Raw genomic sequence first — 115,343 nt, 5'->3', positions numbered from 1 at the left:
TGTTGAACACCAAGAGGTCGCCTGGCTCTACAAATTTCAGCATGTCAGCGAACATCGTGTGCGCTACATTGCCAGTCTTCCCATCTAAATGTAACAAGCGACTCGCTGTACGTTGCTGAGTTGGGTATTTGGCGATAAGTTTTTCGGGTAGCTCGAAGCTAAAATCTGATAGTTTCATAAATACGACTAAATTACGGCATAAAAGTTAGACAAAAGTAGAATATTAAGTGTTATTTAAGTTGCAGCTAAAGGCTAATAAAAATAGATCTACAGATTAAGCCAAAGTCAGAATAAAAACAAAAAATGTTTATTATCAACAAATTAAAAATTAACGTATATTATAAAATAACTTTATATTGAACAATATACGTACAATTCAATTTATTAAATAGCACTTAACTCCTTAAACGGTTAAGATACCTGCAGATAGTGATGATGTTCTCCCATAAACATTCCTTATCATTCGTACCCAGCACTTGCTGGGTATTTTTTTATCTGCTTATTTTCCCTGCCTACCTTCACTCATCGCAACGTTATTGCGAAGCTTCGATTCCTCTGCGCGACAGGTTAGTTGAATATCGATATCTTATGAACGGCGGTATTTTACGCTGTTTATTGCTGAAGATCAGTTAAGATTTCCTCCAAAAGCGCCCCATCTAATGGACGCGCCTTCAACACGTACAAAATCTGCAGAAGTAAATCGGCGCCCATAATACCTTTATTTACCTTATTTCTAAGATTATCTGCGCTTTGCTCCACGCCAATCTCTTCCAGCCTTTGGCTTAACGCTTGATATTTTACGCCGCGCACAGACATCTCAGATTTCACGACTCTTGCTACCGTTTGCCGCCACGCATTTTTAGCACCTTGCGTATTTCCAGTGTTCACACAGCCTCCAAAAAACCACACAAATGTGATATATATTTTACAAAAACACACTTTTTTACACTTATAGCATGTATTTAATGTTGACGATTATGGCACAACAGGTCTACACTGCAAGTCTAGATATTGGCGAAGATGAAAATAGTCGTTACAGTAACTTCGGTGGTTAATACAGCAAAGTATCTGTTTTTAATAAAGTGCAGTTGTATAACACACCACTTACACGACATTCATTTTCACAACTATCGCTTCAATAATTAAAGGAGAAAGGTATGAGCTGGGAACTGGAAAGCATCGAAGCCTTATTTAAAGAGCATGATGACTTTGTGGTAACACGTGAGGAAAACTGCTTACTTATTGCTAATCAAGACGGCATAGATGCCTGGCTTGCTATCAGCGGAGAGCAGATCTTAGTAGAGAGTCTTTTGTTTGCAGCGTCGGAAGTGAAAGATAAGCCAGCGCTAGATCATGAAATATTGTCTACTCATATGGTGTTCCCTTTGACCACGGTAGGCATTTCAAACATTGGTGGTGAAGAGTACTACACTGCCTTTGGTGCGCTAAGTGCCCAGTCAAAAGCCGAAAGTATCGTTATTGAAGTGGAAACCCTGTTTCAGAATGTTGCATCTTTCTTAGATGCCTACGAAACACACCTTAACTAAAATTTACTTCTAAGGAGAAGCGAATGTCAGTGTGGAAAAAATTAGTAACTGCAGTAAAAGGTGGTGCAACCGAAGCTGCTCAATCTGTCGTAGACAGTCAGGCTATTCGAATTCTGGAACAAGAAATTAGAGAAGCCAAAGAAGAATTGCGTAAGTCAGACCATGCACGTACCCAAATCTTGGCAAAGTGTAAACTTTCTCAGCAAAAAGTGGATAGCTTCAATTCGTCAATTGCGGAATACGAAGCTCACGCGCGCAAAGCCATCGATAGCGACCGCCAACTCGCGCTAGACTGTGCGCAAAAGGTGTCTGAACTTAAAGAAGAACGAGACCAAGAACAAACATATCTTGATCAGTTCCAGCAGTCAGAAAAGCAGCTGGCACAAAATATCCAACAGGCGAAAGCGAATTTACGTCGCTTAGAGCAGCAAGTGGATATGGTAAAAGCCACTGAAAGCGTTCAGAAGGCGCAAGTAGCGGTTTCTTCACGCCACATGGGTGCGAATAGCAAAATGAAAACGGCGACAGAGTCACTGTCACGTATTCAAGATAAGCAAAAGATGCGCAATGCTGAACTACAAGCTGCAGAAGAGTTAGCAAATAATGAATCGAGCAGCGATCTAGAAAAACGTCTAGCCGAAGCGGGCATTAAAGGTGGTAAAACCTCGGCCGATGACGAGCTAGCGCGAATTCTAGGCAAGTAAGTTAGAAAAATGGGAGCTACGCGCTCCCATTTTTAATTCTTGTTACAATAATTTCCTGCGTAAATTACCGTTAAGTAAAGCGCTAACCTAGACAAATCAAGTACTTCAAGGCAGAGTAAGGGCACGCATAACAAGGGCTGTTTCTTTTATGTCTCCATGGATAAAACTGCGAAAAATCATGCTGCAATATTTTGCAGAATCACGCTGGTACACTATTGTCGGTGCCACCGCCTTTTACGCAGTAACAAGCTATTGGCTACTTTACGCTGCAGACGAGCACGATTTAATTACCAACGCCGACTTTATTTACTGGCTGGCGGTCACCGCCTCTACAGTGGGCTATGGTGATTTATCTCCCGTCACGCCAGCGGGAAAACTGGTTGTAGCGCTTTACGTCATACCGCTTGGTTTGAGTATCTTCGCCATGGTAATTGGCCGGATTGCAGCTTGGGTTTCATTAACGTGGAAGAAAGGATTGTTGGGTATGAATAGCTTGATGCTAGATGAACATATCTTAGTAATTGGGTGGAATGAGCAGCGTACTATGCTACTGCTTGATTTAATACTTCAAGAACGCGATGCCATGCCAGAGCGCCCTGATATTGTGCTGTGTGTGAAGGCCGATATCACTAACCCCATGCCTGGCGTGATTGAGTTCGTGAAGGTAGATTCGTTTAACAAAGACGAAGATATGGATCGCGCCTGCGTGTCCACCGCCCGAACTATTCTTATCGATAACCCACAAGACGATGTCACCATGACTACCGCGCTGTATTGTACTAAGCGTAATCCTGATGCACATCAGGTGGCCTATTTTGATGATGATAGCCTAGTCAGCTTACTTCAGGATCACTGTCCTAAAGTGGAGTGTACACCCAGCGTGGCAATAGAAATGTTAGTTAAAGCCGCTTTTGATCCTGGTTCTAGTATGCTTCATCACGACTTGCTGAGTATTGAAGAGGGCCAAGCGCAATTTTCAGTAAAAATACCAGAAAGTAGCCACGCCATTTCTGTTGCTAAGTTATTTATTAACTTGAAACGTAAACACGATGCCATCTTTATTGGTTATGCGCCAAATGGTCTTGTGAAAGAAATGGTGGTAAACCCACCGTTGGACGTTACGTTAAACCCGGGAGACACCTTGTTTTATATTGCTGAGCGCCGCATTAATGCAATTAACTGGTCTTCTCTAGACGCTGATTAAGAGGCGTAAACATGTTTAGTAAACTATTTAAAAAATCAGAACCTAAAAAACCTAAGTCGCCAGAAATAATGGGGCTTTATTTAGGTGGCTCTTTCGAGTTAGATAACTTGAAACTTTCGCTATTAGAACCGGAGCTCACTATTGAAGGCGCAGCCCGTTCTCAATTAATTCAAGCGGTAGGTGAAGCGCCCTTAGATACAGGTGGCACTCTGCTTCGCTTTTACACCGACGACGATGGATTTTTACAGGTGGTCACCGACGGCGGCTTGTCTGAGAATCACATTACCGATGTTAAGCTGTGGCACTTTTATGAAACGAAAACCATTGGTAATACTGCTCAGTGGAACGAATGCTTGAAAAACGTTATCAGCCAGCCCACCTATGAGCTTGACGGTAAGGTCTATACCCGCGTGTGGGGGGCAGTGGGCGATGAGTCACCGCCTGTTGCCGTCACTGAAACTACCTATGAAGAAGATGGTGATGTGAGTACCACTGATCAGTTTATGATGCTGTATGAACGCCCAATCAGTAACGATAGAGTTGAAACCCTGCTTGTTGTGGGTGAAGAAAAGCAAGTAGGTAATAATTTAGATAGATGTTTGGTGATTTCAACGGGGTTTGATGTTGAACCTGCAGATATCACTATAAACGGTTAATAAAAAGGGAATAACTATGGATACGATCATGCAATCTTTGGCTGGCCTTGATAACTTTGCGCTTTACTTCGGCTTGTCGATTGTTTTTTTGTTTATCTTCAAATTGGTGTACGCATTGGTCACACCTCACGATGAATGGAAGCTGGTAAAAGAAGAGAAAAACGTTGCCGCTGCCATCGGTTTTGGTGGTGCTATAATCGGTTTTGCTATCGCCCTTGGCAGCGCAGCTTCAAACTCGGTTGCTGTAGTAGATTTTGCTATTTGGGCGCTTGTTGCTGTGATTGCACAATCCCTAGCGTTTGCCATTTTGCGTTTTAGCTTTATGCCGAAAATCGCTGAGCGCATAAACAATAACGAAGTTTCTGCGGGTGTTATGCTTGCCAGCATGTCTATTGCCGTAGGCTTACTCAATGCCGCTTGCATGACCTATTAAGGGGGCAGCGATGACTGATAAACGAAACACTCAGCTTGATGTTGTTGATAGCGTGCAAGGTGAAAAGCCCGCATTAAAACGCACCAAACATATTGACCTTGGTCGCATGCGCAAAGGTTTTAGCGTGAAGCCTTTAGCATTGGGTGTGGCCAGCGTTATTTTAAGTGGTTGTGGCGGCGAAAAAGAAGACGCCACCATTTACACCTCACTAGAAGACTGTAAACAGGATTTTCCTGATGCAGTAGAGCGTTGTGAAGCTGCCTACCAGACAGCGGTCGACGAGGCCATGCGCACCAGTCCGCGCTTTAGCTCTGAGTACGACTGCGAACATGAATTTGGCCCTAACCAGTGCCAATATGTGAATAATAGTAGCGGCAGCTTTTTCATGCCGTTCATGGCAGGTTACATGGTGAGCTCTCTGCTATCGCCAAATCGCTATTACTCACAGCCCTTATATACTTCCTATTCATATAATTCACCGTTTCGTTCACGCTGGATAACGGCAGACGGCTATGTGTTCGACGGCGACATTCGCAAAAGAAAATATCGCGTAAACAAAGACGTTTATAAGCCTAAGCCTACCGTGAACCGCACAATGAAACGAGGCGGGTTTGGTAGCAGCGTTCGTGCAAAATCATCTTGGGGTAGCAGCAGCCGTAAAGGCGGCTGGGGCGGATAACTATGTTTAGAATGCCTTGCCAGCCTCGCAAGGGCTGGCAGCAGTTGGCTAACGAGTTTGGTTTTCATTTCCACACCATGTATGGCGAGCCTTATTGGGATGAAAGTGCCTACTACCAATTCACGCTAGCGCAAATTGAAAACGATATTGAAGACCCCACAGCCGAGCTACATCAAATGTGCTTGGCAGTGACCGAAGATGTGGTTAATAGTGAGGAATTACTTACTCGTTTTCGAATTCCAGAGCAACATTGGGACTTAGTAAGAAACAGCTGGCAGGAAAGAGCCCCCAGTTTGTATTCACGCCTTGACCTTGTCTACAGCGGCAAAGGGCCAGCTAAGCTACTAGAAAATAATGCAGATACGCCCACCAGCTTGTATGAATCTGGCTTTTGGCAGTGGCTGTGGCTTTCACAAAATGTGGATGCCGGCAAACTCGCCCTGCACGCTGATCAGTTCAATAGCTTGCAAGAAAAACTAGTTCATCGCTTTCGCGAAATAGCATTGCACTACAACATTAATCAACTGCACATGGCGTGTTGTAAAGATACCGTAGAAGACCGCGGAACAGTGCAGTACCTACAAGACTGCGCTACAGAGGCCGGGCTTTTAGCTGACTTCGTTTTTATTGAAGACATTGGGTTGGCGGACACGGGCGTTTTTACCGATCTTCAAGACGCGCCAATTACAGACTGCTTCAAGCTTTATCCTTGGGAGTTTATGCTGCGCGAAGAGTTTGGCGATGTGTTAGAAGATGCCCAAGTTAATTGGATAGAGCCCCCATGGAAATCGATAATTTCCAATAAAGCCTTGCTTCCTCAGCTTTGGAAGAAGTTTGAAGGCCACCCTAACCTGCTTCCCGCTTATTTTTCAGATGAAATAAAAACAAACACACTATCAGGAAAGTGGATTAAAAAGCCTCTATTTTCTAGGGAAGGCGCGAATGTTTCAATCATTGAAGGTGGAATTGAGAATAGGCTTAGCGATGGTCCTTACGGCGAAGAAGGCTATATTGTTCAAGCATTTGAACCTTTACCCGTTTTTGAAGGTAACCATACACTCATAGGTAGTTGGTTGGTAGATGACATGCCAGCAGGTATTTCAGTAAGAGAAGATGCATCTGCTATTACCCAAGATCTCTCTCGCTACCTTCCTCATATTATTTTGTAATCTACTTTAGGGGCGTTCGATGAAGCCGCTTTCTTTCCAAATTCGCGTTCTACTGACGCTAGGTGCATTGTTAATCGTAATAGAAGTAGCAAACTTACTTACCGGCAATGCACTTAATCAGTTTGGTGTAGTGCCTCGTACACTTTCAACCTTGCCATATATATTCACAGCCCCTTTCCTTCACGGTACACCCACTCATTTGATGGCTAACTTGGTGCCTCTTTTGCTGTTCATGTGGCTTACTATGCAGTGGGGAAAACGCACGTTTCTTATCGCTACGCTAAGCGCACTGCTTATAGGTGGTTTGGGCGTGTGGCTGTTCGGTAGAAGCGCTACGCATATTGGCGCGAGCGGCATGGTATATGGCTACTTCGGCTTCCTCGTGCTAGCAGGGTTTAGAAGTAACAAAGTGCGGTATTTGCTTATTTCACTAGTAGTTGCAGCGCTATACGGAGGAATGCTGGTTGGTGTACTTCCCACATCCAAATTTATTTCCTTTGAATATCATCTGTTTGGCTTTATTGGCGGCTTATTTGCCGCATGGCACTGGGCACGCTAATTAGTTTACGTATAATTAGCCTCAAGATAAGACGTTGTAATTAGATATGTCAGCAGTACAAGAACCTACACAAAAAAACCAAGGCTTTTTCGGCAACCTCGCGTTTAACATTGTTATTCCTGTGGTGCTAATGAGCTATGCAAGTTCGGAAGATTACCTAGGCCCTGCGTGGAGCATTGTGGCGGCACTCAGCTTTCCTATTGGTTATGGCCTATGGGATTTAAAAGAGTCGGGAAAGGTCAACGGCTTTTCCATTTTAGGCATTATCAGCGTACTACTTACCGGCGGGTTTAGCTTACTTAAACTGCCTGCAGAGTATATTGCGATAAAAGAAGCCGCTATCCCAGGCATTATCGGTATTGCTGTACTCGTAACCCAATACTCTAATAAACCCTTGGTCAAAATGCTTATTTTGAACGACCAAATCATAAACTGGCCACACCTAAACCAAGTTCTTGATGCGAAAGGAAAACAGAGCGAGTTTAAAAAGAAAGTCGCGGTTAGCTCTTACATCGTAGCGAGTTCGTTTTTCCTCTCTTCTGCACTAAATTATATCTTGGCAAAAATGATATTGGTCAGTGAGCCGGGCACTACGGCATACACTGAAGAGCTTGGCCGAATGACTGCGCTTAGCTACCCAGTTATTGTGATCCCGAGCATGATTTTGCTTATTGCTGCGCTTTGGTATTTATTTGCCCAAATCAAAAAAATTACTGGCGAAGAACTCGATAACTTTATCAATCAGTAAAAGGACAATCGATAAGGGGCTTAACGCCCCTTTAACATGCCCTTCCCCACAATTAAAGCTGTTACATATCTACTATCCTAAGCCACCAAAGCACTACCTTAGACGCATAAGAGTATGAGCCCATCAAATTTCCGCACCGCTTTTAACCAAAAAGCGTGGGTATTACGTATACTCTCAAATATAAAAATAACCCGTTCTATTAGAACATGTAGGCGCTAATTGAAGGCGCGCATTGCACCTCTAACATTACGCCATAAGCGCTGCTAATTGCGTTTTAAGTATAGCCTATTGCATGCATTCTCGCTCCTTCATGTTCACACTAAGACGGTTCAATACAAAACGGCGAATTATGCTGACAATAAAAGACTTAAAGAAATCTTTTTCAAAGACAGGGGCTCCGCTCATCAACAACCTTAACCTTACCGTAAAGACAGGTGAATCGGTGAGTATTCAGGGGGCTTCTGGCTGCGGTAAATCTACCTTGCTGTCGCTTATTGCTGGGTTTGAGACGCCCGACGGTGGAGATATTTCGGTAAATGGATTGTCGATTGCTGGCAATAGCAAACTCGATAATACATTTAAAGCGAAGGATATCGACAATTTTCGCAAACAGCATTTAGGTATTGTGTTTCAAAGCTTCAATTTATTCGACTGCTTTAATGCGTGGGACAACATTGCCTTTACTGCAAGGCTAAAAGGTAATGTAGATAACGACTACCAATTAGCATTAATGGAGCAGCTTGGGATATTACCCCTAGCGCAAAAGCCGCTAAGTCAGTTATCTGGCGGTGAACAGCAGCGCTGTGCCATTGCTAGAGCACTTGTACATCGCCCCTCGCTTATCTTGGCCGACGAACCCACCGGCAATTTAGACGAAACCACTAGCGAAACCGTGTCTGACTTACTCTTTAAAACTTGTAAAGAGGCCAATACTTCTCTTGTTGTGGTAACTCATAGCCAAGACGTCGCAGTAAAAGCAGACGCCGCTTTGCGACTACATAAAGGGGTATTAGAGAGTGTGAAATATAAAACTAAAGAACAAACCTTATCTACACCAGTAGCAGCAAGCTAATTGTAGGTGAAAAACGTTAGCGATATGCGCCCTGTGAAAAAGACACCGAAAACAGCAAGTAGGAAAATAACGTGCTACGCACTCTACTGTTAACACTTTCTAGCTTACTTGCAATGGCAAGGCACAGGCCGTGGGAGCCATTGCTCATTATGGCCGCAATTATACTGGCCAATGCTGGCTTGGTTACCGTTTTGCTTATAAACGAAGGCGCTACACAAGGTGAACTGCTACAGTCGAAGCAAGGGCTTACCTTGGGCAGTATCATCACCCCAGCAGACAGCAGAACTCGCTTTGCACAAAGTGATTATGCCACGCTTCGCAAGCAGGGTTTTACCCAGCTTGTTGCGATAACTGAAAGAGACATCACCCTATCGTGCAATGGCAGCGAGCCCACAGCAACAACTCTCACATTAATCGGTGTTGATACTCAGCCTCTTTTAGGAAACGCATTTAGAAAGAGAGGTTTTGAAGCGCCTGCCCAAAACGATAGCGCTCTTTCGCTTTCCTATTTATCGCCAAATGCGAAGAAATTTAGTGAAATGGAAAACCAGCAGACGCCAGCGGGACGCGAATTGCGCTCAAATTCTGGGGGCGACTTCGCTGTAAATGGGCTTATTCACCCCTTAACGAACGCAAAACTGGCCTGTCACGACACGCTCAATGAAATCGATAGAAAATCCGCGCCAAGTCCCTATTGGCCTGCAACGGTAAGCGCGTATGTGAGCAGCTTTGCTCCGCAAAATACAATTTTAATCTCTATCGATGAATTTTACAGAGGCGGGGTAACGATTGAGAATGATGAATCTGTTAAGCCTGTTATTCCTGACAATGCTAAACGCGCGCAAGAGAAACAAGCAAAGCAACAGAAAGCTTACGTCCCACTTTCCGGGCTTATTGCACTTTCACCGCTATCACATCAACATTTAACCCAAATAGAAACCCTACTTGGAATACCTGTAAAGCAAACCACTAGCAATACAGACAATGACACCGGTTCGTTGCCAGATAGTTTTAGGCTAAATCTTTGGGCGACGAGCGGACTGATGGGCGTTGTGGCGCTTTTTATAGTACTTAACGCGCTAAACTTGATGTACCGCACGCGGCTACCCAATATCATTCGTTTAAGGCAGCTGGGCATATCTCAGCGAATTTTAAGCATTGCCCTATTCACCGAGTTGCTTGTTTACTGCGTAATAAGTATTCCAATTGGCATGTTCATCGGTTTTCAAGCGGCGTCATGGTTGTCACCTGTGATAAACGGTACATTTACGTCATTGTTTAACGCCGTATTTGTTAACCCAGACGTTAATCTGCTTTTCACCTTCGGCTTCGCATTAACAACGACCTTTATATCGCTGGTTGTTTTTTCGTTAGTTTCTATAGTTAAGCTTTCAAATGCCCTAACCGTAGCGCCTGTCAAAAAAGAAAATGCGTTAGGCCAATTTGCCGTAGGTCTTATCTCATTATGTGCCCTACTACTGTTATTTATCGCTGAGGGGTTCGTATCTTCTACTGCTTCAGCACTTTTCTTTGTTGCACTGTTACTCCTTACCAGCTGCGCGCTTATTCTTCTTTGGTTACCTATTTTCTCTAAGCTACTGACTAGATTTGTACCAAGACAGTGGCCCGTGTTTCACTACGTCATTGCTAATATGCATTTACTGTCTAGCAAAACCCGTCTCGCCGTTTGTGCATTCTTTATAGCGCTAACCGCAAATATTGGTATGAATACCATGACGGACAGCTTTAGAGACGCCACTGAACAATGGTTAACGCAAAGGCTTTACGCGCCTTTCTATCTGTACACCGACGCGCCACTTAGTCGTATCGAAACGTTATCTACCAAATCGTTACCTCCGCTTGCTTTAACTCCTTTACTTAAGGCCGAGGGAGCTGTCATTAGCTCACGTGCTCAAGAAGAGACACATAAAGAAACACATGAAGTCAGTAACAGCCCACCCACTTACGTTTCTATCAGTAGCTACCCCGTTCACCAAAACGGTAAAAAGGCGCTTGTCCTCGATGATGTAATAAACAACGACCTCAGCACAGCGTGGCGTGAGTTTACAGAAGGGAAAGGGGTATTCATCAATCAGCAATTAGCGTTTGCCCTTAACGCAAAGTTAGGACACACGCTAGATATAGAAAATATTCGCCTTCGTAAAACTGCGAATTCAAGTTCTTCGGCGGTTAATACATCTAACGAGGCGTATAGCTCGCCACAAGATAAAACTACTGACCCAACACAAGGCTCACAAAGCAGTTCGTCGAACTCAAAGGTATTTGCAGCGACGCCTCAATGGAAAGTACTGGGTATTTATCCTGACTACGGTAACCTGAACGGGCAAATATTAGTGCCTCTTCCCTCGTTTAATCGAAACGATGTCCTTATCAGGGATCAACTTTTTCCCGGTGTAGTAGCTATTTACCCAGAGCCGCCTATTGAGACGAACGTGATAGGCGATAACAAACAAAGCACCTATGGAAAGGACATCCTCGAACAGCAGCTAAAATCACAGTTAGGGGAACACCGCGAAATTGCCCTTTATACCCGACAAGCGCTGTTAGATACCTCTATGCAGACCTTTGATCGTACCTTTGTATTAACCGACGGCCTTAACATTACCACCCTATTGGTGGCGGGCGTCGCCTTCGCTGTTTCGCTGACGGTGCTAACCATAGGCAGCACAGCGCAGTTATCTGTATTGCGTGCCATTGGCGTTAGTCAGCTTAAAGTAAAAGCATCTCTGTTTGCGCAATATCTGCTGCTTTGTTTTATCTCAGCCTTGCTCGCCATTCCTTTTGGCGTGTACTTGGCCTATGTCTTTATTCAACAAGTAAACCGGCATGCATTTAACTGGGTGTACCCGCTTTCACTTAATGCAGAGGTTATTCTCTCTAGCGTGGGGTTATCGCTGCTTATCGTTTCACTGGTGCTGTTGTTACCTTTAGGAAAACTTAAGCCGAAAGTTGATTTAAGGCAGGAAGTTCAGCTATGAAAAACCATTTAGGTAGTGCCAACACCACGTTTTTGCAATTTAAAGCCAATACTTTTTTAGTACTTATAGCTATTTGTTTCACGTTGAGTGCATGTACTGAAAACCCAAAAGATGAAAACGAAACTCTGGGAACCTCCACGCCAAACGGCTTTTTTGGAAACATGCAGTCGAGCGACGCCTTTACGCCAGTAAAGCGGGGCTATACTGTTGCGATACCGCGCGATCACATGAGTCATCCCGATTTTCAGTTAGAGTGGTGGTACCTCACGTTTGTGTTAAGCGCTGAAGACGGGCAAGAGTTCGGCCTTCAATATACGCTTTTTCGTTTCAATACTGAGCTAAATGCCCCTCCAAGCGTTAAGGTTAATGCTGAAAATAGTGCTGAAGTTAACGCCAACAACCATATCGCAAAAAACTGGACCAATGGCCAGCAGTGGATGGGACATGCTTCGCTACACACCGCTGAACAGCATTATTTCGAAGAACGATTTGCAAGCGGCGGTGTAGGTAATGCCTATGTGAATCAACAACCCTTTACGACAGTGATTGACGATTGGGCTTGGAAAGCGGCACAGGCGGAGGTTCAAACAGGTGCAGAAAGCAAAGCCATGTTCCCGTCCGTGTTAAAAGTCGCTTTTGGGCAAAGCAGCACGCATCATCCGGTCAGAATAAATGGAAAAATCCCCACTACCGCTGCAGACAGCTTATCAGAATTAAATGACGCGCCGAGCGTTAGCGCCGTCAAAGTCTCGCTTAATCTAGATACCTATGGGCCTTTCATCAAACAGGGTGATAACGGCTACAGTAAAAAAACACAAGACGAACGCCTTCGCTCTTACTATTACAGCCAACCATTTATTAACGCGAAAGGTACGTTAAACATAGAGGGCAATAGCGTAAGAGTTACGGGTAAAGGCTGGTTTGATCACGAATGGACGAGCCACCTAGCCAACAGTGAAGCCATGGGATGGGATTGGTTCTCGCTGCATTTAGACGATGGAAGTAAATTGATGGCGTTTCGCATGCACGCCATGAATGAAAACATGAAAAATAGTACAAGCAAACACAGCGAAATATTCACAACGGCTAGCTATATAGCGAAAAATGGCACGAAAGAAACCATCGAGCAAGCCAACGTATCAATTACGCCAACGGCCTATGAAACAATCAACGAGGGAGAGTCACCTCGCTCTGTTCCCACCGCTTGGCGTATTCAAATACCAGAAAAAGATATCGACCTATTCATTCGCCCGTTCAAGGAAAACCAATGGAATAACAGCTTATTTCCCTATTATGAAGGACGAGTGGAAATAAAAGGCTCCCATTCAGGAAGCGGCTTTATGGAATTGACAGGCTACTAAGGCCTGTTGACCTTTGATATACAGCGAAGCGTAATAGCCCCTAATAAATAGACCAATTGATGCGTTCACTTAGCGATGTCAAAGCCGCCACACCTAGCTGAGAATTACCCACGCTATTAAGCGCTGGCGAAAATACGCATATTGAAAAGCGTCCTGGTACAACAGCCACTATGCCTCCACCTACGCCACTTTTACCCGGCAAGCCTACTTTAAAAGCAAAGCTCCCAGCTTCGTCATACATACCGCTAGTCGCCAGAAGCGCGTTCACTTGTTTGGTTTGATAAGGCGTTAGCACCTTTTCATTTGCGCAAGTAGAAAAACCTGCGTTAGCAAGAAAGCTCGTTGAGCGCGCCAAGTCCTCACAACTCATTTCTAGTGCACAGTTGTGAAAATAATTACGAAGCACATCTTCCACTTCGTTTTCAAAATTTCCGTAGGCTTTCATCAAATATGCCATTGCTGCATTGCGAGAGCGGTGCTCGTATTCAGACTCCGCCACCACCTTATTTACCACGATATCGCCGTTACAGCTTAAGCGTCTTACGAAATCTCGCATGGCAATATAAGGGGAAGCGAACCGAGATTGCACCATATCACTAACCACCAGCGCACCGGCATTAATGAAGGGGTTGCGGGGAATACCGTTTTCATATTCCAACTGTACAAGAGAATTAAACGGCAGGCCGGATGGCTCGCATCCAACTCGCTCCCACATGGTTTCACCGTAGTGATTGATAGCTAAAACAAGATTAAAGACTTTTGAGATACTTTGAATAGAAAAAGGAACGCTCGCATCGCCTATCGACGTTATTTGACCGTTTGTATCGCAAATTGAAATGCCAAATTGCCGTGGATTAACCGTGGCCAACGCAGGGATGTAGTCGGCAACTTTTCCCATGCCCAACATGGGCTCAACTTCATCATAGATATCTTGAAGTAGTGCCAGCATTTCGTTTTTCATAGTTCCCCTTTCCTGCTTACCACAGATAAAAATAAAGCGCCTTGTTATAAAAACGCTGGCGCTTTAATTTCTATACAAACAATGTAGCGATTAGTTACAGCGCCAATCTTCCTTAAAGTCACACAAGCCATCATCATCTTCGTCTGACGTAAGCTCAATGTTGGTCGATACCTTTTCTGATACTTTATTTGAATCGGAATCGATTATTACTGGCTGTTTTTTATCGATAAAACTGAAGATTGTTTTTGCAATATCTGTGTTATCAATTTGCCCCATAAGCGATTGATAACCAGCACCAAAAGCAAATACTTCAACATCTACACCAGTGTGACCGCCTGTTGTCCACCCCGTGTTTGTTTTGGTGTCTAAGAAGGTTTTTACTGCCATGAAGCGAGTTTCATCATCTTGGTTTGATACGCTATCTAGCGTGGCAAGCTCTTCTTCACTCAACGACAAGCCAAGCTTCTGCGCCACAAATTCGCCAGGGTTCTCTTCATTTGCCATCTCTAAAGCAATTGTCATTACCGAGGCTGACATAGACTTAAGATGTTCAGGGCTCCAGCGGTAGTCGCCGTTTGCGCCAATGGTTAAGCCACCTGTGCTGTGATCCGCCGTCAAAATAACCAAGGTGTCAGGATTCGTTTTTACATAATCTCGCAAATATTCCATGGTTTGCGCTAAGTCGTGCATCTCAGCCATGGCAGACGCGATATCGTTTGCGTGACCAGCCCAATCTACTTGACTTGCTTCAACGAGAAGAAAGAACCCATTGTCGTTTTCTAAGTGTTTAATAGCATGTTGAGTTAGGTACTCAAGACGATTTTTGCGCTTGTCATCCAATACCGCAGGCAGCGCTACTGGAGCAAACAGACCGAGAACATTACTTCCCGCAGGCACTGAAGCCAGACGGTTATATGAATCGGCATATTCGTAGCCAGCATCAATAAACTGCGCCAAAATATCTCTGTCATCGCGTTCAAAGTAAGACGTTCCACCGCCTAGCATCACGTCAGCGACAAACTTACCGTCCACGCGAACATCAAAGAAATCTTCAGCTATTTCGTTGTAGTTCTTACGGCTTTCGTTATGCGCAATGTATGACGCAGGTGTCGCATGAACAATTTGAGACGTTACTGCCAAACCAGTACGCATGCCTTTACTCTTAGCATGGTACATAACAGAGTTTACTGGTTGTTTATTTACATCAACACCAATTGCACCGTTGTATGACTTAACGCCAGTAGCAAGAGCGGTTGCAGCAGCGGCTGAATCAGTAACGTAACCAGATACTTGCGCAGGATACGTGGAAGCATTGCCCACTAAAATATCGTCAAACACAACCGATTCGATTTTCGGTGTTGACGGGTCATCTACATAATTACGATAAGCCGTGGTATAGGCAGGCCCCATACCGTCGGCTACAACCATTATTATATTTTTCGGTACACCTTTAGTTTGCGTACCGGTTGCACTTGCTGATTCGGTCATAGATTCAGTGATACCACAACCCGCAAGAACAGCAATAGACGCACAACTTAGTAGTGATGTGCGAACAAATTGTTTAATCATTTAAACTTCCCTGAGTAAGTAAGGTACCTACTGGCCTGGATACCCGCAGATACAACAATAACGACACTATCGCGAATGATTCTTTGGTGATCATAAAGGTGTTAGCAAAGCGATAAGATGTAATAGTGTAAAGCAGGCTGGCAAGATGCTCAAAGCTTTTGGACAAAATAACGCAAGCATGAGATGACCAGATGGTCATCTCATTAAATTAGCAACTTTAAAGAAGGAAGCGACTACTTATTTTGTGATGAGAGGTATTCGCGCATGCGCTGTTGTGCCACGTCAACGAGCATGTCGGGCTGGAATTTGGAGATAAACCTGTCACATCCAACTTTTTCTACCATGGCGTCGTTGAAGCTTCCGCTTAATGATGTGTTGAGTGCTATAAATAAATTGCTCATACGAGGATCGTTACGCACTTCAGAAGTAAGCCGATAGCCGTCCATTTCTGGCATTTCTGCGTCGGTAAACATTAGCAAAATTTCGTCGGTTGGGTTCTTCCCCTCATCGGCCCACTTCTTCAGCAGCGCTAACGCTTCAGCGCCGTTTTTACGTTCGATGATTGTTATACCTAGCTGCTCTAACGTATCTTTAATCTGTTTTCTTGCTGTGCTTGAGTCATCTACTATCAACACTTTCTTGCCTAAGAAGTGGTTAACAATGTCTTTATCTAGCACTTCTTCAGAGATAGATGTGTCGTAATCGATGATTTCCGCGAGTACTTTTTCAACATCGATGATTTCTACCAGCTCTTGTTTACCCTCAACATTCACCTGAGTTATGGCGGTTAAATAATTGGATTTTCCAATGCCGCTAGGGGGTGGCTGAATGGTTCCCCACGATGTATTCACTATGTTTTTCACTTCACCAATAATGAAGCCCTGCACGCTTCTGTTATATTCAGTGATAATGACATTCTTCGCTGTTGCTTGCGTAGCTGCACCGCGCATTTTGATTGCCTGACGCAAGTCTATAATTGGAATGGAACTTCCTCGGTAGTTCATCACGCCTTTCAGGTTGTGATGTGAACCCGGCATTATATTGAGCTTGGGTACGTTTATAACTTCTTTAATTTTAAAGACGTTCATGGCAAAAATGTGTCGCGTTCCCAGTTGAAAAATCAAAAGCTCAAGCCTGTTCTCGCCAACAAGCTTGGTTCTTTGGTCAACTGACGACAATACACTACTACTCATAACACCCACTTTTCATATTATATATCAACAAGCTAAAACAAAAGCGCCCTCGTATCGGACAAGATTATTTAGCGTGAAGCTTTACGCCTAAATTTACCTTGCTCACACCAGCAAAGCTATTACCCTTTTAGCTAATAGACAGACGAAATAGTCAATACCAGCAAGCGTTTGCAACCTACGTGAGTTATTTTTTACCGACCACTTCTTGCCCCACTGCTGCCCCATTGCCTTAAAACCACCAAACAAAGGTGTCAAAGATTTACAGTATCTAGACTTCTCTCGGCGCCAGTCATTCACAAAATAAATGACCGCAATGCAAAATATATATTTCTATTATTCCAAATCCGGCACTAGGATGAAATGGAATCAACGGGAACGCCCTACAGCGTAAACATAAACAACGTTAAGTATTTTAATTATAGTCGGGAGAGACGCTCATGTCGCAATATCAACAAGACATTGATAACTTCGCCACATTAAAGGCAGCACAAAACGGAACTTGGGAAGGTATCAACCCAGAATTCGCTGCACGCATGAAGGTTCAAAACCGTTTTAAAACAGGTTTAGACATTGCTCGCTACACTGCAAGCATTATGCGCAAAGACATGGCTGAATACGACGCAGATTCGTCTCAGTACACACAGTCACTGGGCTGCTGGCATGGCTTTGTAGGTCAGCAAAAAATGCTTTCAGTTAAAAAGCATCAAGGCACAACTAACAAAAGCTACCTTTACCTTTCAGGCTGGATGGTAGCAGCACTTCGCTCTGAATTTGGTCCTCTTCCTGACCAATCAATGCATGAAAAAACATCAGTGTCTGCGCTTATCGAAGAACTTTATACTTTCCTTCGCCAAGCAGATGCGCGTGAATTGGGCGACCTTTTCCACAAGCTAGACGACGCTAAGAAAAACGGTGGTGATGTAGCTGCGATTCAAGCTGAAATCGACAATTACGAAACTCACGTAGTTCCAATTATCGCAGATATCGATGCGGGCTTTGGTAACGAAGAAGCAACCTACCTACTTGCAAAGCAAATGATTGAAGCAGGTGCATGCTGTATCCAAATTGAGAACCAAGTATCGGACGCGAAGCAATGTGGTCACCAAGACGGTAAAGTAACCGTGCCACACGAAGACTTCCTAGCGAAAATCAATGCAGTACGCTATGCATTCCTTGAACTAGGTGTTGATGAAGGTGTAATTGTTGCACGTACAGACTCACTAGGTGCTGGTCTTACCCAGAAGATCCCAGTATCTACATCAGAAGGCGACTTAGCTGCTCAGTACAATGCTTTCCTTAAAACTACCGAAGTTGCAGGGGCAGAAGATCTAAGTGAAGGTGACCTAGTTCTTAAGCAAGGTGGCAAACTGGTTAAGCCTGAGCGTCTACCAAACGGCTTGTTCCGCTTTAAAGACAACACAGGTTTTGACCGTGTAGTACTTGACTGCGTAACGTCACTTAAGCACGGCGCTGACTTGCTTTGGATTGAAACTGAAAAGCCTCACGTTGGCCAAATTGCTGAAATGGTTAACGCTATTCGCGAACAAGTACCAAACGCAAAGCTGGTTTATAACAACTCTCCATCATTCAACTGGACGCTTAACTTCCGTCAGCAAGTGTTTGATGCTTGGACAGAAGAAGGCAAAGACGTATCTGGCTACGACCGCGCGAAACTTATGTCTGCCGACTATGATGACAGCGAACTTGCAGCAGCAGCGGACGAGAAGATTAAGAGCTTCCAGGCTGACGCAGCACGCGAAGCGGGTATCTTCCACCACCTTATCACGCTACCGACTTACCACACTGCAGCGCTGTCTACTGACAACCTTGCAAAAGGTTACTTCGGTGAAGAAGGTATGCTTGCTTATGTTCGCGGTGTTCAGCGTCAAGAAATTCGCCAAGGTCTAGCGTGCGTTAAGCACCAAGCGATGGCAGGTTCTGACCTAGGTGATACACACAAAGAGTACTTCTCTGGTGAAGGTGCACTTAAAGCGTCTGGTGAAGATAACACCATGAACCAGTTCGACGTATAACGCGAACAGGCAATGAGTTAAACGGAAAGTATCCCAACCTTTCCTACAGGGCACCTTCGGGTGCCCTTTTTTGTGCACGTCATTCACTTCACTTATGCTTTTTGCATAAAACAAAAAAAGCCATATTTTCCTAAATTTCATAAAAAAACAATATAACAATTATATTTCAATACCTTATAGGTATAACGACGGCCAATTTAAGACTAAACGCTTATCTGACATTGAAATAAAAAAGCTTTATAATAGCTATGTTTAATTAGGTTTAAAAAGAGCATTAGAATAATGAATATAGCGAAGGTCGACCTGAATTTATTGGTTTATTTAGATGTGCTGTTGCGCGAAGGAAGTGTAACAAAAGCTGCAAACCAGCTAAGCATTACTCAGCCAGCAATGAGTAACGGCCTGAAGCGTCTTCGCGATCTATTTAAAGATCCACTTTTAGTGCGTACCAGCGATGGGATGACCCCCACTAAGCGCGCGCTTGAACTACAACCCATTATTCGCGATGTGCTTAGTCGATTGGAAAGCTCTATTCAACCCGAGACTGATTTCGATCCGTTAACCAGCGACCGAACCTTCCGCATCATGACCAGTGACTATGCAGAGAGTACCTTGTTACTTGAACTTGTTGGAAGACTGGCGGATTTAGCGCCCAATATTACGCTTGACCTTATTACGCCGAGTGACGTGACGTTTCACGATGTCGAGCAAGGTAAAGTGGATATGGCAATCAACCGCTTCGATGAACTGCCTTTGTCGTTTCACCAAAAAGTTATCTGGTATGACACCTTTAGCTGCGTAATGAGTTCCGACCATCCGCTAGTAGAAAAATGCAACCTAGAAGGCTACTTGAGTGCCCAGCATATTTGGGTGAGTAAAACTGGGTTTGGCGTAGGTGTAGGTATCGATCCAAATGAAGTACAAAAATTGGGTTGGGTTGACGCAGAGCTTACAAAAATCGGAAAACAGCGTGCTATTCGCGTATTTACTCGTCATTACCATGCAGCGCTTCAGATTGCGAAAAAGCAAAAACTTATTGCTACCTTACCAAGCAAAGCGGCGCGTTTGTTCAAACACGACCCAGATGTGGTGATTAAAGAGCCGCCTTTCGACATACCACCTATTGCGCTAAAAATGGCGTGGAGCGCCTTACTTCACCACGACGCAGGTCACATTTGGTTGCGCCGCTTAATCAGCGATGTAGCTAGCGAAATGAATGCGGGCTAAACATTCACAAAATATATGGCAGAAATACAAACCATAAATTAAAAAACTATCTCTATACACACTACACTGGGTGAACAGACAAATGTATAGAGGTAGTTATGCAAGGATATATTACTAGAGGCCGACTACAGGTTGCCGAACAACTCGATAACTTTATTAATGAACAGGCACTTCCTGGCACAGGCGTAGATAAAGACACCTTTTGGCAAGGTGCAGAAACCCTCTTCGAAAAATTCATTCCTCAAAATCGCGCACTATTAGAAAAGCGAGAACAGCTTCAGCGCGCTATCGACGATTATCATAAAGCTGGTAACCCAGTAAACGGAAACGAATATACCGACTTCCTAAAAAGCATTGGTTACCTTGTTGAGCAGCCGTCACAAGTAAGTGCACAAACACAAAATGTAGACGCCGAAATAGCAACAATGGCAGGCCCTCAGCTAGTCGTGCCAATCAATAACGCTCGCTATGCACTTAACGCGGTAAATGCCCGTTGGGGAAGCCTTTACGACGCACTATACGGCACTGATGTCATCAGCAACGAAGGTGGAGCAGAAGCGGGAAAAAGCTACAACCCCGTACGCGGCGCCAAAGTAGTTGCGAAAGCGAAAGACTATCTAGATAGCATGATACCGCTTGCGAAAGGCAACCACGCTGACGTTACTGAGTATAAGATTGAATCGGGTAAATTGGCGATCACTCTTGTCGACGGCGATGAAACCACCTTAGCAAACACAGAGCAATGGCAAGGATACCAAGGTGACATTAGCGCACCGTCAAGCCTGCTATTTGCACACAACGGTCTGCATTTTGAAATTCAACTAGACCCGACTCATCCTATTGGCGAGAGCGATGCCGCAAACGTAAAAGACGTACTGGTTGAAGCTGCATTAACCACCATTATGGACTGCGAAGATTCCGTTGCTGCTGTTGACGCTGAAGACAAAACCTTGGTGTATAGCAACTGGTTAGGCTTAATGAAAGGCTCGCTAAGCATTGAAATGACAAAGGGCGGCAAGCAGCTTGTTCGCGCTATGCATGACGATAGAAGCTACCAGCCGTCTAAACACGCTTCACAAGACAAGCTAAAAGACGGCGAACTAGTACTTTCTGGTCGAAGCCTTATGTTTGTTAGAAACGTGGGCCACCTTATGACTAACAATGCTATGCTCTTTGACGGCGAAGAAGTGCCAGAGGGGATCATGGACGGTTTAGTCACTTCACTTATCGCAAAGCATGATCTTTTAGGAAACAGCAAATTTAAAAACAGCCGCGAAGGCAGTATTTATATTGTTAAACCTAAAATGCACGGGCCAGAAGAAGTGGCATTCTCTAACGCATTGTTTGGTGCTATCGAAGCGATTATCGATGTTCCAGCTAACACCCTTAAAATGGGCATAATGGATGAAGAGCGCCGTACGAGTATTAATCTACAAGCTTGTATTGCCGAGGCTACTTCACGCGTTGTGTTCATTAACACGGGCTTCTTAGACAGAACCGGTGATGAAATTCATACCTCAATGCTTGCCGGCCCTTTTGCAGAAAAAGCCGCGCTCAAGTCTATGGCGTGGATTAAGGCTTATGAAACTGCAAACGTTGCAGTAGGCCTTCGCTGCGGCCTTTCTGGCAAAGCGCAAATTGGTAAGGGCATGTGGCCAATACCTGATGAAATGCAAAATATGATGACCGCCAAAATAGGCCACCCTAAGGCTGGCGCTAATACTGCTTGGGTTCCCTCACCTACTGCAGCAACACTGCACGCGCTTCATTACCACGATGTAAATGTGTTTGACGTTCAAAAGTCGCTAGATGAAAACTTTAGTGGCCTTGCTGACATACTTACCATTCCATTGTTAGAAGATGCCTCTACTTTGACGCGTGAGAGTATTAAGCGTGAAATCGACAATAACGTTCAGGGCATTTTAGGCTACGTTGTACGCTGGGTTCACCAAGGCGTAGGCTGCTCGAAAGTTCCTGACATCAACAATGTAGGCTTGATGGAAGACCGCGCGACGTTGCGTATTTCATCTCAGCATATCGCTAACTGGCTAGAGCACGGCATTGTAAGTGTAGATCAGGTAAAAGAGTCTTTGGCTCGTATGGCTGTCTTAGTAGATGAGCAAAATGCGGGGGATCCTGAGTATATCCCTATGGCACCTGATTTAGACAGCTCAATTGGCTTCTTAGCCGCAAGCGATCTAATCTTCAAAGGTAAAGAGCAGCCTAGCGGTTACACAGAACCTTTACTGCACGCCCGTCGCCGCGAAATGAAGGCAAAACTTGCGGCGAGCTAGTACAAAATATGAGGGCTAAGAATTGGAATCTAATAGCTATATTCCATACGGTAAAACACCAAAGAATTAGCTAGCTAGTTTCAAGCCTCATTAGAAGCATTTGAATAAGGCTCACTCTGTTAGTAAACAGAAGTGAGCCTTTTTATTTATTGCTGGTGTATCACTAATGCGTTTGCATTTATTGTCGCGACACGTGAAATCAATTCGCAAACACACTCAAAGCGAATTGTGTAGCGATATGGCAACACTTTAGACTAAAGATATCGCTTATCTCCCCGTTGATACTTTGCTGATAATGCATGAGTAAACTACGCTTTTATAGTGTGGGGCGCAGCGTTTGTTATTCCGTTGGAACTAAACACTTAGCGCAAAGCCTCCTTAGTTTGGAGTATGCACATGCAGATAGCCTCGGCAGCAATACCGAATAATTTATTACAGGCGAACGTCACGCAAATTGTGCCCATCTTTTCAGGTGGAGGAACAAGATTGAGCGCCCATATCGGCATCATTAAAGCGCTGCAGGACATGAACGTAGGCTTCGACACTTTAGTGGGTGTATCAGGTGGCTCGATTATCGCTTCGCTTTACGCCAAAGGTTACACAGTGGAGCAAATGCGAGAGCTCGCACTGGTTACTGATTTCAAGCAATTCACTGAATTTTCACTCGTAAGATTACTCCGGGAAGGCGGACTTTCTTCTGGCGACGTATTTCAACGATGGATTGACGAACAGTTGGAAGGCGCAGTGTTTGCCGACCTCCCACTCAACCTGCATATTCTCGCTACCGACGTAAACGGCGGCGGACCAGTTTTGTTCAACAAACAAACCTCTCCAGATATGAAGGTGTCAGAAGCAGTGCGGTACTCTATGTCGATACCGCTCATCTTCTCGTTCAAACCCTTTAAAGAGCACTTGCTAGTAGACGGCGCTATATTGTCTGAAGATGCGCTGTTTGAAGATTGGCGAGGCGATGGCACGCCATCAGTATGCTTCAGACTGCAAAGCACCGAACAAAAACGCAAGGCCATTAAAAAGAACTTACTTCAACTGCCGCAATACGTCAGCATGCTTATTCGCACGTTTATGACGGCAATATCCAGGGAGTACGTCAATGCGAAGTATTGGCACAATACCGTGGTGGTGAATACCGGGGAGATTTCCGCGGTAGATTTTTCGCTTACACCTGAAATTAAGAACACACTTTTTGAGCTCGGTTATGCAACCACGAAAGAGTTCTTGCCCAAAAAGTGTGCGGGATTTATGAGAAGCAGTGTACTTTAACGGTTTCAGAAAGTAATTATAAGTCGCTAGCGCTTACACTTTATAAAAGTCACGATACCAATCGACAAACGCTTTTACGCCTGTTTCAACATCGGTAGATGGCTGGTACCCAGTATCTTCAACGAGCGACGACACATCAGCATAGGTGTCAGGCACATCGCCCGGCTGCATAGGAAGAAGTTCTTTCTTCGCCTCAATACCCAATGCACTTTCGAGGGTTTCAATAAACTTCAAAAGGTGAACTGGTGTCTGCGCACCAATATTGTATACCTTATAGGGCGCCTTACTCGTACTTGGATCTGGATTGCTGCCGTCCCAATTCTCGTTAGGTTTAGCCACATTATCCAATGAGCGAATTACGCCTTCAACGATATCATCGATATAAGTGAAGTCACGACGGTGGTTACCATAGTTGTAAACCTGTATTGTTTTACCTTCCAAAATAGCCTTAGTGAACTTGAAAAGCGCCATGTCTGGACGGCCCCAAGGCCCGTAAACAGTGAAAAAGCGCAGCCCCGTTGTAGGCAAGTTATACAGGTGACTATAAGTATGAGCCATTAGCTCGTTAGCTTTTTTAGAAGCCGCATACAAGCTAACTTGATGATCTACGTTATGCTGTTCTGAAAACGGCATAGTTTCATTCGCACCGTAGACTGAGCTAGATGACGCGTAGACCAAATGCTCGACGTTATTATGGCGACACCCTTCTAGAATATTCACAAAGCCAACAATATTTGAGTCGACGTAAGCGTTAGGATTTTCAAGTGAATAACGCACACCAGCTTGAGCAGCCAAATGCACCACTCTATCAAATTTGTGCTCTTCAAAAAGCGCAGCCATTTTGTCGCGCTCTTCTACCCCCATCTCGATAAATGAAAATAAATCAGCAGCAGTAGATGATTTAATCTCGTCCAGACGAGCGTGCTTTAAATTCACATCGTAATAATCGTTAATGTTGTCAATCCCGACAACTTGGTCACCACGATTGATAAGGTATTGCGATACAGCTGCACCAATGAAACCAGCTGCTCCGGTGACTAAGATTTTCATTTATTAATCCCTTGGATTTCGTATTTTAAATTAAAGTATCACTGATACGCTCGTGCTTTATTCTAGTTCAAACGAGCGACAGAATTCTTATACAACCTACTTCTATAAAACTAGCCTTGTCAGTTAACTATGCTACATAAAGCTCAGCTCTTGGTCGGCAAAGTTTTTATAGTTTGAATTAAGAAAATAAAAAACAGTTAGCAAATAATGCACCATAAAATATCTAATTACTGTTCTAGAGTTAATTTGTAGCTCCTTTCAACAGGGTGGTTACAAACCGAATAGGTACTGCATATGAAATACCAGTTGGTGAAGCAAGTGCACTTTCTTTTGTATCTTTTACTAGAACTTTGTTTATTACACCAATTACCTCTCCTGTTCGAGGGTCGTACAAGGGACTGCCACTGTTGCCTGGATAAGCAATTGCATCCAGTTGATAAATTAGGCTTACGTTCTTTAAGCGTGCCATCATGGTATTAGTTAATTGGTTGCTATTTAACGCTGGGATTGCGTCTGGCGTTATTGCAGAAATATACCCTCTGTGTGTAGCAGGATATAAACCCAAAATAGCGCCAATTGGGAAGCCCGTTAACGCGATTTCTGACCCAGGTTCTAACAATTCATCATCTCCAAGTTTCAATGCAGGTAAGGGGGAGTCCAACTTTAACAATGCTAAATCATGCTTAGGATCAATCTTTAAGACTTCTGCTTTAATTTTTTTTACTACTGTACCTTCACCACTTAGGACTACGTAACTTTCAACTATTGTGGGGTCTAAATCTTCAGATACCACGTGATAATTTGTGATTGCGAAAAAACCGTTTGCTACAATAAACCCCGTCCCTAATACCCTTGGTGCACTGTGCTTAATTGGCGCATCGACAGCTACGGCAACAGTTCCTTTGGAGACTGATTTCACAATAGAAGTAAAAGGGGTTACATCATTATCTGCTGCTACACTCTGAGTCAGTAATTCCAACAGCACTAAAATCCAAATAATTAAAGTTTTCATGTATTTTTTCCCAGTTGAGCGTTAGCTTAATAACTTTAACCAAAGTACACCGTAAGATAACAATGGATTTTTTAAAACAAATAATTCTGCTTTTAATATCCCCCCTAACTATCAGCGTATTGCTAATACTTATGTCATATGCTTTCAAACGGGCAAATTATTTGAACACTGGGAAGAAAATTTTGTTAATGGGTGTACTCATGTTGATGGTTTGCTCTCAACCATGGGTGGCAAACGTTTTACTTTATCCGTTAGAGTACAACAGCAAACGCTATCATTCATCCGATTTAACTAGAAGTGACGCTATATTTGTTCCTGCATGCTATTATCAAACGCAATACGATCTACCAGAAGTTTCGCGTTGGCACGAGTGTTCAATCCAACGGTTGATTCAAGCTAAGATTTTTTCTGATGAATTGAAAATCCCAATTATAGTTACGGGGGGAAGCTTTCTTGCTGATAAAGATGTTAAATATTCAGAAAAAGCAAAGCAATTTCTTGAAACATTAGGGGTAACTCCTGATAAAGTGATTTCAATACCTGAAGGTACCGACTCACTATCAGAGGTTGAAGCATTAAAAACTAGATTTGGCCACATGACCCTAGTAACCGTAACAAGCGCCACTCACCAATATCGATTAGCTCAGATACTAAAAAACGCTGATATAAACTCAGAGATTTTTCAAGTTGATTTTCAAAGCTCTGGGGAATTAAATCCTTTTCTTTCACTTCCTTCAATTCTAGCATTAGAGCGCACTAGAAGAGCGATATACGAATACTTGGCAATAGTGAAGTACCATGTTTTGGAAAAATAGTATAAAAGGATTAGGCAAATTATCGAAAAGATTTGCTAGACTGTTTTGAAGGACGTTTTTTGTGTGGACCAAAGTTTAGTGGCTAATAAAACAATAATAGGACGCGTGAAGTCAATTGTCGGCCGGGACAGTAAATTGGGAAAGGCTCTTGGGGGGTTGGAAAAACTCCAAGAAGCCAAGTTCATCTCAAAACACTTTTCCGAGTTCTTAGAGCCAGTAGTTGCGCAGTCCGAAAATACACGTACTGAGAGCTTTAATATTAGACATAAAGTTTATTGTGAAGAGCTCGAGTTTGAACCACTCAAAAACAATTGTCTTGAAACTGACGAATTCGATAAATTCTCGAGCCCTTGTTTAATAAGACATAAAGTCTCAGGTCACTATGCTGGGACAGTACGTTTGGTTAGACCCCAGATAGAAAACCAACTTCTCCCTATTGAGAAATACTGCATTAATTCAATTACTCATGAAACTCTGAACCCACGTAACTTTGCACGGAAAGACATTTGCGAGATATCTCGACTCGCAGTTCCACTTGAGTTTCGGAAGCGTCAGATGGACCGGTTTTCTGGTGCTGCGACAGGTGTAATTAATGAACATACGTACTCTGAAAATGAATTAAGGTGTTTCCCCTTTATCGCCATCGGGCTTTACTTCTCTGCTGCTGCTTTAGTTATGCACAATAATATAAAACATACGTATGTTATGATGGAACCACGTCTTGCCCGAAGTATGAGGTTTGTGGGCATTCAGTTTGAGCAGGTTGGTCCCGTTATTGACTATCATGGTAGGCGTGCACCCTATTATATCAATCCATCACTGCTCTACGCTAATTTAAGGCCTAGCTTTAAAATAATGTTGAAAAACATACAGCATCAAGTTGAGAAGTATCCTCGAGACTAGAGAAGCGTCTAAACACTCTAATTACTTTTGCCGAGCCTGGTGCTCTTTACCAAATACATTGCATTCCAGTTTTCAGGCGCGTTAGGAACTATTTATGAGAACATTAGACTTTGGGTTTGAGCAACTGAAAAACCTTCTACTAACTTCTGGCTTTCGGTCATCACAGATATTATTTGTCGACACTAACGATGCGTACATCACGTATCCAGAAAAAAATTCAGCTATATTGGTCGTTAAACCATACCCTTCCGAATCCGATGGCTCTTCGCGATATATGGAAATAATTAAGATAATAGAACTTGCAAAATGCAATGGATTTGCTGTTCACCCCTACAGTAGAGGCGCCAACTTAGGTTATGGAGGTAAAGAGCCCTACGCTTCAAATTGTATTGCCTTGGATTTAAGTGAATTTAAAAGAATAAGTTACTACAAGAAATCAAGTGGACACATAACAGTAGAACCAGGAGTATCACAAGAAGCCATTAGTGAATTTTTAATAAAAAACGGTGATATCCATATACATGACACTACTGGAGCGCCAAAATTTGCAAGCGTCACCGGAAACTATCTTGAACGGGGTTTTGGTCATACTCCACTCGCTGAGCACGCTAAGAATATTCTGCATGCAGAAATTATCACTCCCAACAATAAAGAAGAAGCACCTACACATTTTGTGACATCAACCGATGGTACGTCATTTGAAATTGACGGGAAAATAGCAACCAGAACCTATAGCATCGGCCCTGACCTGACAGGTCTCGTGATTCAAAATAATGTTTCAATTGTAACAAGCCTTACAATTAAGCTTTTGAAAAAACCTGATTGTTTCGTTGCTTACTTCATACCATTCAAAGAAGAAGATATTGATCAAATGATTGATACTTGTGCAATCCTGAGAAAACAAAACACCATACACAGTGCTGCACATATTGGAAACAACATGAAGACACTCCAATTACTTGCTGTAGAATTTCCAAATCTAATTAAATCGTATGATTACGAAGAGTTAAACAAATTGATCCGCAAATTCGGTTTAGATGATTGGACGCTTTCAGGAGGGATGTACGGAACTAAAAACCAAGTCAAAGCGCATATTAAAGATCTTAAGACCGCGATGAAAAAACTAGGTGTAAAACCTTTATTCATTGACAAAGAAAAGCTCAGCTTTATTAAGAAAACGCTGTCTATTACTCCTAAATATAATAGAGCTTTAGTTAAAAAACTAGTTTCCAGTAATAGTGGTATAGCCAGAAAAATAGGCGCTAAACTTGCTCTGAGAAAGAGCCTAATAGAATTATGTAAAATAAAACAAGGGACTCCTAGCAATGAATTTCTTCGAACCATTTATTGGAGAAACCTTCAGAAGTTAACAGATAACGTGCCCAATCCAAGTCAAGACAAAGTAGGTTTGCTATGGGGCGCGCCCTGCTCTGAAATATCGAGCAAAGATTTTAAATTAATTACTTCTATCATGAGTGAAACATGTAAGAAGTATAGTTTAGAAAGTCCAATCTCAGTAACCCTTATAAATGAAAGAACAATGGAGTGTGTATTATCTCTTTCATGGGATAGACAAAAAGAGAAGGAAGAAGAACAAGCTTTAGCTTGCTATCAAGAAATAATGCTTAAGTGTGCTTCCATGGGCTTCCTTCAGTATAGAATGTCTACGCTTTCCAATCACTTTCTCAATCGACAGCATCTACCGCTACCTTTTGAGCTCCCTGAACTTAAATCTTATTTTGATCCTTGTAATGTCATCTCTCCTTCAAAATATCAATTAGTGTCTAAAAATTTTACAACACGCAAACGCGAATGAAATAAAACCATAATAATCAAATACTTAAAAAATGGCACGTTGCATGCTTATGTTAACAACGTATAACAGACCTACTGTTCAAAACAACGGAGCGTGGAAAATGAAATTTGCAACAACTATCAAATATGCAGCGATTGCGGGAGCTCTTGTTACAGCTTCAAATGCGACTGCTGGGGTATCTGCAACAGCTTATTTAGAATTAAATGATCTTGTTGTTCAAATCGATACTGATGGCGACTTGGTACCTGATCCAGTTAATCCTCTTGACTTTATTTCTATCCTTCCGGGTGGTTCACGATCAACAAGCACTTTCACTGACAACAATGGTGCTTCAGACTCAGACTTAGATTCACAAGCTTCTGCCACAGCAGATTCTGATGCAGACTTACTTTGCCTAGGTTCATCTTGCGGAGTTTTAGGTCTTACCAATAATGGCCAATCTGTTGATGGTGGCAATTTGGTTGCGAGTGACGCGTTTTACTACTCAGTGGCTGACGCTCAAGTTTCAGGCAGTGCGATTGGTTCTGGTGCTACCGGATTTACATATGCGGATGCGGGTATTGCTGCTGGTAACAATGAAAGCGCGGGTGCCAATAGTAATATCGCGAATGATATTCTTACCACGTTTACACTCAATATGTTGACAGATATTAATGTGCGATTCAGTGCACTGATGGATTATCTGGTTGATGCATTTATCTCGCCGGATATCGCTAATGATAGTTTAAGAACAGCTACATCTACAGCTAAAGCGACATTTGGAATTGAGTTAGTGAGCTTTAACACTGGAAACACAGTATCTCTTACAGGTGGTCCATCAAGCGTGACATTTAACGATATCGCAATTGACCAACCTGGACTAGGCGACCTAATCGTTCGTTCAGGTAACAACGTAGATTTCACGTCAGGCTGGGCAAATGTTAGTGCTGGTACTTATCAGTTAACAATTTCTCAATCATCAACTGTTCAATCAACGCTTGTTCCAGCGCCTACTACGTTAGCGATGGCTGCATTCGGCTTGCTGGGCTTGGGCTTAACAGCTCGCCGTAGAAAGCAAAAGTAATCATTGTCTTTATAAGAAAAGCCGGATTTTAATCCGGCTTTTTTTTATACTATCTTAATACTTCTTGTCACTTATTAAAAAGCACGATACCTTTATCAAGGTAAACTCACGGACGTTAGAAGTTTTAAAATGCTAAAAAAAAATATTCAATTTGCTGCGCTCGCTCTATTAACTTGTATTGGATGCACACCAAAGGCTCACCAAGATTACATTCAAGAAACCAAAGTTGCACTTGAGAAAGGGCAATCAAGAGAGGCTGAAGTATTAATTAAACAAGCGATGAGTGAGGAGCCAACACCTGGCCTCAGGCTATTGCTTACAGAAGTTTACTTACTAAATGGCAACACAATTGGCGCCAAACAGCAACTCGAAAAAGTAGATATTGAAGCGCTAACCCCATCCGAACAGAGCAAAGCTGAGAGTTTAAACGCACAAATAGCTATCCTTAGTTTTGATAGCAGTTACCAAAGACTTATAGATAAAAACAGTACTTGTCGCGATTGTATGTTGGCAGAAGCGTGGTCTAGCGTCGCACTATCAAACTCTATAGATTTAGAAAGAATAGAAGGCGACACAGCCGTATTTAGCGTCTTTGAAGCATTTAATAGCAACACTCTTACAAGCTTAGATGTTTCACCACTAATTGACAATTCCACATCCGATATTGAACTGCTTGTGATGGGCGATCTATTAAGGCGGTCGAATAATATTGACGGAATGATAACAGTTTATAATGCGTATAAGAAAAATAACCCTAACGTATTGAACATCAATTTGCCATTAGCTCAAGCTTTGCTAGTTAATAATGACTTTAAAAAAGCGAAAGAACTTGTAACCCCTGTTCTTGCGAGATTTTCTAAAAACCCAATGGCTAATTACCTTAATAGTTTAATTTTATTAAGCGAAAATAAAAATGTTGAGGCATATAACGCCATATCCTTAGCTGATACCTACGGGATAAACTTACCTTCTGTTTCGTTAACAAAAGGGCTTTTAGAGTTTAACTCTCAGAATTACGAATCAGCATTAAGTAGCTTTGAAAAAGCAACAAATATGGACCCGGGCAATGAACTAGCAAATACGATGCTTGTTGCTACCAAAGTTAAATTAGGTATCACTGACGATGCTCTAGAAACCTTAGCAACTCAAGAAACACTTTCAGAACTGGATGTATCAACCATTGGACAACTTGTGGGAACTGAGAGTCATGCTAGAGAATGGGTGACTCTACAATCAAAGCTGGCACAGAGCGAATCTCCTAGAGCAAGGGTTCTTAGCGGGCTTATCGAGTTAGCACGTGAAGGAAGCTCTGAAACACTGAGTAAACCGGGCGACACTTCGGATAACACTTATAATCTCATTCAAGTCGCAATGATGATGAATAAAGCTCAATTTGGTGAAGCTCTAAATTATGTAGACAAGTGGTTAGAGAGAACAAATGATAAAGTAAAGGTCATGAACTACAAGGCTGCCATCTTTATTGCTAAAGGAGACCGAGATAGCGCTAGATCAGTTTATGAAGGCACTTTGGAACTTTTGCCCACAAACAGGGCTGCTCATATGTTTATGGCTCAGTCTGCAGCGAAGAATAAAGACTACGAAGGAGCTCTGAAATCTTTAGATAAGATATTAGAGAATAACCTCAACGATGTCATTGTGTTGAAGCTATACCTAGCCTTCCAAACACTTTCAAAAAATAAGAAATACGAATCAAAATTGCATAGCTATATTGATAACGCCATTTCTGAATTTGATGACAATGTTCTTTTCAAATTAATGAAAGCGGGCATTTTCGCTACTCAAGGAGCAAATGAACTTGCTCAAAGGGTTATGAATTCTGTAGATGCCGATAAGGCAAAACTAATCAATCAGTATTGGGAATTACAATTTTATCTAGCGGGTCGCTCGAATGACTTAAATCAAGCAAGGGAAGTGGTCAAGGCATGGAATATACAGTTCCCGGATAGCACTCGCCCGAACATTGCACTTGCAACTTATCTTGAGAAAGCAGGCCAAATTGAAGAAGCTATCTCAGTGCTGGAGCAGGTCCCTCACTCTCTTGAGCGTCGAAAAGAAAGCCTTGCGCTGGATGCAAAGCTTGCTTCACTCTACATCTACGCTGGGAACTTATCTAAAGCGAAATATAAGATTGGACAGATTGAGAAAAAACCTAACCTGCCATCAGGGTTATTAGATTACCTTAGAGGTTCGTACGCTATTAAGCAAAATAATTTAGACGAAGCTGAATCGTTACTTGCAAAAGCTTACAGAGAGACTAGTAACTCCCACACGCTAAAATTACTTCATGTACTTAATCTAAAACGAGGTACCGTCGACAACAGTATTCTTATAGAGCACCTCAAACTACATCCTAACGATATATCGATAAAAGCGCTTTTAGCCGAGTCTTTGATAGGAAAAGATAACGATAAGTCGATAGCTATTTTTGAAGACATAGTAAGTCAATCAAGTGGCAACTCTGATTTATTAAATAACTATGCGTGGGTGTTACACCTTGAAGGGAAAGACGACAGAGCTTTCGAAGTTGCTAAGAGTGTAGTCAAGTCAAACGATTCAAACCAAGAGTATCTAGATACGCTATTTCGAATTTTAACCTCTTTGAATCGTTTCAATGAAATAACAAACTTCTCAAATAATGCGAGTTCTGACGCTAACACCCTCTTATTAGCAAACGCATATATGCATCTAAACGAGAAGACCCAAGCTCAAAAGGCATTAGCTAAGGTAGAGAAGTCGGGGTTAAATAAAGAAGATTTATCTTTGTACGAGCGTATTTCAAAAGACGTAAAAAATTAGTACATGGAAGAAACACAATGGCTAACAAATGTAACTTGGGAGCAACTCTCCACTGTCTTACATGAAGTAAACTGTGATAACTTTTCGCCGTTTTTGAGTGAGGGGTTTCTCAAAGCATGGTTTTGCCAAAAGACATTTCCGGTTCATATGTTTTTGCTCTACGAACAAAGTACAGTGAGTCACTTTGCGTTAATCGGTGAGAGCTTTAAAAAGAAATATGGGCTGACTTTTAAGTTAGCCCATATTAACCAAACTGGTTGTTCTGATAACGACCAAGTGTGGATAGAGTACAACACGTCATTTGGCTTACCTGAAAATCAAAACCGTTTCTTTGATTTACTATTAAAAGAACTAAAAAGCCAAAATTTCGATATTCTTAATGTTTCAATGACATGTGAATTTCTTTTTCCCAAAAAATACTTGAGCGACTTACGCAATGACGCTCATATTTCATATGGTTTTCGTCGTTCCCTTTCACCAGAACTTAATATAGAGCAGCTAATCTCTCGCCTTTCAGCTAATAGTAGAAGCAAGTTAAGAAGGAGTATAAAAGAAGTACGTCTTCGCTTTGGTCCAATTAAAGTGACAATTGCTGAATGTTTAGAACAAAAACTCTCATTTCTAGAGCAATTAGAAATACTTCACATAAAGCGGTGGGGAGACTCTACCTTTGGGAGCGGATTTGAAAATAAGGTCTTCAAAGGCACGCTTAAGAACTTTTTGATAAGTAATGGCAAGCTTTGTGAAATAGCAAAAGTTACAGCAGGAGATGCTTTGCTAGGGTATACACTCAACTTCGTACAAAAAGACGCGGTCTTTTTTTACTGCTCTGGAGTAAACCTTGAGTTTGCATCTAAGCATATTAAGCCTGGTTATATTCTGCATCTTGCTTTAATGGAGTATTATGCACAACAAGGGTTAAGTTGGTACGATTTTATGGGAGGAGCAAGTCAATACAAACAAACTTTGTCCAATGACACTGTTGTATTTCACTCGTTACAAATTCCAACGATGACATTCAAAGGTGTTCTCACACGATTGAGAAATTATTTGGCAAATGCAGCAGTTACTCTCGCAAAGCACGCAAGACCTTCGCAGGGTTCCCACCTACTATAACCCCCGCAGGCACATCATCAATAACTACAGAACCTGCTGCTACCACACTTCCTCTGCCAATATTGGCCATAACCAATGCACCGTTGCCCAACCAACAGTTCTCTCCTACAGAGACTTTGGTGAAAACGCCGCCCTGATCTTTAATCGGCTTTTCTGGGTCAGAAAAATTATGTTGTCCTTTGCCACTCATAATGTGCACACCGCTTCCCAACAAAGTATTTTTCCCAATTGCGCATTTACCAATGTTACATTGCGGCCCTATGTACACCCCCTCGTCAATCTCAGTATCTTGTTGTGAAAACAACGTGGCGAAACCGATGAGAACGTTTGGCGCACACGAGGTCATGACAAACCGATAAAAGCCCGAACGTAAATAACACCCTAGTTTACCGGGTATAAGCGATAGCAGCTGGCTAAAAGAGGAAAGCAGCGAGTCTTTGTTTACCACAATAGACAGCATTAAATACATAAGCGTGAAAGGAAACATTACAAGTGCACAAAGGGCAAAAAAACTCTTCTTAATTATTGATTTCATATTCGTGCCATTGCCACTTTCAACGGGCTCAGTTGTTGTTCCCAGCTATATTCGCTAACTAATGCTTGATAGCTACGTTGAGCTTTATGTTGTGATAGCTCAAAGTTCTCAATACTTTCCACGCATGCAGCTACAAAGCTGTCCACGTCATCTACTATCCACATGCTGTCGGCGTTGGCAAACGAGATCCCTTCAGCTCCCATAGACGTGGTTATTATCGGTAATTTACATGCTGCCGCTTGAAGCACTTTGTTCTGCACGCCCCTTGCCAACCTAAATGGCGCCACAAACGCATGAGCTTGGTGAAAATAAGGCAATATATCATCGACAAAGCCCGTGACATCTATGCCATCGCGGTCTGACAACGCCTTTATTTCTTCAACAGGGTTCATACCACCCACGGTAAATTTTGCATTCGGCGCTTTTTCACGAATGAGTGGCCAGCAATTTTTAACAAACCAAAGAACTGCGTCTACATTAGGTTTGTAGTCCATCACGCCCGTGAACAAGAAATGCGGCCCAGTGCTTATTGTAGCCGCGCAAGGCTGTGTTTTCGCTGGATAAAACGCATCGAAGTCTAATCCGTTTCCAAGCACGGTTATCGCTTTCGATGAGTCTACTGAAGAATTAAATAGCTGCGCCTCTTCCCTTGCAATCAAAAAGCACTCATCAAACCGTTGGTTTGTTTTCGCCTCAAGCTTTTTTATACCTTTGCTTTCACGCTGGTATACGTAGCGCATTAAGAAGGAAGAAGAATCTGCGTATTGCGCCCACTTATCTGAATCAACGTCCATAAAGTCCATAAACAAGCGACAATGGGTATTGTTGTAATAAGGCGAGCTGAAGATGTAATAGCTTAAACTCGACGCGGTTAACAGCAGCGCATCCTTACCCTCTTTCAGTTTTTCATCAATAACATGTTGAAGTGCTTTTGAGTAAAACGCCCCAACACTTATGGGCAAACCTTGCAGTAAGGCCGAAGCATAACGCGTGAATTTACTACCTAACTGATAAGAATTAACCGAAATTCCAAGATGCTTGGCTAACGCTTCGGCATTTTTCTTATCTTCTGCAGTTTCTATGAGAGAAAAAACTTCGACTTCGTACCCTAAGCGATTTAGAAATTCAATTTGATGATATGTTCTAAGTTTTTCGCCCTTATTTGGGGGATACGGTACTCGTTGCGACAACACGCAAACTTTCGACATCAGCGCCTTCCAAGCTATCTTTAGTGTTTTTATTTGTCCTGTAGTCATACTACTTCGAAGCAAATATAAGGTCAAAGTAACAAATTAGTGATGAAGGCTACACAAGTGGCAATTCCATTGGCATACTAGAGTCATTATGCATATGTTCATCAAGAACATTGCTCACGGAAGAAATAAAGAAAGCAGTAATGACACAAACGGTTGGAACTATCCAGGTTGCCTCTTTAGCCAAAGAGACGTACGGACATTTTAAAACAGGGTTGCCCTGCCCTAAGGGAATGTGGCCCGCCGTCACTCAATTTCGGCTTGCCGCAAACGGAATACTCTTAACTGATACTTTTATCAAAACCTCGCAGCTATGGCCAGATGGTTCAATAAAGTGGTTGTTATGTGAAGGCTTGATTGATTTACAGCATCATTCAGTAAGCGATGAAATAGTTCTGACGTTAGAAGCGGTGGAGATCGACTCACCATCGAACAAGCTTGTCTCACCTGTAAACAATAACGATGAGGCGCTTTCACTGTCTCTGGGCAGTGGCAAAACATTCACAATTAACAAAGCCAAGCCTTTTGAGTTTGTAACCGACAAGCACTTATCCAGCTCTTTCGATATTGTTGATATTACTCCTCAATCGATAACCCCTATTGCATTCTCTTATGCTCTTCATTGCAATAACAACGAATACAGCGCATTAACCGTTGAACAAAAATACGAGATTAGGCTTGGCAGCGATAAAAAGCTGATTGTTGAAACAGAGGCGTCAATCTTCCTTAGAACCGGAACGGTTTGTGCTCATTTAACAATGCGAAACCCAAGTGCTGCGTCACACCCAAATGGGAAGTGGGACTTGGGAGACCCAAACAGTATTTATTTAAAAGAATGCTGTATCTCGCTCACAGGTCAATCGCTTACGTCGACGCTAACGCTAAATTCTGAAGTATTTAGTTCATCTGAACATGAAGAGCTGACACTTCATCAGGCTTCCAGTGGTTTTGAAAACTGGCAAAGTCCAGTTCATGTAAATCAAGACAACGTTAACTCGCTTCCGTTTCGCGGTTTTAAACTTTACCAACCAGAGCACTTATTGCTTTCGGGTGACCAAGCAAAACCACAAATTAAGATTTCGAACAGCGGTAGCACTTTTTTTATTGATGTTGATAAGTTTTGGCAAAATTTTCCTTCTTCAGCACATCTATCAGCAGATAGTTTGAGCGTTAGCTTGTTAGGCTCTAGGCATAGTGAGAATACTGAACTCCAGCCCGGTGAACAAAAAACAAGACGCATTTCAATCGCAACTTTTAACATACAATCGCTGCAGGTAGTCATTGATAGCGCTTGGTTAAAAAACGCATCTGTTTTGCCTTTTCTCCCTTCTAAATCATGTGAGTTTGACTCACTTATAAAAAATGGCATTGAAGGTTCGTCTTCTTTTTATCAAAAGCGGCTCGATATCGACGAATTTGGCTGGCGACATTTTGGTGAGCTGTATGCGGATCACGAAAAGGCACTCGTACCTGACGAGCCCTTTTTCGTGTCACATTACAACAATCAATACGACCCTATATTTGGAATGCTGATGCAGTGGTTGTTAAGCGGCGATCCTCGTTGGTTTGAACTAGCCGATGATCTTGCCAAGCACGTTGCAGATATTGATGTTTATCACACCAGTGACGATAAGCCCGAGTATAGCGGCGGACTGTTTTGGCATACCGACCATTATGTTCAGGCATATACAGCTTCTCATAGAACGTACTCTAAACATCAGCCGTCTGGTGTTTACGATGATCATGCTGGAGGCGGCGGTCCGGGTGGGCAACATTGTTATACCAATGGTCTCACTTTGCATCATTTGCTTACTGGCTACACACCGTCTCGAGACGCCGCATTATCCATAACGCAATGGGTAACCAATTATTATGAAGGCGACGGTACGTTTGTAGGCGCCCTGCTTGCGTTTAAAAATAGCGATATTCCTGGTGTTAAAAATGTAAAAACAGGAAAGTATCCTCTAGACAGAGGTACGGGTAACTACCTGCAAGCAAGGCTAGATAGATACGAACTACAAGGTTGTGATAGTGACATTGAAGCAGCGTCCTATATTATAGCGAATACGGTCTCCCCCACCGATGACTTCGACCAATTGCAATTGGATAATGTCGAAGCAACGTGGTTTTATACTGTATTCCTACAAGCAGTTTGCCGATTTATATCACTTAAAGAACAGCGCTGTGAATATGACTCGAGCTATCAATACGCAGTAGACTCACTTACTCACTATGCCAATTGGATGACTGTGAACGAATATGCTTATCTGGACAAGCCTGACATTCTTGAGTTTCCGAATCAAACGTGGAGTGGGCAAGACCTAAGAAAACTATGCGTACTGCATTTTGCATCTAACTATTTAACTGAAGCCCAACGTACACTTGCTGAGCAAAAAGCCGAGCAACTAGCAGATACAATTTTTCAACGCCTTAGTACGAGTACAGAAACGAGTACCACGCGCGTACTTTGTTTAATGATGCAAAACGGTCATTACTCCGGTTTTAAGCAGGCTGCCCGCCCTCTTTCATCGACTTCTACACAAAAAGGTCAGGCATTAACAGAAAAATCCAATTCATTGAGTTTTCTTTTGTCCAACCTTATCGATTTATCTCCGTCAAGAGAGAGAAAACAGCTAGTGAAACGTTTTCCACAACTTCAAAAATGGTTAGGTAAACCATGAGTATTAATACGTCTTTTATCATTCCTCATAAGGGGCGTGAAGACATGCTCATTGAAACACTAACAAGTATTGCGGGCCTAACAACACCTAAAGAACAATACGAAGTTGTTTTGGTAAGTCAGAATAAAGAAATTTCAAATACGCTCAGCGCATTTATCGAAACAGTAAATTTGCGAGTTGTATATAACGACGAAAATAACACGATTTCACATTCTAGGAATCTGGGCGCCGGCTTGGCGACAGGTGAATACTTGGCATTTTTAGACGCAGATGTTGCACTTGCCTCGAATTGGCTAGACGTGATGATTGATACTCTCAAAACACGAGACAATACGGCTCTAGTCAGCGCCATGCAGGTAAACAGCCCTAACGCGCCGCCTTTAGAGATAATAAGAACGGCGTTAAGCAATGCTGAACTTGATGTGCCTGTCAGTTTTTTACCTGGCCGCAACTTATTTCTTTTAAAGGAAACATTTGAAGCAGCTGGTAAGTTTCCTGAACACCTTCTTACTTGTGAAGATTATTTCTTTACCGATAAGGTTAGTAAATTAGGTGAGTTGTTTTATACCTCACAAACCCAGTATATTCACATTGGCGAAGACAAAGCTTACGCACCGATGTATAAAAAAGAAATATGGCGTGGCCAGTCCAATATTGCATCTTTAAAAGGAAGGCGCATTCCGCTCAGAGAGTGGCCAAGTTTTGTTGTTCCTTTTGCATTTACAGGTGGTCTTTTACTGGCTTTTCTCGCGATAATATTCTCGCAACCTATTGTCGCTATAGTTATGTTAGTAGGCGCTTTACTGCCTTTTACAGCGTACACGTGGCGACTAAAAAGGCTTGTTAAGCAGCAAGTAACTTGGTGGCATTGCTCACTTTTTTATCTGCTTTATTTTCCGGCTAGAGCACTTGGAACATTAATAGGAGTACGCGGCGCTGTTAGTACCAGCTCGCATAAATAACAATGAAAGTTTTACAGTTTATTTGTTCAACCGGTTTTTACGGTGCAGAAAGATGGGTGTTAGCGTTATCAAAGCATTTGCCAGATAGTGTTTCGAGTGAACTTGTTGTTACCTTAGAGCCCGGTACAGAAGAGCTAGAGCTTGTAAAACAGTTCAAAGCGATAGGAAAAACTCACCACATTCCTATGCAGGGTCGTTTTGACCTGCGTGCCGTTTCGAAATTGGCGGATTTAATTCAAGAACAAGATATCGATATTATCCATACTCACGGTTACAAGTCAGATATTTTGGGCGTAATGGCGGCTAGAAAAGCAGGTATTCCGTGTGTTGTAACACCCCACGGCTTTGAAAATGCTGCCGACTTGAAACTCCGTCTCTTTATTTGGTTAGGATGTCAGTCGATGCGCTTTGCCGACAAAGTTGTTCCACTTTCTAAACAACTAATGAGTGATGTGGAGAAGTTTAATATATCGCCTGACAAGCTTGAGTATATCCAAAATGGCGTAGATTTGTCTGAAGTAGAAGCCGTTAGACAAACAAAAACAGACAAGCCAAAAGAAAAGAAGACCATTGGCTTTGTGGGCCAAATGATCAGCCGGAAAAATATAAAAGCCATTTTAGACTGCTTCGAGTCTTTATATAAAAAGCGTCAAGATATTGAATTAGTACTGCTGGGTGACGGCGAAGACCGCCCCAGTTTAGAGGCGTATTCAAAAACACTGGCTAGTGCCAGCGACATTCATTTTTTAGGCTTTAGAAATGACAGGTTACAGCTGCTGCGCGACTTTGACTTGTTCGTAATGACGTCGACGCTTGAAGGCATCCCTCGCTGCTTAATGGAAGCATGCGCCATGGAAATTCCGGTGTCTGCTTATGACATTGCGGGTATTGACCAGCTAATAACACACAACGAGTCTGGTTTATTGGCTCCTCTTCACAACAGCAAGCAGCTTGAGAAAGATTGGGAGAGACTGCTAGATGACAAAGCACTCGCCACCTCACTAGCTCAAAACTCAAAGTCGTTTGTAGAATCCAATTTCTCTGCTAAGAGAATGGCTGATGAATACCTTGAATTATTCAAAGGAATCCTGAAAGAGAGTGTAAATGCATAAACAGGACGTGTTATTTGTTTTAACTATTGATACTGAAGAAGAATGGCAGTGGGACGAAGAGTTTCCGCAGCATAACTGTTCAGTTGAAAACGTTGAAAAGCTTCCTGCATTTCAAACTTTCTGTGAAAGTCTTGGTATCCGTCCTACGTATTTTGTTGATTACGCCGTTGCAAGCAATAATGTTGGCAGTCAAACTCTGCGAACCTTTGCTAAGTCTAACAGCGCGGAAATTGGAGCACATCTACACCCTTGGTGTAACCCTCCCTATTTCGGTAAGACAACCGAAGCGGAATCTCACGTAATAAACCTTCCTTTAGAGCAAGTAGAGCAAAAACTCGATGCACTAAACGCCCTTTTACACGACGAAATAGGCGTTCGCCCACAGTCCTTTAGAAGCGGGCGATGGGGCGTAAGTGCCAAAATGCTTAGATTACTTGCATCAAGAGGCTATGTAGTAGATTCAAGCGTTTATCCTTTTTACAGGAACGACTATTTTAGCTGCCTAGGTGCACCAGAATCGCCATATTGGCCTTCGTTTGACAACGCACTGGCTCCTGGAGAGCAGCGTCAACTGCTTGAGGTCCCTGTTACCGCAGGGTTTAATATTCAAAACTTCTCTCTTGGTGAACGCATTCATAATCGACTATCTAAACCGCCCTTTAATTGGGTTAAATCTGTCGGTCTGCTTTGGCACAGTAAACTTTTAAGAAAGATTTATTTGAGTCCAGAGCTTACCGAAATCGAAGACATGCTTGCGTTAGTCGATCAAAGCATTCAGAAAAAACAACCCGTTATTCATATGTACTTACACAGCTCTAGTTTAATCGACGGAGCAACGGGCCTTTTAGATGGGCCAAATGCATTTGAAACAATATGCCAGCGCATTGAGGTTGTTACTCAACACTTAGCGAAAAATGCCAATGTTAAATTTTGCACTATCTCAGAAGCCAAGGTGCATTTAAGTAACCGCAGCGCTTCAAGCGGTGTTATTAAAGGTGAGCAAAATTAATGACGGCACAACAAAATACAAAGTTACGAATAGCGTCAGCCAGCGACAAACCTTTGTGGGATGCCTATGTATCACAACACAAAAATGCTTCCGCTTATCACAAGTTTGCGTGGCTTGAAGCGGTAAAGGCCGCTTACGGTCATTCAATGCTTGGCGTTATTGCCACATGTGCTAATACGGGGCAAGTTGTTGGTGTTTTCCCTGCTGTTTTAATGAATATACCTTTACTGGGCAAACAAATATGTTCTTTACCTTATTGCGATGTAGGCTATGGCTTAGCCGACAACGACAAGGTGTTAAATGACATGCATGCGCTTCTTGTTGCGCAGATGCGAAACGTAACAGGAAAAAAATTGGAAATTAGAGGTATAGAACAATCACCTTTAGACAAAATCCAGTTTGAAAACAAAAAAGTACGTATGCTTTTGCCACTGCCTGAGTCAAGTGAAATACTGTTATCAAGTTTCAAATCTAAATTACGCAGCCAAATAAGGAAGGCGGAAAAAAATGGGCTTACCTTTGAGTTAGGCACATCGAACGTCCTAGTAAGTGATTTCTACAACGTATATGCTCAAAACATGAGAGATCTCGGCTCTCCTGTTCATGCCGAAAAATGGTTTAAGGCAATTATAAAAAGTTACGGCCAAAGTAGTTTAATTAGCGTGGTTTATCACGATGGCCAGCCTATTGGTGGTGGCGTTATCATAAAATCGGGTGACAACGTTTCTATTCCATGGGCCTCAACACTTCGTGACTTCAATCGCCTTGCTCCTAATATGTTGTTGTATTGGTCTTTGCTTTCCCATTGCGCCGACAATGGCGTGAAAGTTTTTGACTTTGGCCGCTCAACCTTTGAAGAAGGTACATATAAATTTAAAAAACAATGGGGCGCAGAACCTCAACTGCTTAACTGGCAGAGTTTTGATAAAAATAATGAGTTGATAGACGCTAAAAGCGACGCTGAGTCAGGCTCAAGCAGGGTTAGAGAAATGGCCGAAAACATTTGGCGTGAACTTCCCTTAAAATTTACCATTGTAACTGGGTCAATTCTTCGACCTTATATCAGTTTGTAGGGATAACCATTCATGTGTGGCATTGCAGGATTTAGCCTTTTTAATTTCAACGAAGGCGGTGAAACTTCATTAGAAGCTATGCACAAGGCTATTCATCACAGAGGCCCAGATGCCAGCGGCATGTATATCGATGAACATATCGGCCTTTGTCATAGGCGGCTAAGTATTCTTGATCTTTCAGAAGCAGGCAATCAGCCCATGTACTCAAAAGAGGGTGACTTGGTTATTGTTTTTAATGGCGAGATCTACAACTTCCTTGAATTGCGAGCCGAGCTTGAAAACGACGGTGTTATATTTAAAAGTCATACAGATACCGAAGTTATATTAGAGCTATACGCACGCGAAGGAACCAAGTGTTTAGATAAACTAAACGGAATGTTTGCCTTTGCTCTGTGGGACAAAAACAAGCAAGAACTGTTTATTGCACGAGATCGATTGGGTAAAAAACCCCTGTACTATTTTAATGATAATGGTCGATTTGCGTTTGGTTCTGAGATTAAAGCTATATTGGCGTTGGAGAACATTCCAAGAGAAATTCGCTTAGACGCCGTATATGACTTCTTTGCATATCAATACGTTCCCGACCCAAAGAGTATTTTTAAGCACATTCACAAGTTACCACCTGCTCATTATTTAATTCTTAATAAAGACGGTTTCAGCATTCATGAATATTGGGATTTGAGCTTTAAAAACACCACAAATGCCAGTGAAGATGCCAATAAAGCGCAGTTAAAGACCTTACTTGAAAAAGTCACTAAACAAAGAATGATCAGTGATGTTCCGCTTGGCGCTTTCTTAAGCGGCGGTGTGGATAGCTCGGGTGTTGTCGCTATGATGGCACAAGCCAGCGAAACTCCAGTAAAAACCTGTACCATAGGATTTGATGATAAAGCATTTAACGAAGCGGATTTCGCTCGTGAAATAGCTGAAAAATACGAAACAGAGCACCATGAATTTACCGTTCACCAAAACGTTAGCGACAGACTAGAACATATCGTGAGCTTTTTTGATGAACCTTTTGCTGACCCCTCGTTAGTGCCGACCTTCTTCGTTTCGGAACTGGCAAGAAAGGCTGTAACCGTTGCGCTCGCGGGAGACGGCGGCGATGAGATGTTCGCTGGCTACGAAAAGTACTCGATTGACGATGTTGAAAACAAGCTAAGAAACAAGTTTCCCGAAGCGGTCCGAAAGTCTGTTTTTCCACACTTAGCGAAATTAGCTGGAAAAGTGCCAGGCACAGTCGGTAAAAAAGCGAAATCATTACTCACAAGCTTATCTCACGAGCCTGCTATGGGCTTTTACATCACTAACAGTATGATGACAGATGAAATGTGGCAAAGCTTAGTTAAGCCTGAGGTTGCACAGCAGCTCGCCGATTACCATCCTAGTCAATATACCTTAGACATGTATAACAAAGCCGACGGTCCGGATCATTTAAGCAAAATTCTTTACACCGACATCAAGACCTACATGACAGGCGACATCTTGGTAAAAGTCGACCGCATGAGTATGGCAAATTCGTTAGAAGTACGAGCGCCTATTCTGGATTACCAAGTTGCAGAGTTCGCCGCGACCCTGCCCTCTTCACAGAAATATCGCGACGGTGAGAAAAAATACTTACTTAAAGAAGTCTTTAAGCCTTTTATCCCCGATTCACTGCTGTATAGAAAGAAAATGGGCTTTAGCACGCCGCTGGATGAGTGGTTTAGAGGTGAATTGAAATCACTGTCCGAATCTCAAATCATTGATACACAGCGTGGGCTTAACGACGTATTCGATAGCGGTGTTATAAAGAAACTTTGGGAAGAACATCAAACGCGTAAAGCTGACCACGGCATAGTACTGTGGAGCATGTTGATGTATCAAATGTGGTTTGAACGTTATGCCTTAACACAAGAGGTTACGCAGCAATGAGAGTCATGCACGTAACTTTTGACATGCGCATTGGTGGTACTGAAATGGTGATTAAAAACATCATTGAGGGAAATAGTGATGCGAATATCGAAATGTCGATTTATTGCATTGAAGCGCCACTGGGCCCTTGGGGCGAAGACTTAAAAGCATCTGGCACGCCAATAGCGGTTGAAGAACGTCAACCTGGCTTTGACAGATCGCTAATTAGTAAAATAAGAAAACATATCAAAGACAACGATATCGATATTTTGCATTGTCATCAGTATACGCCCTGGGTTTACGGCACTTTAGCCGCGGCTTTTACAAAAACTAAGGTCATATTCACCGAGCATGGCAGGTTTTACCCAGATTCCTCAAGTTGGAAACGAAAGCTAGTAAATCCTATTCTAAATAAGTTTACGTCAGCTGTTACGGCAATATCAGAAGCAACAAAAACTGCACTTGAAGAGTTTGAAGCTATTCCAAAAAGCGATGTAAAGGTGATTTACAACGGGATAAAGCCTTTGGACAGTGATAATGAGGCGAAGAACGCATTGAAGGAGCGTTTGAAACTACCAGACGACTGTATCATTCTTGGCACTGTAGCGCGCTTCGATCCAATTAAAAACCAAGAGATGATGATAAAAGCGTTTTCAAAGGCGCTACGTGACAGAAACAACCTGATACTTTTGCTTGTGGGTGATGGTGAGTTACGGCCTACTCTTGAGACAATCGTTAAAGAAGAAGGCATTTCAAACAAAGTTCGGTTTACCGGTTATATTAAAGACCCTTCACAGATTATAGATTTAATGGATGTTTTTCTGCTTTCCTCGCTTAGTGAAGGAACGTCGATGACGCTGCTGGAGGCAATGTCACTCTCTAAACCGTGTATTGTTACAGATGCTGGCGGCAACCCTGAAATTATAATAGACCAACAGAATGGATTGGTAACACCTAACGGTTGCTGCTCTTCTTTCTCACATGCAATTGAAACACTGAGCTCTTCACCCCTAAAATTAAAGGCGATGGGTGAAAACGGCTATAATATTTTTTGTGAGAAGTTCTCCGCTAACACTATGGTCTCGCACTACACTTCAATTTATTTTGAGACGATGGAAAACTAACAATGGCTTCATCACATCGCTTTTTAGATTCATTAATTTTGATTGCCATGTTGTCTTTTGGCGCACCAACTTTTGCCGAAGAAGATTGTACAGAAAAAAAGCGAACTGTATTTCAAGAACTGGGATTAAAGGACAGTAAAAGTAAACCACAACTGCTTGATTGTAGTTGGATACGCGACGCTTTCACAATGCTCAAATCCCCTAGAATTCCTATTTCATCCTGGGAATATGAAGGAGGATTCAGATTAACAACAAAAGCCACGAGCGATAACGCGAAAGCAACGATCGACTTCTCACTTGGTATATTTAGTTTAAGCGCTTCGAAAAAGTCAATATTTGTCGCCAGTCACCCTCAGTTTGGCGGTGTTGGTGAAATATCAATCCCTCCAATAGTTGCCTCCAAAGATATAGAAGACTTTGAGGTTGGAACCTACGTTTTACAGGGTTTTCAATCTATCAATAATACGCCCCGTGTTTCGACGGGAATTGCCGGTTACTTTCGCATTACCGGTATCAAGCAGATTGATGATGCTCTTATGGTCAACTACATAAATTGGTATGACGCTAATGGCACCGAAACAGATACCAGCATAATGATTTGGCAGGCAAGCAACCTAGCGAGCAGCAAAATGTACGGCCCTTATCAATTGGAAGGCGCCGCTCACGCTGCAGGATGGTTAAGTGAAATACCGCAAGAGTTACAGGCACTTTTTGAGGCTACGCACATAACTGGCTCTCAATCAAATGCTTCGATAGCTTCTCGGCTATCCATTGGCCCCACTGCGTTTGCATTTAACCCAAGAAAAAGCGTTGTTTATGGTCCATCCGGTTCGGTGGAGACTGAGGCCTTACTAGATTTTTCTATGAGACAGCCTCTCTTTGATCAGAGTGTTTATAAAATTCAACCTGATTATCGTTCCTTGAGCCTCAACAGCGATGGCCGTAACAAAATGTGGACCCTGTCATCTGGTGCTTCATTTGGTTTCATCGTGCCTGGAACGCGTACCTACCTGACGCTTGGGAAATCGGCAGGCCACGAGAGCGGAATAGGCTATAAAATAAAGCAAAGCAATGGCCACCAATGCGGCGGACCTTGTCCATTCGACGCGGACGACTACTACAGCTATTACTGGGCATGGGATATTGCAGACCTACTACGGGTGAAGCTCGGTTTAGCGCTGCCTCATTCGCTGCAACCATATGAACATGGAAAATTTCCATTACCCACCAGCTTCAAAGGGCTAGCAATTGGCGGAGCTGATTACGATGAAGAACAAAGAAAGTTGTACATTTCACTAACAAAAGGGGACACTTTAGGGAAATATGCAAGGCCTCCTCTTTTTCTGACTTATAAACTCAAAGCAACTACAGAAAATGCTGAATCAAAATAACAAAAAAGTTAGTGTCATTATGCCCGCTTATAATTCTTCGTCTTTTATAGGGGAATCTATTAGCAGTATTTTGGATCAAACGTTTGAAAATCTTGAGCTTATTATAATAGATGATGGCTCGACTGATGAAACACTCATTATTGCGAAAAGATGGGCTGAGACAGACAATCGTCTTGTTGTATTATCTCAGAAAAACAAAGGTGTTTCGGCAGCTCGAAATACAGCGATATCAAAAGCCTCAGGAGAGATATTAGCCTTTTGTGACTCGGACGACGTCTGGTATCCCAATAAGCTAGAAAAGCAACTCATTTCGCTTGGAGAGGCCGATTGGTCTCACTGCGACTCTCGCTACGTAGGAATCGGCTTTGACGATAAAACCGTTTACCGTTCTACATACAGCCGTTTATTTAGCGGTTTAATATTCAAGCAGCTTGCGATTGAAAACTTTCTCACAACGTCTTCTTTAGTAATCAGAAAAAGCGTGTATGAAAAATACAACGGCTTTGATGAGGCACTTCAAGCGCTGGAAGACTGGAAACTATGGCTTCAAATTGCTAAAGAGCATCCAATCGTTCTATGTAACGAAGTGCTTTTAGATTATAGGGTACAACCACAATCTACGTCTCGCAATGCACGCTCATTATTACCTGTACATCTCGAAATTCTTGATGAAACCTTCAACGACGAAGAATTGAGAAACAGCACGTTAAAAAAAGAAGCTAAATGCCGTGCTTATCTTATTTTTTCTTATATCGCTGAAGAGAAAAACGATCACCTTTTCTCTTTGCAATGTTCGTTAAATCTTTTTCTATGTAAAGGGAATGCTATGAGCGTTAAGCGCATATTGCGAACTTTTGTTAACTTAATCACCCAAAAGAAGCGATAAATATGAAGTTGGGACATAGTAAGGATCGATTAATAGAGTTTATTAAGTTCGATCACAACAGCAAAAAAGGGCTACTTGTTGCGTGTGTAAGGTTATGTGCATTTGCACTATGGAAACTTGGTTCTAGAAGTAAGGCGTTCGCTCTGGTTTCAGCAGTTTTCAGAACGGGGTGGTCTGGCAGTTACTCACTAGGTGTAGAGTACGCTAAACGGTATTTCGTTAACGGTCAGCAATATGAAAACGAAATACAGGACGCATTTATTAATGCCGTTGAGCCTCTATCAAATACGGCGGAATTCTTTACCGAACCTGAAAAGATGCTAAATGGAATTATCACCGTACTGAAAAAGCCAAATGGGTCTGAGAAAGGCGTAATTATTATTAACTATAGTTACTACTTCCCTTTGTTCCTACGCTTTTTCAAAGCAGAAGAAATTTTAGAAAATTATCATCTCATTCTAGAGCCTAGTTGGGCAGGGTTTTGCGAGTCGAATATTCTTATTTACACGCAGCTAAAGTTTCCAATTTTCATTCAAACCTATGAAGAAAGAGACTACAACTTCGTTAAAGCACTCAATTCAAATCTTATTCCAATTAAGGTCGGCCCAAGCTGGTTTATAAATTATAAGAATTTCGCTCCCCCCCTTAAAGATGAAGAAAGAGACATAGATTTAATTGTTGTGGCTGCATGGGCGAAGTACAAGCGTCACAGAGCACTTTTCCAAGCTTTGAAGGGCGTAGTGTCAAGAAAGCCCGACTTCAAGATTGTATTAGTCGGATACCCTGGTGACATATCACAATCTGATATCCTTTCGTATGCAGATGAAATGGGGCTTGCTGACAATGTAAAGATTTACGAATGGATAACACCTCAAGAAGTCGCTGAATTATATAAGCGGGCAAAAATAAACGTCTTGTGGTCAAAGTTTGAGGGTAACAACAGGGCTATTATTGAAGGAATGCTGTGTGATACACCGGTAATAATGAGAGAAAACCATAATTATGGTGAAAAATACGATTTTATAAATGCACAAACAGGTTTCTTTGCAAACGAGCAAGATCTTGAAATTAAGATATTGAGTTTATTAAACAGTGAGGGAACCTTCTCTCCAAGAGAGTATATTTTAAACAACAGGAATTGCGACGTAGCCACTCAAATGATGCAAGACGTGATAAGAGACTACGAGATAGAACAAAATAGCGACGTAAAATGGCACTCAAACCTCGCAGTAAAAGTGAATGACTTACATGGCATGCATTATCTTTATGAAGAGCAGGATGCATTTGACGATTGTTATAGCTGGATTGAAAAGAAACTAAAATGAATAAAGAGAAAGATGATGAGTTGGTAGTGTTAATCCAACAGCTTGGTGGAAAGGTAAACTACCTTCCCAATCCTGGCAATGCAGGTGACTCACTTATCGCATGTGCAACGTATCAATTTTTTGAAAGAAACAATATAGAGTACAAATGCTGCCAGTCAGAAAAAGATATTTCAGACAATGATATTCTTGTTTATGGTGGAGGCGGCAATTTTGGTGGTGAAAATAGCCGTGTTGGTTATTACATCAAAAAATACGCTTCTCGCGTGAAAGCCTTTATATTGTTACCTCACACGCTTTTTGGTGCAGAAGAGTTATTGCAATCGCTTCCTGAAACCGTTCATCTCTTTTGTCGAGAACGAGTGTCTTATGAATTTGCTAGCAAAATGGTAACAAGAGCCAACGTATACCTTCACGATGACATGGTGTTAAGCGCAGATGTGGAAAAGATGCTATCAAAACCTTCCAGCCAATCGGAGTTGGGTAGTGTTGGATCAGAATTGAAGCGCCGCGCACTCTTTAAAAATGAAGATTTTGGTATATCGCTGAAGCACTACCTTGCCTACACTTTAAAATCACTGTTTGGTCATTCCTACCCGAGCAAACCTCAATGCGGTGAACTCAATGCATTTAGAATAGACGTTGAAAAAACTGACATTCCCATTCCCTCAGACAACGTTGACGTATCGGCACTGTATGAATTGAGTTCATGCGAACCTAAGCTGGCCAAGCTGTCTACATTTCGTTTTTTATCACACATTAACGCCTTTGAAACGGTGAACACCAACAGGCTGCACGTAGCCATTGCGGCGGCTAAGTTAGGTAAAAAAGTAAATCTATACGGTAATAACTACTTTAAAATACGCGCTATTTACGAGTACTCACTTAAAGGGAAATTCGCAAACGTAGTGTGGAAAGAGTAATTTTCGAGCAAAATAAATTGCAGATCAACACACTTTGTGGTTAAAGTAATGTGCGACTTTGAAATGGACTCTGAAGCTTGGTCATAAGGAAAAGACATGCAGTTTGATTATATAATTGAAAAAATTAACAATACCGAATTATCGACATCACCTTTTTTACACCTTGAGCTGAACAATCTTTTCACTCCAGAACATTTTGAACAGCTTGTCAGGGCAAAAGAGCTAAACATAAGCGACTGTAAAAACGATAAAGATTTGTTTGAAAAGCTGTTTAATAATGGCTATAAAATAATCGACTTCCCAGGCTGTATAAATGACCACGAAGAATACATAAAATGGCATGAACATAAACATGCTTCTCAAAAAATTAATACAGCATGTGAAGGTTTCGGAATTGTACTTAGGCTCAAACAGCCAGAGTCAACGATAGTTCGAGAATTGACTAGCTTTCTCGAAAGTGATGAATTCATTCAATGTATTTCAAGAAAATTTGGTGTGCAAGCTGACGAATGCAATTACGACAGTGGCATTCAAAAATACTTGGATGGTTATGAAATAAGCCCTCATCCAGATATTAGAAGAAAAGCACTAACATACATGGTAAACCTAAACCCATCGATAAACTCTGAGTTGAGTGACCATCATACCTACTACATGAAATTCAAACCTGAATATACCTACATCAGGGAGTATTGGAAAGGGAATAAGAATGTAGACACGTGCTGGGTGCCATGGGAGTGGTGCAATACAGTTAAACAGCAAACTAAAAACAATAGCATAGTGATCTTTTCTCCTAATAACGAAACTCTACACGCAGTTAAAGCAAAATATGACCACCTGCAATACCAGCGTACGCAATTGTATGGAAACCTATGGTACAAAGAAAATCCATGTGATGTGCTGGGAAGAGCTTGGGAGTCACTTGTGATAGATCAAAGCACACAACGTGATGAGAGTGGTATTTCTCGCCTGATACCCTGGAGAATTAAGAATTACATTGAAGCTAAAAAAGCCTCGAAGACAGACAAAAAAAACCACGCGAGTAGGGACTATTAAAGCAGTAATAGTCCAAGACACAGGCTTGGCTTGCCACCGTTGTGGCATGTCTAGGCCCTCGCTATAAAACCATTTGGAGCCAATGTAAAAGAAGGGATACTTGATCAGAAGTTGCATCCAGGAAAACTTTGTCTCAACCAAGTTCGAAAACCCACACATGCATTAGACAGTCACTTCTGAAACGGAGAAAATAGGAAAAATCCTTCTCCATATTCTCAATCAAATGCTTATCATTTGACTGTCTAGAGGTATAAATCGCTCAAATTCAACGTACACAAGATACGTTTTCGAAGACCAACCGATATCATTAACTATACTATCAATGCGAAACTCTTACGCTAGCAGGTTTTCAGCGACTCCTTCTAGAGCTAATAAACCGCGAGGCCAAAGAGGTGACTTCTTTGAGCACCTTGTGCTTTTTAAACAAAAATAGGAAAAATAAACACGCGACAAAATAAACTCCAAAGTACAGAGCACTCCCCAATACAAGGTAGACTATACCCTGCCCCGTCAACATTTGTGCTGATAAGACAGCAGAAAAACACGCCGTGGTCAAAAGCGAACAAATAAACAGTAAGCTAACTACAGGTAGGCCAAACCGCATAAAACAAAACACCAGCAAGATGCCCATCACAGTGAAAGCGAATACTATCCTTGCGATAATAAATTCTTCCATGCTGCCTGAGAAGAAAAACGTAAACAGGGCTAATAATAAGCTCAATGTTACCATTTCATAAACCGACAATAGCTTAACATCTCCATTTGCAATAAGCCCTTGCTGAACAAAAGTGGATACGGCAAATGTAATGGTGAACATGGCTAATAGCGGTAATAAGTGCGCAAAAGGCAGCCACTGCTGTCCTAAAAACAGCGAAACAAGCTCCTGATTAAAAACGTGTAAATAGCCAATAACGGGAAATATTGCACATAGCAATATGGTAAGCACAACCACGATGTGCTCTCCAATTGGATCGCCCCTTCTTTTAATTTCAGAAAAGCTTGCTAGGAATACATTAGATACAGGAGCGATTATTTCTCTACTTGGCAAGAATGAAAGGTTTCTCATTAAGCTAAAACCACCAAGCTGATCTGCACCGTACATTTTACTAATGAAAATCACGTCGAACTCGGCGCGCACGTACCCCAAAATAGAGCGAATGAGCATCCACAATGAAAAACTCATTTGCTCCTTTATGCGGCTCAATGAAAACTTCAAAGGATAAGGCGCATACCAATGAGAGAGCAGTGTTTTGCTGGTGTATGCTGCCAGCACGCCTATTATCATGGCCCAATAGTTCTTTAAAATGAAAGCCAGTACCACTGTAACTAAGAAACTCACAACTCTCTCAATCAAGAGTATTTTAGAAATGATGCCGTATTCCAAATCTCTTCTATGCATAAAGAGTTGGGGGCTTGCAAAGGCAGAAATTGGTAACACAAGTGCCATAGCGCGTATCGCAGATTCAGCTTCTGGTGCGTTCAAAAAGTTGGCCAGTACAGGCGTAAGTGCAAGCAGCGCAACAAACAGCGCGAGTTTAGACAATATTGAAATCGTCCATGCCGTTACAATGTCGCTATCATCCAGGGTCTTCTTCTGAATGATATATTGCTGAGTGCCTCCCTCAGACAATGTATCGAAAAGAAAGACAAGCATTGTAGCTATTGCAACTACGCCAAAATCTTGGGGCGTTAATAAACGCGCAAGAATCAGCAAGCTAATAATACCTATGCCGCGTTGGAATAATCGAACAATAAGGATCAGCGACGTACTGCTGGCCACTTTTCTCGCTAAGTTCAAACTTTTAAATCCTTATCGACTGTGTTCCACACAAAGCACACATCAAGAAGCCTTGATGTAGAACGCACAACAGTTTTCATTTATCAACATTCCTTGAGTCAGTGAAATATTCAGTCAAACACGGCATGCGTGAAGTTTTTTTCAGCGTCATTCTCGCAACGCTTTATACTTTGCGAAAAGTCGTGCCCTTCCAGCATTTTTTCAACAATACTAACCAAACTATCAGGCGACACTTCAAAATCCCCTACCCGAAATTTCTCTGGCCAATCAATATCACTAAGAAAGTTGCTGGCTTTTTCATGCACCTCGGCTAATAAAAAAGGAACGTGAGCCATAAACGCGTAAATTGCGCCATGTAGTCTAAAACTTAAAAATGCATCACACTCACCAATCTGATGCCACATACTCATAGGATTGGTGACATACTCGAACAGCTCAACGCTCACAGACGGGTCCAGAAGTCGAATAAACTTCTGTGTTGCAGCCATATCACCATGTATTTCATGTCCGTTGAATACAAAAAGTCGAAGCGCAACGCCACCGTCTCTTTTAGCATTCAGTGCATTGATTGCTGAGGCCAGAATTTGAAGCCGTTCACTATTTTCGTGACGCACTACTCCCGTTTCCCCACTAAACCATGACAGTGCTAAACCTATGGTCGATTTAGAGCTCTCTTGCCTTTCTTTAGGCTTCAACTTTTCAACCTTCGGCAACAGCCCTGCAAGATCGAAAGCATGTGTGCAAGGTAAGTCTAAATTGTAACTCTGCACCAATTCATAAGACTTTAGGTCTCTAACACAAAGAAAAGACATGCGTTTCATAAACTCGATAACTTTCTTTTCGTGTGCCACCGAATCAAAGGGACCTACAGAAACCCCAATAGCCCCAATCTTTAAGTCATACTTTTCAAAGTTTTTATTGGCATATTCCATTTCCCACCAGTCTTTGCCGTGGAAGATGGAACCACCAGAATACACTAGATGCTTATTTTTCTTAAAATGCCTATCTAACAATAACTCGTTAATGAACTGCAGACGATATGGCAATGTTTTCATAATCGGCTTTGCATTGTTGGATAGCTTAGGAATTTTTTTAGAAAAGAAATAACTGGTATCAGCGCCCCAGTAATGCTGCGCTCCCCACTCTGCGACTTTGCAAAAGCAATCGTCGCCCGTATTTTTCATACCGTAGAAGCCACTAAAGGTAACATTCATACCTATCCCTTATTTTGTTCAATGCGCGCAATTCCACAAACTATTTTTTGCATTAACACCATGGCTTGCTGCTTTATTGCATTTATGATTAATCTTTGGCGATTTTTGACGCTAGGCTATTTATGTAACTACCCGCTTCTGCATTTTCAGCAAGCTTCACATCAAGCTTACTTCGGTCGCTGCTACATTCAGCTAGAAGCGACTCAACTCTATGCTTCAAAACAGATGCGTCTTCTGCTTGCTTAACATCAACCCCGTCAACTTCCGTGTGTGATGTCAAGAATGCTTTCATTTTGTCATCGCACAGTAACGGCAAGAAAGGAATTCCCATACCGAAACCCATTATACAGCCGTGCAGACGACTACTCACAATAACGCGAGCATTACTTACCTTTTTCAACATTCGAACATGAGAAGAATCCATATTAGTATGCTCTTGATATTCCAACCCCAAAGCTTCAGCTACAGCCATCAGATTTTTTGATATTGTATCTAGGTCAGCGCCTGCCAACCTTACATCTGACGGATGGATTAGATGCAAAAAAACGTTTGAAGAACGTACTTGTGATTGCCAGTAACGTGGAACCAGATAGTTTATTGAGGGGCAAGCGGTAAGAACTAGTTTATTTGGTGCAAATTGCTCTAAAAAGTTGAAGGTATATACATCTCTCACGCCTAAATGGTCGGCGCCTTTCGCGATTTTAGGAAATAAATCACCTTTCATTTCCCCTCTTCCAGACATCTTATTAATACCAATACCATGCGCGGTGAAACGCAAGCCACTTTGTAGTACAACGTGCCAAAAAGGTTCAAAGACTGGCTGTAAAAGGCCTCCTCCACCAATTACCAGCAGCACATTTGGGTTATGCTGTTTTAAGTAGTCAATGTGCGCTTTAAACTCTTTTAACCATACAGGAGAACAAAAGAGGTCGGGGCCGTCTTTACCCACTATTTCTTTTAAACCAAGATGGGAAATATAGTCCCCAACGTTTCTTTTGTTTGCATAAATGTAAACGACAGGAGCGGTTTTTAAGTATTTTTTCCTCGTGAACTTTTGCTTTAAGTAGAATGAAAGTGAACCATAAAGATCAAATTTTTCAGCAAAATACAGTTCAAAACGCCATCGCAAAGGTTCCACCAACTTGAATATCAAGAAATATATTCCTTTTGTTATTTTCATTTCAATAATGTCAAATATGTAGACGCAATATGTTCGGCGGTATGCTCCCAAGTAAACTTGGATGAAATCGTTAGGCCTTTTTTTACTTTTTCATTGTAAAGCTGTTCGTCTGTAAGGAGGCTGCCTACAGCACTACTCAACGCAAGAAAGTCTTCAGCTTTTGCGCTACAAATCGCATCTTGCCCAATTTCTATAAGCACGTCAGCTTCAGAAGTTACTACTGGTGTTCCAGAAGCCATTGATTGCACAAGAGGAAACCCAAAGCCCTCTTCGCGCGATGCAAAAATAAACACCTTTGAGGTTTGCATTGCTTGAATAAGCTCGTCTTCGGTAACCCAGCCTTTTATAACAATGTCATTTTCAATTCCCAATGCTCGAATGGTTTTGGAAATGATAGAGTCTTCCCCTCCAACAAACCCTAAAATAGTGAGGGGATGTGCTTTCTGCAACTCTTCAGGTAACTGCGCCCATGCTTTTAACATGTTCTCTGGGTTCTTTTGATGACTGTCGCCGCCAAGCATGAGAACGCCTTGTTTAGATGTGTCGTTAAGTGGAGGTTTAAACCCCCTGGGGATACCATGATAAACGTACGAGCTCTTATTCTTTAATTTTGGAAAGCTCTGCGTTATATCACGCTTTGAATATTGCGATATTGTTAAAACATGGTCTGAAAATGAAAGACCAAGTCGATATACAGCCCACAAATAAGCTTTTTGTCTAAAAAAATAAAAATTCTCTTTCAAACTGCGGTTTTTATAGTACCGAAATATTTTGAGTGAGTGCCACTCCATTAAATCATGGGTTGTGGTTATTTGTTTAACTCGAGTGAATAAACAAACCCTATTTCCCGGCATATGCAGAAGGTCGACTTTATGAGTTTTTAACAATTTCGGAAGAATTAACTGCTCCCAACTAATTTCGTCCTCAGCATCTGCATTTACAATTTCGACATTATCTAACTTACAGATCTCATCGAGTCTTACTTGATATTTTTCTGCTGAATCGTTGTGCTCAAACCCTTTGTTAATAAATAAAACAAACTGGTGCTGATACAGAATCTTCGGAATTAGCTTGCATAACATAAAGGTATATAGGGGCATTCCTCTTTGTTTTCGCAATACGAATCTAGCATCAATAGCGACTTTCTTTTTCTTCATTAACTTGCTTGCTGCTTATGGAGTTTTTGGCGACAGAGAGGGTATAGAGTATATAAATCCAAGGGTAAAAGGCAACATTAATAAACATTCCACCCGCACAGTATAATAGAGTGAAAGTTTTTATCGCTTTCGATGATTCTGTACTCCAAGGGTCGTTAGGATTCGGCTTTTTAGAATTTAATAGCAGTGTATGAACTATAATGCCCAAGAAAATTAATAGCCCTCCATAGCCAGTCTCGGCCAACACTTCTATATAGATATTATGGTATGCTTTTGCACCACCTTGCGATATTACTACCTCTCCTTCCTGGCCGTACTGGTCTAGTTTTCCAGCATTTGCTAGATAAGCATAAAATCCACCGCCCAAGATAGGGCGATCAGCAACATAGTCAAATGCCCACCTCCAGACAACAATCCTTCCTACTGCCGATTTCTCTGTTGTTGTCCCTTGGTCAATTGTTTCCATTCTTTTCAACCAACCATCTGTAACGAATTGACTACCAATCACCGCTAACACCATTAAAAATGTAACGCCTTTTAGCTTTTTCTTGGTGTAATATAGATGCAACAAAACATACACTCCCAAAACAACTACCCCAGTTCTGGCCTGCGTGCCGACCTGTGTTGTAAGAGCACAAAAAACTACCAGATAACAATAATACCTGAATATTTTCTTATTTGAGAGAAAGCTATAGTGAGCCAAGTACAACGAAAGTGGTATCAAGCAAACAGCAAGAGTCGCCAGCATACTGCCTTCTGAGTACATAAAGCCAGAGCCTTGGAGGCCAATAAGAGATATACCATATCCGCCACCACCCATGGCAGACTTTATCCCGCCTATTGTGATAAACAGAGAAGAGGCCGCATATAAAATTGAAAGGACAAAGTCAAAGTCTTTTTTGGTGGAAATAGTAAATGGAATAAAAAACAATATAAAAAGAGTCTTTATTGCTGTGTCATACTTTATCGCAGAATATAGAGGAAATTCAGCGTTTAAATGAGAAAGCGTTATCCATAACATAAACCCAAAAAATAAAACATAAAATGCACCATTATTTACTTTTCGAAGCTTCTTAGCATTAACCAGCAGAGTTAATAAGAAAAAAGCGGTCAAAATTAGCGATAACGGCTTACCTGACAAAAAAGAAAAAGAGGTATTTTGCGGTTTAACTGTATCAATCCAGAGTACCGCGGCTAACGCGACATATGGCCTTGAGAATCCAAACACTATAAAAGTAATTATAATGAACGAATAAAATATATCTGTTATCATTCGTTGTTTTCCGAGTCAGCAAAAAAACTTTTAATAACAAAAAGAATTATAAATACGTGTATAAGGAGTGCGCCTGAATCTACACCTATGTCCATAAACCTTTTACTCCACCACTTAAAATCAAAAACAACTAAAATCTCTACTGATCCCCCCCCCCAAAGCTCTTCGACAGAGTCATGGAGAAAACAAAGATTTGCTTGCTAAACCTTTTTATGTATTGTTGGCATTGTATTATCTAAGCTAAAGCTGTTTAACAACATGACCTCTATTAATGCATTAAGCGAAGATTCCATTTTTAAAATAATTCAAATCTAATGTGCGAGAAATTTACTCTTGCCCGTAAAAAAATAGAAAACTTTTATATACCTTCGTTTCTAATTTCACATGAAAAGCACGAACATAGTTGTGACAAAACGAATTCATATCGCTCACCTGTCTAAAACCTAACGCAAACTTCCGTATAATATCCAATCTAGTCAAGTTTGACTTTCGAGAGCGCTACGAGCTCTCGCAACTTCTCGTTTAACCCAGGCCCCTGTTGCTTGGTCGCCACCAACCAAATATGCCCTTTATAGGGCTTTGAAAGAAGTTTATTTATCACTTGGTTAATTTTCACTTTTTCCTTGGAAGCATAAACTTTTGAATTAATGACATACCATTTATAAATAAACAGCTGCTCTCCGGAGGGAGTCACAACCTCCGACATCAACAAATCGTGACCATCCAATTCGATGTTACGTGACGTCTCCAATGAGAAGTAGGAAGGATCGAAGTCGCGATTTTGGTAACTCGCTAACTCCCCATTCACCTCGTCGAAAAAAGCAATGAACGCGCTGGCATTACACTGTGTTCCTTGTAACGTCACCTGTATTTCATAATTAGGACTATCCACAACAGGAAACTTTATGAAAGGCGCACACGATTTGTCAGCGAACAGTGATAGGTCAACCATACTACTTGAATCGTTTGCAGTGTTTGTTTCTACGTTGGTATACGCAAAGTGACCTATTGCCAATATCAGCGAACATGAAACAATGGTTGCGACAGATAAGGTAGGCTTTAGCGCAGAGACTTCCTGATAATCGGAAGGCTTGGCCTCGCTATCTCTCATCAGCTCTCCAATACCCAACAAGCAAACAATAACAAATGCAAAGAAGAACCAACCATAGATAAGATGGTCGGCACCGGCGGCATGCTCCATGTCTGTCCAGTAAGCGATTAGGATAATGCCATACACGCGAACGATATTAGCCAAAATGGGAAATACTAGCGATATTGCCACAAAGGCCAGTCTGCGCTTAGCAGATACCAAATTTAAGTAAGCATAAAGACTACCAATTACAAAGCTTGCGATGAAAAAACTCACGCCGGAACAAGCTTCTGCCACTAAGAAGCGCCCTTGGGGGATTTCTATATATAAACCACTTCGAAACAATGGCACTCCAGTCAAGCGCAGAAGTGCTACCGAACCATTGGCGGCAATCTCTTGAAGATAAGGAATAAGTTGTTCGCCTACTGGAATACTAAAAAGCATGAAAACCAGCGGAAACAAAATGGTTTTAGCTGCTCTTGTGCCCACCATTAACCATATAATTGCGGGTAACAATGTAAAAGTAGCTGTATGTAAAAACAATTGAATGTCGCCTGCAATACCAACTATGTAAAGTGCCACCGCAGGAACAATTACGATAAATGCTAAAGGAGTTGTTTTAATTGGCTGCTCAAATAGCGTATAGCGCTTCAAGTAAATTAGGTAGATAGCACCTGGTACGATAAAAAAGCCATGGTTAAATATTTCGTTTCCATACCATATTTGGACTACGCTACTTAATCCACGCCAACAAAATAATACCCACAAGCAAAGCATTGTAAAACCTGAAACAAAGAACGCTTTGTTCTTCGCAAAAGATAGGTTTACCGCTTTCCGCTGGTTATTGTCTCTCGCGCCAGTATTACCCAGATGCATTTCCCTGCCCCTTTATTCTTACTTTAATAGTTACAGCCTATTTTATCTCGTAAGCTTGCTGCATTGTTACCCAGTTAAAGTCTTTAAGCAGCTTTTCTACTTTGCCTTCCATTCTTGACAAGTTGATGTAGTGACGAGCTTTAGACTTCCATGGAGCAGAATTAAATTTTGGTTGATCAGCATCTATCTCCCAAGGATGAAAATAGAAACTGTATGGCGCACTTTCAGATTGCATGAACTCAGTAATACGGCGTTTAGATAACCAATAAGGATAAAGACGAAAATAACCGCCACCACCAATCCCAATATTTGTTCCTTTCTTACGAACTGTTGGTATTGGAATCTCTATCAGACCATTCTCACGTTTGTATTTAAAGCGCGGCCAATCTGGTACACCATAGAGATCGTGGTTGATTGGATAAGTACTAGAAGAATAAACAAAGCCAAGCTCCTTTAGGATATCGTACGCCCACGTGTTCGAATCGTTAATTGAAAAACTCGGCGCTCTATAGCCTTTTAACGCCACACCGCCTATATCTTCAAGAATCTCTTTGCTTTGCTTAATATCATCGAAAAGCTCTTGCTCGGACATCGTTGTAGCGCGCTGATGCGCTAGTCCGTGGCTCGCAAGCTCATGACCTTCACTTACTATCCGTTTAATTACGTCCGGACAGCGCTGCGCCACCCAGCCTAACGTAAAAAATGTCGATTTAACGTTATTTTGAGCAAACAAATCTAGAAGGCGATGGGTATTATCTCCCACTCTCAAGCCAATCGAATCCCAATCACTTTTGTTTACTACGCCTTCAAAAGCAGAAACTTGAAAGTAGTCTTCCACATCTACTGTCATGGCATTGAGTCGATTATCTAGCTTCATGATTATCGCCCTTTGCCAAACAGTACAATTTCAACCGTACGGATAAGTATCAAAATATCTAACAGCAAACTTTGGTGTTTTACATAATAAAGATCGAACTTAAGCTTTTCCATAGAGTCTTCTACGCTGGCGCCATAAGGGTAATTGAGCTGTGCCCAGCCAGCTAAACCTGGTTTAACGTTATGACGCTGATTGTAATAGGGCACTTCGCGTACAAGCTGCTCTACAAACTGAGGTCTCTCTGGACGAGGTCCGATAAATGCCATTTCACCTTTAAACACATTTAAAAGCTGTGGTAATTCGTCTACGCGGTACTTTCTAATAAAGTGGCCAATACGAGTAACGCGATCATCATTCTTGCTTGCCCATTTAGCGCCATCTTTTTCTGCATCAGGTCGCATACTTCTGAATTTAATTATTTTGAAAAGCTTTCCGTTTAACCCCACTCGCTCTTGTTTATAGAAAACGGACACACCTGTACGTCTGCCATCATCGCAATAAATAATGAATGCGGTAATCAGCATAATTGGCCAAACAAAGAGGAATATGATGAACGCTAGGAACGCGTTGAGGGTGTAATCTAGCGCGTCTCGCAAATAATTCTGGCTCTGAAATCCATTGGAATAAATGACCCAACTCGGGTACATCAGGTTTACCACTATTTGCCCTGTTTCTCGCTCCATGAAATCTAAAAGCTCGGTAACTTCAATCCCTCTAAGCCTGCAGTCAAAAAGCACTTCTACAGGAAGCGTTCCACGACGTTGGTCGCAAGCGATGACTATTTCTTCTATTTCATTATCTGCAATGAACTGTTGAAAACTCTCGTCTACCTTAAGATGAATAATCTTCTCTTTTCGAATTCCGTCTTCGCGATTGTCTCCTGGAATTGGGATGAACCCTACAAGCTCAAACCCAATTCTATCCACATCTCTGCGCATGCGCTTTTCAATAATTGAAGCTCTTTCCCCTGCCCCAAGGACTAATATGCGCACTTTCCCTAGACCTAACAAGCCAAGACGGTTTGTGAAATACCTGAAAACAACTAAGGTTATAATAATTGAACAAACTGATGCCGGCAGGAAATAAGAATCCATGACCAAGTCATCAAAAAATGCTCGACTTAGCACTTCGACTAAAAAATAACTCAGTCCCACGCTAACGAATATGCGACGGATAATACCTCGGAAAGTTTCTCTTAACTTCGCTTCATACAACCCAACGGATAACGAACATAACAATATTGAAACTGTAAGCATTCCTACGTTGATAATCAGTTTTTCCACCGCCACATTCGGCGACATTCCAATTTGCGTAAGAATAAAATGAGAAATATAGCCCATGTAAGCAATGAGCAACGCTTCTGTTATTACTAGTATATTTGAGCGTTTATTTTGATTGCGCTTGTTTACTGCCACCCCTGGCCCCCTAAAACTGCGGCGTTTTTCCCATCATAAAGGGATTTATTCCAATAGACTACAATTGTTATTGGCATTATAGTGACATTTACCGTAGGGTAAACGGCAAAAGCCATAAATTAACCATAATGAGTGTAGGATGATCTCTTATGTTCCGCTTTAAAAAACTAATAACGTGCTGTGCTCCACTTTTACTTATCGGTCTTAATGGTTGCAGTAACACTGGCACTCTGCCTGAAGCAACTACCCGACCTTCACTAACTACCAATGTTAATGATTACCAATATTTAATTGGCCCAGGTGATTCCCTAACTATTTTTGTTTGGAGAAACCCAGAGGTTTCTGGCAATTTTATTGTTCGACCGGACGGAAAGGTGACCACTTCTCTAGTGGAAGACATTGATGTGGCTGGTAGAACGCCAACAATGCTTGCAAGGGAAATAGAAGAACAGCTTTCTACCTACATAAACAACCCGAGAGTGACGGTAAGTGTGAACAATTTCACGGGTCCTTTGAGTGAACAAGTTCGCGTGATTGGTGAAGCCACAAATCCAAGTGCGGTAAGTTACTCCGAGCACATGACGTTACTGGATTTAATGATAGCCGTAGGTGGTTTAACGGAATTTGCAGACGGCAATAACGCGAAACTGGTTCGAGTAATCGCCGGAAAACAAAAAACGTTCGAAATAAACATTGACGATTTGATTAGAGATGGTGATATCTCAAAAAATGTCGATATGCTACCTGGTGATATTGTAATTATTCCAGAAGCTTGGTTCTAGTTGTAAAGCAGTAAACGGAACAAATAATAAAATGCAGGACTTACAACAAACGCTAATCCAAATTCTTGATTACATTAAAGGGGTTTGGATTAAAAAGCGTTACGTGATTATTTTTTCATGGCTTATCTGCCCTATTGGCTTTTTATATGTTGCCAGCCTTCCCGATGTCTACTCGTCAAAAGCCCAAGTGTTCGTAGATACTCGCTCGGTTTTGCAGCCATTACTGAAAGGATTAGCGATTCAGACTAATCCTGACCAAGAGATTCAAATGATGGCTAAAACATTACTCAGTAGAAGTAATGTGGAGAAAATTGCTCGAGAAAGTGACCTTGATATAACGACGCAAAATGAAGATGAGTTTGATGACTTGGTCAACAGGCTATCCAATAGTATAAAGCTGAATAAAACTGGTAGAGATAATATTTACAATATAACGTATTCCAACCAATCTCCCAACACAGCTCAACGTGTGGTTCAAGAAACGCTAGACTTATTTGTCGAAGGCGCACTGGGTAATAACAGGAAGGATACAGACACCGCTGGTAGGTTTTTAGATGAACAAATTGCGGAGTATGAATCGAGACTTTCAGAATCGGAACAGCGTCTGGCTAATTTTAAGAGACAATATAATGATATTCTCCCGCTAGCCGGGACATATTATTCAAACCTACAGACTTTAAATAATGAACTTGAAGCTACTCGATTGCAGATAAGGCAAACTCAGCAACAAGTTGATTCACTTAAAAATCAAATCGGTAATGTAAAACGAGCTGACAGTTTTAGTGTTACCAATCAGAATGACTCAGTTTTACAGACGCGATATGACGAAAGAATAAAAGCGCTAGAGGAAGAACTAGATAGACTATCTCTTCGATTTACAGATCTTCACCCTGACGTGGTTGAATCACGAGCTTTATTAGAAAGTCTTGAGAAGTCTAGGCAAAAAGAGATAGATGCCTTCCTAAACGCTGATGAAAGTAATAATACTCAACCTTTAACGGAACTGAACCGAGAGATTAAGCTCGAAGCCAGCCGTCTAGAGAGCCAAATTGCATCCCTTCGTGTTAAAGATAGTGATTTGCAAAGAAAAATTGCAGAACTCGAAAGTAAAGTAGACCTGATTCCTCAGATTGAAGCAGAATCCTCTGCATTGAATAGAGATTACGATGTTACCAAACGAAAATATGAAGAACTTTTGTCACGAAAAGAATCAGCAGACTTATCTCGAAGAGCTGATGTGTCAGCAGAAGACCTTCAATTCAGAATTATAGAGCCCCCGCTTCTTCCCAAGCGCCCTTCAGGCCCCAACAGGCTAATTTTTTACACTGCAGTGTTAATTTTGGGTTTCGGTACAGGAATTGGCATCGCATTTCTTATAAGCCAACTTAATCCTATTTTGATTAGGCCTAAGCAGTTACTCAATGTGTCAGATTATCCTATATGGGGTACTGTAACCCACTTGAACATTGAGCAAATAAATAAAACAAGCAGAAACCGTCTTTTAGTGTTTCTGCTTTCCAGTGGTACTATTTTGGCAATGTACGGCGCCTTGATCGCCGCTGAAATTATGAATATAGATTTGTTTGGAGGGCTTCTTTAATGAAAAATACAATTGAGAAGGCACTTCAAAAACAAAAAGAGGCGAAAGCAGCAAGTCAAAAGACTTCGTCTACAGAAAAAATTGAAGACGCTAGTCATTCAAACGCGCCTGAAGAGTCGAAGGTATCAATTGACAAACCTGCACCCGCAGAGCTTCCTGCTGAAACCGTAATTGCTGAAGAAAAGGAATTTATCAATAAAAAAACTCCACTCGACGAATTTGTTATTGATTTCGTGCGACTTGATAAGAACGGACATATTTCGCTTAACGGTGAGAGAAAACAAATTAATGAAGAGTACCGAGAAATAAAGCGTAAGCTTTTAGCAAATGCTTTTGGTTCACTAGCGAAAACCCTTCACAACCCGAACATTATTATGGTTACCAGTAGTCGCCCTTCTGAAGGGAAGACATTCACTGCAACCAACCTGGCGATGAGTATCGCATCGGAGCAGGATAAAACCGTACTTCTTGTGGACGCCGATGTACTTAAGCCTAATGTATTAAACACTTTAGGGTTAGAGCGTCGTAAAGGACTAATGGAATACTTGACCGGGGAAGTTGACGATATTTCAGATGTGCTGTACCCAACCAACATCGATAAGCTGAAAATTATTCCTGCTGGAAAATCGCACCATTTGTCTACCGAACTGCTAGCAAGCCAGAAAATGCATGACACTGTTAATGAATTTGCAAATAGATACCCAGATCGAATAGTTATTTTTGATACGCCTCCTCTCATTGGTATAAACGAGAGTGCTATTCTCGCTAATTTCGCTGGCCAAGCGGTTGTTGTCGTAGAAGAGGGCAAAGCGAAGATAGGCGATATTAAAATGTCTGTGGAGCGATTGAACCCAGAGATGGCCATAGGATTTGTAGTGAACAAGTCTGTACATAACGACACCGATGGAAGCGGATATTATGGGTATTATTACTCAGAGCGCAGCGAATAGGCGCAATACAATGCCTAAAAGAAGAATAATAAAGCCGACACTTGTTGCTGCAGCCGTCGCAACAAGTCTACCTGCTTTTGCAAAACTTGACGTGAATGCTGTTGCCACAGCCGAAACCATCTACCAAAGTGTCGATACTGAGGAAAATGGAAACCGTTCACTTACAACAGTGACTGTGGCACCAAAAGTAAACGCTACTTATCAAACAAGAACATTTCAAGGGTTATGGTCCGGTACATACACCCATCTGGAACGCGATAACGACGATGCTAGCCAGCGCCAAGATTATGCAGAGTACAGCTATTCTGCTCAGTGGGAACCTCTTGAAAATTTATTATCTTTTCAAGCCGCTGGGGCATTAAGCTATCAGAATACTAATGCTTCAAATTTTCTGGTAACAGATTTTATTGCAAATTCTGACAGCTTGGCAAAAACACGCTCGAATCGACTATCTTCTACGCTGACACTTGACCAAGGCGACTGGGTAAGAGGACAAGGCACAGCCTCCTACTCAGATACAGCTTCAGAACGGTCTTTGACTAACAGCAATGCTCTCGATAATGATAGTTATCAACTGAGCGGCAAGTTAATAAACGGTGATGAAGCCGAGTATTTCATTTGGTCAGTTACGGGCACTTATCAGAATACTGAGCGAGGTCAAGCAAACAATGGTGACTTTGAATCGAGAACTGGTGACGGTTATATAGATACTCGAATTTATGGCGACTGGGCCATTCGTTTGACTGCAAGGCACGAAGCTAACCAAATTTCAGACAGAGATGACACGAACAGTTTAGTGAGAGAGTTTAATTCTTATGGGGTGGGGTTAACTTACCGTCAAGCTGAGAATCGCTATATATCATTAACGGCCAATAAGAGTGACTCTGATCTAGAAGAAGACGATGGTGAAACATTCGTAGGTGTTGATATGCAATGGGCACTGAGCACTCGCACACGGATTGCTGCTACTTACGGACGTCGTTTCTATGGTGAATCGGCATCGGCAAATATTAGCTACAATTCCAAATACTTACGAACCTCGTTCAGCTATTCGGAAGACGTTACTAACACCTCTCGCTTGTTAGCTGATCCAGAGAACTTAGGCGTATTTGTTTGCCCTGCTTCATCGACATCCATCGCAGACTGCTTTCAGCCCAATAGCTTAAGTTATACACCCTCCGCGGGAGAGCAATTGGTTCAGCTTACTTCTCAAAATCTAGAGTTTGACGACAACATCATTCTGCGAAAAAGTGCTAATTTTCAAGCAGGTTATGACTTTTCTAGAATTACCCTCGCTTTTTCTTGGCGATATGCCGAAGATGATTACTTAGACGAAGATAGACTAAGACGCACCTACTCTTTCGGTACAAACGTAGCCTATAAAATTGGTAGCTATACCAACATAACTAGCAGTATTAACTACGCCAATATCACAGGTCAGGGTGCAGAAGACGTATTCAGAGGCGAAAGCGACAACTGGAATGCATCCATTGGTTTAGAAAGAGAGTTCGGTCGCCGGTTAAAAGCAAGTATTGATGCTAGGTACCTCAAGCAGGAGGGAGATTTGAATACAGGCATATCTCAGTTTGGTAACAACTATACCGACAGACGCTTAAGCGCATCTATTACCTACACCTATGACTAATTCACTGAATTTTTCAATCTACCGGTTGTAGTTTGTAGGCAGCACTAGTCAACTAAACTCAAAAAAAAGCGCCCGATTTTACGTTAGTAAAAAGGCGCTTTTTTTGTTTATCAAATGATGGTGGCTACAAAGAAAGTATCACTCTTTCTTATCATCACTTTTAAGTCGGACATACGTTTTGAACTTCTTTTTCATAAGCTTATCAACGTATTGCGTCATTTTCACTTTTTGTGAAATGGCATCATCTAAAGCATCAACTAATTCTGCTAACATATCCAAGTAGTATTTGGTGTCGCGAATAACATTGCCTTTAGGTGTCATGATAGTTTGGCTTTCAGGGTGGTCAGCAAAGCCCATATGCTCCGTCACTTCCGCGCCTGTTTTATCAGGCTCGAACATCTCGGCTTTTACTTCTTCAATTACTTCATTTACCGCGTCCGCGTCAAAGTTCTCTAGTTCTTCTAAAAAGCCATAGAGCATTACCCTATCCATTAAGGTATTAATTTTACGAGGAATACCGCGAGAGAACATGTGAATTCGTTCAAACGCCTCTTCACTGAATAACTGTGAGCCATTCCACCCCGCGTGGTGCAATCGGTACTCAATGTATTCTTTGCACTCTTCCAATGAAAGCGGAGCGAGATGGCAAGACGCCACAATACGTTGCCTAAATTGCTCCATATTCGGTGCGCGCAGAATAGGCTGTAGTTCTTCTTGCCCCAGCAAAAAGCTTTGAATCAACGGTTTGCCGTTCAGCTGAAAGTTACTCAGCATTCTTAATTCTTCAATGGTCTCTAACGGAAGGTTTTGCGCTTCATCAACCAATAGTAAGGCGCGGCGACCCGCTTTGTTTAGATCGTATAAGAAAATTTCAAGCGCTTTTAAAATATCGGCTTTTGAGCGACCTTCCGTAGGGATATCAAATTTAGACGCGACCATTTTTACCAGTTCGTCTGGCGACAGCTTTGGCGTAACAATTTGAGCTGCCGCAATGTCGTCTTCAATTTCTTCAAGCAAGCTGTTTGCTACGGTGGTTTTCCCGGTTCCAATTCCGCCGGTGATAACAATGAACCCTTCAGCTTGAGAAAGTCCATACTGTAGATAAGACATGGCGCGTTTGTGCCATTTACTTGCGAAGAAAAATTCTGGATCTGGGGTTAACTGAAACGGTTTCGAGTTAAGTCCATAATAACTTTCGTACATGCAATTTACCGTTTTTCCATTAAAGATATGCGTTCGAAAACATGAGTGCGAACACATGAGTTCGAAACAGCGCGCTTATTCTCGTATATATGGTAACCAACATCGCGCGATTATCGAAGTAAAATATTTACGCCGAGTCTTCAGGGCTGATTGATCTGTGTTGTACAGCAAAGATCAACAAGCACTAGTTAATTCTGCTAACATAAAGCTACGAGAAATTTCTATACATTGAATTACATTGGCACAAAGTATACCAGCCACCGCAGGCAATACCCACCAGGGAAGTACGAAAGCTACGTGGTATCTCTACTTAGTTGAAAATAAGCTTGGCCAACTCTACACAGGAATTACCACTAACCCCAAGCGCCGCATAGCGCAACACCGAGGAGAGTTAAAAGGGGGCGCCAAGGCCTTAAAAGGTAAGGCACCACTGACCTTTAAAGCCATATTCGAAATGACTGACAAGTCACATGCATCAAAGCTTGAATATGAGGTAAAGAGAATGAGCCGCCCTCAAAAAAACGGGATTATTCGTAAAGGGCAACTCAATGAGCTAATGTGTATGAAAACCCAATTTGAAGATTAAGACATTGGGTTGCGTTAGGTTCGTTATCCAGAAAAGAGTATTCCCCTACCCGCCTAAAACACCGTTAATGATCATGGCGTTTCCTATGCTAAGGGTAAACCCAAGTGCAGCTACACCAACGTTATGCTGTTGATCGACTTCCTGCCGGAAATTCATGCCAAATAAAATAATTTTTTTGCTCGCTAGTACCAAAATATGAAGTGCGATTGCTAAGCCAACACTAACAATCAGCCAACCTGTTATATTGCTCACGTAGCCTGATGGGTTATAAATGAGTAAATTCTTCGCTGCCGACACAATCATAGCAGTTCCAAGTAAATTACCAGTGTGCTCGATAGCGAGTGCTAACTGTCCCTTCTCTAGCGCCCCTTGAAATGAGTCGTTTTGATTATCTCTTGCATATCTAAACTCTAAAATGCGCGTCATAACAAGCAACATGGTCAGAACTACGGTAAAGCCGGTCACAATAGCAATGATTGCGTTCATGTCGCTGCCATCAACCCACACCATAATATTGCGTAAAACAATTGCGCTTGCCACCAAACTAGCCGCATCAACCAGCGCCACGCTCACACTCCTTTCGGCAATCATCGCGTGAGTATCAACTTTATTAAGTACTAGTTTATCGTGAGCGAAGCGTCCGAACTTCACCAATATAATGCCCACAATGCCGAAAGTTACCATTCCAATCGCCGCTTCTTTATAACCCACGCCAATATGACGGCCAACAACCGAGCTCAATACTATGCACAACGACAGCATGCCTCCCGCAATGCTTATCCCAAATGCGAAGTTATCTTTAACACCTAGTTCTTCTGTTACCGAGTATTTCCTAAATGCGCCTGTCAGCCACTTCATAATCATTAGCAGTACTAACGCAATTGCGACATCCATAGCGAGATATATCAGCAGTTCTTGCGTTAGAGGTACTAGTTTTACTAAGGCTTCCACGTTATCTTTGCTCCTTGAACACACAAAGTTCTTCTGATTAGTTTTTGATATAGTTTCGAAAAATCAGTGATGGCTAATTGAATAGCGTTCATCTAATACAAACTTGTACAACGATGACATCGAACTTGTTCAGATTTATTTTAGTTAGGGCCAAATGACCTGTAGATCACACCCTGGGTTAGCAGGCACTTAACCACATTGAATGCAGAGCTGCACGTTAGCGCACTTAGCAGACCTTGTTTTGAGTACTTGCAATGGCAATTGTGAGTATTCAACCGTAAAACACGAGCGATATCTCATAAGACGCGAGCATTATGCCAACAGACAACGAAAATAGCATGACAAACGTAGAACTTGCCGAAAAATTTTGGCAGCAGTTGTTAACAGCGCCAGCAATTAGCGAAAGTGACAGAGCCGTAATTGAGGCTCATTGTGAAAAACTAATGCTCTCCTTCACGCGTTCCTCTTTCTTGGCTGAGACATTGATTCAAAATCCTTCATTTGTTTCTCGCATCGTTGAGCCTTATCAACCCCTTGAGAAAAGTGAAACGCTTCAATCTCTTGGCAATACCATGTCATCTGACTATCTCGCAAACCTAGACAATGAATTGCACAACGTCGCCAGCGAAGATGACTTAATGCAAGTGTTGAGGGAGTTTAGAAATAAAGAGATGGCGCGGATTACTTTCCTCGACGTTTTGAACAAGCAACCCATCGAAATATCACTTATGCAGGTTTCAGCATTAGCTGATGTACTTATTAACGGTGCGTACCACTGGCTTTATCAACATTTAGCAGCGCGCTATGGAAAACCACAAAACCATAACCAAGACATGCACATGTATATCTTGGGTATGGGGAAATTAGGAGGAAAGGAACTCAACTTTTCTTCTGATATCGATTTAATTTTTACGTACCCAGAAAAAGGCGAAACCCAAGGTGGTCGAAAAAGCGTAGAGCATCAGCAGTTTTTTACCAAGCTCGCGCAAAAACTTATTCAAGCATTGAACAAAGTGACTAATGACGGTCAAGTCTACCGCGTTGACATGCGTTTACGCCCCTTCGGCGATTCTGGCCCCCTTGTGATGCATTTCACGGCACTTGAAGATTATTATCAAGACCAGGGGCGACACTGGGAGCGCTTTGCCATGGTAAAAGCGCGGGTGATTAACGATGATAATTCGCAAGATGTGAAATGGTTAAAGAGCATTTTGCACCCGTTTACCTTCCGTCGTTACTTAGACTTCACCACATTAGATGCCCTTCGTAACATGAAAAAGCTGATCGCCACAGAAATACGCAGACGCAGACTGAGTAACAATATAAAACTCGGCGCAGGTGGCATTCGTGAAGTGGAGTTTTTTGCCCAAAGTTTTCAGCTGATTCACGGAGGACGAGAGCCAGCATTACAAAGTAAGTCATTACTTCGCACGTTAGACGCATTAACTGAACTCGATATAGTCGAACGCGATGTAACGCAACAGCTAAAAAGTGACTATTTATTCCTAAGAAAAGTAGAGCACACGCTTCAACAAGCTCAAGATCGCCAGACCCAAACTCTTCCTGAGTTACCTTGGCAACAAGCTGCGCTTATTGAAGTCATGGGTTTTGATTCTTACGGTGAATTTTTAGTGCATTTAGATACTGTAATGGCGCGTATTCATGCCCATTTCAACGAGTTAGTAGAAGAGTCTCATGATACGCACTCAGAAGAAGACCAGCTTTTCACTGCCTGCCAAGATGCGTGGCGTCTTGCATTGCAAGAGGATGAGTTTACTGAAACCTTTGGCGAATACCTGTCTGCTAGCGATATTAAAGGCATATATTCTATTCTTGTCGCCTTCAAGGATAAGCAACGCAATTATCGCATAGGCCAAAAAGGTGAAGACACGTTAAATAAATTGCTTCCCGAAATATTGTATGTGCTCATCAACCAACATCCAAACTACATCCCTCAGGTACTCGACCGTTTACTTGGTGTTATAGAAGCGATTACAGGCCGAACCACTTACCTTGACTTACTACTTGAAAATCCGGATGTACTAAAACAGTTAGTAAGGCTATGTGAACGAAGCGACTGGATTGCTCAAGAAATTAAGCGCTTCCCGTTACTATTAGACGAATTACTCACGCCGTTATACCTAGGTCAGCAAAATACCGATATCCATACCAGCAAGCAGGAATATCAGCTGGAACTGCGTGAAATCATGCTTCGTATTGAACAAGACGATGTTGAAATGCTTATGGATGGATGGAGGCAGTTCAAACTTTGCCAACAGCTTCGCATAGCCGCCAGCGACATCAGTGAATCACTACCTATAAACAACGTGAGCGATAAGCTTACGGTGCTAGCTGAAGTGATATTGGAGAACGTAGTAGATGCTGCCTGGATGCAAATGCAACAGCGCTATGGCGTTCCAGCACACCTAGAGGGAACTGACAAAGGATTTGCCGTTATCGGCTATGGAAAACTAGGCGGGTATGAACTAGGTTACGGCTCAGACTTAGATTTAGTGTTTTTGCACAATGCCCCTCGCGGCATAAGTACTGACGGCAAGAAGTCTATTGAAGCACAACAGTTTTACATTAAGTTGGCGCAGCGCATCATGCATCTTCTCAATACGAAGACGTTGTTTGGACAATTATACGAAACCGACTTGCGTCTACGCCCTTCTGGCAATGCGGGATTGTTATGTTGCCATATCGATGGTTTCGAGAAATACCAGACCGAAGAAGCATGGACTTGGGAACATCAAGCGCTGGTTCGTGCAAGAGCAATTTGCGGAGACCCTCGCCTTTTGAATGACTTCACGCAGGTAAGAAATTCCATACTAACTCGCTCTAGAAACGCTAAAACGTTGGCTGACGATGTGTGCAAAATGCGTTTAAAAATGCGGGAGCACTTGCTTTCAAAGGAGAACGACAAGGTAGACTTAAAGCAGTGTGTAGGTGGTATTACCGATATTGAGTTCATGGCTCAATATCTTGTACTCGCTAATGCAAAGTCACAGGCTGCCATGACAGAATATCCTGACAATCTTCGCATTTTTGACGCCGCAGCCAAGAGCAACATTATTGATGTCGCCACCGCGCACAAACTGCAAAAGGCGTATTTAAAGCTGCGAGAGCAATACCACCATTTAACGTTAGCAGACACCAAATACGCAGATCAGAGCGAAGAACTAGATGCCATACGAGAACAAGTAACCATTCACTGGAATACACTATTTGGAACGTGTAGCGGCTAGGCGATGAAGCTTAACCTCTAACCAAACGACAGTTGGTGGTGAGAAATTCTGTTTCTTGGGCAGTCACCACCAGCGAGCGTTGCTCTGCACATAAATATGCTTTTACTTGCCCTTCAAAACTACTGTCTATGGCACTGGCAATTTTAGCAAGCGATCCTGCAACCGTGTTGTCCAATTGAAACTGGTGCTTAATAACAAAGTCTTGCTCCAGGTTCCATATCACCTGCATGCCTTCAGCTTGAGCGTATTGCGAGATAGCTTCGCGCAGTGTGTTCCCTTCCTGGAACGTGCGGTATTTATGTTCGCCGGTCCAATTCTTTTCAACCGGACGGGTTTGGCTAGACATTTGTGCAAGCTTGTTGTCTAAATTAGGATCAACGCCCGCAATATCCAGTACAAAGTCTCCCTGCTCCTCTTCTGCTGGGTCAGTAGCAGACATACGGAAGTCTCGATAGAACTCACTTAACCCACGTGATACAGACTTTTCTTCCGCTTGCCCTTGCGGAACAGGCTCTTGGTCCTGTGTTTGAAGCATGTAAATGAGTACGCCAGCAATGATCACAAGCACTGCTGCTATGCCAATTTGCTTTGCCCAAAACGATGAACTTGAATAACTTGTCTGTCCCATACCTTACCAATGTGTAGCCACTTTTAATCGAAAATCAGCTTATGCTATGTGTATGAACTTAAGCATAATTCTTCTATTTTAGTCTACCTTCGAACGGAAAGCCTATTATTCTATTTATCTAATTTTCATCGCTAGGTGTTTATTCATACACAGCTATAGTGATTTATACAGCGATTCAGGGTTACCTTCCGGTCTGGTTTTAAATCGCTTGTGCATCCACAAATAGCTTTCTGGCTGTTCTTTAACCGCAGCGTCTACATGTTGATTCAGTAATGTTAGTGCTTCAGCGTCTTCCATATCGCCTAACTGAGAAAGCGGTGGATAGATTTTAATTTTGTAACCGTGTTTGGTGTATTGCGACGTGATGATCATTGGCTCAGAGTGACTACGTCGAATAAACATCAGCGTTGCTGTAGTTGTCGCGGTATCTTTCACCCCACCAAATGGAACAAAGATACTTTGTTTCGGGCCATAATCCTGGTCGGGCAAATACAAACAAAGTTCTTTATCGTCAAGTGCAGCAAGTAAGGCTTTTGCGTTGCGCTTATCAATCATGTATTTGTTCGAGCGGTTTCGCCCATGATACTGAAGGTAATCAACGAGAGGGTTGTTGTGTTTGCGATAAAACGCGATGCTTGGACGGAAGAAGCCAATACCTCTACAGGCAAATTCCAGATTCATATTGTGAAGTGCCATACCAAAGACACCTTTCCCATTTGCAAGGGCCGCTTCAACATGCTCAGTGCCTTCAATCTCAATGGCTCGTTTTACGCGCCAGCTGGGCCACCACCATCCCATAGCAGTTTCAAATAATGCCATGCCTGTACGCCGCACATTTTCTTTGTAAAGCGCCTCTACTTCACTGGCGGAAAGTGTAGGGTTCCAGAGCGTCAAGTTACGCTTTGCGACTTTTGCCCGTTTAGGAACAATTAATGCGATAAGTTTACCGGTACCGCCACCGATAGCGCGTATCACGGGTAAAGGCAACCATGTAATCGTATAAAGAACGAAAACACCTAACCATACAGGCCAAAACTTAGGGCCTAAAAATGCTAGTTTAAATTTAGGAGCTTTAATTGCCGCCGCCAATGTCTGTATCCTTTGAAACGAAGTGGGCGGCATTGTAGCAGAAGGTTTTTGGTGGGGCTAATTGAGACAGACAGCCCACAGTGCTCTTGCGATTAATAGAAGCACTTAAGCAGAGAGAGCCCATACTTGCTTTCTCTGCTTAAGAAACATATTGCTTGTTATCAATACAAACTGAAATCAGGTCACTAATATTCTTTATCGATTTGCTTCAACTTTTTCTCAAACGATTCATATTGCTCATTTGAGTCATAGTCAAAATGGTATTGATTGTGAAAGCCGAACTGCAGCTTCACATTAACGTCTTCAATGTAAAGCGTATAGCCATCGTGATCTGTAAATGCAGTGATCCCATTAAGCTTATACTGTTCATCTTCTTTCGCGCCATGCTGGCGGATCTTGTCGAAAACCTGAAGTAAGAACTTGCTGTCTAATTCGTTTTTCATTGTAAATCCATTGTTGAGAATTTATCTATTTTTACACAATCAAACGATTTTTGGATTTATCTAGGGCTATATTTAAAACGACTATGCGAGTTAATAACTACAACCTAAAAGTTGTAGCGAAAACCTAAATTTACAATATGCGCAGAAAAATCATCTTTGCCACCAAAGTAGGTGTATTCCACGCGTACCATCGACTGTAAGCCTAAGTAGTAATCGAAGCCTAGCCCAGCTAATCCTGCGATAATTGTGTCATCGTATCCACACACAGCGGCTTCTGGGCCACAGGTATTGCTATCTATCGACGCGTGCTCGATGTCAACGCTTGCCACGCCTAATTTATAATACAGCTCACCTTTCTGGCTGCTCGCTTTACCTAGTAACGCCAAATAAGGGCCTTTAGATGAGATTGATTGTTCGTCGTTATCTGTATCAATAAAAGAGATATAGCCACCTTCTACATACCACTGACGGTGAAATTGATAGCCTAAAGCAGCTGAATAGCTAATATCAGACTCATTATCTATTTCAGTGTCTACGTTGCCAAAGCCAATATTTGCCACTGCATATCCGTTGGCAGATGCTAGTCCAGAAAAACCCAAGCTTGTTAAAGCTGCACTTCCAATAAGGAACTTAGCGAAAAATGATGAAAGACGGCGCATTTTAATTACTTCTCCATGTTAAAGAGCGCTCACTATAAAAGACAATGCCTCTGATTAAAACGAACAAACAGAGTTTAGATGAATACAGTTAATTGATAGCTGCACGAAAAAGCGGGTTTTGTTCCAGTCCGCCTAGATAATTACCCACACAGCGAGAGGTAAAATGTTCGTAATCGCGGCGTGTTACCGCAAGTATAGTGGTTCTACATCAAGGTGACACAACAACCGGAGCGCTTTTTGACCATTAAATATCAGCAATGTTAATCCCTTGCATCACACTTTCGTGTAAAAAGTACGCAGATAGTTTATATAACCACATGATTATTTAATAGTTTTTACAAAATTTGATCTTTTTTAAATTAGGTGTAGTATTAACTTAAACAACTGGTCAGATGAGCGGATGAGTTATTATGAGTATCAGAACTAGCTTAAAGAAAGTATTACCCCCAATTTCAATCACAGAGCAAGAAGCCTTAGATGCAGGCGACGTGTGGATTGAATCTTCTATTTATCAGGGTAAGCCTGACATGCAGGCGCTACGCGATATCCCTCAGGCAAAACTGAGCGCAGAAGAACAAGCATTCATGGACGGTCCAGTAACCGAGTTGCTGAACATGATCGATGATTTTGAACTAGGCAACGGCAAGCACATTCCTCAGGACGTTTTAGACTTCCTAGGTAAGAATCGCTTCTTCTCTATGATCATTCCAAAGAAATTTGGTGGTCTTGAGTTCAGCCCGTATGCAAACTCTACAATCGTTGCCACTATCGCAGCGAAAAGCGGTGCAATTGCGGTAACCGTAATGGTTCCTAACTCATTAGGTCCAGGCGAGCTTCTTATGCACTACGGTACGACCGAGCAGCAAGATTACTGGCTACCTCGTCTAGCAGACGGTCGCGATATTCCGTGCTTCGCGTTAACCAGCCCAGAGGCAGGTTCTGACGCAGGTGCTATTCCTGACGCGGCTATCGTGACTAAAGGCGAATTCAACGGTGAAGAAGTGCTTGGTTTACGCGTAAGCTGGGACAAGCGCTACATTACACTTGCACCAATTGCGACCGTACTAGGTCTTGCGTTTAAAGTATTCGATCCGGACCAACTACTTGGCGACAAACTAGAGCTTGGCATTACCTGTGCCCTTCTACCTAAGTCTCACCCAGGTGTTGAACTTGGTAACCGTCACGACCCAATGGGTGTACGCTTCTACAACGGTACTACTCGTGGTCAAGATGTGTTCATTCCTATGGACTTCATCATTGGTGGTCAAAAGAACATTGGTCGTGGTTGGCAGATGCTAGTTAGCTGTCTAGGTGCAGGTCGTGGTATTTCACTTCCAGCAATGGGCGTAGCGACTGCACAATCTGCATTTAAAGGCACGGTTGAATATTCTTTCGTACGTGAGCAATTCGGTCTTCCAATTGGTCGTTTTGAAGGTATTCAAGAGAAAATGGCAGACATCGCGGGTAAGACTTTCTTACTTGAGGCTATGCGTGTTCTTACAACTGAAGGTCTAGGCCTAGGCGTGAAGCCATCAGTAGTTACCGCTATTGCTAAGTATCACATGACTGAACTAGGTCGTGATGTGATGAACTCTGCTATGGACATTCAGGCAGGTAAAGCGATTCAACGCGGTCCTCAGAATACGTTAGCGGGCGGCTATGCTGCGCTTCCTATCGCGATTACGGTAGAAGGTGCAAACATTCTTACCCGTAACCTGATGATCTTTGGCCAAGGTGCAATGCGTTGTCACCCTTACCTTAAAGACATGGTTGACCTAATCCACAGCAACGAAAGTTCTGCGGATGCAGAGTTCAACAAAGTACTTCGTAAAACAGTTGGCTTCAGCGTTAAAAATGCCTTCCGCAGCCTAGGTAAAGGCTACCTTCCTTTCCTACGCGAGAGCGAGTCTGCACTACCAGAAGTTCGCAAGTATGAGAAGCGTGTTAACAGCATCTCTGCAAAACTAGCTCCACTTGCTGACTTGTCACTTGCGGTACTAGGCGGTGACCTTAAGAAAGCTGAGCTTTTATCAGCACGTCTAGGTGACGTAATGAGCTACCTATACGGTGCAATGGCAGCGATTCGTTTCTACGAGCAGCGCATTGAAGACAGAAAGCTTGCGCTACCGTATTTCGAATACGCTATGCAGTGGTCTTTACAACAAGCTGATCAGGCAATTGTTAACTTTATCAACAATTTCCCGAACACGGCGACACGTGGCTTAATGCGTCTTCTTACCAACACCTACACCAACAGTGTTGCGGGTATTAGCGATGACCTAGTGCGTGAGCTTTCTATTGCATCTATGCAAGATAACAGCGTGAAAGAGCAGCTTACTCACCTTGTTCGCGTAACGCCAGGAGACGGCAACGACATCAACGAGCAAGCGTTTAAAGCGAAGCATGCGGTAGCGCACCTTCTTGGCAAAGTGCAAAAAGCACTTCGCAAAGAGCCTGTAGTGCCGTTCATTTCTTTTGAACATGCACTTAACAAGCTTCAAGAAAAAGGCGTAGTAACGGCTGATGAAGCCGCTAAGCTTCACGACTATAACGAAAAGCGCAAGCTAGCAGTTCGTGTAGACGAATACACGTTTGATATGGAACTTGTTCCAGCGTCTCAAACGCTTAAAGCGATTGATGGCGGTCAAAACGCTGCGTAAACTGTCATAATTGCAGTAACTTGATTAACGAAGCCCCATCCTTGAGATGGGGCTTTTTATTTGCCCGTTAAATTACCTTTCTATTGTTTCGTTCGTACTCTACCCTTAGCTTATCGTGGTTTTCTTAAACAAGGATTTGTAAAGTGAAAACGATGCGCTTTATTGGCATTCAAACCGTTTCAATATTTTTTATTCTCTTTATCTCGTCGCTGCTATTCAATTCAAACGCCAGAGCCCAGCACGATGACACTAACTTCGTCATTGGAGAACTAACTCATCCTCGAGTAAGTAGCTTCTATAAACCCCTAATAGCACGTGCGTACCAGGATATCGGCATTGAGGTTATATTCGAAAAAGTGGGTGGGGAAAGAGGCTTACGGCTTTTGGATGAAGGAATGACAGATGCAGATATTATTCGCTATGACGTAGTGTCTCAGCCTGACAATAACATTGTAATTGTTCCTCCAGCACTGTCTCATGGCGCATCATTTCTATTGTGTATACGGGGAGCTGAGTGCAATAAAAGCATAATTCAACAACCAGATAAGGCAATAGCCGTCACTACCCGATTTTTCTTCAATATGCACGCCAAACCTGGCGAGTTAAATGCCAACATCTTTGAATTTGATGACTTTCACCACGTCATAAATTTACTGCTCAACGGGCGATTTGACTACGCTATTTTACCGAGTGACTATTCTGAAGAAGCCATTTTCGAACAATCTGGAATTGAGTATATACCTCTAGTGGAACACGAATTGGTGCACGTTATTCATAAGAAACATAGCCATTTAATTGACCAACTTTCTGCAGCAATCGCCAAGCAGCTTCAGCTACTCAAAGCCGCGGAGAGTGAATAAATAAAAAACGCCCGCATCAATTGCGGGCGTTAATTGAACAATAACTAGTACCTTCGCACTAGATATTGGCTCGCTAGTCGAACATATATTTAAGCGACAGCACTGTAGTACGGCCGTTCAATGGACGTGCTCTGATGTAGCTACCAACCTCTGCTGAACCTTCTTCTGACTCAGTGATGATAAATTCATCAGTGGCGTTATTCACATTAAGCGACACAGAAAATTGGTCGTTCACCCAATAAGTGGCAAACAAGTTTACAAGGTTATAACCTTCTTGTTTAAGGTCGTTATTGTCCTGAACATAGTACTCTGTCGAGCCTTGTAGTGAGGCACCAACAGACCATGTATCTGTAACGTACTCAGGGGTAATAGTCCAAATCCAATCTGCTTGGCGGCGTGGAGTATTTCCTTCAAGTGCAGTGTTGTTTACGTCTTTACTTATTTCAGCGTCTGTCCACGTTAAGTTACCGGATAGCACGAAATTATCAGTTGCTGTCCAGCGGCCTTCAAGCTCTAAACCTGTTGCTTCATATTCGCGCATAAAGGTTAAACCACTGGTTACCTCTGCTTGCGTATCTTCAGTAACAGTATCAAACAAGGTTGCGTTTACCATGAGGTCTTTCGTACCGTATTTGTAACCTACCTCGAATTGCTTCGTTGTATCGTAACCCGATGTTGTGCTTGTTAAGCTGCCGTCTGTATTCAATGTACCGCCAATCTGCAGTAAACGATCGGCAATAGCACGGCCACCTTTTGAGTAACGGGCAAAGAATGTCTGACTGGCGCTTAGTAGGTACGAACCACCGATTGAATAAGACGTATTATTCGCACTGTAGTCAACAATCTGAGAAGACGCACCGGCGCGATTTAAGTTGATAACACCACCGCTAATGAAGCCGCTGTTGATTGCTGAAGCATCTTCAATTTGCTCAATAGTTCCGTTACCGTTTAGGTCGAAGTCAGCATTTCCGCCGCAACATGAGCTGATGAGTTCACCTGAAGCTTCGGTCGTGTCATGACGTATCGATGCATCAATAAGAATGTTATCTGACAATTCAAAACCAACGTTCATGTACGGCGCTTTTGTTACATAGTTTAAGTCCCACTCCCACGAAAGGAAGCTTGGTGACAATAATCCGTTTGAAACAAGTTCCACGCCATCGCCATCTGTAATTGTTAGAAGCTGTGAATTGTCACCGTCGAGAGTTTGAATAAATGTCTGCCAGCTTGACCAGCTTGTGGCGATGTCCTGGTTTGAGTAGTAATAACCTACTGTGAGGTCGATACCGTTATCAAATTCTTTACGCAAGCTGAAATCGTTGATCATGTTACCCAGATCGTTGATTCGAGTGTCGAACTGAAGGTTTGTAAATGCTTGTCCTGTGTACACTTCACCAGCGCCAGGTCCGTTCGCGAGCACAACACTTGTGCTGTCGCAATTCAGCGCATTTCCGTCACCGTCAGTAGCGCCGGCACAAAGTGCAGAAGCGAAATTCGATACATCGCCAGGGCCCGCTGGGAATCCATCAGTAAATGGGGCAATAAAACCACCTGAGATATCTGAAATACGGAACTTGTTTAATAAGAACAAGTTTTCGGCCACTTCGAGGTCAACTTCAACGCCAAATGAGTTTACTTTTGATTCGATGCCATCGCGAACGTCGCGATTCTCTGGGTTACCATAGCTGTCAAAAGTAGAAATGTTTGTGTTGTAAGCTGAGTTTAATGCCTGTGAGCTAGCATCGTAACCAGGTACTGGGCCATATTCACCATCGCCTTTCACCAATACCGGAGAAGGAAGGTATGTTGATACTTTGTCATCAAGGTTTTTATAGAAGAAACGGATGTGGCCGTTATCTAGCATCTTAGTGATATTGAACTTAACCTGACCGCCTTGGTCGCCATTGTATCCCGTTTCTCGCGGGCCCTCTCCACCACGGGCAAAGCCAGCAATGTGGTAGTAAAGGTCGTCGCTAATTTCACCGCCATAGCGAAAATCTAAACGAAACTCTTCGTAATCGACGCCAAATGACGTTCCAATGGCACCGCCACCTACTTCGCCCGTGTTACTGATCAAGTTAATAACACCGCCTGGCGAGTTACTTGCGAATGTTGACGCTGAGCCACCGCGCACTGCTTCCACATTCGCTACTGACCAGTCGTAGCGTAAAAAGTTATCGGCATTGCCAAAGTTAATATCACCATATTCTAAAACAGGTAAACCGTCTTCATGGATTTGCAAGAATTTAGAACCACCCGTCGCAAGTGGAATACCGCGAATGGTAATATTTGCGTTACCACCACCGCCTGAAGACTCGGCACGAATACCGGGTAACGCGCGAAATACCTCAGCGGTAGAACGAGGAGCTAGTTTAAGAATATCGTCTTCGTCGAATGCACTTACAGAAACACTAGCTTCTTGCATCGTTGCACCACCCGGTGCAGCGGTAACCACAATCTGTTCGAATTTTTCTTTCGACTTTGCGTCAGCATCAGCTGTTGATGATTCCTGCGCGATAACCGAGCCCGAAAAAGCGGCGCAAATCGCTAGGGTCAAAGCGTTGAGCGTGTGATTTTTGTTCATTTTTTCTCCGACAATGTGTTGAATTTGTTAAATCCAAGGTAGCCTCTGCCCCTTTAACGTAGGGAGGCGGCAGTACAATTTAAACTTAATCGATTAAGAATTTATAACAAAGGAACAACATTGTAAACATCCTGTGAAAAGTTTTTACTCTTGCGCAGCGCCTTATTTAACTTTTATATACTAAAGTTTTAGCTATATTTAGCGGTTCACATCGCAGATAAGAAATAAAAAGCAATATCGATTAAGCTCACTACACTTTCAGGTATTCAGAACGAACTGTGAAAAAACATAGACAGACTAAGAGCGGGTTGCTTTAGTCGAATTTTAAAATGACCCCGTCATATGTATTATATTTAGCCTATACTACAATCATTTAGTGCACTTAAATTTGTACGCTTCGCTCTATTCTGTACGACTAAATTTGCTTTTGAAGTAACGGATTAAATTTGAATCACAATGTAATTAAGGCTTTATCCGGTTGAACACGTATCAAGAATCGATATCACAAACTGAAATAGAACGAGACACCACCGACATGCTAATTGGCAATAGCTTCGTCGGTTTCTTGATGACGATATTTGCCTTTTCTGGCCTGGTATTTTTCTTTGAAAGCGACTCCCCTTCAACATTTGCAAATAAACTACAGATTTGGGGAGTAATGGTGTGCGTCTCATTTCTGAGGCTAATTGATGCATTGTATTGGCGCACTAATTTGGCAGGAAAAGCTTATAACCCGCGTCCTGCTTTGATTCGGTTTTCGACCGGTCTCTATCTTACGGGTTGTATTTGGGCGCTTTATTCAGTGCTTTTCTATTCATCCATGGCAACTGTCGAACTAGCAGCGACTATGGTTGTACTCGCCGCTATGTCCGGCGGAGCTGGTACCGTCCTGTCTCCGAACATAAAACTCGTCGGGTTCTACTCTACTGCTCTTCTTGTACCTATGTCGTTATGTGCGTTAATTGATGCTAGCGGGAAATTTTTTATTTTAGGTGTGCTTGGCTTGGTTTTCTGGTTTGGTATTTTCGCTAGCGCTTTTCGCTACCATCGCTTTTTCATCAGTATGTTACACCTTAAAGCTAAGAATAATAGTTTGATGGAACAGATGCGTATTGAGCGTAGTGAAACAGTTAAAGTAAACAAACTACTCATAGCTTCAAACGAAAAGCTCGATGCATCTAACGCCAACCTTGAAGCGGAAGTGGAAAGAAGAACGGCGGATTTATATCGGTTGTCCAACAGAGATCCACTGACAAATTTGCTTAATCGCAATGGCTTTCTCAAGCATCTCAACAATTTGATAGACACTACACGTGCCCTTGATAACTCGCTCGCCCTTCTATTTATCGACTTAGACGGATTCAAGCAAGTTAATGACAGTTTAGGACATAAAGTCGGCGATATTGTACTTGCCGAAATTGCCAACAGACTTCGTAACTATACAGAAGAAAATCACCTAGGAAGATGGGGAGGAGACGAATTCGTCGCCGTTATTCCTTATGCTAATGTTGATACCGCAAAGGCCGTAGCACACGCTATGCGCAGTGGCGTCACTATTCCCATTATTGCGAACGACAATCAGGTAACGTTAGACGCCACTATCGGCATCGCTATGTTCCCCGTTCATGGCGACAGCGCTGTTGATTTAATTCAACAGGCCGACCTGACTATGTATGATCAAAAGCGTAAGCAAAGAGGCTCTATTGGCGTATTTAACGAAACGTTGCACAACGAAATAAAGCGAGAGCAGCGCCTTTGTGAACGCTTAAGATTAGCCATTGAAAATAGTGAGTTTACTGTTTTTTATCAACCTATCATTGACGTCACGACAAACTCCTTGTCGTCAGTAGAAGCGCTTTTACGGTGGAACTGCGACGGAGAAAATATCTCTCCTGCGGTATTTATCCCCCTTGCAGAGCGCAGCGGGCTAATGCCAGAAATAGGTGCGTGGGTATTAAATAGAGCGCTTATCGACCTTTCACATTGGCAGTTCAAACCCGGTCTCGCAATGTCGATAAATGTATCAGTCGCGCAGCTGCTCGATGACAGCTTCTTTAAAGTTTTAGATAATGCCCTCAGCACAACTAAAATTTCACCAGAACGCCTCTATCTAGAAATAACTGAAAGCGTATTCGCTATTGATAAAGATCTAGTGACTAAGCGAGTGAGCGATCTCGTAGCGCGTGATGTCAAAATATCAATTGATGACTTTGGTACAGGTTATTCATCTTTAAACCGTCTTCAATCTATGCCATTCAATTTTATTAAAATTGACCGCTCTTTTATACAGAATAGCTCTGAAGAGAGTGATACCATAATAAGAGCAACACTTTTAATGGCTAAAGAGTTTGGCTGTAAAACCATTGCAGAGGGCATCGAAACTGAGCAGCAAAGGCAACATTTGTCGCAGCTTGGAACCGACTATTTGCAAGGCTTTTACTTCGCTAGACCAATAAACGCCAACGACCTTATTTCTTGGTATAACGAAAACTACTAATAACCATGGCTCAACTTTATTTTTATTACTCTGCAATGAACGCAGGGAAGTCTACATCACTCCTCCAATCAGCTTATAACTACCGTGAACGCGGTATGCATTCAGTGATTTATACCGCAGCGCTTGATGATCGATACGGCGTTGGGAAAGTCACTTCTCGTATCGGCTTACAAGCAGATGCCAAGCTATACGCAAAAGGCGATGATTTGTTTGCCTCAATAAGCAAAGACTGCGAAGCGTTAAAGCCCGACTGCATTTTTATTGACGAAGCACAGTTCTTAACAAAGGCACAAGTAAAGCAGCTAGTGGACGTAGTTGATGAACTTGATGTGCCGGTACTAGCCTACGGCCTGCGTACCGACTTTTTAGGTGAAACCTTTGAAGGCAGTCATTATTTGCTGGCTTGGGCAGATAAACTATCTGAACTAAAAACCGTTTGCCATTGCGGTAAAAAAGCAAGTTTCGTGGTGCGTTTAGACGAAAATGGCAATGCTGTAAAAAATGGTGATCAAGTACAAATTGGCGGCAACGACACCTATGAATCAATGTGTCGCAAGCACTTTAAAGAACTGGTTTGGGACTAAATCCCAACGTCAAGTAACCTAACTAAAATAAGCGGTCTCTGAACCTCATATCTGTTGCGGGCTATAGCATTTATTGTCCGCTTCTCATTCTCTAAAAAATTTGCCACTCCCCCTTCAGCTCTTTGCCAGATTTCAATCGGCGTTATCCAAACTTTCTCGGTACTATCTAGAGGTAGCAAGAAAAAGCATTAAGCATTCTTGCTAGCCACAAATAGCCGATTATTACCTGTATTTGCAAACACCTTTCTTAAACAATTAAGAAAACACTTGCGTATGAGTAAAACAACTACTATTGTTAAAACGTTGTAAATAATAAAACCTTTGTTTAACACACTCAGCAAGGTATGACTCATGAAGCACACCAGTACGTTTAAACCTGCGTTAATCGCTATTTCTATTACCGCCGCCCTTAACAGCGGTTCAGTAGTAGCACAAGACACACCAGACGACGAACAAGTAGAAATTATTCAAGTTTCGGGTATTCGAGGCTCTTTGATGCGCGCCCAAGCGGTGAAAATGGACAACGACTCCATTGTTGAGGCCATTTCCGCAGAAGACATTGGTAAGCTTCCAGACTCTTCAATCGCAGAATCACTTGCCCGCTTGCCAGGCCTATCAGGTGAGCGCGTAGGCGGACGAACGTCTGGTATTTCGGTACGTGGCTTCAAAGAAGACTTTACCGGCACCTCGCTGAACGGACGAGAGCTTATCGGTATTGGCGATAACCGTGGCGTAGAGTACGACTTATACCCTGCTGAAATCATGACAGGTGCCACAATTTACAAAACCTCTGACGCTTCGCTTATTGTCCAAGGTATTGGCGGTACAGTAGACTTGCAAACAGTACGTCCTCTAGCAGCCCAGGAAACCCTTACCGTCACTGGGGTCTACGAACTTGGTGGCAACGATTCAGATAATCCAGAGTTCGACAATAGCGGCAACCGTTTTGCTCTTTCCTTTGTAGAAAAGTTTGCAGATGACACGGTAGGTCTCGCACTTGCCATTGCATCAACGGAGTCCCCCAGAAACGAGAGAAAATACGGTGTTTGGGGATATGGTGAGAATGACGATGGTCAGGTGCTTCCGTTTGGTTTAGACACTCAGGCCATTAGCCGCGTGCTAGAACGCGACACGATTTCAGCCATTCTTCAATGGCGTCCCACCGATAGACTAGACATTGTTTTTGATGCGCTAGATATTGATTATTCCGACTCAGGTGTGATTCGCGGTTTCATCGAACCCTTCGCTGCGGCAAATGTAAGTGGTACAGGCATTAACAACTCGGGCACGCAAGTTAACGCGAATCCAGTACTGCGTACAGATCCCGCGCAAAAAGATGGCGAGCTTCAAACCTTCGGTTTAAATATCAAATACGACATAACCGATGAGTGGTCTCTTACTTTAGATGTGGCAGACAGTGAGTCGAACAAACGTGACTTGCGTGGTGAATCATACGCTGGTTTAGCGCGTTCTGGTGCGCTCGGCGAAGGGCAATTAGGTTCACGTCAATTCGAAATGAGCACTGATGGTATTTACTTTACCGGCAGTAGCAGCCTTGATGCATTCTCTGATCCCACCATGTTACAGCTTGCGGGTCCTCAAGTTTGGGGGGGCGGTATGGCTAACATTGCCGATCAGTTTACCACCGATGTTTTACAGGCAAATGGTCAACCTTACAGCTATTTCAACGCCCAAGACGGCTTCCTGAACTTTGCTGATTTTGAAGAAGAGTTGACCACAATACGTTTTGAGGCAGTTGGTTATGTAGATTGGGGAATCTTCAACACTTTTACGGCCGGCGTAAACTATAGCGACCGATACAAAGCAAAAGATAACAAAGGTTTCTTCGCAACCGCTTCATCTTATCCATTTTCTGAAGCGATCCCTGAGCAGTATCTGTACAACGGCTTAGCTGACTTAACCTGGGCTGGCATGGGTTACGTTGTAGCCTACGACGGCTTTGCCCCTTACAACGATGGTGAATATACGCTTAATGATGCAGGGCTTCTAGAGCCTGATCGTTTAGGTGATACCTACACCATTGATGAAGAAGTCACTACATTATACGCCCAGCTAGACTTTGAGACTGAAGTTCAAGGTTTCAATGTAAAAGGTAACGTGGGTGCACAATATGTACAAACGGACCAAAGCTCAACGGGTTTCATTGGTATTGTAGGCCCGAACTTTGCCGTGTGTGACGACGATGGCAACGAAGTGGTTGATGCGGACTGTATTATTACCGATGGCGATGATTACTCTCACTTCCTCCCTAGCCTGAACGTAAGTGTTGAACTTAATGAGAATCGCTATTTGCGTTTTGCGGCATCGAAAACCATTAGTCGAGCACGTATCGACCAAATGAAAGCATCGGGCTTTGTTAAGTTTGATCAAAATATTGAACTGATTGCCACAGAAAATTCTGAGGCAGCGGTGAGAGAGTTCGGGTCGCCTTGGTCTAAATTTACAGGTAACCCAACCCTTCGTCCGTTAGAAGCCAACAACTTTGACATTTCATTTGAAAACTACTTCGATGAAGAAGGTTATGTCTCAATTGCGCTTTTCTATAAAGATTTGGTTAATTGGACCCGCGACGGTAACCAGCTTATTGATTTCACGAACGACGTGACCAATGACGGTGCTAACTACTTCATCCCTGGATTCCATGACAGGATAGTGGACGTTGCGGGTAACTACGGCCCGCAAGACACGCCTTACGAAGTGGGCGATTTAGTAACTCCGCCAGACCAGGGCTTCTATTCATTCTTCGAAGATGGCCTAAAAGGTGAAATGAAAGGGGTTGAGCTAACGGCCAATGTTCCTTTGAGAATGCTCACTGACTCTCTGGATGGATTTGGTATTGCCGCTTCTGCGACAATCCTAGATGCGGAGCTTGAAGATGGAACAGCCATTCCAGGCCAATCAGACAATACGTACAGCATTACAGCGTACTATGAGATGAACGGCTTTGAGATTAGGGTTGCGGCAACCGATCGTTCTGAGTTCCTTACGTATCAGCGTGGAGGTTCAAACAAAATTGAGCCTGCAACTCGTAACGCCGTTACCCAAGTCGATGCTCAAATTAGCTACGATTTTGCAGATAGCGGAATTGAGTACTTGGAAGGGCTAAGAGTGTCGTTACAAGGCGTAAACCTGACTGATGAGAAAGAAGAAACCATTGATGATGCGGGCATTGTTACGCTCCGCCGCGAGTTTGGTCCTTCTTATATGCTAAACCTCAACTATTCGTTCTATTAAAAGGGACCATCCCTTTTGAACGCACGAAAATAATGGCACGCACCTTTAGATAGTGGATACGTGCCTTGCATTACTGCCATGTAAAGTGTGGCAGTAATGCGCAACTCTGATACTGTTTAATTTCACCCTTCTTTTATTGCAGAGCCTTTAATGACAACACCACACCGAATTGTTATTGCTGGAGGCGGCACAGCAGGTTGGATGGCTGCCAACCTTTTAGCTCACCGCTGGGCTAATCAAGCTGTGACCATCACACTCATAGAATCAGAAGACATTGGCACTATAGGCGTAGGCGAAGGCTCGACACCTACTCTCAAGCGTTTCTTTCAAACTCTTGATATTCCTGAGTATGATTGGATGGAAGAGTGCCAAGCAACGTATAAAGTTAATATCAAGTTCACGGGCTGGAATGGCAATGATTCACACAGCTATTCTCACCCCTTTATTAGCCAGTTAGATGTTTTTAGTGAACGGGCATTTCACGTTAACGCCTTAACCAGAAGACTGGGCCTCGATGTTGAAACTCGACCTGATAAGTTTCTTATGGCTGGGTATTTGGCAAAGAAAAACCTTGCCCCTCTTCCCTCACATAATTTTCCATTCGATATAGAATACGGCTACCACTTTGACTCTCTAAAACTTGGACGATTTTTACGCGAGCGCGCTAAAACAAAAGGCGTATATCACGTTGTTGGTAATATTGAATCGGTGCATACCTCACCATCTGGCGACATTTCACATCTCGTCTGTCAAGACGGACAAAAACTTGATGGAGACCTGTTCATAGATTGCACGGGTTTTTCGGGGCTCCTTTTACAAAAGACGCTAGGCGTACCGTTTAGGGACTTTAGTGACAACCTATTCAATGACTCGGCCGTTGTGTTGCCTACACCAGCATGCGCTAATTTACCGGTTGAAACTGAATCGGTTGCCATGTCGAACGGTTGGCGTTGGCAGATACCGCTTCGCAACCGCACGGGAAACGGGTATGTGTATAGCCAGGAGTACCAAGAGAAAGACGCTGCAGAATGTGAATTACGACGCGCATTGGGGATGGAAAATACCGACGTTGAAGCAAAGCATTTATCTATGCGTGTAGGTCAATGTGAAAGGCACTGGGAGAAGAATTGTCTTGCACTAGGCTTGTCGCAAGGGTTTATTGAACCTTTAGAAGCAACCGCACTACACCTAGTTCAAACGAGCATCGAGCTATTCGCGGACAACTATTCTTTCAACGAAACAAGTGCTCAACAGAGACAGGCGTTTAATCAGGAAGTTTCAGAGCGCTTTGAACGCGTCCGAGATTATATCGTATGTCATTACAAGCTAAACGGGCGCAACGACAGTGACTATTGGAGAGACAACAGAGCTAACATGAAGCTGTCCGAATCACTGCTTAGTTTACTTGATGTGTGGTACAGAAAAGGGGATATTGTTGAGGAAATAAAGCGGCAAGGTATTGGTCGACATTTCAGCACTACGTCGTGGCACTGTTTGTTGTCTGGCTATGGTGTATACCCGCCACCGGCACTCAATCAGCCCGCTTCTTTGAAGGAAAGCGGCGATCTTTTTGAAGAAAAGAAGCTTGCCGCATTTTTTAATCGCTGCTCGTTAAACTTTGATAAGCAATCTACCTTATTTAACGCGGGCTGAACCTCTTGGCTCAGCCTATACCGTCTCGCCGACTTGCAATTCAAAAGGCAGCGTACTCTTTGCTGTTACTTGATTAAGCAGTGCTTTTGTTGCTTCTACGCCTTTGCCACTGCTGGATTGGCAAACTGTAGTAAGACGCGGGCGCGCACGCTCGGCTTCCCCAATACCATCAAACCCTGTAATTTTCAGCTCTTCCGGTACCTTAATATTCATATCCAAGGCTAAGTGAAGTAGCTCAAGGGCTATAATGTCACTCATACACAAAACCACATTAGGTCTTGGAGAGCTGGTCAGTACTTCTTTGGCAGCCTGTCTTGCAAAGTGCCTGTCACTTTCTGGAAGGTGCCAAATACGCTCATTGCTTACCGTGATGTTCTTTTCTTCAGCGGCCCTTAAATAACCATCAAGTCGACGGTGTGCAATTGAGCTGTCTACGTCAATCAACGGACTATCGTAAATACGACATGTAGAAGGCGAGTCAATCAGGCGAAGCCCAAAGATTGCCACATTGTCACCTTCATTTAACGCATGAGACGCAACGCGATAGGCCGCCTCTTCGTTATCAATATTAATAGATGGCTTGTCTTCGATATCAAAGTCAACGGTGACCACAGGTTTTGGCGACACTGCCAACTCCGCTACCAAGTTGCTGTTGCGCGGTTGTCCGTAACAGATAAAACCATCAACAAAATCTACAACATCAAGAATGCTGTCAGAGTCGCCCGCGTACAGTAACAAATGCTTGCCATTTTCTTGAAGCGCAGAAGAAACACCTTTAATAAAAGTACTCGCGACGGGGTCACTCACCATATATGAAATGCTGTCGGCTAATACTAAAGCCACAATATTTGATGTGCCCTTTCTGAGAATCTGTGCCGCTTTATTGGGGCCGCTGTAACCAATCTTTTTGCACTGCGCTAAAATCTCTTCGCGCTTCGCTTTTGATAATTGGTCAGGGCGGTTAAATGCATTTGAAATGGTTGCCGTTGAAACGCCCAACTGTTCAGCAACATCTTTTAGGGTAAGTTTTGTTTTATTCATTATTTTTAGCTCTTTTCACGAAACTAACCACCCAGATTTAAAAACAAAAAAGGGTAGCAAGCGTGCGCTCTGACTACCCTCTGACTATATCATTAACTTAAACGTTTAACGCGTGAAATTTAGCGCTAATTCGATGAGTTGTGTAACAAATTGCTCAATGGCTTAATTTTTAGAGATTTTCGCTCTTAGCGCGTGCCAAAGATTTTGTCTCCAGCATCTCCTAATCCCGGTAGGATATAGCCTTTCTCATTCAACCTATCATCGATTGCGGCGGTAAAGATATCAACATCAGGGTGTGCTTCAACAACGGCTTTAATGCCTTCAGGCGCAGCAACAAGGAATAGTCCCATTATTCTTCGACACCCTTTCTTTTTCAGAAGGTCGATTGTTGCAATCAACGTACCGCCTGTTGCCAGCATTGGGTCAACAATCAGTGCAGTACGTTCATCTATGTTTTTTACTACCTTGTCAAAATAGGCAACTGGCTGCAGTGTATCTTCATCACGGTACAGACCGACTACACTAATCTTCGCATTTGGAATAAGTTCCAGTACGCCTTCAAGCATACCTAGGCCTGCACGAAGAATAGGGACAACAGTTATTTTCTTACCTTTAATTTGTCTTACTTCTACCTCATCTCCCGACCAACTTTTAATCGTCGCTCTTTCCGTAGGCAGTGTTCGCGTTGCTTCATAAGTCAGAAGGTTCCCTACTTCAGAGGCAAGCTCGCGAAAGTCTTTGCTGCTAATTTTAGCGTATCGCATAAGCCCTAGTTTGTGCGCAATAAGCGGGTGGGTAATTTCGTGAACGGCCATGTAAGACTCCTTGTAATCGATTTAGCTATATTTTAACCCAGAAGTATTTTAGTTAAAGCGATTAGTCGTAAAAATATGTTTATTCAATGCTTTAAAACGCCACATCAACGCTAGACAGAGTGGATAAATGCTATAACCTATTGCGTAGGCTATAGCCACAGTTCGTGGCGCAATTCACGATCAGGAATGTATAGCGCTCGCTATGAATTGTCGTAGTTACGCGCTAATGAGATCGATTGAGAAAGTTTCAGGAAGTTCAATTTTCTCAAAACAGCCGAATCAAACTTACTATTCAAACCATGTTTATCTATGTCAAAAGGAATTGTTTATGCATTCTTACGCTAAACGTTTTCGCTATTTTGCTGTAATGGCACTGAGTTTCTGTGCCCATAATGCCTTTGCACAATGGGAGCAAATCACTCCTGAAAATGAGGTGGTGGTATCAGTACCTGGCGGCGGTGAAAAAACCGTGTACCCATCATGTTCTCTTCCCGCTTTACCGGGACCAGAGGGGTTAGCCCCCAACCCATTCTCGTTTTATTTCGAACAAGGAGAAAGTGATAACCTACTTATCTACTTCAATGGTGGCGGCGCCTGCTGGGACAGTGCCACTTGCTTAGCGTCAATGCAGCTTGAGTTTGACGACAACCCGATGTCGCGAGCCGCTTATAACCCATCAGCCGTAATCGAAAATACGCCATTTATTTCAGGCGGAATATTTGAAGATACACAAGAGAACCCTTTTCAAACTTGGTCAAAAGTTTTCATTCCCTACTGTACTGGCGACCTACACTTAGGCTCAAAAGACACGCAGTACGTTGACGAGCTTGGTATCGTTACAGGTCTACCTGGTGCCGAAGTTACTTTAAAGCACCGTGGTCACGACAACGCGCTAGTTGTTATGCAATGGATTAAAGAAAAACTGAACAACGATGATTTATCACCCAACAAAGTGCTACTCAGTGGAAGCAGTGCGGGCGGTTATGGTGCAACGTTCAACTTCCCCTACTTCCAATCGCTGTTTGGTCGCACAAAGGTTGCCCTCTTCGCTGATGCGTCGCTTGGTGTTATATCCCGAGGCTTTACGCAAACAGTACTAAACTATCAAGGGCCATGGGGGATAGAAGATACACTACCACGTAATTTCCAATCACTGATTGGCAATTTTAACCATCTAACGCTCAATAAGCAGGTGATGCTGCGATTAGCTTATCAGTACCCTTGGAACCGTTTTGCGCAATACTCAACAGGAACCGACATTGTTCAAATTCAGTTTTCTAAAATCTCTGATCAGGTCTCTAGAGGTAATTTAGACCCAACAACATGGGGTGTAACAGAATCTGATTTAGGCTACATACTTGGCTGGCAGCTTCAGGCTAATGCGTCACTTCATGCGCTGTCAGCTTTCACATGGAATTATCAATTTTACCTTGGTGAAGGCACCTGTCACATGGTGCTAAACGATTTTTGTGAAGATAATGCCTTCCCAGTATCCTCACCTAGCCCATTTTATAATGAGCAGAGTGCGCGGGGCATTTCCTTTAACGAATGGCTACACACGTTTGCTACGTCGCGCCGCTTTAGAGAAAATAGCGCGGCATACTATCACTAGGATACGTAGTGCGAACTTGTATTAAAAAGTAATCAATAACATGGCAAGTCCAACCCAGCAGTGGTTGGATTAGCCATATTTATACCTGCGGTAACACGCAGCGATTACGAACATTTTAAGTCTCGCTGAGTGGGTAATTATCTATGAGGACTGGTATTACAACTAGGATTTGTCGTTCCTTGCTGTGCATTTATGCAGCAACAAATTAACACGCCCTACTACCCTACTTGTAAAGTAGCGCCATCAGGCATAGTTACTTCAATTTTCATGTTCCCGCCAACCGCAGCTAAATATGCAGCCGCACGTTGAAGTGAAACGTCCTGAATACGTTTTGATTCCAACTTACTTACACCAGAAGCTGTGACCGATAACGCCATTGCTACTACTTCCTGTTTAACTCTGTGCTGCTTTCTGATGTCACCTAGTGTGATTTCTTTCATTGTCTTTTACCGAGAATTACGGGCATTAAAAAAGCCCAGATGGTGATACCTTCTGGGCTTTTGCAAAACGTTCTACCTGCAGTGCCCAGAAGCCAATACTTGCCCCTGAACACCGACGGTCAGGTGCAATCAGTAATTAAAATTATAAAAATAACCAGTTGAAACGTTTTGCATGATAATTCTCTTTTCACAATGTGCTTGTACAAACGACCCTGTGCCGCGACTAAGCTAAATGTTGAGGCTTCGGTGCTTTTCTAAAACTCAGCAGCGGCCTTCTGTCACTTATCCTTAACCATACCATGTAGATAAGCAATAGCAATGACTTTCCAAAAAGGAAAGTGCCTAAAGCATGCTATGAGTGCGTGATTAGACAAGAAATGCCTTTAAAAGGCTACGCTATCACCCACCGCCGCTTTCTTCAGTGATGCAAGAAAATTGGGGACCTGGTCGTTTCCTTCTTCAGGAGACCAGCTTGCAAAGCCTTTATCATCGGTGACTTCGTAAGGACCCTGTTTAACTTCCATGAAAACTACTGGGCTATGACACACCGTTGCGTGCCAGGTATTAGGAGGAATCTCAATTCCGCTGGTCTCTCCACCAGCCGTTAGCGTCACTCTGTTTTCAACGTCGCCATCGTCGCTGAAAAATAGAATGTCTAACTCGCCCTCTACCACCATGAAGAACTCCCACTTATGAGACTGTACATGTCGATGAGGCCGCACGTAGGAGTCAGGCATCATTGCAATAAACAAACGCTGTACCATGTCGGTATAAGATTTATGTACGTTCAAATTAGCCCGTCGGCGAGGACTTTCCTCAGCCGACTGTTTAAGCGTTTCAAACAACGCCTTGTCAAAATACTGAATCTTATCCAACATCACACCCTGTCTATTATTGCGATCGTAATTTAAAGCGTATCGCTCCTCCCCCCGATGGCGCAAGCTTTAATGACAAGACATCAGCAGACGTCACTACCTTTTTCTCGATGTTCATTGCGTAGGGGTTTGTTTTCCAATGCGCTTTCTCTCCATCCAGATAGAACTGCGCTTCATACTGCTGACCTTCCTCTAGAAAGGTTAGCGGTAGTGATAACTCTCTGGCTTCTTCATTCGTAATTGCACCAACATACCAATCGTTTCCAGAGTAGGATTTGTGCTTGCTCGCTTTACGCGCCATTACAATATATTCGCCCACTTCCCCTTGAAGCGCTTTACTATGAGACCAATCTGTGGGGACGTCTTTAATAAACTGAAACGCCGGTAAATTATTCTCATAATTACGAGGCAAGTCTGCTGCCATTTGGATAGGGCTGTACAGCACTACATATTGGGCCAGTTGCTTGGCAAGCGTTGTTTGAGGGCGCATAACCTCTCCTTTGCCCCACTCTATTCCGCCGTCATTTTTTCTTATGTAGTCAAAATTGAAGATGCCAGGTGTGAAATCCATCGGACCAGCGAGCATGCGAGTAAACGCCAACATGGGAATATGGTTAGGCGGATTAGGTGCCGCCCACCCTGAGTTGTATTCCTGACCACGAGCGCTTTCTCGCGATATCCAGTTCGGATAAGTACGGCGAAGGCCGGTATCTTTTACCGATTCATGAGTGTTGATAGACAACTGATATTTCGCAGCGGTTGTGACGTTTTTAATGAAATGATTTACCACGTCCTGGCTGTCGGTATATTCATAGCGCAGTACGTTGTTGTCGTCGCGCACTTTGAGATTTTGGCCATGGGCAACATAGCCCGTTTTAATTTGAGAAACCCCCAGCTTGTTGTACAGGGCAAAACCGTCTTCCATCTGCGCTTCGTAGTTGGTTATTCCTCCTGATGTTTCATGGTGTCCTATTAACTTCACGCCAACTTTCTCGCCGTAGCTGGTCACCGCTTCAATATCAAAGTCTGGATAACTTTCTGTGAAAGAAAATAACTCTGAATTCGCTATCCAATCACCATCCCAACCTTTATTCCAACCTTCAACCAATACACCATCAAAACCGTGTTTAGCGGCGAAGTCCATGTATTGCTTTGTGCGCTGAGTAGTAGCACCATGCTTGTCTCCAGAGCCCCACGTATACTCATCAATGTGCATTCCCCACCAAATACCTATGTATTTTCCTGGTTCAACCCAGCTCACGTCACCGAGTTTATTTGGCTCATTAAGATTCAAAACAAGGTATGAATTAATCAAATCCGTTGCGTCATTTCCTAACGTAATGGTGCGCCATGGGGTAACAAAACTGCCAGTTTTATGCACCAAACTCCCGTCGTGACGAGGTGCCAGCGACGCTGTAAAACGCCCTAACTCTTGTCTTTTAAGGCTCATACCCGCGTAATCAACAAGGGCAGCTTCATGAATAGCGACATGAGTGCCGTTTTCATACTTCACAGTGAATGGCGTGTGAGCGGTGTGAACGTCTTGCAGATTAGTGGATTGATAAACATATTCATATCTATCTCGACCATGGGCAGGGATCCAAAACGCTTTTGCTTGATGAGAATCGACTAAGTTAAATTCAGTCAGCTCTCTAGTAATTATGCGATTACCGCTTGCAGGTAGCTCGTAGCGAAAGCCGATACCATCGTTAAAAACTCTGGCTCTTACAAGAAAAGTGCGGTCTTTATCGCTAGGGTTATAGAATTTGACCAAAAGCTCATTGTGGTTGTCGCGAATGTTTCGCTGCTCTCCCCACGGCTGCTGCCATGTTTGATCCACCGTATTCCTGCTTATCTCTTCTACTTTAAAGTCGCGATATAAAGGGGCGGCTTTTGCAAAAGTAAAACCAAGCTTACCGAGCCCTAAAACGGGTTCTCCGTTAAATGACACCCGATATTGCGCTAATTCGCCATCATCTGTGAACGATAACTTTACTTTTTTATCTGGGGAGAGAACCGACAACTCATTAGCTATTGAAGGCAAGGAGACGGCCAATAGAAGGAGCAAAAATACGCGCATAAAATATCCAACAAAAGTTGTTAACCTAATGTTAGTATCAAGTAATAGCGAATTTTTGCAACCTATTTCTTAATCGATTAAGTCTATTTTTTGGTTAGCGCTTATTTTTCTTCATCCTACGGCTTTGTTCTTGACGCTTCTCTTCTCGTTTTTCTTTCCGATCTTTCTTATCCGGCGTTAACGAGCCTGTTTTGAATTTTGCTTTACGCTTGGCTTTCGCTTCAGCTTTCTTCGCCGCCTCAAGTGCCATTTCTTCTTTTTCGACTTCCAGCATTTCTGGTGTCTCAAGGGTTATTCGCCCTAACTTACCCGACTGCAGTTCTTTAAGCAGGATCTCGCATATTTTATGAAGGTTTACACGACCACCCGCTTGAATTGCCCCACGCGTTTTGGCGGCGGCTTCCAGAAACTCTATTTCAGTATCTGGCAACTCGTCCAGCTTGTAGCGCTCCTTCATTACCTCTGGATACGCTTTAATGAGGTAATCTGCCGCAAAAAAACCGACATCGTCGTATTCCATGGCAGTATTTTTAACAGCGCCCGATGAAGCTAACCGATAAATTGAATGTGGGTTTTCAAGCTTAGGCCACAGTACTCCCGGTGTATCAAACAAGATAATACCGCTGCCTAAATTTATGCGCTGCTGGCTTTTCGTTACAGCGGGCTCGTTGCCTGTTTTAGCAATGATTCGCTCGGCCAAAATATTAATTAGCGTCGATTTACCCACGTTAGGTATACCTGTGATCATAGCTTTAATTGCTTTTGGCTGACCTTCTTTATACGAACAAATGCTTTTAACCAGCTGCATGATTTGCTTGCTGTTGCCCGGGTTATCGCTAGAGGTCGTGATCGTCTTCACGCCGCGCTCTTTCTCTAAGCTCTCCTGCCAGCGCGCAGTAATTTCTGGGTCTGCCAAATCATACTTATTAAGAATTTTAATACAGGGCTTATCGCCGCGTATTTTTGCAATTTCGGGGTTTTCACTGGAATATGGAATACGCGCGTCAAGCACCTCAATAAGAATGTCTACTTGATTAAGCGACTCTTTAATTTCTTTCAGGGCCTTGTGCATATGCCCTGGGAACCATTGTAATGCCATGGTTGTTTCCTATCGTAATCGAGTTGAGGGGAGTGTGCTTAACGGGTTAATTCATAAGCGCAGATATTCACAGCGCTGGCTAAGTTTAACGAGTCAATCTTACCGCTTCCCGCAATGGTATACGCCGTTGCGTTTAGCTTTGATAGTGCCTCAACAGGCACGCCACGGGCTTCGTTACCAAACAGATAACACTGATAATCACCAAAGGTGTTAGAGGTGATATTACTACCATTCATATCCAAGAAAGCGAAACGTTCGAACCGCTCGCCTAGGCTTTCAAGCGCCACGTTTAATTCCATGTTTACATGGAAAATAGCCCCCATACTTGAGCGTACAACTTTCGAGTTGTATGGATCTACGCTATTTGGGCTTAGTAATAATGTAAAATCCCCAAACCACGCTAGCGTTCTTAGTATGGTGCCTAAGTTGCCAGGGTCTTGAACTTCATACAAATAAATGTACTTTTCGGCACTGGATTTGTTTGCTGAAATGCTGGTTTGTGACCGCTCTGAATATAACGCGGAGTTAGGAAGTGGAACGCGAGCAATAATACCTTGAGGTGACTTAGTATCGCTGAGTTGCTGCATTTGTTGAGACGATACCGTTTCTACCTTCATATTAGAGACTGAAGAATCAAGTTTTTCTTTCAGCCACGCCTCATAATCAGCTGTCACATAAAGGGTTATATCACCTAATGTACTGCTGTCATGCTGAGCAACATTAATTAACTCTAAAACTAAGTGCTCTCCTTCCACCAAATAGAATCCGAACTGCGTTCTAAATTTCTTTTGATGAAGCTTTTTCACGTCACTTAGTTTCATTTGCACTGCCCTTTTTATAACTTTCGGCGCAAGTGTAAGGTATGAAACCCAAAACGCAAAGCGGCAACGCTTAATAGTGAAACAAATAATGAGAGAAAAAGATTGTAGTGGAGAAATACAGGATAAAGGGGAGTATCAAAAAGGCGTTTCAAATATACTTGTAAACGCCTTTTTAATTACCGAGATACCAAGACACCTAAAGCGTTCCAACGTTTGCGTGGCTCACCAATTGGAATACATAAGCAGGCCTCTTCTTTTTCACTTGGTAAAATCTGACATACAACATTTGCACTTTTAAACTCGTGAGCAAGTTCTGTTGCAAATATTTCCGTCACACCTTCCACCAGCACAAACTCGTTTTGCTTTTTCAACGCTGTAGCCAACTCTTCTACCGCTTTTAGTGAAAGCGGCCATAATGTACGCAATACTCTTAACGATGCAACTGAGGTGATATCGCCACCAAGAATTTGTACTTTAAACATTGAATTACTCGTCTAATGTTGTTGCTTCTTGAGTATCATCACTCGTTGACGCTAATGACGTGCCAGCGGCAAATCCACCTGCGCCTGCTAAACCAATACCAACGACACCAACTCCGATTTCACCAAGCGTTGCAGCGCCCGCAAGAGCAATGGGCACAGTTGCTAACCCTGCTGTGCCAACAATGGCAATACCCAAACCAATCATAGCAATGCCAACGCCTAGCTGCTCCCAACCATCAAAGCCGCCGGACACCATTTCAATTTCACTTGTATTTAACTCTTTCATTTACATTTCCTTGTTTTATTAGGCTTCCATTCGAAGCCAAAAACAGGGTAAAAAATGAAATAACAAATAGAAACTGTTCGATGGACGGGTTTTAAAACACTTAAGAGCTAACGCACCGTCCAAACTGGTTTGGTTCGCTTTTTTTCCTACTGTTGGTCAGCAACAACATAAATTTCACCGTCGTAAATACCTTGGACGGTAAGCTTCTGGCTTGCCAGTGCCTGAAGGTAATCAATATGCGCTTGTTCCACTTTCTGTCCAGGAACAATAAGCGGAATACCAGGCGGATACGGTGTAATTAAACCTGCTGCAGTGCGTCCAACGCTGTTTTGCCATGGAATGGCTTCCCTAGGGCTGAAAAACGCTTTTGACGGAAGGTCGTCTAAATGAATTGGCGGAATGTCTGCCGGTAACGGACTCTTGCTCTTGCGCTTGCTTAGGTTAACGGCGCCATCATCAAGACGTTTTAACGCGTTGTATAGCCTTACAATTTTAGAGCGCATTCCACCTAGCGTAAGCAGTACTAGAATAGTGCTATGAGTAAACTTCTCGATTTCTAAACCAACTTCGTCCATTAAGAAACGATGTATTTCTTGGTTTGAATAATCAAGCGCCGATACGTCAATTAAGATTTTAAGCGGATCATGCCCAATGTTGTCACTTTCAAAGTGAGAAAACATATTCGCAAAGTCACTAGGCGAAAGTATTTTAAGTCGCTTAAACTTGGCCATTTGCGATTTGAGTTCGGCAACATTGCTCAATAGCTCATTAAGGATTTTGTAGCCTTCCATTTCCAGCTGCTGACGACATACATCAAGCGAGGCAATCAGTTGATACTTGGGCGAGGTACTGGTGTGAATTGCAAACACTTCTTTAAAGAAGTCTTTATCGAAATCTGGATCGTTTACATGAATAAAGGAAGCTTGCGAGAACGCCGACACCACTTTGTGCGCAGAGTGAGTAATATAGTCTGCCCCAGCGGCGATAGCAGAGTAGTCACGCAATGCAGGGTGGAACAAGGAATACGCAAACCATGCTTCGTCAATGAACACTTTAATGCCATGCTCGTGGGCTAAATTTACGACTTGCTTAAGGTCAGTCAATAACCCGTCGTAGGTACAGCCCGTCAAAACGATAAGTTTAGCGTCAGTATTTTCTTCAATAAGCTGCTTAATTTGCGCCATTCTAGGCGGTGAGAAAATACCGTATTCAGGGTTAAATACACTGTCTAAATACACCGGCATGGCTCGCGCCTGAATAATGCCGTAGTGCACTGACTTGTGGCAGTTTCTGTCGGCAATTACTTTGTCGCCTTCGCGCAACAGCGTCTGCAAAATGATTTTGTTTGATGTCGAAGAGCCGTTCGTGACGAAATAGGAATGGCGAACTTCAAATGTATTCGCGACAGCGGCTTGCGCTTTCCCGATAGCGTGAGTGCCATCTGATAGTGAGCCCAGCGAGTCTACGCTTACCGATAAGTCACTAACAAACACGTTACGACCAAAGAAGCGATAAAAATCACTGATATAGGGTGAATTTCTAAAGCTTGCGCCACCGCTGTGACCTGGCGTATGCCACGAGTCATTAGACTCTACCACATAGTCTTTGTATTCAGTCCAAAACGGCGTTTCGTTTCTATCATCAAAGTCATTGATGATATAACCCAAAATAGACTCTGGGTCTGAAATAATGTCGTTACGATAGAAGAACGATTCAATGCCATTGGCTTGGTTTACAATATCCAACCCTTTTACTGCATCGCCTAAGACATATACGGGGAGTTCAGGGCGAATGCGTTTAATGGCGTCTATAACTCTGGCGTTATTATCAATAACAGCGTTGCGTGCAGACGACTTTTCGCTTGTGGCTTTCTCGTTCGCGTTTTGTGAACTAGCGCTTTCGGCTGCGGGGCTTGTATTTTCATTAAGTACGCCATTTAAAGGCACAACGTCTGTCAGCTCTTTAACCTTCGCCACCACATCCCAGCTAAATACCACAGCCTGAATGTCACCGTCTTCACGAACAAATTGTAGTGCCTTTGCAACAGAGTTCGCTTCAAGCAGGCTTATTTCAACGTCACTTCGGTCAAAGTAAGTGATGGTGTTGCCTATACTCGAGGTGATTTGTTCCAATAAATCAACAGCATCTTCTATAACAAGAATTTTTAAATGAGGGCGCATTAACCAACCATGTAATTAATAATGAGCATTTAGCGCTAGGCTAAAACTCATAAAACTAAGAATCAATAAACTAAGAATCTATAAACAAAAACAGTAAAACTAAAAATAGTGTAACTCTGAATTTCACTGGTGTCGTGTAAACTCTTGCTATGTCGTAATAAAAGTGCGTAAACGAATTGGACGAGGGCTAAATCACGCATGCACACACCTTCCCTTCAGAACCAATTCCCACACGCTTATCTCTCAAAATCAACGGAGCACACGAAGAACCTACGAGAATTTCTACACTACGCGAAAAATGTGCTCCCTTCTATTGCATCTGCAAAGAAAAACGCCTGGCCAATACATCATGACCACTGCTTTATGCGGGTGATTTTAGACAATATTGTCGGCTGTGCGTGGTATGAGGTCATTCCCTCGCCGGCCTATAAAAACCTGACCGACGAGCAAGCCAGCGCAGCATTAAACCTTGCCAGACAGATAGCCACTGAGAGTGTCTCGCTTCACGTACTCAACCAATGCTCGAAAAAATGGCGCAATAAGCAGCTAAAACTGGAGTTTTAGTATGACAAAACGAACAACCATTAACGACGCAATTTTGATAGAGGATGGCCAAGACCTAGAGCGAATTGTGAAAGACAAACGTGCGCAGTGGCGGGCTAATAACGCGAAAGCGCGTCGCAGACAACGCCGATATAAAAAGAAGCTTATTGCAGAACTTCCGCGAATTATCACCGATATTCATAGCACATATCCCGAAGATGAAGCCTAAAGCACTATCATAAAAGAAATCAATTACCTACAATCACTGCTAGAAAGTTGCGCTTAACAGAGCGTAACGTAAATTAATTCCTCCCCAGAAAGTGACAGGACATACCATGGCGTTTAATTTAGCTATTAATAACGATATTGCAGTAATCACCTTTGACGACGGAAAAGTTAACGCCGTAGGCTTTGATCTTATTCAGCAGTTTAACGATGCCTTAGATGAAGCAGAGCAAAACGCAAAAGCGGTTGTATTACACGGCGGTGAAGGCAAGTTTTGCGGAGGGTTTGATTTATCAGTAATGAAAGCCGACGACAAAGCAAAACAACACGAGTTGGTATCAAAAGGCGCGGAGTTAATCGTACGTCTTTATAGCTTCCCACTACCTGTTGTCGTTGCTGCTGAAGGTCACAGCATTGCAATGGGCGCTATTATGCTTTTAGCTGCCGACTTGCGTATTGGTAAAGACGCAGATACTAAATATGGGCTTAATGAAACCGCCATTGGTATGGTGCTGCCGCCTTTTGGTATGGAGCTAGCCAAAGCCAGACTAGCGAATACGTCTCAAACTGAAGCATTGCTTTTTTCACGTATTTACCAAGGTAAAGAAGCAGTGAAAGCGGGCTTTATCGACGCTGCGGTGCCTCAAGAGCAGGTTTTAGCAACGGCCATGGGTTATGCAGAAAAGTTGAAGATGTTGCCTAGACAGTCTTTTGCTGAGTCTAAAATACAATTGCGTAAAGAAACGATAGAGAAGATGAAAGCTTAGCGATTATGTTATGACAGCGCGTTGAGACTGGTTGTTTCAACGCGCTATCTAAAGCAGTTACTTTATGGGTCCAGAACGGCGTTCTATCTCTTCTTTAAGTGCGCTTCTAAGGCCTAGCTCAAAGCTTAATTCTGCAAGCACAAATAGTGGTCCTATTGCCAGCCCCATTATGTCGTCGACAAACGCAGGCTTTTTACCTTCATAGTGATGACCAATAAACTGAAGCACCCAACCACCAATAAAAATGCCAAGTGAGATAGCAAGCCATGTTCCCACTTCATTCTGTGCGATGGGTTGAGCGAAATAGACCATAGCCCCCGTGATAAGCGTCATAACTATGCCAAGTTTTATATCTAACTTAATGTAGAACGCATTACCAATTGCCCAAACAAAGAGCGCTGGGCTTATGATCATTTCCCCGAAAATTGGCGCGCTAACTAGAAACGCAGGCTTACTTAGTAGACAGAAAACCGAGAAAACAATTAGCGGAATACCGACGTAATGGGTGTATATGTTTCTTTGATCTCTGTGGTACTTGGCGTACTCACTCAAGTGCTGTTCTAAATTTTTCATACTGCGTCACCCATAAGTTATATCAAGGTGTTAGTTTACTCCGTTCTTTCGCTTACGAACTGTCGTTTTGACGACAAAGTGGAGGTATAGTGGTGCCCTTCGTGCTATTTGAGCTCAACGATTAAAGATGAACTTAGTTGGCTATCGCGAATCATAGTGAAATTGATTAAAAACAATTGGAGTTTTCATGACTTACAGGAAGTACCTTTGGGCTTTGACAGGTTCTGCGCTTCTTTCTTTAACAGCGTGCAGCTCGGTCTCCTCTCTCTATTCAAATGAAAGTGAAGGTAGTGAAAAGCGTACCGAAGGCAAACCACTTACGTTAGCAGACAGTCATTGGCAGGTTGAAAGTATAGACCGAGCAGGAATTATCGATTTCAGCCATGTTACGCTTAACGTAAATTCAAACGGAGACACTAGCAGAGTAAGCGGCAGTACAGGTTGTAATCAGTTTACCGGAGCGCTAGATGTTGATGAAGCCGATACGGTATTTAGTAATAAAAGCTCAGCTGAATCCTTTTCCACTGATAAGCTCATTCTCACTAAAAAGGCATGTGCGCCTGCACTGATGAAACAAGAGCAACGCTTCATCGAAATGTTGGCCGCATCGGCAAGTTATTCGATAGTGGAAAATACTTGGTTGGTGCTTTACGACAGTAGTGATAATGAAACGATTAGAGCGATTGCTGCACAGATTTCTCAATCGACGACAAACAAATCGGCAAGTGCGACAAAAAGTAATGTAGATACGAAATTGTCTGACCTGGCGTCATCGCAAAAACAAGATGTAGTTGGCTCAAATGAACAAGAGTCGACCAAAACGTACAAATGTGAAACGCCTAATGCCAATCTCGCTACTTTACGTGTAAATACGCTGGGGCCTGACACATTGGCTTTATCATTAAACAACACCCATCACATTGTGCAGTTATCACGTTCAGCATCGGGGGCAAAATACACCAACAACAAGAACGTAGTGTTTTGGAATAAAGGTGATGTTGCTACCCTATCGATCAACTCAGGTTATTACCATTGTAGTTTAAGCACCTAAAGCGAAATCGACGCTTACTTGTCTGTTTTAGGCTTAGTCTCTACCTTAATATTTACCTCACATGATGAAAGGGCCTAAGCTGCCCTTTTAACTTCTCTTTTCAACAGTATCAAATTGCGAAGAGCAATTGCTTTTAGCCCCGCAAGGTTAACCCTTACCTCCAACTCAATTAGTTTCAGTTAAACATTTTCGCACCTTTAATTGGTCAATCAAAAAGGAATTAAGCATGGGGATAGCTAATTCTTTATATATTTAATGTTTACACTTTTACCATTTAAAATCATTCACTTACCAGCAAGCTTCGCAGGTTACTCCTAGCCATTCCGCTTCTGTAACAATGCTCACAAGTTGAAACAATAGTTAGAACACTATACAATTTATTTTTATTGAACGACCAATTAAAATAAAAACATCAGTAAAAAGACGTGCGACATTACGTCCTAAAACCTTCAATAATGCGTCATGGGCGCAGTAGGTAATGATGTTTTTACAGGGTGACTTTTACAAAGCGAAAGTGTTCTATTCGTGCAAGTTAGCAACTCAATAGAGAAAATAGTTTCAACACTATTCATCATTTTGAAACTATTTCTACGTATTAGGTATTTGTAATAGAAGTTAATTCGCAGTGCCCGCAAATTGGCGAAAGTTTTAGTCCTTTTAAAAGTAGGAGTTTATGCATGTCATTACCGACTTATCAGAATTTCATTCACGGCAAGCCGATGGCAAACAAAAGCAAAGAAACCTTTGCTGTAACCAACCCCGCAACCGGTGAGGTAATTTACCACGTAGAAGTGGCTGATGAGTTTATTCAACAAGAAGCAATTAAAAGCGCTAAAGAAGGTTTTTCAGTGTGGTCAGCAATGATGCCAATTGAAAGAACCCGCATTCTTAATAAAGCGGTTGCATTGCTTCGAGAGCGTAATGACGAACTCGCTAAACTTGAAGTACTCGATACCGGTAAGCCTATTCAAGAAGCCGACTGTGTTGATATTGAAACTGGCGCTGATGTCATTGAGTACTATGCCGGCCTAGCTCCTACTCAACTAGGTACCCAGCAACCTGTGGGTGGCGATTTCTTCTACACGCGCAAAGAAGCGCTAGGTATCTGTGCCGGTATTGGCGCATGGAACTACCCTATTCAAATCGCTTGCTGGAAATCAGGCCCCGCCCTTGCCGCAGGTAATGCGTTTATATTTAAGCCGTCAGAAGAAACCCCGATGGGTGCGCTTAAACTGGCTGAAATTTTCACCGACGCTGGCGTACCTGACGGCGTATTTAATGTGGTTCAAGGCGCAGCACAAGTAGGCCAGTGGCTTACAAACAGCCCTGACATTGAGAAAGTATCGTTTACTGGTGAAGTAGGCACAGGTAAAAAAGTGATGCAAAGCGCCGCTGCGTCGAACTTAAAAGACGTGACAATGGAGCTTGGCGGTAAGTCACCGCTTGTGGTATTCGAAGATGCCGACATTAGCCAAGCTATCAGCGCCGCTATGCTTGGTAATTTTTATACCCAAGGTGAAATCTGCACTAACTGCACCCGTGTTTACGTTCAACGTTCTGTTTATCAAGCCTTTATTGATGAGCTTAAAGCCCGTACCGAAAACAACATTGTTATGGGCGATCCACTTGACCCCAACGTAAACCTGGGCGCACTTATTTCTAAAAAGCACCAAGAGCTGGTACTTGGCTATATTGCCAAAGGAAAAGAAGAAGGCGCAACGCTATTAACCGGCGGGAACGCTGCCTCTCCGGCATCTGCGCCAAATGGCTATTTTGTTGAGCCAACAATTTTCACTGACTGCACTGACGATATGACTATCGTTAAAGAAGAGATCTTCGGACCAGTGATGAGCGTGTTGGTGTTCGATGATGAAGACGAAGTGATCGCTCGCGCGAATGACACCGAGCTAGGTTTAGCCGCCGGTGTATTTAGTAAGGATATCCAGCGCGCGCACCGCGTTATCCACCAGCTTCAAGCCGGTATTTGCTGGATAAATGCATATGGTAACTCTCCGGCTGAAATGCCTGTAGGCGGCTACAAACAGTCTGGCATTGGACGTGAAAACGGCGTTGAAACGCTTAATAGCTACACACAGACCAAATCGGTTTATGTAGGTATGAGCCAAATTGAGAGCCCGTTTTAAGCCGCAGTAGGAGTACATATGCAGACATTTGATTACATTATTGTTGGAGCTGGTTCTGCCGGCTGCGTACTAGCGAACCGCTTATCGGAAAACCCAAAGCACAAGGTGTTGCTACTGGAAACCGGTGGCTCAGATAAAAGCATTTTCATCAAGATGCCAACGGCGCTGTCTATTCCTATGAATACCGACAAGTATGCGTGGCAATTCAACACTGAAAAAGAGCCCTATTTAAACAACCGTGAAATGCACTGCCCACGCGGTAAAGTGTTGGGCGGCTCGTCATCCATTAACGGTATGGTGTATGTACGCGGCCACGCTAAAGACTTTGACGAATGGGAAGCTCACGGCGCAGAGGGCTGGAATTATCAGGCGTGCCTCCCCTATTTCCAAAAAGCTGAAACCTGGTACAAAGGTAACGACGCGTACCGAGGTGGCAATGGTGAACTCGGCGTTAACAACGGTAACGAAATGAAGAACCCGCTTTATACGGCCTTCATTAAAGCCGGCGAACAGGCGGGCTACGACATCACTAGCGATTACAATGGCAAGCAGCAAGAAGGCTTCGGCCCTATGCATATGACCGTTAAAGATGGTGTACGCAGTTCAGCAAGCCGTGAATATCTTGACCCGGTAAAATCGCGTAAGAATTTAACTATAGTGACTGGCGCGCTGGTTACTAAAGTCGTGCTGGAAGATAAAGTCGCAAAAGGCGTTGAATATGTGGTGAACGGTAAAACCGAAACTGCCGCCGCCTCTAACGAAGTGATTTTAAGTGCCGGCTCTATTGGCTCACCACATATCCTGCAACTTTCTGGAATTGGCGACAAAGATATTCTTGAAAAAGCAGGTGTCGATGTTAAGCACCACCTGCCGGGTGTGGGTCAAAACCTGCAAGATCATTTGGAATTTTATTTCCAGTACAAGTGCAAACAGCCAATAACGTTAAACCGCAAACTAGGCTTAATTTCAAAAGGGTTGATCGGCGCTCGCTGGTTGTTAAACCGTTCTGGGTTAGGCGCTACGAATCACTTTGAATCTTGCGCCTTCATCCGCTCGAAAGCAGATGTGGAGTGGCCTGACATTCAGTACCACTTCTTGCCTGCCGCTATTCGATACGACGGAAAGTCCGCGTTTGATGGCGATGGCTTTCAAGTGCACGTAGGTCACAACAAACCTAAAAGTAGAGGTAGCGTAACCCTTCAGTCGGCTAACCCGACGGTTCCGCCTAAAATTTTGTTTAACTATTTGCAGCATCCAGATGATATCGAAGGGTTTAGAGCATGCGTAAGACTTACACGAGAAATCATCGCACAGTCAGCATTCGACGACTTCAGAGACGGCGAAATTCAGCCTGGCGAGCACATTCAGACGGATGAAGAAATAGACGCTTTTGTGCGTGAAGCCGTTGAGAGCGCTTACCATCCATCATGCTCTTGCAAAATGGGTGAAGATGAGATGGCAGTGGTAGATTCTCAAACCAATGTTCATGGCATTGAAGGATTGCGAGTGGTGGATTCTTCTATCTTCCCCACAATTCCAAACGGAAACCTAAATGCGCCTACCATCATGGTGGCGGAAAAGGCGGCAGACATCATTCTGGGTAAACCCGCTTTGCCACCACAAAACGTGCCCGTGGATATTCACCCGCATTGGCAAACAGAGCAACGCTAGATTTTTAAACTATCTCGCACCAGTGTGCTTGTTGTTAAAACAAGCGCACCTTCCACAGTGCCTACATGCCGCCTTTAATATAAGGCTTTAATGTGTAGTTGGGTGGACTGTTTGATAACGAAAAAAAGGAAAAAACATGTTTCATTTTTATCAATATTGGGAGGGTGATAATGACAGTATGGCTTAGTGCAGGCATTATTTTCACTCTACTTTCTGTAGCCTATATTTTGTTTAAATGGGGCAACATGAAAGTGGTCGGCGTAACGCCAGTTAGAACCTTTACCTTTATTGCCATTCTCTTTACCTCAGGTTTGGACGTGGGCCTTATTATGTTCCCGCTCACTGAATTTGCTGGTTATGCTGACATAAGCGCAAGTCCTGAATATGCCTTCACCAATCCGCTCGCCATTGAGTTTGGGTTCTGGGGATTCTTAATTTGGGGATTCTACTTTCTTACTTGTTTTTATTTCTGCGTAATCGAACCGAAAGTAAAGTTCTTCGAGCTTCCCGTTGTTAAGTTCGTAAACAACGTTGTAATCATCGGAACCTGTGCTTTCACGGCGTTTCTATTACTGTCTAACCTTCCGTGGTATTTACCGTCGATAGGCGACGGAGAATCTGTCGTGCCTGCGTTCTACCTGATTGTGTTTGCAGCCATTGCTTTTGCCGTATATTCGAGCACTAGCATTAAATACGTGCGTATTTTAAGCCTTACAACCACATGGGTATTCATCGCCCTCATTGTTGGCATGTGGGCGGCAGCATTTGTATTTGGTGAAAGTGAGATAACGGCTTACTTTACCAACCTAGGTCTTATTGGTGGGTACTTTGCGAACATCGATAACTTCGTATTACCCATTAATGAGTATCACGAGTTCTATCTATTCTGGTGGTTCAGCTGGAGCATCATGATTGGTCAGTTTACGTCTCGTTTCGTGGGCGGTCTTAAAACTTATCAAGTCATGTTGGCTATGATGGTCATTCCATCTATTCCGATTGCGGCTTGGTTTTCAGTACTGTACCACTATCACAGTGCCGGTATTCCTACTGAGGGGATAACCAATTTAGCCATGGTGTGTGTGGGTGTCGTCTTTGTGATCAACTCACTTGATTCACTGATTAGACTTTACACAGATAATCTAAACATGACCGTTGAACGCATCGGTAAAGGCAATTACATTGCTCTCAATATCGTGGCGCTTTCGCTACTCACGCTGCTGTTCAAACTAGACTTCTTGCAAATTCAGTGGGTGGGTGCGTTAGTTATCGCTATCTTCTTTAGCTGCTTTGCTTTCATTCTAAGTCAGAAGTTTAAATCGGTTACGGCCATCAAAACATCGCCGAAAGAAAACAAAATCGACTTTACCAAGATAGAAAATCTCAACTAATTAAATCAATCACTTCTTACCTCATTAACATTGGCTCACTTTGAGCCAATGGGGGTAAGTGTTGCCCGAAACCGGCGTAAAAGCGCATTAACTAGAAAGCGGGCCAAATAAAACAACGATAAAAACAGGTGTTTAACAATGAAAAATTTGAATTCTTTTTTTACATCCACGCATATTTTCACAATGGCTATTGTCGCAGCGTTATATTCTTCAGCTTCATTCGCTGATTGGAGCGCCAATATCTCTGCGGTTTCAGATTATACCTTCAACGGCGTTAGCCAAACGCAAAACGACCCTGCACTACAAGGCGGTGTTGATAAAGCATTTGATAACGGCACTTATGCAGGCACGTGGGCATCTAATGTAGATTTTGGTGGCGATACAAACCTTGAATGGGATTTTTACGTGGGTCGTTACCAAATGCTAACCGAAACGGTGAGTTTGGACTACGGCATCGCTTATTACTCTTATCACGGTGGCGATGATTCAAGTGATGGCAATTACCCAGAGGTGTATACCAAGTTTGGTTATGCCAGTGACTACGGTAGCTCAGAACTAAACTTCTGGTACACGTGGGATTACTTTGGAACCGGCGCAAAACACGCTATCGCAATGGTAGCTCATACCTTTGAACTCGCACCCAACCATCATTTACGTGCAAGCTTTGACGTATCTAACTCACTAGACAGTGACAAGTGGCTGTGGAATGGTGATGACACCTCTTTCTACCACTACCGTTTGGCTTACCAAACGAGTTATGAAGGGTTCGATTTCGAAATTGCTGCTGAAAACACAAATCTTGATTTTGATACCGCCGATGAGCGCATTGTGTTTGGTGTATCAAAAACCTTCAGCTTCTAAACGTTGAATTGGAAAGTGGTTCTTCAGAACAAGAACCACTTTTCTTAGCAAATGCTATGCGTGCTCGCACTATGCTGCTTCAACTGTACTCGGTCAATTTAACTTAGCGATACGACGGTTAAAAAGTCCACGCAACAAAACGACTCAATTTACTTCCCTGTCCCATATCAATCACTTTACACTGCGCAGCACCGTAATAATCAATACTGGTTTTAATTGGTTTCAAATGGGCACTCTTCGACACCAAGCAGGTGAACCATTCTACATTGTCTTTTACAGAGACACTCTCCTTAACCATGCGCTGAATAAAGGCAAGTTCACCGCCTTCGCACCACAGTTCATTCGCTTGGCCCGCAAAATTTAAGTTTGCGTCCTTACCTTGGTAAGCGGCATTTTTACCTTGTAGCTTGGATGTACGATGCCCAAAACCTTGCTTACGATTATCGGTGAACTTTGTACCACTTTGTTTCTGTTTATTGCGGGTTAAATTAGATGTCTTCCTTCGCGTGCCTGACAGTGCCTCTTGCGCAGACTTATGAAACGGAGGATTGCACATAGTAAACGTAAATCGTTCATTTGCTTCAATCACACCGTTGAAAATACTTGCTCTATTCAATTGTTTACGCACTTGGAACTTATGGGCTAACACACTATTTTTACTAGCAATAGCTTTAGCACTTTTTACTGCGACGTCGTCAACATCACTCCCTACGAACGACCAGTCGTAGGATGTAACGCCGATAATAGGATAGATAGCATTTGCGCCCACGCCTATATCAAGCCCACGAACGTTTTGATCTTTCCCCAGTTGACTCTGCTCACCCTGCGCACTGCTGCTCGTTGATTTTAATAAATCAGCAATACCGTGGATATAATCTGCTCTTCCAGGTACAGGGGGGCATAAGTAGCCATCAGGAATATCCCAATATTCAAGGCGGTAGTAGTGATGAAGTAAGGCCGCATTAAGCACCTTCACCGCTTTTGGGCTGGTGAAATCTATACTGGTATTGCCGCTTTTAGCACGAACGAGAAAAGACTTGAGCGCTGGGTATGTCTGGCACAGCGTATCCATAGGATAGCCGTTCTTGTGAAGATTTTTTGGGTGCATGAAGCGCTACTTTTTGTGTGAAACTAAAAACTGAGACTGCACGTTTTCATCGAGCAACTGGGCACCGCTACCTTGGGCTGCCACTTTATCGTCGGTATTGTAAAGCCTACAGCGGTCTAATGACAAACACCCACAGCCAATACAGCCTTCTAACGACGTCTTCAAACTGGTCAGCGCTGCAATTTTTGCTTCGATATGCTGATTAAACACCGTGCTTAATTTTGCCCAATCAGCTTGTGTTGGCGTTCTGTTGTCTGGAAGTGTAAACAACAGACTCTTTATCTCAGCAAGGGAATACCCCATATTTTGCGCAATCAAAATAAAGGAAACTCTGCGAATGACTGAGCGAGGAAATGCTCTATTTCCGCCATTTGTGCGCACAGAAGGAATTAGTCCTTCGTTGGCATAATAGCGAATTAATGAAACAGCATTGCCAGTACGTTTAGCAATAAAGCCAATGCTTACCATAGGTTCTGGTGCCATAACGCCCCTTTTCCAATTTCGAAATAACGGTAAAAAACGCTTGATCTAAAGTTAGCTTTAGATATTAAGCTGTTTTTCGTTGATTATCTACACAAGGAAAAACACATGACAACTGCATACTTAGAGCACGCGAATATCACCGTTGAAAACCCAGATGAGCTAGCCAGCTTACTTTGTACGCTATTTGGTTGGAAAGTACGGTGGAGCGGCGGCGCCAAAAATGACGGCTACACGGTGCACGTAGGAAACGATAAAGACTACCTAGCCCTTTACAGACCTAAAGCTATCAATGATATTGAAAGCGATTATAAAACCCTCGCCAATATCAACCATATCGGTATTGTTGTGCCTAATTTAGACGAAACAGAGCAGCGGGTTCTGGCACTAAATTTCAATACTTTTAGCCATGGCGATTATGAACCAGGTAGACGCTTTTATTTCATGGCTCAGCAAAACATAGAGATTGAAGTCGTTTCATATAACTAGGGCTATTAAGTGATACGCCTAGCTGAACTTTCAAATTTAGTGTTAGATTGACGTTACCCCACTCGTGCGCGTTTTACTTTGTATTTTTGTTTGCTAAGTTTGTTTACTAAAAATGAACGCGCACTGTGATCATTTTAATAATAATAGACAGGAAACATGGATGAGAAAGTTACTAGCGATAAGTTTAGGTTTAGTAATGTTGTCCCTATCGGCAAACGCATGGGCGAATAACATTCTTAGTATGAAACAGCGAAGCGAGCTGATTGATAAGATCACCGTTGAACGCTTCAATTCTGTGCTGCCCCAAATTATGGAGCGTGAAGGCATCGACATGTGGGTGTTAATGTCCCGGGAATACAACGAAGATCCCGTTTTAAAAACCATGTTACCTTCTACTTGGATTTCCGCACGACGTCATACCATGTTAGTCATTTATAACCCCGGCAATGGTCAACCGCTAGAACGTTTGGCTGTTGCAAGATATGCGGTAGGGTCACTATTTAAAAAAGCGTGGGATAAGGAAGCACAACCCGACCAGTGGAAGGCATTGAAACACGTTATCGAAGCCCGGAATCCCGCTAAAATTGCAATTAATACGTCTGATTCATTTGCGCTCGCTGATGGCATGACCTCTACCGAACACGATAAATTTATGGCCGTACTTCCTGAAGCGCTGAAAAGCCGCGTTGTAAGTGGCGAAAGACTCTCAATCGGTTGGCTGGAAACGCGCAGTGACCTTGAAATGCAGTATTATCCGGTACTTACTCAAATTGGTCATTCACTAATAGCAACGGCATTTTCAAATGAAGTTATAACCCCTAACGTGACAACTACAGACGATGTGGTATGGTGGCTGCGTGATCAAACGCGCGCTTTAGGGCTGACCAACTGGTTTCATCCTACTGTCTCAATTCAACGTAAAGACAGTGAAGTCTTCGACCAAATTACCGCGTTTAGCAAGCGTCCTGGTGAAAACATCATTCGGCCGGGCGATCTCATTCATGTCGATTTCGGCATTACTTACCTTCGACTTAATACTGATCAACAGCAGCATGCTTACGTGTTAAAGCCTGGTGAAAAAGACGCGCCAGCTTCACTTAAGGAAGCACTTAAATCTGGAAACCAGTTGCAGGACATTCTGACCGGTAATTTTAAAGTAGGCAGAACAGGTAACACTATTTTGAGTATGTCGCGACAGCAGGCTATCGAACAAGGCATTACACCCGCTATTTACACCCACCCGCTTGGTTTTCATGGGCACGCGGCAGGTCCAACGATAGGAATGTGGGATGCACAGGAAGGAGTACCAGTTCAAGGTGACTATCCAGTGTTTGCACAAACGGCTTATTCGATAGAACTCAATGCAGCAAGCTTTATTAAAGAGTGGAACAAAGAAATTAGAATTATGCTGGAAGAAGATGCATTTTTTGACGGTCAGTCAGTAACCTATTTAGGTGGCAGGCAAACTGAGTTTCATTTGATTCATTCAGATGAAAACCAATAACTATAGGTGGAGCGTTACGCCTATTTTAAGGCCTATACAAAATGAAAAAACTGAACGGTGCGGCTAAAGGTTGGCCGATGCGAGAAGACTTACGTAGAATTAAATCAAGCGAAGCGTAAAGTGTCAGGCCTTTCGCCCTTTCAAGCGAAAGGCCATGAAACTGTACTAAATATTAGCAGTAGGTTGCTATCCTAAAACGCAGTCTTATTCAGCAGCAGTGCGAACAACTACGTTCTCTGCACTGTATTCGCGAACAAAATCAGACATTGTTTTGTGGTTACAAATAATATTCTCACCTTCCAAACCAAACTTCGCTAGTGCCGCTTCTTTACCTACCGAAAGCGCTTCTAGACAAGCCTGTGACGCAACATCTTGGTTTTTAGCAACAAGTGCTACAGTTTTCGCGTTTTCAGTCGCCTTGTTGTTTTTGTACATGTAAGCAAAAGTGCGAAGTGATTCGCCGTTGCAACGTACAGATGCACTGAACTCTTCTGCGTTAAAACCTTTTGAACGGATAAGACGCAATGCAGGACCAAAACCATCTTCAGCA

Annotated in this window: 95 protein-coding genes (2 of these 95 cut by a window edge); 57 read left to right on the top strand and 38 right to left on the bottom strand. The window is 42.8% G+C overall.

Features of this window, described 5'->3' with window-relative positions; genetic code table 11:
* Together queA and AC0J2X_RS02155 are read right to left on the bottom strand one after the other, a co-directional pair.
* Positions 1–178 carry the start of a tRNA preQ1(34) S-adenosylmethionine ribosyltransferase-isomerase QueA gene (gene queA, locus AC0J2X_RS02160; RefSeq protein WP_472995725.1) on the bottom strand. Its footprint begins 869 nt before the window's first position, so the window shows 178 of its 1,047 coding nt (coding positions 1–178); the start codon lies at positions 176–178; the stop codon falls past the left edge of the window.
* 434 nt (positions 179–612) lie between these two features.
* Positions 613–888, bottom strand: coding sequence for a DUF6471 domain-containing protein (locus tag AC0J2X_RS02155; protein ID WP_202942201.1), 276 nt, complete (start codon positions 886–888; stop codon positions 613–615).
* Between the two features lie 269 nt (positions 889–1,157).
* Between AC0J2X_RS02155 and AC0J2X_RS02150 the strand changes: the two genes are divergently transcribed.
* From AC0J2X_RS02150 to AC0J2X_RS02095, 12 genes are all read left to right on the top strand, one after another.
* Positions 1,158–1,547, top strand: a complete 390-nt coding sequence (locus AC0J2X_RS02150; protein WP_014950192.1) for a DUF2170 family protein — start codon at positions 1,158–1,160, stop codon at positions 1,545–1,547.
* A 23-nt stretch (positions 1,548–1,570) separates the two neighbouring features.
* Entirely contained in the window at positions 1,571–2,251 is a 681-nt protein-coding gene (locus AC0J2X_RS02145) for a PspA/IM30 family protein (RefSeq protein ID WP_014950193.1), read from the top strand.
* Between the two features lie 148 nt (positions 2,252–2,399).
* Positions 2,400–3,455, top strand: a complete 1,056-nt coding sequence (locus AC0J2X_RS02140) for a potassium channel family protein (protein ID WP_170826512.1) — start codon at positions 2,400–2,402, stop codon at positions 3,453–3,455.
* Between the two features lie 11 nt (positions 3,456–3,466).
* Positions 3,467–4,111, top strand: a complete 645-nt coding sequence (locus tag AC0J2X_RS02135; RefSeq protein ID WP_014979843.1) for a YjfK family protein — start codon at positions 3,467–3,469, stop codon at positions 4,109–4,111.
* Between the two features lie 16 nt (positions 4,112–4,127).
* Complete coding sequence (locus tag AC0J2X_RS02130) at positions 4,128–4,544, top strand: DUF350 domain-containing protein (RefSeq protein ID WP_014950196.1); 417 nt, start codon at positions 4,128–4,130, stop codon at positions 4,542–4,544.
* A 10-nt stretch (positions 4,545–4,554) separates the two neighbouring features.
* A complete protein-coding gene (locus AC0J2X_RS02125) occupies positions 4,555–5,223 on the top strand; it encodes a DUF1190 family protein (RefSeq protein ID WP_014977050.1) in 669 nt (222 codons plus the stop codon).
* Between the two features lie 2 nt (positions 5,224–5,225).
* The gene (locus AC0J2X_RS02120) at positions 5,226–6,392 is read left to right on the top strand and encodes a glutathionylspermidine synthase family protein (RefSeq protein ID WP_156078626.1); all 1,167 of its coding nucleotides are present in this window, start codon (positions 5,226–5,228) and stop codon (positions 6,390–6,392) included.
* Positions 6,393–6,411: 19 nt separating this feature from the next.
* Positions 6,412–6,951, top strand: coding sequence for a rhomboid family intramembrane serine protease (locus AC0J2X_RS02115; RefSeq protein WP_014950199.1), 540 nt, complete (start codon positions 6,412–6,414; stop codon positions 6,949–6,951).
* A gap of 46 nt (positions 6,952–6,997) precedes the next feature.
* Positions 6,998–7,699: a VC0807 family protein gene (locus AC0J2X_RS02110; RefSeq protein ID WP_014950200.1), complete on the top strand. Its 702-nt coding sequence runs from the start codon at positions 6,998–7,000 to the stop codon at positions 7,697–7,699.
* A gap of 349 nt (positions 7,700–8,048) precedes the next feature.
* The gene (locus AC0J2X_RS02105) at positions 8,049–8,771 is read left to right on the top strand and encodes an ABC transporter ATP-binding protein (RefSeq protein ID WP_156086677.1); all 723 of its coding nucleotides are present in this window, start codon (positions 8,049–8,051) and stop codon (positions 8,769–8,771) included.
* 71 nt (positions 8,772–8,842) lie between these two features.
* Positions 8,843–11,770: an ABC transporter permease gene (locus tag AC0J2X_RS02100; RefSeq protein WP_472995724.1), complete on the top strand. Its 2,928-nt coding sequence runs from the start codon at positions 8,843–8,845 to the stop codon at positions 11,768–11,770.
* Complete coding sequence (locus tag AC0J2X_RS02095; RefSeq protein ID WP_156086679.1) at positions 11,767–13,131, top strand: lipocalin-like domain-containing protein; 1,365 nt, start codon at positions 11,767–11,769, stop codon at positions 13,129–13,131. Before AC0J2X_RS02100 ends, AC0J2X_RS02095 begins: the two co-directional genes overlap by 4 nt.
* Positions 13,132–13,171: 40 nt before the next feature.
* Here the strand turns inward: AC0J2X_RS02095 and glsB are convergent, their stop codons facing one another.
* The 3 genes from glsB to AC0J2X_RS02080 form a co-directional block, all read right to left on the bottom strand.
* On the bottom strand, positions 13,172–14,080 hold the full coding sequence (gene glsB, locus AC0J2X_RS02090) for a glutaminase B (protein ID WP_014950204.1): 909 nt from the start codon (positions 14,078–14,080) through the stop codon (positions 13,172–13,174).
* 102 nt (positions 14,081–14,182) lie between these two features.
* Positions 14,183–15,661 (bottom strand): alkaline phosphatase, encoded by a 1,479-nt coding sequence (locus AC0J2X_RS02085; RefSeq protein ID WP_014950205.1) that lies wholly within the window; start codon positions 15,659–15,661, stop codon positions 14,183–14,185.
* 233 nt (positions 15,662–15,894) lie between these two features.
* Positions 15,895–16,854, bottom strand: a complete 960-nt coding sequence (locus tag AC0J2X_RS02080) for a chemotaxis protein CheV (RefSeq protein ID WP_156078630.1) — start codon at positions 16,852–16,854, stop codon at positions 15,895–15,897.
* A 437-nt stretch (positions 16,855–17,291) separates the two neighbouring features.
* Between AC0J2X_RS02080 and AC0J2X_RS02075 the strand changes: the two genes are divergently transcribed.
* The 4 genes from AC0J2X_RS02075 (at position 17,292) to AC0J2X_RS02060 (ending at position 23,689) form a co-directional block, all read left to right on the top strand.
* Positions 17,292–18,887, top strand: a complete 1,596-nt coding sequence (locus tag AC0J2X_RS02075; protein ID WP_014950207.1) for an isocitrate lyase — start codon at positions 17,292–17,294, stop codon at positions 18,885–18,887.
* A gap of 282 nt (positions 18,888–19,169) precedes the next feature.
* Positions 19,170–20,114 carry a LysR family transcriptional regulator gene (locus AC0J2X_RS02070; protein WP_014950208.1) on the top strand — a complete coding sequence of 315 codons (945 nt, stop codon included), beginning with the start codon at positions 19,170–19,172 and terminating at the stop codon, positions 20,112–20,114.
* Positions 20,115–20,212: 98 nt separating this feature from the next.
* Positions 20,213–22,408, top strand: a complete 2,196-nt coding sequence (locus tag AC0J2X_RS02065) for a malate synthase G (RefSeq protein ID WP_156086680.1) — start codon at positions 20,213–20,215, stop codon at positions 22,406–22,408.
* A 396-nt stretch (positions 22,409–22,804) separates the two neighbouring features.
* Positions 22,805–23,689 carry a patatin-like phospholipase family protein gene (locus AC0J2X_RS02060; RefSeq protein WP_472995723.1) on the top strand — a complete coding sequence of 295 codons (885 nt, stop codon included), beginning with the start codon at positions 22,805–22,807 and terminating at the stop codon, positions 23,687–23,689.
* A gap of 33 nt (positions 23,690–23,722) precedes the next feature.
* Here AC0J2X_RS02060 and AC0J2X_RS02055 read toward each other — a convergent pair whose 3' ends face one another.
* Both AC0J2X_RS02055 and AC0J2X_RS02050 read right to left on the bottom strand, forming a co-directional pair.
* Complete coding sequence (locus tag AC0J2X_RS02055) at positions 23,723–24,739, bottom strand: NAD-dependent epimerase (protein ID WP_156086681.1); 1,017 nt, start codon at positions 24,737–24,739, stop codon at positions 23,723–23,725.
* A gap of 241 nt (positions 24,740–24,980) precedes the next feature.
* A complete protein-coding gene (locus AC0J2X_RS02050) occupies positions 24,981–25,751 on the bottom strand; it encodes a S1 family peptidase (protein ID WP_156086682.1) in 771 nt (256 codons plus the stop codon).
* Positions 25,752–25,813: 62 nt separating this feature from the next.
* Here AC0J2X_RS02050 and AC0J2X_RS02045 point away from each other — a divergent pair, with 62 nt between their 5' ends.
* The 6 genes from AC0J2X_RS02045 (at position 25,814) to AC0J2X_RS02020 (ending at position 34,281) form a co-directional block, all read left to right on the top strand.
* A complete protein-coding gene (locus AC0J2X_RS02045) occupies positions 25,814–26,566 on the top strand; it encodes a YdcF family protein (RefSeq protein ID WP_231506521.1) in 753 nt (250 codons plus the stop codon).
* A 63-nt stretch (positions 26,567–26,629) separates the two neighbouring features.
* Positions 26,630–27,469 carry a PEP-CTERM/exosortase system-associated acyltransferase gene (locus AC0J2X_RS02040; protein ID WP_156086683.1) on the top strand — a complete coding sequence of 280 codons (840 nt, stop codon included), beginning with the start codon at positions 26,630–26,632 and terminating at the stop codon, positions 27,467–27,469.
* Positions 27,470–27,563: 94 nt separating this feature from the next.
* Positions 27,564–29,285, top strand: coding sequence for an FAD-binding protein (locus tag AC0J2X_RS02035; protein WP_156086684.1), 1,722 nt, complete (start codon positions 27,564–27,566; stop codon positions 29,283–29,285).
* 100 nt (positions 29,286–29,385) lie between these two features.
* On the top strand, positions 29,386–30,348 hold the full coding sequence (locus AC0J2X_RS02030) for a PEP-CTERM sorting domain-containing protein (protein ID WP_139125433.1): 963 nt from the start codon (positions 29,386–29,388) through the stop codon (positions 30,346–30,348).
* A gap of 129 nt (positions 30,349–30,477) precedes the next feature.
* Complete coding sequence (locus AC0J2X_RS02025) at positions 30,478–33,165, top strand: tetratricopeptide repeat protein (protein ID WP_156086685.1); 2,688 nt, start codon at positions 30,478–30,480, stop codon at positions 33,163–33,165.
* 3 nt (positions 33,166–33,168) lie between these two features.
* Positions 33,169–34,281: a GNAT family N-acetyltransferase gene (locus tag AC0J2X_RS02020; RefSeq protein ID WP_239300768.1), complete on the top strand. Its 1,113-nt coding sequence runs from the start codon at positions 33,169–33,171 to the stop codon at positions 34,279–34,281.
* Here the strand turns inward: AC0J2X_RS02020 and AC0J2X_RS02015 are convergent.
* Positions 34,232–34,816, bottom strand: coding sequence for an acyltransferase (locus AC0J2X_RS02015; protein ID WP_156086687.1), 585 nt, complete (start codon positions 34,814–34,816; stop codon positions 34,232–34,234). The two genes, AC0J2X_RS02020 and AC0J2X_RS02015, sit on opposite strands and share 50 nt — an antisense overlap.
* A complete protein-coding gene (locus AC0J2X_RS02010; RefSeq protein WP_156086688.1) occupies positions 34,813–36,024 on the bottom strand; it encodes a TIGR03087 family PEP-CTERM/XrtA system glycosyltransferase in 1,212 nt (403 codons plus the stop codon). Before AC0J2X_RS02010 ends, AC0J2X_RS02015 begins: the two co-directional genes overlap by 4 nt.
* 188 nt (positions 36,025–36,212) lie before the next feature.
* Here AC0J2X_RS02010 and AC0J2X_RS02005 point away from each other — a divergent pair, with 188 nt between their 5' ends.
* The 12 genes from AC0J2X_RS02005 to AC0J2X_RS01950 all read left to right on the top strand — a co-directional run bounded on the left by AC0J2X_RS02005 (position 36,213) and on the right by AC0J2X_RS01950 (position 51,501).
* Positions 36,213–38,750 (top strand): hypothetical protein, encoded by a 2,538-nt coding sequence (locus AC0J2X_RS02005; RefSeq protein WP_069944643.1) that lies wholly within the window; start codon positions 36,213–36,215, stop codon positions 38,748–38,750.
* Positions 38,747–39,712: a glycosyltransferase family 2 protein gene (locus AC0J2X_RS02000; RefSeq protein ID WP_014977075.1), complete on the top strand. Its 966-nt coding sequence runs from the start codon at positions 38,747–38,749 to the stop codon at positions 39,710–39,712. Before AC0J2X_RS02005 ends, AC0J2X_RS02000 begins: the two co-directional genes overlap by 4 nt.
* A gap of 2 nt (positions 39,713–39,714) precedes the next feature.
* On the top strand, positions 39,715–40,824 hold the full coding sequence (locus AC0J2X_RS01995; RefSeq protein WP_069944644.1) for a glycosyltransferase: 1,110 nt from the start codon (positions 39,715–39,717) through the stop codon (positions 40,822–40,824).
* Positions 40,817–41,833 (top strand): polysaccharide deacetylase family protein, encoded by a 1,017-nt coding sequence (locus AC0J2X_RS01990; protein WP_014977077.1) that lies wholly within the window; start codon positions 40,817–40,819, stop codon positions 41,831–41,833. Before AC0J2X_RS01995 ends, AC0J2X_RS01990 begins: the two co-directional genes overlap by 8 nt.
* A complete protein-coding gene (locus tag AC0J2X_RS01985; RefSeq protein ID WP_069944645.1) occupies positions 41,833–42,906 on the top strand; it encodes a GNAT family N-acetyltransferase in 1,074 nt (357 codons plus the stop codon). Before AC0J2X_RS01990 ends, AC0J2X_RS01985 begins: the two co-directional genes overlap by 1 nt.
* A gap of 12 nt (positions 42,907–42,918) precedes the next feature.
* Complete coding sequence (gene asnB, locus AC0J2X_RS01980) at positions 42,919–44,820, top strand: asparagine synthase (glutamine-hydrolyzing) (protein WP_069944646.1); 1,902 nt, start codon at positions 42,919–42,921, stop codon at positions 44,818–44,820.
* Positions 44,821–44,825: 5 nt separating this feature from the next.
* Positions 44,826–45,923 (top strand): glycosyltransferase, encoded by a 1,098-nt coding sequence (locus AC0J2X_RS01975; protein ID WP_231506522.1) that lies wholly within the window; start codon positions 44,826–44,828, stop codon positions 45,921–45,923.
* Positions 45,924–45,925: 2 nt separating this feature from the next.
* Positions 45,926–47,314, top strand: a complete 1,389-nt coding sequence (locus tag AC0J2X_RS01970; RefSeq protein ID WP_069944648.1) for a hypothetical protein — start codon at positions 45,926–45,928, stop codon at positions 47,312–47,314.
* A gap of 19 nt (positions 47,315–47,333) precedes the next feature.
* Positions 47,334–48,200, top strand: coding sequence for a glycosyltransferase family 2 protein (locus tag AC0J2X_RS01965; RefSeq protein ID WP_170826513.1), 867 nt, complete (start codon positions 47,334–47,336; stop codon positions 48,198–48,200).
* A 2-nt stretch (positions 48,201–48,202) separates the two neighbouring features.
* Positions 48,203–49,525: a glycosyltransferase gene (locus AC0J2X_RS01960; protein ID WP_231506523.1), complete on the top strand. Its 1,323-nt coding sequence runs from the start codon at positions 48,203–48,205 to the stop codon at positions 49,523–49,525.
* Positions 49,522–50,445, top strand: coding sequence for a polysaccharide pyruvyl transferase family protein (locus AC0J2X_RS01955; protein ID WP_069944651.1), 924 nt, complete (start codon positions 49,522–49,524; stop codon positions 50,443–50,445). Before AC0J2X_RS01960 ends, AC0J2X_RS01955 begins: the two co-directional genes overlap by 4 nt.
* Positions 50,446–50,541: 96 nt before the next feature.
* Positions 50,542–51,501, top strand: a complete 960-nt coding sequence (locus AC0J2X_RS01950; protein ID WP_069944652.1) for a hypothetical protein — start codon at positions 50,542–50,544, stop codon at positions 51,499–51,501.
* 349 nt (positions 51,502–51,850) lie between these two features.
* Here AC0J2X_RS01950 and AC0J2X_RS01945 read toward each other — a convergent pair whose 3' ends face one another.
* The 8 genes from AC0J2X_RS01945 to AC0J2X_RS01910 form a co-directional block, all read right to left on the bottom strand.
* Positions 51,851–53,299: an oligosaccharide flippase family protein gene (locus AC0J2X_RS01945; protein WP_069944653.1), complete on the bottom strand. Its 1,449-nt coding sequence runs from the start codon at positions 53,297–53,299 to the stop codon at positions 51,851–51,853.
* Positions 53,300–53,409: 110 nt separating this feature from the next.
* Complete coding sequence (locus AC0J2X_RS01940) at positions 53,410–54,513, bottom strand: polysaccharide pyruvyl transferase family protein (RefSeq protein WP_069944654.1); 1,104 nt, start codon at positions 54,511–54,513, stop codon at positions 53,410–53,412.
* A gap of 88 nt (positions 54,514–54,601) precedes the next feature.
* Positions 54,602–55,693 (bottom strand): polysaccharide pyruvyl transferase family protein, encoded by a 1,092-nt coding sequence (locus AC0J2X_RS01935; protein WP_081334016.1) that lies wholly within the window; start codon positions 55,691–55,693, stop codon positions 54,602–54,604.
* Positions 55,690–56,850, bottom strand: a complete 1,161-nt coding sequence (locus AC0J2X_RS01930; protein WP_069944656.1) for a glycosyltransferase family 4 protein — start codon at positions 56,848–56,850, stop codon at positions 55,690–55,692. Before AC0J2X_RS01930 ends, AC0J2X_RS01935 begins: the two co-directional genes overlap by 4 nt.
* Positions 56,825–58,123, bottom strand: coding sequence for a DUF5935 domain-containing protein (locus tag AC0J2X_RS01925; RefSeq protein ID WP_472995722.1), 1,299 nt, complete (start codon positions 58,121–58,123; stop codon positions 56,825–56,827). Before AC0J2X_RS01925 ends, AC0J2X_RS01930 begins: the two co-directional genes overlap by 26 nt.
* A gap of 472 nt (positions 58,124–58,595) precedes the next feature.
* A complete protein-coding gene (gene xrtA, locus AC0J2X_RS01920) occupies positions 58,596–60,089 on the bottom strand; it encodes an exosortase A (protein ID WP_069944658.1) in 1,494 nt (497 codons plus the stop codon).
* Positions 60,090–60,126: 37 nt separating this feature from the next.
* Complete coding sequence (locus AC0J2X_RS01915; protein WP_069944659.1) at positions 60,127–60,966, bottom strand: XrtA system polysaccharide deacetylase; 840 nt, start codon at positions 60,964–60,966, stop codon at positions 60,127–60,129.
* Between the two features lie 2 nt (positions 60,967–60,968).
* On the bottom strand, positions 60,969–62,381 hold the full coding sequence (locus AC0J2X_RS01910; protein WP_014977095.1) for a TIGR03013 family XrtA/PEP-CTERM system glycosyltransferase: 1,413 nt from the start codon (positions 62,379–62,381) through the stop codon (positions 60,969–60,971).
* A gap of 149 nt (positions 62,382–62,530) precedes the next feature.
* Between AC0J2X_RS01910 and AC0J2X_RS01905 the strand changes: the two genes are divergently transcribed.
* The 4 genes from AC0J2X_RS01905 to AC0J2X_RS01890 are packed head-to-tail and all read left to right on the top strand — an operon-like array spanning position 62,531 to position 67,358.
* Positions 62,531–63,163, top strand: a complete 633-nt coding sequence (locus AC0J2X_RS01905; RefSeq protein WP_014977096.1) for an XrtA/PEP-CTERM system exopolysaccharide export protein — start codon at positions 62,531–62,533, stop codon at positions 63,161–63,163.
* A gap of 31 nt (positions 63,164–63,194) precedes the next feature.
* Positions 63,195–64,763 (top strand): XrtA system polysaccharide chain length determinant, encoded by a 1,569-nt coding sequence (locus AC0J2X_RS01900; RefSeq protein ID WP_472995721.1) that lies wholly within the window; start codon positions 63,195–63,197, stop codon positions 64,761–64,763.
* A complete protein-coding gene (locus AC0J2X_RS01895) occupies positions 64,763–65,713 on the top strand; it encodes an XrtA-associated tyrosine autokinase (RefSeq protein ID WP_472995720.1) in 951 nt (316 codons plus the stop codon). Before AC0J2X_RS01900 ends, AC0J2X_RS01895 begins: the two co-directional genes overlap by 1 nt.
* Positions 65,682–67,358, top strand: a complete 1,677-nt coding sequence (locus tag AC0J2X_RS01890; RefSeq protein ID WP_472995719.1) for a porin family protein — start codon at positions 65,682–65,684, stop codon at positions 67,356–67,358. The genes AC0J2X_RS01895 and AC0J2X_RS01890 overlap by 32 nt, the downstream gene beginning before the upstream one ends.
* Positions 67,359–67,496: 138 nt before the next feature.
* On the opposite strand, the gene AC0J2X_RS01885 is transcribed toward AC0J2X_RS01890, so the two are convergent.
* Entirely contained in the window at positions 67,497–68,561 is a 1,065-nt protein-coding gene (locus AC0J2X_RS01885) for an XrtA/PEP-CTERM system-associated ATPase (RefSeq protein ID WP_049587179.1), read from the bottom strand.
* 238 nt (positions 68,562–68,799) lie between these two features.
* On the opposite strand from AC0J2X_RS01885, the gene AC0J2X_RS01880 reads away from it, so the two are divergent.
* A complete protein-coding gene (locus tag AC0J2X_RS01880; protein ID WP_472995718.1) occupies positions 68,800–69,147 on the top strand; it encodes a GIY-YIG nuclease family protein in 348 nt (115 codons plus the stop codon).
* A gap of 45 nt (positions 69,148–69,192) precedes the next feature.
* On the opposite strand, the gene AC0J2X_RS01875 is transcribed toward AC0J2X_RS01880, so the two are convergent.
* Positions 69,193–70,098 (bottom strand): DUF350 domain-containing protein, encoded by a 906-nt coding sequence (locus tag AC0J2X_RS01875; protein WP_014950251.1) that lies wholly within the window; start codon positions 70,096–70,098, stop codon positions 69,193–69,195.
* 314 nt (positions 70,099–70,412) lie between these two features.
* Between AC0J2X_RS01875 and glnE the strand changes: the two genes are divergently transcribed.
* Positions 70,413–73,346: a bifunctional [glutamate--ammonia ligase]-adenylyl-L-tyrosine phosphorylase/[glutamate--ammonia-ligase] adenylyltransferase gene (gene glnE / locus AC0J2X_RS01870; RefSeq protein ID WP_472995717.1), complete on the top strand. Its 2,934-nt coding sequence runs from the start codon at positions 70,413–70,415 to the stop codon at positions 73,344–73,346.
* Positions 73,347–73,356: 10 nt separating this feature from the next.
* On the opposite strand, the gene AC0J2X_RS01865 is transcribed toward glnE, so the two are convergent.
* From AC0J2X_RS01865 to AC0J2X_RS01850, 4 genes are all read right to left on the bottom strand, one after another.
* Entirely contained in the window at positions 73,357–73,974 is a 618-nt protein-coding gene (locus AC0J2X_RS01865; protein WP_014950253.1) for a TcpQ domain-containing protein, read from the bottom strand.
* 153 nt (positions 73,975–74,127) lie between these two features.
* Positions 74,128–75,063, bottom strand: coding sequence for an LpxL/LpxP family Kdo(2)-lipid IV(A) lauroyl/palmitoleoyl acyltransferase (lpxL, locus tag AC0J2X_RS01860; RefSeq protein ID WP_472995716.1), 936 nt, complete (start codon positions 75,061–75,063; stop codon positions 74,128–74,130).
* A gap of 185 nt (positions 75,064–75,248) precedes the next feature.
* Positions 75,249–75,506, bottom strand: coding sequence for a DUF3081 domain-containing protein (locus AC0J2X_RS01855; RefSeq protein ID WP_472995715.1), 258 nt, complete (start codon positions 75,504–75,506; stop codon positions 75,249–75,251).
* Between the two features lie 104 nt (positions 75,507–75,610).
* On the bottom strand, positions 75,611–76,165 hold the full coding sequence (locus AC0J2X_RS01850; protein ID WP_472995714.1) for an outer membrane protein: 555 nt from the start codon (positions 76,163–76,165) through the stop codon (positions 75,611–75,613).
* Positions 76,166–76,575: 410 nt separating this feature from the next.
* Here AC0J2X_RS01850 and AC0J2X_RS01845 point away from each other — a divergent pair, with 410 nt between their 5' ends.
* Both AC0J2X_RS01845 and AC0J2X_RS01840 read left to right on the top strand, forming a co-directional pair.
* Positions 76,576–78,825: an acyl-CoA dehydrogenase gene (locus AC0J2X_RS01845; protein WP_014950257.1), complete on the top strand. Its 2,250-nt coding sequence runs from the start codon at positions 76,576–76,578 to the stop codon at positions 78,823–78,825.
* A 152-nt stretch (positions 78,826–78,977) separates the two neighbouring features.
* The gene (locus AC0J2X_RS01840) at positions 78,978–79,685 is read left to right on the top strand and encodes a hypothetical protein (protein ID WP_472995734.1); all 708 of its coding nucleotides are present in this window, start codon (positions 78,978–78,980) and stop codon (positions 79,683–79,685) included.
* A 73-nt stretch (positions 79,686–79,758) separates the two neighbouring features.
* Here the strand turns inward: AC0J2X_RS01840 and AC0J2X_RS01835 are convergent, their stop codons facing one another.
* Entirely contained in the window at positions 79,759–82,269 is a 2,511-nt protein-coding gene (locus tag AC0J2X_RS01835) for a TonB-dependent receptor (RefSeq protein WP_472995713.1), read from the bottom strand.
* 478 nt (positions 82,270–82,747) lie between these two features.
* On the opposite strand from AC0J2X_RS01835, the gene AC0J2X_RS01830 reads away from it, so the two are divergent.
* From AC0J2X_RS01830 to AC0J2X_RS01815, 4 genes are all read left to right on the top strand, one after another.
* Positions 82,748–84,766 (top strand): putative bifunctional diguanylate cyclase/phosphodiesterase, encoded by a 2,019-nt coding sequence (locus AC0J2X_RS01830; protein ID WP_472995712.1) that lies wholly within the window; start codon positions 82,748–82,750, stop codon positions 84,764–84,766.
* 5 nt (positions 84,767–84,771) lie between these two features.
* A complete protein-coding gene (locus AC0J2X_RS01825; protein WP_014950261.1) occupies positions 84,772–85,350 on the top strand; it encodes a thymidine kinase in 579 nt (192 codons plus the stop codon).
* A gap of 351 nt (positions 85,351–85,701) precedes the next feature.
* A complete protein-coding gene (locus AC0J2X_RS01820; RefSeq protein ID WP_416022392.1) occupies positions 85,702–88,605 on the top strand; it encodes a TonB-dependent receptor in 2,904 nt (967 codons plus the stop codon).
* A gap of 150 nt (positions 88,606–88,755) precedes the next feature.
* Positions 88,756–90,258 carry a tryptophan halogenase family protein gene (locus AC0J2X_RS01815; RefSeq protein ID WP_472995711.1) on the top strand — a complete coding sequence of 501 codons (1,503 nt, stop codon included), beginning with the start codon at positions 88,756–88,758 and terminating at the stop codon, positions 90,256–90,258.
* A 15-nt stretch (positions 90,259–90,273) separates the two neighbouring features.
* Here the strand turns inward: AC0J2X_RS01815 and AC0J2X_RS01810 are convergent, their stop codons facing one another.
* Positions 90,274–91,299, bottom strand: coding sequence for a LacI family DNA-binding transcriptional regulator (locus tag AC0J2X_RS01810; RefSeq protein WP_014950264.1), 1,026 nt, complete (start codon positions 91,297–91,299; stop codon positions 90,274–90,276).
* A gap of 185 nt (positions 91,300–91,484) precedes the next feature.
* Entirely contained in the window at positions 91,485–92,114 is a 630-nt protein-coding gene (upp, locus tag AC0J2X_RS01805; protein WP_014950265.1) for a uracil phosphoribosyltransferase, read from the bottom strand.
* A 328-nt stretch (positions 92,115–92,442) separates the two neighbouring features.
* On the opposite strand from upp, the gene AC0J2X_RS01800 reads away from it, so the two are divergent.
* Positions 92,443–93,726 (top strand): pectin acetylesterase-family hydrolase, encoded by a 1,284-nt coding sequence (locus AC0J2X_RS01800; protein WP_039228476.1) that lies wholly within the window; start codon positions 92,443–92,445, stop codon positions 93,724–93,726.
* Between the two features lie 218 nt (positions 93,727–93,944).
* Here the strand turns inward: AC0J2X_RS01800 and AC0J2X_RS01795 are convergent, their stop codons facing one another.
* The 8 genes from AC0J2X_RS01795 to AC0J2X_RS01760 form a co-directional block, all read right to left on the bottom strand.
* Positions 93,945–94,166: a helix-turn-helix domain-containing protein gene (locus tag AC0J2X_RS01795; RefSeq protein ID WP_014950268.1), complete on the bottom strand. Its 222-nt coding sequence runs from the start codon at positions 94,164–94,166 to the stop codon at positions 93,945–93,947.
* Between the two features lie 383 nt (positions 94,167–94,549).
* Complete coding sequence (locus tag AC0J2X_RS01790; RefSeq protein ID WP_061486293.1) at positions 94,550–95,044, bottom strand: WbuC family cupin fold metalloprotein; 495 nt, start codon at positions 95,042–95,044, stop codon at positions 94,550–94,552.
* 13 nt (positions 95,045–95,057) lie between these two features.
* Positions 95,058–97,121 carry a glycoside hydrolase family 97 protein gene (locus tag AC0J2X_RS01785; protein WP_061486295.1) on the bottom strand — a complete coding sequence of 688 codons (2,064 nt, stop codon included), beginning with the start codon at positions 97,119–97,121 and terminating at the stop codon, positions 95,058–95,060.
* 94 nt (positions 97,122–97,215) lie between these two features.
* Positions 97,216–98,220: a ribosome biogenesis GTPase YlqF gene (ylqF, locus tag AC0J2X_RS01780; RefSeq protein WP_014950271.1), complete on the bottom strand. Its 1,005-nt coding sequence runs from the start codon at positions 98,218–98,220 to the stop codon at positions 97,216–97,218.
* Between the two features lie 38 nt (positions 98,221–98,258).
* Positions 98,259–99,041: a TrmH family RNA methyltransferase gene (locus AC0J2X_RS01775; protein ID WP_061486297.1), complete on the bottom strand. Its 783-nt coding sequence runs from the start codon at positions 99,039–99,041 to the stop codon at positions 98,259–98,261.
* Positions 99,042–99,217: 176 nt separating this feature from the next.
* The gene (locus AC0J2X_RS01770) at positions 99,218–99,523 is read right to left on the bottom strand and encodes a hypothetical protein (RefSeq protein WP_014950273.1); all 306 of its coding nucleotides are present in this window, start codon (positions 99,521–99,523) and stop codon (positions 99,218–99,220) included.
* Positions 99,524–99,527: 4 nt separating this feature from the next.
* On the bottom strand, positions 99,528–99,809 hold the full coding sequence (locus AC0J2X_RS01765) for a hypothetical protein (RefSeq protein WP_014950274.1): 282 nt from the start codon (positions 99,807–99,809) through the stop codon (positions 99,528–99,530).
* Positions 99,810–99,955: 146 nt separating this feature from the next.
* On the bottom strand, positions 99,956–101,989 hold the full coding sequence (locus AC0J2X_RS01760; RefSeq protein ID WP_423088440.1) for an aminotransferase class I/II-fold pyridoxal phosphate-dependent enzyme: 2,034 nt from the start codon (positions 101,987–101,989) through the stop codon (positions 99,956–99,958).
* Between the two features lie 363 nt (positions 101,990–102,352).
* On the opposite strand from AC0J2X_RS01760, the gene AC0J2X_RS01755 reads away from it, so the two are divergent.
* From AC0J2X_RS01755 to AC0J2X_RS01745, 3 genes are all read left to right on the top strand, one after another.
* Entirely contained in the window at positions 102,353–102,553 is a 201-nt protein-coding gene (locus tag AC0J2X_RS01755; protein WP_283622308.1) for a hypothetical protein, read from the top strand.
* A 1-nt stretch (position 102,554) separates the two neighbouring features.
* On the top strand, positions 102,555–102,761 hold the full coding sequence (locus AC0J2X_RS01750; RefSeq protein WP_014977119.1) for a hypothetical protein: 207 nt from the start codon (positions 102,555–102,557) through the stop codon (positions 102,759–102,761).
* A gap of 106 nt (positions 102,762–102,867) precedes the next feature.
* Entirely contained in the window at positions 102,868–103,524 is a 657-nt protein-coding gene (locus AC0J2X_RS01745; protein WP_110288324.1) for a crotonase/enoyl-CoA hydratase family protein, read from the top strand.
* 57 nt (positions 103,525–103,581) lie between these two features.
* Here the strand turns inward: AC0J2X_RS01745 and AC0J2X_RS01740 are convergent, their stop codons facing one another.
* Entirely contained in the window at positions 103,582–104,097 is a 516-nt protein-coding gene (locus tag AC0J2X_RS01740) for an Mpo1 family 2-hydroxy fatty acid dioxygenase (protein ID WP_014977121.1), read from the bottom strand.
* A gap of 187 nt (positions 104,098–104,284) precedes the next feature.
* On the opposite strand from AC0J2X_RS01740, the gene AC0J2X_RS01735 reads away from it, so the two are divergent.
* The 5 genes from AC0J2X_RS01735 (at position 104,285) to AC0J2X_RS01715 (ending at position 111,212) form a co-directional block, all read left to right on the top strand.
* Positions 104,285–105,148, top strand: coding sequence for an META domain-containing protein (locus tag AC0J2X_RS01735; RefSeq protein WP_014950280.1), 864 nt, complete (start codon positions 104,285–104,287; stop codon positions 105,146–105,148).
* 677 nt (positions 105,149–105,825) lie between these two features.
* Positions 105,826–107,292 (top strand): betaine-aldehyde dehydrogenase, encoded by a 1,467-nt coding sequence (betB, locus tag AC0J2X_RS01730; protein WP_472995710.1) that lies wholly within the window; start codon positions 105,826–105,828, stop codon positions 107,290–107,292.
* Between the two features lie 18 nt (positions 107,293–107,310).
* Entirely contained in the window at positions 107,311–108,963 is a 1,653-nt protein-coding gene (betA, locus tag AC0J2X_RS01725) for a choline dehydrogenase (RefSeq protein ID WP_239257952.1), read from the top strand.
* 170 nt (positions 108,964–109,133) lie between these two features.
* Positions 109,134–110,351 carry a choline transporter gene (locus tag AC0J2X_RS01720; protein WP_014950283.1) on the top strand — a complete coding sequence of 406 codons (1,218 nt, stop codon included), beginning with the start codon at positions 109,134–109,136 and terminating at the stop codon, positions 110,349–110,351.
* Positions 110,352–110,489: 138 nt separating this feature from the next.
* Positions 110,490–111,212, top strand: a complete 723-nt coding sequence (locus AC0J2X_RS01715) for a TorF family putative porin (protein WP_342325307.1) — start codon at positions 110,490–110,492, stop codon at positions 111,210–111,212.
* A 118-nt stretch (positions 111,213–111,330) separates the two neighbouring features.
* On the opposite strand, the gene rlmF is transcribed toward AC0J2X_RS01715, so the two are convergent.
* Positions 111,331–112,320: a 23S rRNA (adenine(1618)-N(6))-methyltransferase RlmF gene (gene rlmF, locus AC0J2X_RS01710; protein ID WP_472995709.1), complete on the bottom strand. Its 990-nt coding sequence runs from the start codon at positions 112,318–112,320 to the stop codon at positions 111,331–111,333.
* Positions 112,321–112,326: 6 nt separating this feature from the next.
* A complete protein-coding gene (gene soxR, locus AC0J2X_RS01705) occupies positions 112,327–112,803 on the bottom strand; it encodes a redox-sensitive transcriptional activator SoxR (protein WP_472995708.1) in 477 nt (158 codons plus the stop codon).
* A 105-nt stretch (positions 112,804–112,908) separates the two neighbouring features.
* Between soxR and AC0J2X_RS01700 the strand changes: the two genes are divergently transcribed.
* Positions 112,909–113,289, top strand: a complete 381-nt coding sequence (locus tag AC0J2X_RS01700; protein WP_069944783.1) for a VOC family protein — start codon at positions 112,909–112,911, stop codon at positions 113,287–113,289.
* A 160-nt stretch (positions 113,290–113,449) separates the two neighbouring features.
* Positions 113,450–114,793 carry a M24 family metallopeptidase gene (locus AC0J2X_RS01695; RefSeq protein ID WP_472995707.1) on the top strand — a complete coding sequence of 448 codons (1,344 nt, stop codon included), beginning with the start codon at positions 113,450–113,452 and terminating at the stop codon, positions 114,791–114,793.
* 204 nt (positions 114,794–114,997) lie between these two features.
* Here AC0J2X_RS01695 and AC0J2X_RS01690 read toward each other — a convergent pair whose 3' ends face one another.
* Positions 114,998–115,343: the 3' portion of a hypothetical protein gene (locus tag AC0J2X_RS01690; RefSeq protein ID WP_014950289.1), read on the bottom strand. Its footprint extends 122 nt past the window's final position; the window shows 346 of its 468 coding nt (coding positions 123–468); its start codon lies beyond the right edge, outside the window; it ends in the stop codon at positions 114,998–115,000.

The sequence above is a fragment of the Alteromonas sp. R7 genome, assembly GCF_055755235.1.
Note: the sequence above shows the minus strand (reverse complement) of the source record. Positions and strands in the feature narration are given on the sequence as shown.

What these genes read in the sequence shown, in the direction of transcription:
- AC0J2X_RS02150 (WP_014950192.1), top strand. Translation starts at nt 1,158, where the DNA reads ATGAGCTGGGAACTGGAAAGCATCGAAGCCTTATTTAAAGAGCATGAT.
- AC0J2X_RS02145 (WP_014950193.1), top strand. Translation starts at nt 1,571, where the DNA reads ATGTCAGTGTGGAAAAAATTAGTAACTGCAGTAAAAGGTGGTGCAACC.
- AC0J2X_RS02140 (WP_170826512.1), top strand. Translation starts at nt 2,400, where the DNA reads ATGTCTCCATGGATAAAACTGCGAAAAATCATGCTGCAATATTTTGCA.
- AC0J2X_RS02135 (WP_014979843.1), top strand. Translation starts at nt 3,467, where the DNA reads ATGTTTAGTAAACTATTTAAAAAATCAGAACCTAAAAAACCTAAGTCG.
- AC0J2X_RS02130 (WP_014950196.1), top strand. Translation starts at nt 4,128, where the DNA reads ATGGATACGATCATGCAATCTTTGGCTGGCCTTGATAACTTTGCGCTT.
- AC0J2X_RS02125 (WP_014977050.1), top strand. Translation starts at nt 4,555, where the DNA reads ATGACTGATAAACGAAACACTCAGCTTGATGTTGTTGATAGCGTGCAA.
- AC0J2X_RS02120 (WP_156078626.1), top strand. Translation starts at nt 5,226, where the DNA reads ATGTTTAGAATGCCTTGCCAGCCTCGCAAGGGCTGGCAGCAGTTGGCT.
- AC0J2X_RS02115 (WP_014950199.1), top strand. Translation starts at nt 6,412, where the DNA reads ATGAAGCCGCTTTCTTTCCAAATTCGCGTTCTACTGACGCTAGGTGCA.
- AC0J2X_RS02110 (WP_014950200.1), top strand. Translation starts at nt 6,998, where the DNA reads ATGTCAGCAGTACAAGAACCTACACAAAAAAACCAAGGCTTTTTCGGC.
- AC0J2X_RS02105 (WP_156086677.1), top strand. Translation starts at nt 8,049, where the DNA reads ATGCTGACAATAAAAGACTTAAAGAAATCTTTTTCAAAGACAGGGGCT.
- AC0J2X_RS02095 (WP_156086679.1), top strand. Translation starts at nt 11,767, where the DNA reads ATGAAAAACCATTTAGGTAGTGCCAACACCACGTTTTTGCAATTTAAA.
- glsB (WP_014950204.1), bottom strand. Translation starts at nt 14,080, where the DNA reads ATGCTGGCACTACTTCAAGATATCTATGATGAAGTTGAGCCCATGTTG.
- AC0J2X_RS02085 (WP_014950205.1), bottom strand. Translation starts at nt 15,661, where the DNA reads ATGATTAAACAATTTGTTCGCACATCACTACTAAGTTGTGCGTCTATT.
- AC0J2X_RS02080 (WP_156078630.1), bottom strand. Translation starts at nt 16,854, where the DNA reads ATGAGTAGTAGTGTATTGTCGTCAGTTGACCAAAGAACCAAGCTTGTT.
- AC0J2X_RS02075 (WP_014950207.1), top strand. Translation starts at nt 17,292, where the DNA reads ATGTCGCAATATCAACAAGACATTGATAACTTCGCCACATTAAAGGCA.
- AC0J2X_RS02070 (WP_014950208.1), top strand. Translation starts at nt 19,170, where the DNA reads ATGAATATAGCGAAGGTCGACCTGAATTTATTGGTTTATTTAGATGTG.
- AC0J2X_RS02065 (WP_156086680.1), top strand. Translation starts at nt 20,213, where the DNA reads ATGCAAGGATATATTACTAGAGGCCGACTACAGGTTGCCGAACAACTC.
- AC0J2X_RS02060 (WP_472995723.1), top strand. Translation starts at nt 22,805, where the DNA reads ATGCAGATAGCCTCGGCAGCAATACCGAATAATTTATTACAGGCGAAC.
- AC0J2X_RS02055 (WP_156086681.1), bottom strand. Translation starts at nt 24,739, where the DNA reads ATGAAAATCTTAGTCACCGGAGCAGCTGGTTTCATTGGTGCAGCTGTA.
- AC0J2X_RS02050 (WP_156086682.1), bottom strand. Translation starts at nt 25,751, where the DNA reads ATGAAAACTTTAATTATTTGGATTTTAGTGCTGTTGGAATTACTGACT.
- AC0J2X_RS02045 (WP_231506521.1), top strand. Translation starts at nt 25,814, where the DNA reads ATGGATTTTTTAAAACAAATAATTCTGCTTTTAATATCCCCCCTAACT.
- AC0J2X_RS02035 (WP_156086684.1), top strand. Translation starts at nt 27,564, where the DNA reads ATGAGAACATTAGACTTTGGGTTTGAGCAACTGAAAAACCTTCTACTA.
- AC0J2X_RS02030 (WP_139125433.1), top strand. Translation starts at nt 29,386, where the DNA reads ATGAAATTTGCAACAACTATCAAATATGCAGCGATTGCGGGAGCTCTT.
- AC0J2X_RS02025 (WP_156086685.1), top strand. Translation starts at nt 30,478, where the DNA reads ATGCTAAAAAAAAATATTCAATTTGCTGCGCTCGCTCTATTAACTTGT.
- AC0J2X_RS02020 (WP_239300768.1), top strand. Translation starts at nt 33,169, where the DNA reads ATGGAAGAAACACAATGGCTAACAAATGTAACTTGGGAGCAACTCTCC.
- AC0J2X_RS02015 (WP_156086687.1), bottom strand. Translation starts at nt 34,816, where the DNA reads ATGAAATCAATAATTAAGAAGAGTTTTTTTGCCCTTTGTGCACTTGTA.
- AC0J2X_RS02010 (WP_156086688.1), bottom strand. Translation starts at nt 36,024, where the DNA reads ATGTCGAAAGTTTGCGTGTTGTCGCAACGAGTACCGTATCCCCCAAAT.
- AC0J2X_RS02005 (WP_069944643.1), top strand. Translation starts at nt 36,213, where the DNA reads ATGACACAAACGGTTGGAACTATCCAGGTTGCCTCTTTAGCCAAAGAG.
- AC0J2X_RS02000 (WP_014977075.1), top strand. Translation starts at nt 38,747, where the DNA reads ATGAGTATTAATACGTCTTTTATCATTCCTCATAAGGGGCGTGAAGAC.
- AC0J2X_RS01995 (WP_069944644.1), top strand. Translation starts at nt 39,715, where the DNA reads ATGAAAGTTTTACAGTTTATTTGTTCAACCGGTTTTTACGGTGCAGAA.
- AC0J2X_RS01990 (WP_014977077.1), top strand. Translation starts at nt 40,817, where the DNA reads ATGCATAAACAGGACGTGTTATTTGTTTTAACTATTGATACTGAAGAA.
- AC0J2X_RS01985 (WP_069944645.1), top strand. Translation starts at nt 41,833, where the DNA reads ATGACGGCACAACAAAATACAAAGTTACGAATAGCGTCAGCCAGCGAC.
- asnB (WP_069944646.1), top strand. Translation starts at nt 42,919, where the DNA reads ATGTGTGGCATTGCAGGATTTAGCCTTTTTAATTTCAACGAAGGCGGT.
- AC0J2X_RS01975 (WP_231506522.1), top strand. Translation starts at nt 44,826, where the DNA reads ATGCACGTAACTTTTGACATGCGCATTGGTGGTACTGAAATGGTGATT.
- AC0J2X_RS01970 (WP_069944648.1), top strand. Translation starts at nt 45,926, where the DNA reads ATGGCTTCATCACATCGCTTTTTAGATTCATTAATTTTGATTGCCATG.
- AC0J2X_RS01965 (WP_170826513.1), top strand. Translation starts at nt 47,334, where the DNA reads ATGCCCGCTTATAATTCTTCGTCTTTTATAGGGGAATCTATTAGCAGT.
- AC0J2X_RS01960 (WP_231506523.1), top strand. Translation starts at nt 48,203, where the DNA reads ATGAAGTTGGGACATAGTAAGGATCGATTAATAGAGTTTATTAAGTTC.
- AC0J2X_RS01955 (WP_069944651.1), top strand. Translation starts at nt 49,522, where the DNA reads ATGAATAAAGAGAAAGATGATGAGTTGGTAGTGTTAATCCAACAGCTT.
- AC0J2X_RS01950 (WP_069944652.1), top strand. Translation starts at nt 50,542, where the DNA reads ATGCAGTTTGATTATATAATTGAAAAAATTAACAATACCGAATTATCG.
- AC0J2X_RS01940 (WP_069944654.1), bottom strand. Translation starts at nt 54,513, where the DNA reads ATGAATGTTACCTTTAGTGGCTTCTACGGTATGAAAAATACGGGCGAC.
- AC0J2X_RS01935 (WP_081334016.1), bottom strand. Translation starts at nt 55,693, where the DNA reads ATGAAAATAACAAAAGGAATATATTTCTTGATATTCAAGTTGGTGGAA.
- AC0J2X_RS01930 (WP_069944656.1), bottom strand. Translation starts at nt 56,850, where the DNA reads ATGAAGAAAAAGAAAGTCGCTATTGATGCTAGATTCGTATTGCGAAAA.
- AC0J2X_RS01925 (WP_472995722.1), bottom strand. Translation starts at nt 58,123, where the DNA reads ATGATAACAGATATATTTTATTCGTTCATTATAATTACTTTTATAGTG.
- xrtA (WP_069944658.1), bottom strand. Translation starts at nt 60,089, where the DNA reads ATGCATCTGGGTAATACTGGCGCGAGAGACAATAACCAGCGGAAAGCG.
- AC0J2X_RS01915 (WP_069944659.1), bottom strand. Translation starts at nt 60,966, where the DNA reads ATGAAGCTAGATAATCGACTCAATGCCATGACAGTAGATGTGGAAGAC.
- AC0J2X_RS01905 (WP_014977096.1), top strand. Translation starts at nt 62,531, where the DNA reads ATGTTCCGCTTTAAAAAACTAATAACGTGCTGTGCTCCACTTTTACTT.
- AC0J2X_RS01900 (WP_472995721.1), top strand. Translation starts at nt 63,195, where the DNA reads ATGCAGGACTTACAACAAACGCTAATCCAAATTCTTGATTACATTAAA.
- AC0J2X_RS01895 (WP_472995720.1), top strand. Translation starts at nt 64,763, where the DNA reads ATGAAAAATACAATTGAGAAGGCACTTCAAAAACAAAAAGAGGCGAAA.
- AC0J2X_RS01890 (WP_472995719.1), top strand. Translation starts at nt 65,682, where the DNA reads ATGGGTATTATTACTCAGAGCGCAGCGAATAGGCGCAATACAATGCCT.
- AC0J2X_RS01885 (WP_049587179.1), bottom strand. Translation starts at nt 68,561, where the DNA reads ATGTACGAAAGTTATTATGGACTTAACTCGAAACCGTTTCAGTTAACC.
- glnE (WP_472995717.1), top strand. Translation starts at nt 70,413, where the DNA reads ATGCCAACAGACAACGAAAATAGCATGACAAACGTAGAACTTGCCGAA.
- AC0J2X_RS01865 (WP_014950253.1), bottom strand. Translation starts at nt 73,974, where the DNA reads ATGGGACAGACAAGTTATTCAAGTTCATCGTTTTGGGCAAAGCAAATT.
- AC0J2X_RS01855 (WP_472995715.1), bottom strand. Translation starts at nt 75,506, where the DNA reads ATGAAAAACGAATTAGACAGCAAGTTCTTACTTCAGGTTTTCGACAAG.
- AC0J2X_RS01850 (WP_472995714.1), bottom strand. Translation starts at nt 76,165, where the DNA reads ATGCGCCGTCTTTCATCATTTTTCGCTAAGTTCCTTATTGGAAGTGCA.
- AC0J2X_RS01845 (WP_014950257.1), top strand. Translation starts at nt 76,576, where the DNA reads ATGAGTATCAGAACTAGCTTAAAGAAAGTATTACCCCCAATTTCAATC.
- AC0J2X_RS01840 (WP_472995734.1), top strand. Translation starts at nt 78,978, where the DNA reads ATGCGCTTTATTGGCATTCAAACCGTTTCAATATTTTTTATTCTCTTT.
- AC0J2X_RS01835 (WP_472995713.1), bottom strand. Translation starts at nt 82,269, where the DNA reads ATGAACAAAAATCACACGCTCAACGCTTTGACCCTAGCGATTTGCGCC.
- AC0J2X_RS01825 (WP_014950261.1), top strand. Translation starts at nt 84,772, where the DNA reads ATGGCTCAACTTTATTTTTATTACTCTGCAATGAACGCAGGGAAGTCT.
- AC0J2X_RS01820 (WP_416022392.1), top strand. Translation starts at nt 85,702, where the DNA reads ATGAAGCACACCAGTACGTTTAAACCTGCGTTAATCGCTATTTCTATT.
- AC0J2X_RS01815 (WP_472995711.1), top strand. Translation starts at nt 88,756, where the DNA reads ATGACAACACCACACCGAATTGTTATTGCTGGAGGCGGCACAGCAGGT.
- AC0J2X_RS01810 (WP_014950264.1), bottom strand. Translation starts at nt 91,299, where the DNA reads ATGAATAAAACAAAACTTACCCTAAAAGATGTTGCTGAACAGTTGGGC.
- upp (WP_014950265.1), bottom strand. Translation starts at nt 92,114, where the DNA reads ATGGCCGTTCACGAAATTACCCACCCGCTTATTGCGCACAAACTAGGG.
- AC0J2X_RS01800 (WP_039228476.1), top strand. Translation starts at nt 92,443, where the DNA reads ATGCATTCTTACGCTAAACGTTTTCGCTATTTTGCTGTAATGGCACTG.
- AC0J2X_RS01795 (WP_014950268.1), bottom strand. Translation starts at nt 94,166, where the DNA reads ATGAAAGAAATCACACTAGGTGACATCAGAAAGCAGCACAGAGTTAAA.
- AC0J2X_RS01790 (WP_061486293.1), bottom strand. Translation starts at nt 95,044, where the DNA reads ATGTTGGATAAGATTCAGTATTTTGACAAGGCGTTGTTTGAAACGCTT.
- AC0J2X_RS01785 (WP_061486295.1), bottom strand. Translation starts at nt 97,121, where the DNA reads ATGCGCGTATTTTTGCTCCTTCTATTGGCCGTCTCCTTGCCTTCAATA.
- ylqF (WP_014950271.1), bottom strand. Translation starts at nt 98,220, where the DNA reads ATGGCATTACAATGGTTCCCAGGGCATATGCACAAGGCCCTGAAAGAA.
- AC0J2X_RS01775 (WP_061486297.1), bottom strand. Translation starts at nt 99,041, where the DNA reads ATGAAACTAAGTGACGTGAAAAAGCTTCATCAAAAGAAATTTAGAACG.
- AC0J2X_RS01770 (WP_014950273.1), bottom strand. Translation starts at nt 99,523, where the DNA reads ATGTTTAAAGTACAAATTCTTGGTGGCGATATCACCTCAGTTGCATCG.
- AC0J2X_RS01765 (WP_014950274.1), bottom strand. Translation starts at nt 99,809, where the DNA reads ATGAAAGAGTTAAATACAAGTGAAATTGAAATGGTGTCCGGCGGCTTT.
- AC0J2X_RS01760 (WP_423088440.1), bottom strand. Translation starts at nt 101,989, where the DNA reads ATGCGCCCTCATTTAAAAATTCTTGTTATAGAAGATGCTGTTGATTTA.
- AC0J2X_RS01755 (WP_283622308.1), top strand. Translation starts at nt 102,353, where the DNA reads ATGCGGGTGATTTTAGACAATATTGTCGGCTGTGCGTGGTATGAGGTC.
- AC0J2X_RS01750 (WP_014977119.1), top strand. Translation starts at nt 102,555, where the DNA reads ATGACAAAACGAACAACCATTAACGACGCAATTTTGATAGAGGATGGC.
- AC0J2X_RS01745 (WP_110288324.1), top strand. Translation starts at nt 102,868, where the DNA reads ATGGCGTTTAATTTAGCTATTAATAACGATATTGCAGTAATCACCTTT.
- AC0J2X_RS01740 (WP_014977121.1), bottom strand. Translation starts at nt 104,097, where the DNA reads ATGAAAAATTTAGAACAGCACTTGAGTGAGTACGCCAAGTACCACAGA.
- AC0J2X_RS01735 (WP_014950280.1), top strand. Translation starts at nt 104,285, where the DNA reads ATGACTTACAGGAAGTACCTTTGGGCTTTGACAGGTTCTGCGCTTCTT.
- betB (WP_472995710.1), top strand. Translation starts at nt 105,826, where the DNA reads ATGTCATTACCGACTTATCAGAATTTCATTCACGGCAAGCCGATGGCA.
- betA (WP_239257952.1), top strand. Translation starts at nt 107,311, where the DNA reads ATGCAGACATTTGATTACATTATTGTTGGAGCTGGTTCTGCCGGCTGC.
- AC0J2X_RS01720 (WP_014950283.1), top strand. Translation starts at nt 109,134, where the DNA reads ATGACAGTATGGCTTAGTGCAGGCATTATTTTCACTCTACTTTCTGTA.
- AC0J2X_RS01715 (WP_342325307.1), top strand. Translation starts at nt 110,490, where the DNA reads ATGAAAAATTTGAATTCTTTTTTTACATCCACGCATATTTTCACAATG.
- rlmF (WP_472995709.1), bottom strand. Translation starts at nt 112,320, where the DNA reads ATGCACCCAAAAAATCTTCACAAGAACGGCTATCCTATGGATACGCTG.
- soxR (WP_472995708.1), bottom strand. Translation starts at nt 112,803, where the DNA reads ATGGCACCAGAACCTATGGTAAGCATTGGCTTTATTGCTAAACGTACT.
- AC0J2X_RS01700 (WP_069944783.1), top strand. Translation starts at nt 112,909, where the DNA reads ATGACAACTGCATACTTAGAGCACGCGAATATCACCGTTGAAAACCCA.
- AC0J2X_RS01695 (WP_472995707.1), top strand. Translation starts at nt 113,450, where the DNA reads ATGAGAAAGTTACTAGCGATAAGTTTAGGTTTAGTAATGTTGTCCCTA.